We start from the raw sequence: 115,343 nt of genomic DNA, 5'->3' as shown, positions 1-115,343 counted from the left end.
TGGGCAAGGTGATTCACATCCCATCCCGCCCCGATGCGCGTCAGCATGTCGCTCAAGGAGAAGAATCTCTACCGAAGAACTACCTAGACAAAGGCGCTTTGTGCGTCCGCATCGCGTGCCGCGTGCTGCGCGTCGTCTACAACGGGCGGGTGCACTCCGTGTGGATACGCGCAGGTGCGAGCGCATCACCGTGTTCCGGCGACAGACATTGGCACGGAGTCATATCCATGACATCGTTAGAGGCGCACGATGATGGCATCCAGCGGCGCTTACCACAGGGAGTGGGCTCAGAGCGAAAGCGTTCCGGCGGAAGAGGTGTTTGAGTTGCTTGCCCAGGAAGGGCGTTTACAAGGAGGTTGCATGGTGCTCGATCGCGCCAATCCTGTTTCCTACGCACTGACCGTCGCCAGGTCGGTGCTCCAGCTCATCGACGATGTGGCCGATCAAGAGGGCCTGCCCAAGCCGATGGCCTCGGCGATGGCGCGTGTCACCCACTGCGCCATCGCCGGCCTGGTGCGATTCATGGCGGCGCGCAGCCATGTATTGGGGTGTGATCTGGGCAAGGCCGTCGACCACTCCAAAGCGGATCTGGAAGCCATGGCCCAATTACTGGACCTGGTCATCACCAGTGACTTGACCCGGCGCAATGCCGACCATGTCGCGGTCGTCATCCGCTGTACCGCCTACGGCATCACGGAGCGGCTGAGCCACGTGGAGCATGTCATCGAGCAGTGAAGACGGTTGCGGCCGTGAGGCGTGATGCATGCCGGGGCGGTGCGCAAACGGGTGGGCGTGAATGTCGCCTGCTCGCGCCGAATCATGGCCCGCAGATGGGAGCGGGCCATGATCGTGTCATCAATGACGAAGCGGCCGGAACGCCTTGCGCAGTTCTTCACTGAAGAGTTCCGGCTGTTCCCACGCCGCGAAATGGCCGCCCTTGTCCACCTCATTGAAATAGATGAGGTGGTGATAGGCGCGTTCTGTCCAGCTCCGTGGTGCCTGATAGATCTCACCCGGAAAAACGGTGACGGCCGCGGGAATCGAAATATCGACGGCATTGAAGTTGTTGGCGTTGTTTTCCCAATACAGGCGTGCCGCCGACGTCGAGGTGTTGGTGAGCCAGTACAGCGTGATGTCGTCCAGCATCTCGTCCTTCGTCAGCGAACGCTCGGGGTCGCCGCCGCTATACGTCCAGTCCGCGAACTTGTCGTACATCCAGGCCGCCGATCCCACGGGGGAGTCGGCAAGCGAGTAGCCCTCGGTCTGCGGGCGCGTCACCATCATCGCGGCATAACCGCCACCCTTGCTGTAGAGGTTGTTCATCGCGTTGTAGGCGGCTTTCTCCTTGTCCGAAAGTCCGCCCGGTGCCGGCTGGCCTGCACGCAGTGCGTCCGCGATCTCCGGCGGCACGGTGGCAGGCATGTTGACGTGAATGCCAAGCAGGCCCGCCGGCTTTTGCGCCGCCATCTTGTCGACGATGACCGAGCCCCAGTCACCGCCTTGCGCAACGTAGTGCTTGTAGCCGAGGCGGCGCATGAGTTCGGCCCAGGCGCGGGCCATGTGATCGGGCGTCCAGCCGGTGCCGGTGGGCTTGCCGGAGAAGCCGTATCCCGGCATGGAGGGCAGCACGAGGTCGAAGGCATCCTCCGCCCGGCCGCCGTAGGCGACAGGATCGGTGAGAGGGCCGACGGTCTTGATCATTTCGAACACGGACCCGGGCCAACCATGGGTCATGATCAGGGGCAGGGCGTTCGGGTTGCGCGAACGGACCCACACGAACTGGATGTCCACACCGTCGATGGTGGTCACGAATTCAGGCAAGGCGTTGAGCTTGGCCTCGGCCTTGCGCCAGTCGTAACCGGTCTGCCAGTAGTGCACCAGATCCTGCATCCTGGCGAGCTGGGCGCCCTGGGTCCGGTCGGTGACCGTCTCCTTGTCCGGCCAGCGGGTTTCCTCGATGCGCTTGCGCAGGTCAACCAGCTGCGCCTCGGGAATGGCGATGTGGAAAGGGCGAATGGATGTGTCATCGCCAGCCTTGGGCGTCGCCGGGGGCACGGTGGCTTCGGCCGCCGATGCGGTGCCGGCCACGACCGCGGCGACCAGCAAGGCCAGGCCGGCAAGATGCGCGATGACCGAAGCCTTCAGGGTGGATGCGAACGTATCGAACGAGGGGATGACATCGTTCTTGTCGATGGGCGTCAGCGGGTGGCACGCCGCCGTCAGTGGTTTGGAATTCACAACAAGCCTCCTGCGAAATACGGAATGGGACCAAAGGGTGTCGACAGGGCATCAATCGGATGGACGTGCCGCTGTCTCGATGACCTTGGCAACGACGGCGGGCTGGGAGGCGTAAACCGCGTGACTCGCTTTCACCTCGGTGACCTTGGCGCCGGAACGCTGGTACATCCAGCGCTGAAGTTCGGGATTTATCGCGTGATCCTGCGTGGTCAGAACCGCGTAGCTCGGTTTGCTGTGCCACGCCGCTACCGTTGTCGGCGTGGCAAACACCGTGGCGGAGACGGGTTGTTGCGCATCGGCAAGGAATTCAGTGGCCGATGCGGGAACATCCGCCGCCACCGTGGCATGGAACTTCGCCGGATCGATGTACAGGAAGCCATCGGGCGTGGAGCGCACGGCATCGTTCGGCGGAGCGAACTTCGATACCAGTGCTCCGATGGTTTCCTGGGCATCCGGCTGGAAGGCCGCCACGTAAACCAGCGCACGCACCTTGGGATCACTGCCAGCGTCCGTGATGATGGCGCCGGCATAACTATGGCCCACCAGTACGATCGGCCCTGTCTGTTGATCGATGACGCGCTTCGTGGCCGCGATATCGTCGGCCAGCCCTGTAAGCGGCTCCTGGACCACGCTGACGTGGTAGCCGTCCTTCCTCAGGATGTCGTAGACGGCCTGCCATCCCGAGCCATCCACGAAGGCGCCGTGCACCAGGACAATGTCCTTCGCGGCCGGCGCGGATCCGGCGTAGGCCGAGGTGGCCGCCATGGTCGACAAGAGGGCGCCAAGCAGCGCCTTGTGTAGCTTGAGCATAGGAGTCTCCTGAGTGGTGTCGGTGATTGCGTGACGTTGCTACCGGACGATGCAGTGGGAATAGCGGAGGCGCTTTGCCTCGATCGGAGTTACGCGTAAGCGTGGGTGGAAGCGTGGAGCTCGTGCGGTGTACGCATGTTGGACTTTCTGGTGATGCCGCAAATGACGTAGATGAGGCGATTTAGGACAACCGGCAGCGCGCACGGATCGTGTGGCGCCCGGTAAGCCAGGGCCTCGATACGCAAGCCGTCTTGCGCTGTTTCCGGATGCAGCTTCCGTAACGGCTCGTGGCCGGTGTGTTCATGAAACCGTGGCGGCGTATCCCGGGTGTGTCGCCGGGTGGTTCGAAATGCGGCGTCATGTGTCGCGGCGGGCGACGGATACGTTTCGATACAAAGCGGTTGGCGCACTGACCGTGGCCGGTCGCCAGGGCAACCAATCAATGTCGATGGTCAGCGGGCGCCGTGCGGGCGTGTCACGTGTGGACGCGTGGCATAAAAGGTGGTGTCTCCGACATTTAAGTTCGTGCCGGACCGCCTTACAAAGTCGTCATGTCGCCGGCATCCCGCCGGCAAGCCAAGAGAAACGGACATGACCACACTCGAAAAAGGCACCGCCCTCATCACCGGCGCCTCCAGCGGTATCGGTGCCATCTATGCGGACCGTCTGGCCCACGATGGATATGACCTCATCCTGGTCGCGCGCCGCCGCCAGCATCTGGATACGCTCGCCCGGCGACTGACGGACGAAACGGGACGCTCGGTACAGGTGGTTCAGGCCGACTTGAATGATCCCGCCGACCTCGCCAGCGTGGAGCAATTGCTGCGCACGGATCGCACGCTCTCGATGCTGGTGAACAACGCGGGCCTCGGTGCCACCGCGCCGCTGCTCGAGGCGGACGTGAATCGCATGGCCGAGATGATTTCGCTCAACGTCAGCGCGCTGACGCGACTCACTTATGCTGCGGTGCCTGGTTTCGTCGAGCGTGGGAGTGGCACGGTGATCAACATCGCGTCGGTGGTGGCCATCGCCCCCGAACTGCTCAATGGTGTCTATGGCGGCACCAAGGCGTATGTACTGGCCTTTACGCGCTCGCTGCATCACGAGCTGGCCGCCAAAGGTGTGCGTGTGCAAGCGGTGCTTCCCGGAGCCACGGCGACGGAGTTCTGGGACGTGGCCGGCACGCCGGTAGAGCATCTGCCTTCGGCCATCGTCATGCGCGCAGACGCCATGGTGGATGCCGCCCTGGCTGGCCTCGATCAGGGCGAGCTCTTCACCATTCCGGCCTTGCCCGATGCCCGCGATCTGGTGGCGTATGAAGCAGCGCGCGAGAAGCTGCTACCCCAGCTCTCAAGGTCGGCGCCGGCGGAGCGTTATCTCGTGGCACGGGTGTCCTGATACCGGTCGTGACGAAACCTGCGCAGGGGCTCGCACTCAGGCGAGCCCCTTTTTTTGCATGGGTGTCGTGGCAAGGCAGGTGCCGGCACGGTTCCGGCTCCCGACTCCCGTCAGGCAACGCGAGACATGTCGTTGTCCATGGCGTTGGCATGCTGCCCCAGCGCATGCCTTCGCATCGCTTGCGGTGACTGACCGAAGCTGCGCAGAAATGCCCGCCGCATGCGCTCCCGGTCGGCGAACCCCACCTCGCGGGCAATGATCTCGATGCGATGTTGCGTCTGCTCCATCATCAGTCGTGCGGCTTCCACGCGCAGCTGTTCCACCGCCTTGGCGGGCGACTGACCGGTTTCGGCGGTGAATGCACGACTGAACTGGCGGGGGCTCAGATGGGCAGCAGCCGCCAGTTCCTCGACGGTGAGGGCAGAGCGCAGATGACTCCTGGCATAGGTCAGCGCGTTCTGGATGCGGTCCGACTTGGGTTCCAGTTCGAGCAGCGCGGAGAACTGCGATTGGCCGCCCGTCCGGCGATGGTAGACAACCAGGTGTTGCGCCACGGTGCGCGCCACCTCGCTGCCGAGGTCCCGTTCGACCATGGCCAGGGCCAGGTCGACGCCCGCGCTCATGCCGGCGGACGTCCAGATGTCGCCATCGATGATGAAAATGCGGTCTTCCTCGACCGTTACCGCCCCGTACTGCTGCTTCAGTTGCCTGGCGAGCATCCAGTGCGTGGTGGCCCGACGCCCATCCAAAAGGCCTGCCTGCGCCAACAGGAATGCACCCGTGCAGATGGCGGCTACGCGGCGCGACGTGCTGGGCGCGGCACGAATGATGTCGATGACGGACGCATCGACCTCGGGAACACCCACGGCGCCAGCAATCAGCAGCGTGTCGAAGCGCTGCGTGCCCATGGCTTCCGTGTGGATGGCGGTGCCCAGCGAGCTCATGACCGGCCCGCCCGACCCCGACACGATGCAGACCTCGTAATTGGTGAGTTTCAGCGCGAGGTTGGCGAACTCAAAAGCGGACGCCGCGGCCAACGACATCATCTGGAAGCCGGGGTACACCAGGAAACCGATACGCTGCATGGGGCCAGCCCTCGCGTGGCATAAAAGGTTGCAATAAGCTAATTTAGGTCGCAAGGCATTCAAATAACAACTGTCACGACCTGCAACCCGTTCCGCCACGCGCGACAACCCGCAGCCACGGGTGATCCAGGCCGGGTGCGGCGGGGCCGGAGGGGACGGCGACGCGTTGCCGGGGGCTGGCTTTGGCGTAAGCCGATACAGACCTGGCCACATCTCACAGCCGCGGTTTTTTGCTCGTCATTCGCAGGCCGGAATCCAGTTGCAGCCGGGATCGGTTCTCGCCGGTCGGTCATGAACGCCATTGCGACAACTCATCCTGTTCGTACTGGATCAGGAGTGCCGTAGTGACCTGGCCCCGTCACTGGGCGTAAGTCGATGCCAAAAAAAGAAATTCGACCTCAGTGGACATTGCGGTCGGGGTCTCCGCGCGATTGCCAAGAACCATTTGCAGTCCCATGACAGAGCTACCGTCCCTGGTTTTGAGATCGGTTGGGGCTGCCGTAGGGCCGCGCACTAGGTCGTGCAATAAGTTGGCCGGCTATCGTTCGGCGATGGGTTGGCAAGAGTTCCTTGATCGGGAAGCCTGGTCGCAAATGCCGAAGGCGTGTGATTTCCGAGCGAGCTGTGCGGGCACATCGTCATAGTGGCGTCGCCCCGCGGCGATCGCTGCCTTGGCGTGTTCGAGCTGGACAAACCTGTTTTCGCTCAGGCACTGCGCCGATTCAGCCGCGATTTGGTGATGCCGGTGAGCCGTATCGCAGCGGTAAAGCCCCCGCCTCAACCACCGTGGTCAGAGGGTAGAGATCAACAAGCTTTCGGCTGCCCGGTTTCGTCCGACGGAAGTGCGTGGAATGTCCACGGGAGCCACGCTTTGTTGCGTCTGCCAAGACGGGATTTTGGTCAAATCGTAGGAGGTTTCGCTTAAGCTTGCGCAGGGCTTATCTTGAAGCAATTTCCCCGTTGCGCTTGGCTGCCCAGAGCATCGGGATCATCGGGCAGCCGTGATGGGCATTCATAGGAGCATGTGTTGGCCAAGCATCAGCCGTTCGTCCTGATCATCGACGATCATCCCGAAGAGTTGCGTGCGGTCACCGAGCTGTTGCGTGTGGAAAACATACGGGTGAATCTCGCCACGGATGCGCAGCAGGGTTATCAGCGTGCGCAGGCGCTTTCGCCAGACCTGATCCTGCTTGACGTGCGCATGCCCGGCGCCGATGGGTTTGCAGTGTGCCGTATGCTGAAAGCTGGCCCGCGCACGCAGGACATTCCTATCCTTTTCCTGAGTGCGGCAAGTGCCGACGAAGAACGGCTGGAAGGCCTGCTCCATGGCGGCGTCGACTATATCCTGAAGCCGTGTCTCCCCAGGGAGGTGCTGGCACGGGTTCGTATCCACCTGCAACTGAGTTTGCGCGCCGGAAAGCCGGGCGCCGAGTCCGAGCCGGAGGCGCTGCTTTCCCCAGATGAGGTGATGCTTCGCGCGGCCATACGCTTTATCAGCGACCATCTAAACCAAGTGCCGTCCCTGGCGGATATCGCCGACAAGGTAGGCACGCACAGCAAGCGACTGTCATCGATCTTCCGCGAACACATGGGCGTGACGGTCTTTCACTGGATTCGCGAGGAGCGGCTGCGTCGCGGCCGCGAATTGCTCACCGAATCGTATATGAGCATGCAGGATATCGCCGACCAGGTTGGTTTCAGGAGCGCATGCAATTTCACGACGGCCTTTCGCGAACGCATGGGCATGACGCCCACGGCCTTTCGCGCAAGCACGCGGGTACGTGAAACCCATGGTGGCGAATGACGTGTGGCCGTTGATGGGGGATGCGTGGTGTCGGTGAGTATGGTTCGCCGCAGGCTGGCGTTGTGGTTGACCTGGGTTGTGCTGATCACCGCACTGTTCGCCCCCCACACAGCGGCCCGTGCAGCCGACGTGGAACTCGATGCTTGTCCCGCCAAGATGCTGGACCTGTCGCCTTATGCACTGATGGCGGAGGATGCGTCGCGAACTCTCGATGCACAGGGCGCGCTCGCCTTGTTTCCCGGGCTGTCGCCAGCTCAGGCGCCGCATGAGCTACAACGCGGGTACAGCAGCTCCGCATGGTGGCTGAAGGTAAGTCTGCACAATGCAACCGGTGAGGCGTGCTCCGCCTGGTTGCAGGCCGGGCCGCCGCGATTGCGTGACGTGCGCCTGTACGTGGAGATGGCCGGCCGCTGGCAGGAGTGGCAGGCAGGTACGGACTATCCGCTGAGTGTCTGGGCGCTGCCGGAACGCAAACCGATGTTTCCGCTGGTGTTGCCACCAGGTGCCAGGGCCACCTTGCTCATGCGTGTTTACACGCCTGGTCTCCTGGTGAGCCTGTCGCCGCGACTATGGACGCCAGGCGAGTTTCTGCGCGACGGCCTGCGCGAAGCGGTGCTGGATGGCGCCATGCTGGGAGCGGTTCTGTTGCTGGCGGTGTTCGGCGTGGTGTTGGGGGCGATCTATGGGCGCCGTGTGCTGATGTACATGGCGCTGGGTATGTTCTGCCATACCCTCTGGGTTGGCGTCATCGACAACTACGCCCTTGTCTACCTATGGCCGAACCGCCCGGACATCAATGCGTGGGTCATGTATCAGCTGGCAGCCCTCCTGTTGTTTCTGACGAATGGATATTGCTACGCGGCAATCGAGGTCGATCGACTGGGCCGCTGGTGGGCCTGGCTGCTCAAAGGCGTCGGCGCAGGTTATCTGTTGCTCGGTTTCTTCAGCTATTGGCTGAGTCGGATGATGTTCATTGCGCTCATCATGCCTTTGTGTCTATTCGGTGATGTCATGCTTACCGTGGCGGCGATCTACGCTATTCGCCGCCGCGTGGTGAAACCCTGGTTTCCGTTGCTGCTGGTGGGCTTTGCCTGGACAGACCTGGTGGTGCATTTTTCCAGCTACCTGTTCCACACGCCGCTCAGCAGCCAGGTGCTCTCCACGACGGTATTGCCGGATCTATTGTTGCTCGCCGTGGTGCTCGTCGTGGAAATCAGACGCGGCCGACGCGAAGAGATGGACGTACGCGTGCAGCTGGATCACCAGCAGGCCACCGAGCGCGACCGGCTGGAGCGCGTGGTGGCCAGTCGTACCGCGCAGCTGGACCGGTCGCTGCAGGCGCGCCGCGGGCTGCTGGCGCGCATCGGGCATGATCTGCGCGGCCCGCTGGCTTCGGTGTTGGACAGTACGCGCCGCTGGCAGGCGGGCGATGCACGCCGAGACTACGCCAGCCTGATCGAGCGCAACGTACGCGAGCAGATGGAGTTGATCGACGAACTGCTGGAGTTTTCGCGCGAGGAACTGGATGCTATGGAGCTGACCCTGGCGGCGGGTTACCTGGCGGCTTTCCTGCGCGATGTGGCGGAGCAGGCCGAACTGGCGACTGAGCGCCACGGCAACCGCCTGGCCTGTGAGTTCGCGGCGGAGCTGCCGGCGGCGGTGCGCGCCGACTTCCGCCGTCTTCGCCAGGTGTTGGCCAATCTGCTGGGCAACGCTGCGAAATTTACCGATCGTGGCACCGTGCGTTTTGCAGTGGATGCGCAACCTGCTTCCACGGCAGGGCGTGTCCGACTGCGCTTCGTCATCGAAGATGATGGCATCGGCATACCGCTGGATGAGAAGGAACGTCTGCTGCGACCCTATCAGCGCGGGGGCAACGCATCCCAGCACGAAGGTAAGGGTCTGGGTCTGGCCATCGTAAGTCAGCTACTGGAGCGCATGGATAGCCAGCTGGATATCCAGTCGCAACTTGGCAGAGGGAGTCGCTTTGCATTCACGCTCGACCTGGAGCGTGCCGGCGAGGAGGATATCGAGGCTCTCTTTGGTGAGGATGCGAGTGTCGATGTAGATGGTCAGGACCGCGTACTCCTGGTAGTTGACGATCAGCAGCAGCAACGCGAACTGATCTGCGACCTACTCGATGGCTACGGCTTCCACACCGTTGCCGTGGCAGACGGTACACAAGCATTGGCGCTGCTGCGCGAGCACGCCGTTGACATGGTGCTGACCGACCAGTGCATGGACAGCATGGACGGCTGGGCGTTGCTGCAATCCGTGCGTGATGAGTTTCCCGAGCTGCCGGTCATGCTCTATTCGTCACTGCCGCCGCAACGTCCGCTTGCGGTCGAGCCTTCGCTGACGTTCGACGCAAGCCTGCTCAAGCCCGCATCAGCCGGCCAGCTGGTGACCATGGTCGATACGTTCAGCACGCGCCGCAGCCAAGTGGCGCTTTAAGCGCGCTTGTCGCATGAGGGCATCATGCGACAAGCGGCTTCCCTTGGGGGCGCACTGATCAACTAGCTTGGTTCGTCGTTCCTGCACACCCCATGGGGTGCAAGGGCGGAAGGCGTTGTTGGGTTGCAGGGCAACAGGACGAAGGCCGTGAGTGTGCGGGGTCGGCTCGGCTTCGAGGTGGCGCGCAGCGTTACAGAGCTGGCGAGGCCAGGTTCGGCGTCAAGTACTCCTGGTAATGAGGCCATTGTCGGACTTGGGAGTGCCCTGATCCGTGGGCGTTTGCTCGTCATCCCAGCCTACGCCGGGATGACGGGTGAAATCAGAGCATACCTGGGCTGCTTCTGTTTTTGGTTTGAACGCCGATGATCGGCTCTTCGGTGCGACTTGAGCCGGTCGACGCGACAAACCGTCGACGTGCAAGCGGAAGGAGTGCTGCATGGCACCCAGACTTCGGCGGCACATCATCGACACCGGAAAGACCTTGGAGTGAGAGCGTTCGCAACAAGGTGAATCCCGTTGCCTGGTCGCCCGCTGGCTAGGGCGCAGGCTTTCCTCGGTGCGCCGGGTGATGACCAGACCGGCGGCATTGGCGCGGCGTCGCGCCGCAGCACCATGTGCGCCCTGACGCCGGCTTAGCGAAAAGATCCATGGGTGCAGCTGATCATGAAGCGCTGCGCCGGTGTTATGAGAACCAGGTCACAGTGAATCGCGCGCGATACCCGCGACCAAAGGAAGTTGGCCTCGAATCAAAAGTCGATCACCTGACGAGACTCTTACGATCCGAAAGAAAATGTGTTGGCTGCGGCACGCAGAGAATCTGGGCGTCGCGGGCAAGGGACAGCACTTCCCTAAAGGAAGCTCTGAGCGAGTTTCTCGAAACACATCGGCGCGGGCGTACTTCAAACAGGGACGATCGATATGAGTCAGATTAACTTCTCCGAGATCGAGCACAACGGCAAACGCAAATCCACATGGCGCGAGACGTTTTTGGCCGAGATGGATCGCGTAGTGCTGTGGGATGAGTTGCTTGCGTTGATCGAGCCTGTGTACCCGAAGGCTGGCCGAGGCCGTCACCCGTACCCGATCAAGATGATGCTGCGCATCTACGCCATGCAGCAGTGGTTTGGTTATAGCGATTCGGCGATGGAGGAAGCGATGCACAAGGTCACGCCCGTGCGCAAATTTGCACAGCTGTCGTTGGCGCAAGGCGGGACCCCGGGCGAGACGACGATCCTGAGCTTCAGGCGATTGCTGGAAACGCATGGTCTGGCACCACGCATCCTGGGGACGGTCAACCGTCATCTGCAATCGCGCGGGATGCTGCTGGAGGATGGCGCGGTCATCCCCGTACCCTGCGCGCCGTACAGCCAAAGGAAGAAGCGCAGCCAGGAGATGCATCAGACGAAGAAAGGCAATCCGTCCCTCTACGCTACGAAGGCGCACGTTGGGGCAATGGTGAAACCGGGCCTGGCGCAACGCTTGCCGGGGCTGAAGCCCGACAGGCTGGGGCTCGGCGCGCTGGGCGCCTCGGGAGCGCTGGTGCTGCTTGGCGTGTTCGGAGTACCCGGAACTGCCTTTGCGCAGTACGCCGTCGCCTGCGGCACCCAGACGGAAACCAATGGGTTCAGCGCCAACATTGCGATCGGCAGCAACAGCGCCAGCTGCAACCAGCCGGCGACCGTCAACGCATCGTCAGGGATAGCGATCGGAGCCCTGTCGGTCGCGAACGGCGGGACGACGGCCTTCTCCGCGCCTACGGCTGTGGGAAATGGCGCTCAAGCCCTCGGGCAATATGCAACGGCATACGGCGACAATGTCATCGCAACCGGCGTCACGGCAGTCGCCCTCGGCGCTGGCTCGCGCGCCACAGGCGATGGGACGACCGCGACAGGGTTCGCAGCCAACGCCGGCGCCATCAATGCGACGGCGATCGGCTACAATTCGAACGCCTCGAACACGGGCTCTTTCGCGGGCGGGTTCCATGCCCAGGCGGTGGGCGACAATAGCACCGCGATTGGAAATTCGGCGACTGCCTCAGGATCGACTGGTTCGAGCGCCTTTGGCGTCAATGCCACCGCCAGCGGGGCCAATAGTCTGGCGCTGGGCGTTTACTCCACGGCGTCCAACACCACCGCAACCGCAGTCGGCCCTGGGGCGGGGGCCACGGCTGTGCAAGCGACGTCGATCGGCGCAAATGCCAATGCCGGTGGCACCAACGCCTTCGCCGGTGGATACGCAGCCCAGGCGCAGGGCGTCGGCTCGCTTGCCCTTGGGTCGGCAGCATTGGCCATCGGAGCCAGCTCGGTTGCCTTTGGGCAGGGGGCTGGTGTTGGCTCATCCGCTGCCAATACCGGTTCCGTTGCGGTGGGTGTTGGCGCCGGCAATACCGTCACTGGCGTGCAAAATACTGGCATTGGTGGGGGCGTGTCCGGCACGATGCTGGGCTCCGGCTCGGGCGTCTCCGGCGCGCGGAACGTCGCCTTCGGCACCGGCGACGGCACGGTTGTGTACAACGCCACCTACAAGGCCGCCTCGGGCAGCCTGGTGACCGGCAATGACAATATCGCCGTCGGCACCAACGCCGGTATCGGCGTTGCCGCCAATGCGACGACCTCGATCGGCCTCAATGCAAAGGCAACTGGCGGAAACGCGATCGCGATGGGCGTGGGCGCCCAGGCGAACGGCGCGAACAGCATCAGCGTCGGCACAGGCAATGTGGTGAGCGGTGCCAATTCCGGTGCGTTTGGTGACCCCAGCACCATCGCCGGCACCGGGTCCTATTCGCTCGGCAACAACAACGCCATCAACGCCAATAATGCCTTCGTGGTTGGTAACGGTGTGACCGTCGCAACCGGTTTGGATGGCGCGGTGGTCCTCGGCAACGGCTCGACGGTCTCGGCGGCCGTGGCCACGCCCAACGCCTCGATCGGCGGTACCACCTATGCTTTCGCAGGCGGCGCGCCAGCGGCGGGCGACGTGGTCAGCGTGGGTTCGGCTACCGCGCCGCGGCAAATCCAGAATGTCGCGGCGGGGCAGTTGAATGCCAACTCGACCGACGCAGTGAACGGCTCGCAGCTGTACGCGACCAACCAGCAGGTCACGACGAACACGACCAACATCGCCAACAACATCGCGGCGATCACTAACCTTGGTAACGGCACGGTGGGTCTGGTGCAGCAGGCGGGCGGCATCAGTGCGACCAATGCCAACCTGATCACGGTGGGGGCGGGCACGGGCGGCACGGTGGTGAGCTTCGCCAACGCCAGCGGTGGCACGCGCACGCTGAGCAACGTGACGGCGGGCGTGAACCCGACCGACGCGGTGAACGTGAGCCAGCTGACCACGACCAACTCCAACGTGACGAACCTGGGCAACCAGGTCGCCAGCAACACCACCAACATCGCCAGCAACACCACGGCGATCAGCAACCTCGCGAACAACGTCGCCAACGGCACGGTCGGTCCCGTGCAACAGACCGGTGCCGCCAATCGGCTCGCCCTGGTGGCTCCGGGGGGCAGTGGTGCGACACCTGGCGCGGCGCAGACGCTAACCAATGTCGCGGCGGGTGCGCTAGGCGCGACTTCAACGGACGCGATCAACGGCTCGCAGCTCTATGCGACCAATCAGCAGGTGACGACCAATACCGGCAACATCGCCAACCTCACCACCAATATCACTACCCTCGGCCAAGGCTGGAAGGTGAGCGCCCAGGGCGCCAACGCGACCAGCGTTGGGTTGGGCAGCGCCACGGGGAACAGCTTCGATCTCAACAACGGCGACGGCAACCTCGTCGTGTCGAAGAGCGCGACGAGCAATGACGTCCGTTTTGACCTGGCCAAGAACCTCAGCGTCAACAGCGTGACGGCGGGCAGTGCTGCCTTCAACACCACCGGCCTGACCATCACTGGCGGGCCGAGCGTGACCACCAGCGGCGTTGATGCCGGCGGCCTGAAGATCACCCATCTCGCGGCGGGTGCGCTAAGTGCGACTTCGACCGACGCGGTCAATGGCTCGCAGCTCTATGCCACCAACCAGCAGGTGGCAACGAACACGACCAACATCGCCAACAACACCACGGCGATCAGCAGCCTGGCGAACAACGTCGCCAACGGCACGGTCGGCCCCGTGCAGCAGACCAGCGTCGCCAATCAACTCGCCTTGGTGGCCCCGGGCGGCAGCGGTGCGACACCTGGCGCAGCGCAGACGCTTACCAACGTCGAGGCAGGTGCGCTAAGCGCGACTTCGACGGACGCGGTCAACGGCTCGCAGCTCTACGCGACCAATCAGCAGGTGGCGACGAACACGACCAACATCGCCAACAACACGGCGGCGATCACCAACCTCGGTAACGGCATGGTAGGCCTGGTGCAGCAGGCGGGCGGCATCAGCGCGACCAATACCAACCTGATCACGTTGGGGGCTGGCACGGGCGGCACGATGGTGAGCTTCGCCAACGCCAGCGGCGGGACGCGCACGCTGAGCAACGTGACGGCGGGCGTTAACCCGACCGACGCAGTGAACGTGAGCCAGCTGACCACGACCAACACCAACGTGACGAACCTGGGCAACCAGGTCGCCACCGACACTACCAATATCACCGCGCTGCAGCAGGATGCCTTGCAGTGGAGCGCTTCGTTGAATGCCTATGATGCCAGTCATGGGAGAGGTTCGCCCCAGACGATCACCAACGTCGCACCAGCGGCGCTGAGCAGTACCAGCGCCGACGCGGTGAACGGCTCGCAGCTCTACGCAACCAACCAGCAGGTGGCGACGAACACGACCAATATCGCCAACAACGCCACGGCGATCACCAACCTCGGCAGCAGTGTCACCAACCTCACGAACAACGTCGCCAACGGTGCGGTCGGCCCCGTGCAGCAGACCGGTGCCGCCAATCAGCTCGCCCTGGTGGCCCCGGGTGGCAGCGGAGGAGCGCCCGGCGCGGCGCAGACGCTTGCCAATGTCGCGGCGGGTGTGCTTGGCGCGACGTCGGCCGACGCGGTGAATGGTTCGCAGCTTTACGCGACCAACCAGCAGGTGACGCAGAACACCGCGGACATCACCAATCTGGACGGCCGCGTGACGACTGTTGCGGGGGACGTTAGCACCCTTGCCAACAGCGTCACGAATATCCAGAACGGCGCGGGGATTAAGTATTTCCACGCCAACTCGACACTGGCGGACAGCCAGAGTTTGGGGGCCGACAGCGTGGCAGTCGGGCCGGCGGCCGTGGCAAACAACACCAACAGCGTGGCGCTCGGCAATGGCGCCGTCGCCAGCGTGGACGGATCGCTGGCACTGGGTTCCGGCTCCGTGGCCGATCGCGCGATCGTGCCGGTCAGCGGCTCGATCCCGACGGGCTTGGGCTACGTGACCTACAACACGACCGATGCCACCCTGCTCGGCTCGGTGTCGGTGGGCAATGGAGCGACGGGTGCGCTGCGCCAGATCACCAACGTCGCCGACGGCACGGAATCGCATGATGCGGTGACGCTGCGTCAGCTGCAGGGGGCGGTCGGCTCGGTCTCGGTCACTTCGACCAAATATTTCCACGCCAACTCCACCGTACTTGACTCCCTCGCCATCGGCACCGACGCCGTGGCGGTCGGCCCGACGACGGTCGTGAACGGGGACAACGGCATTGGCCTGGGCAACGGCGCGATCGTGCAGCAGACCGCGCCTGGTGGCACCGCCATCGGCCAGAACGCGCAGGTCAGCCAGGCCGATGCGATCGCACTCGGTACGAACTCGACCGCGGACGGCATCCAGTCGCTCGCGATCGGCGCTGGCGCCCATGCTGGCGTCCTGGGCAGTGTTGCTCTGGGTGCGGGCGCGAGCGTCGCCAGCGGCGTGACGGGCTCGAATGTCGCGCTCGGCCAGGGTTCCGCGGTAACGGCTGCGGCGGTACCGACGGCTAGCGGCACGATCAACGGCACCGCGTACAGCTATGCAGGCGGCGCGCCTGCCGGTGTGGTTAGTGTGGGTGCGGCGGGCGCGCAGCGTCAGCTCACCAAAGTGGCGGCGGGCCAGGTGAGCGCCGCCAGCACCGATGCGGTGAATGGCAGCCAGCTCTATGCCACGAACCAGGCGATTGGCGCGGTCGGCTCGAATCTGACCAACCTGGGTAGTTCTGTCGCTTCGGGGCTGGGAGGCAATACCACGTATGATCCCGTCACCGGACAGCTGACCACTAGCCTGAGCTATGGCGGAAATAGCTACAACTCGGCGCAAGACGTGTTCAACCAGATCGGTGGCGTCATCGGTGGCGGCGGCATCAAATACTTCCACACCAACTCGAACCTGGCCGATAGCTATGCGGCAGGCAACAACAGCATCGCGGTCGGTTCGGTAGCCAATGCCTATGGAGACGGCTCCATCGCACAGGGCTTGAATGCGGTGGCCGGTGTCAACGGCAACAGCAGCGTGGCCAACGATATCGCGTTGGGCAATGGTGCACAGGCCACGGGCGGTAATGCCATTGCACAGGGTACGGGCGCCGTCGCCCATACCGCAGGTGCGGTGGCCATTGGCCAGTCGGCGACGGCAACCGGCGGCCGGTCGGTGTCCATCGGCGTGGGCAATACGGCGTCCGGCGATGGCGCGGTGGCCATTGGCGATCCGAACACCGCCACCGGCACGGGTGCGGTGGCAATGGGTCAGAACAATACGGCGAGTGGTCAGGGTGCTGTCGCGCTGGGCAACCAGGGTACGGCCAACGGTCAAGGCGCTGTCGCGCTCGGCAACACCGCAACGGCGAATGCAGCGGGCGCCGTGGCATTGGGCGACACCGCCAATGCGGCAGCACAGAACGGCGTGGCGCTGGGTTCCGGCGCCGTGGCCGCCAACGTCGGGGATGTGGCACTCGGTTCGGGCTCGGTCACCAGCAAGGCCGTTGCCACGGCCAGCATGACGGTCAATGGCACCACCTATGCCGTGGCGGGCACTAGCCCCACCAACACGGTGAGCGTGGGTGCGGCGGGTGCGGAGCGCACCATCACCCACGTCGCCGCTGGCCAGGTGAGCGCGACCAGTACGGATGCGGTCAACGGCTCGCAGTTGAATGCGACGAACCAGGCAATCAACAACCTGGGGACGCAGGTGAACAACATCGGCAACCAGATAAGCGCGCTGAGCAACACGCTGAGCAGCAGCGGCGTGCAGTATGACGATTCCAGCAAGGGCAGTGTGACGCTGGGTGGTACGAAATCGACGGACGGCGGCGTCACGGGCGGAACCACCATCACCAACGTCCACCAAGGCAATGTGTCTTCCACCAGCACGGATGCCGTCAACGGCTCGCAGTTGAACGCGACCAATCAGCAAGTCGCCCAGAACACTGCCAGCATTAACAAGCTCAACGACGGTACGGCCGGTTATTTTCAGGTCAACAACACCGCCAATGCGTCTCAGCCGAAGGCCTCGGGTTCCGACGCAACGGCGGGTGGCGCCGGTGCGGTGGCGTCGGGCAGCGCCAGCACCGCGGTCGGCACCGGTGCGCAGGCGACCGCGAGCAACAGCGTGGCGATTGGTGGCGGCTCGGTGGCCGATCGCGCCAACTCGATATCGGTGGGCGCGGCGGGCGCGGAGCGTCAGGTCACCAATGTGGCAGCGGGTACGGCTGGCACGGATGCGGTCAATGTCGCTCAGCTCACCACGGTCACATCGCAGGCAGTAAGCGCGGCCAACAGCTACACCGACACGGCAACATCCAATGCGGTGAACACAGCCAACGCCTACACGAATCAGGCGCTCGCCGGGTTCGGCAACCAGGTCAACGACCAATTCAATGCCGTCAACCGTCGCATTTCGGACTTGTCACGGACACAGCAGTCGCAATGCGCCATGGCCCAGGCAGGTATCGGTGCGATGGCGGCTGGGGCCGGTAGCAGCGCGCCTCGTATTGTCGCGGGCACGGGTCTTTGCTCGGGTGGTGCTGCTGGCCTGGCGGTCGGCGTGACAGCGCCCATTGGAGATCGCTGGCACGTGGCCTTCAGTGCGTCAGCCTCGCGCGGTAACGGCGCTGTGAATGCAGGTGTTGGTTATGACATCCAGTAAGCATCGAGTGGTTGCTTGACGACTGCTCCTTTCGATGGCCGCAGGCGCATGGTCGATAGCAATGACCGCTCGTAAAGTGTTGAGCCCATCGCGCTGGACATCGGGGTTGTGTGGCTGGCGCTCCCCGGCTTTTGACACGGCCTGTAGCCACGAACTATGCATTTGAACCAAGGCACGATGCCGGCGAGTTTGATGAAACCGAGGACGTTTTCCGGGAGCTTGCCGTATCGAGTAGCGATGTAGCGCCATGGCTTGAGTCCGGCGAAGAAGCGCTTGATGCCCTGACGCTGTTTATAGGCGGTGCAGTCATGGTCATGTTGGTATCGACAGGGCGGGACGACCGGCTCTCCATCAAGAATTGGATAATCCACGGATGATCAATAAGCGTTTTCCCTGCGCACTCCTCCTGCTCGTTTCGGTCGCTGCACCCGCGCAGGTGGCGTCCGTTCGACCACCGGCTGTGCGGGCCGCGCAAGCGGACCTCGACCCTGGGCATTTCGTCGATGCGGCCTTCAAGGCGCTTGCGGCGGTAGAAAGTGGGCAGGCTGGCCTGGTTTGGGATATGGCTTCTCCCGTCATGAAATCGGCCACGACCAGGGTTGCATTCATCGACAGCGAAGCGATGCATGCATCGGCCAATGGGCAGCTAGCCACGCGGCAATGGTTTTCGATCAACCGAAATCGCATCGACGGCAATTCCGGTGACAAACACATCCCCCCGGGAAGTTATTTGACGGTCCTATTTGTCGGAAGCAACAAGGCTGGCCAGACCCTTCAGCAGAATGTCACCTTTGCTCTCGATTCCGACGGGATCTGGCGGCTGGCTGGGATTGTTTTGTAGCCGTTGGCAGGCTTTATCAAGGCTTTGGAGCGGTTGGAAGCGTGCTGAATAGGGAATTTGCACTCCGTGCCCGAACAAGGTCTGGGCAACGGAGATCGCCTATCCTTGCCTACCTGGATGACCGTTAACCTTCAGGAAGCCCGAAGGTGGCAGGCATCGAATCTGCCACCCGGGGAGGCTTACAGCGTGCTCACCATGGTCTGTGGAGTGACCATGTTTGCCTGGTCGGAAAACGCGCATCCCGTTGCTATGGCCATTGTCGGTGTTGCGATAGAAGCCGGAGCGCTCTGGGCCTTTGTCAAAGGCGCGGACTTATTGTTTGGCAGGCGGACGCAGGGCGGGTTGATAGGGACAAACGCGCTTCGTTTCATCGCATTCGGGTACGGGATCATGATGGCCGGCGGGCTGATCTTCGCGACTGGAGGCCAGCCGCTTGCGGTCAGAGCAGTAGCGGCTCTCGGTGGTGTCGTCATGATCTGCGGACTGCTGGTCGTAGCTCGACGACGGCAACTTATCAAAGCACTCGAAGAGAGTGCCCGTTTAAAGGCCTGGGAGGAGTTGCCGCTGTGTGGCCCTGACAAGTCGCAAAGTGTCCGCTTTCGACCTGAAGCGGACATGGCCACCGAAGCGATGATCAGCATGGCGCTTTGAAGCCCCAAGCCGTTTGCGCATTCACGGTGCCGCGGTCTCCGGAATGACCTCTCGCACCGGAATGCTGGCTGCAACCAACGTCTGGCGGAAGACGTCCACCAGTGGCCTTAAATTGATCTTGTGCCACGCCGCCCACAAGGGTATTCGATAGCTGAACCACGACAACTCGCGCAACACCACGCCCGCGGGTGCCTGGTGGCGCAGGCTTTGCTGGATCGTCGTTACACCAAGTCCTGCCGCAACCAGGCCCAGGGCCGCCAGTGGTTCCGTGGCTTCCATCGTGATGGTTGGCGTGAATCCGGCGCTCGCGCAGGCGGCGATGAATGTGTCGTGTCGTAACACGGTTTCCTTGTGCATGACACCGATCCACTTCTGTGCGGCGAGATCCGCCGGGGTGATGTCTTGCGCATCCGCCAGCGGGTGTCCCGCGGGTAGCACGAGCAGCATGGGGTCGTTGAGCACCTGGACGGCCTCGAGGTCGGGGTCGTCGCGTGGCGGCGGCTCGCAGACGAGTGCGATGTCGAGGCTGCGCTGTCGAAGCCCTTCCAGTTGAACTTCCGACTGCTGGTTGTAGAGCGCAATGTGCACGGCAGGACGGTCGTCTCGTAATTCCCGCAGAGCGTTGGGCAGCACGCCCGAATGCATCGCGTACTCCAGATAGCCGATGCAAAGGCCGCCTTCGTCGCCGCGGCCCAGTCGTCGTGCGAGCGACTCCAGCCGGTTGGCATGCGTCAGCAGTGCGCGTGCCTCGGCCAGGAAGGTACGGCCGTCGCGGGTTAAGCGGATCCGTTGCTGGGAGCGTTCAAATAGCGTCAGCCCAAGCTTTTCCTCGAGCTGGGCGATCTGGCGGCTCAGTGGCGATTGGGAGATATGGAGCCGTTCGGCGGCCCGTCCGACGTGCTCGTCCTCGGCAACGGCCACGAAATAGTGAAGTTGGCGTAGATCCAACATTTGAGACTCCATGGGACTTAACTGTAGAAAATATAGTCTTGGACGGACTTGACTTGCAAGCCTAGACTGTGCCGCATCCCAACATTGCTTCACATCTGGAGCCCCCCATGAGCATCAAAGACAAACTGGCCGGCAACGTGATCGGCTTTGGTACTGCCCCGCTGGGCAATATGTTTCGCGACATCCCGGAAGCGGAGGCCCAGGCCACCGTGGACGCCGCCTGGTCCCAGGGAGTGCGCTACTACGACACGGCGCCGTTCTATGGCGCGGGCCTCGCCGAAATCCGGCTGGGAGAAGCGCTGGCCAGGCACAAGCGCGATGACTACGTGCTCAGCACCAAGGTCGGCCGCCTGATTCTCGACGAGGTCGAAGACACCAGTGCCCGAGCACTGGGCGAAAAGAGCGGCCTGTTTGCCGCCGGGCGTCCCAACAAGCTCGTGAATGACTATTCCGCGGATGCCACGCTGCGGTCGATCGACGACAGCCTCAAGCGGATGAAGACCGACCGCCTCGATATCGTCTGGGTGCACGACATTGCCCAGGATTTCTATGGTGACGAATGGCTTTCGTATTTCGAAGTGGCTCGCAAGGGCGCCTTTCGCGTACTGACCCGTCTGCGCGATGAGGGTGTGATCAAGGCCTGGGGCCTTGGCGTGAATCGCGTCGAGCCGATCGAACTGACGCTGGATCTCGAAGAGGCGAAGCCGGATGGTTTCCTGCTTGCGGGCCGCTACTCGCTGCTCGACCACGAGCATGCACTGCAACGCCTGATGCCGAAGGCTGCCGAGCGCCAGACCGAGATCGTCGTCGGTGGTCCGTACAGCTCCGGCATCCTGGCAGGTGGCGCTCACTTCGAATACCAGAAGGCACCGCCGGAAATCATTGCCAAGGTCGAGCGCATCAAGGCGATCGCGCAGCGACATGGCGTCAGCATCAAGGCGGCCGCTCTGCAGTTTTCGCTGGCGAACCCGGCGGTTGCGGCGGTGATCCCCGGCGCAAGCAAGCCTGAGCGCATCGCCGAAGATGCCGCCGCGCTGAGGGAAGTCATTCCCTCCGAGTTCTGGCGCGAATTGCGCGAGCAGCGCCTGGTTGCCCCCAATGCGCCGCTTCCCATCGACCGTATCTGATCACTGAGGAACCCACCATGGCACAAGCATCTGCAACGATCACGCTGCCGGTTGCACCCGACCGCGTGTGGCAACTGATTGGCGGTTTCGATTCGCTGCCCGATTGGCTGCCGTACATCCCCAAGAGCGAGTTGAGCGAGGGCGGCCGCGTGCGCAGCCTCGTCAATCCCGATGGCGAGGCCATCGTGGAGCGACTCGAGGCCTTTGATAACAGCTCGCGCAGCTACACCTACTCCATCCTGCGGGCACCGTTTCCGGTCACCCACTATCGTTCGACGCTGCGCGTGACCGGTGCGGATGGCGATGAAAGCTCACGCGTCGACTGGTCGGGTCAGTTCACGCCGGTGGGCGTGAGTGATGACGCGGCATCGCGATTGTTCGAGGGCATTTATCGCGATGGCCTGAAGGCACTGGAGGCCTCGCTGATCGGATCGGCGGCCTGACTCCATGGTGCTTGCGGTGGTGCTCAAAGCGCTGCCGCAAGCACCGCCGGTGATCACATCGACTCGGTAGCACACCGAGTGGGCATATCTCCAGGTCCATATTCTGGTCAGAGGCGGGTGCGCCGCGCGCTTCGGCCCCGTGCGTGTTTTGAGCCAAGGGGCCAGCGTCTGCTTTCGACCAAAAGCGGACATTGAAGATTCTGAGCGGATTGGGGTTAACAGGGGGGTGAAATGGCCTACGAATTGAGCATTGAACGTGACCCGCAGCTTACGATTGACGAGTGGCGAGCTGCGGTGGAAATGCACCCGTTGCTCCGCCTGGGACCAGTCGATATCTGGCGGCGATCGTCGTCGGCCGCCTTGGCCAAGGCCTTTGAAGTAGCTCGTCTTGCGGTTGGGCCCACCGTCCGGTGTCATCGTTAAGGGCCAATGACAAGGTTAGAGACATCAGTGCCAAGGTTAAGGGTCTTCGACAGGAGCTATCAGCAGCATTAGGGCTTGACTCTAGACCTTGATCAAGGGTCTAGACTTTGCCCATGAACACCCCTCATACCTCCATGACCATCGGGGCCGTCGCCAGGCGCGTCGGCGTGGCTATCGACACGATCCGCTATTACGAGCGCGAAGGGCTGCTGCCCGAACCGTTGCGACGGGCCTCCGGCTATCGCAGTTACGACGAAGGCGCGGTGCGGCAGTTGCGTTTCATCCGCCGGGCGAAAGACCTGGGCTTTACGCTGGAGGAGATCCGCGACCTGCTGTCGCTCTCCGCCGACCGGCAACGCGGGGTGAAGGCGGTGAAGAAGCGCGCGGAGGAACGCCTGGCCGCCATCGACGAACGCATTGCGGAATTGACCCGCGTGCGCGACGGGCTGGAACAGCTGATCGAGGCCTGCCCGGGGCACGGCTCGCCAGACCAGTGCCCCATCCTGAAAGCGCTGACCGATGCAGAGGACGAGGCATGAGCATGGAAGAACACGGCTGCTGTCATGCGAAGCCGCAGCCCGCACCGGCGACCCAGGCGTCCTGTTGTGGTGGAGATGCCTCAGCCGTTATCGCTTCGACGCACGCACATCATGATCATGCCCGGCACCACGACCATCAGCACGACCATCAGCATGGGCATGGGGCGCATCACGACCACGCCGCCCACACGACGAAGGATCCGGTATGCGGCATGACGGTGGATCCGTCCACCGCGAAGCATCAGGCGGAACACGATGGCGAGACGTTCTATTTCTGCGCGCAGCGTTGCAAGGATAAGTTCCTCGCCGATCCGGCGCGCTACCTGACGCCGGCCGACACGCCGGCCCCGGCGGCGCTGGCGGGCGCGATGTATACCTGTCCGATGCACCCGGAAGTGCAGCAGATCGGGCCGGGGCATTGCCCGAAGTGCGGCATGGCGCTGGAACCGATGATGCCCAGCCTCGACGAGGATGACGGCCACGAGCTTGCCGCCATGTCGCGCCGTTTCTGGTCGCTGGTGGCGTTGACCTTGCCGGTGTTTCTGCTGGCGATGGGGCCGCATCTGTTTGGCTGGCACCTGCCTTCTCCGTGGGGTGGCATGGCGGCGTGGGCCGAGGCCTTGCTGTCCACCGTGGTCGTGCTGTGGGGTGGTGCGCCGTTCTTTGCGCGCGGCTGGCAGTCGCTGAAACCCTGGTCACCGAACATGTACACGCTGATCGCGCTGGGCACGGGCGTGGCGTGGCTCTACAGCGCCGTGGCATTCCTGATGCCGTCGCTGTTCCCTGCGGGATTTCGCGACATGCATGGCCGGGTTGGCGTGTATTTCGAATCGGCGGCGGTGATCGTGACGCTGGTGACGCTGGGTGATTTCCTCGAGCTGCGCGCGCGCCGTCGCACCGGCGCCGCACTCAAGGCCCTGCTGGGGCTGGCGCCGAAGACGGCGCGCCTCGTGGGTGCTGACGGCAGTGAACACGATGTGCCGCTGGACGAGGTGCATGCCGGGGATACGCTGCGCGTGCGTCCCGGCGAGAAAGTGCCGGTGGATGGCGTGGTGATCGATGGCAGCAGCCACGTGGACGAATCCATGCTCACCGGCGAGCCGCTGCCCGTCGGCAAAACGCGGGGCGAGCGTGTCACGGGCGGCACGGTGAACCAGGATGGCGCGCTGTTGATGCGTGCCGACAAGGTCGGTGCGGAAACCATGCTGTCGCAGATCGTCACGCTGGTGGCGCAGGCGCAGCGCAGCAAGGCGCCGCTGCAACGCGTAGCCGACCGGGTGGCGGCGTGGTTCGTGCCGGCGGTGGTTGCCGTCGCGGCGTTGGCCTTCGCACTGTGGGCGTGGCTGGGGCCCGATCCGAAGCTCGCTTATGCGCTGATTTCGGCGGTGTCGGTGCTGATCATTGCCTGTCCATGCGCGCTTGGCCTTGCCACGCCGATCTCCATCATGGTGGCCAGCGGCCGTGCGGCGCAGAACGGCGTGTTGTTCCGCGATGCAGCTGCCATCGAATCGCTGCGCGGCATCGACACGCTGGTGGTCGACAAGACCGGCACGTTGACCGGGGGCAAGCCCACGCTGAAGGAGGTGGTGAGCCTTGGCGGCCAGCCGCGCGAACGCCTGCTGGCGATGGCGGCGGCACTGGAGCGTCCCAGCGAACATCCGCTGGCCCGGGCGATCCTCGCCGGCGCGGCGGCGGAGCAGGTGGCAGTGCCGCCGGTGGCACATTTCCGCACCCTGACCGGTGCGGGTGTGGAAGGCGAAGTGGATGGCCATGCCGTGGCGCTGGGCAACCTGCGTTTGCTATCGAACATCGGCGTGCAGCCGGCACCCGCGGCGCTGGCGAAGGCCGACGCGTTGCGCGGCGAAGGTGCCACGGTGATGTTCCTGGCTGTCGATGGCGAACTGGCCGGCCTGATGGCCGTGGCGGATCGCGTGAAAGCGAGCACGCCGCAGGCGATCCGCGACCTGCATGCGGCCGGCCTGCGCATCGTGATGCTGACGGGCGACAACCTTGCCACCGCCAAGGCAGTGGCCGGTTCGCTGGGCATCGATGAGGTGCACGCGGAGGTATCGCCCACCGACAAGGCCGCAGTGGTCCAGCAACTGCGAGCGCAGGGACATCGCGTAGCCATGGCCGGTGACGGCATCAACGACGCGCCCGCGCTCGCCGTGGCCGACGTCGGCATCGCCATGGGCAGCGGCACCGACATCGCCATGGAAAGTGCGCAGGTGACCCTGGTGAAGGGCGAGCTCACCGCCATCGTGCGGGCCAGGGCGCTGTCGCAAGCCACGGTGCGCAATATCCGCCAGAACCTGTTCTTCGCCTTCGTCTACAACGCGGTGGGCGTGCCGCTGGCAGCCGGCCTGTTGTACCCGCTGCTTGGCCTGATGCTGTCGCCGATGGTGGCGGCGCTGGCGATGAGCCTGTCCTCGGTATCCGTGGTGACCAACGCCCTGCGCCTGCGCCGCGCGGCCTTGTGATGCTTGTCACCTGCGATGGCTGACGTCGCGCCCTGCCTCGGAAACGGGGCGGGGCGGATGATTCCTCCCGCACCGATAGGGTGCGGGGAGGACTTCACAGTGAACATCATCAACGACACCCGCAGTACGCTCGAAAAACACATGCCGCTGCTGCTGGGCCTGCTGGTTGCGCTGCTTGCGGGCCGGGCGCTGAAGAAAACGTTCTGGACCCTGTTCGGCATGTACTGGGCACTGCGAGCCACCGGCGTGCATTTCTGAGCGAAGCCGGCCCTGCGCGCCGGCCCCGGGAAAGTGAACGGCGATCACGGCGGCGGCACATGCTTTAAGCTGTGCGCCCCGTTTCCCCGCAGGACGCCGCCATGTCATCCAGCACCGCCCTGGTCGCCCGTTACTACGACGCGTTCAATCGCGGCGACTGGGAGGCCATGCTCGACTGCCTGACGGACGACGTGGCACATGACATCAACCAGGGGCACCGCGAAACCGGGCGGGAGGCGTTCCGCAGCTTCCTGGCACGCATGAATCGCAGCTACCGCGAGGAACTGCGCGACATCGTACTGCTGCAGGGCGCCGATGACATGCGCGCCGCCGCTGAGTACGTGGTGCACGGCCAGTACCTGGCCGATGACGAAGGCCTGCCGCCTGCGCGGGGCCAGCGCTATGCCCTGCCGGGCGGCGCGTTCTTCGACATCCGCGACGGGCGCATCGCGCGCATCAGCAACTACTACAACCTGCAGGACTGGATCGCGCAGGTTGCCGAGGGCTGAGCCGTGACGGTGCGCATCCTCACCAGCGTGGGCGAGGCGGTGCGTCCGCACCTGCCGGAACTCGCGCGGCTGCGCATCGAGGTTTTCCGCGACTATCCCTATTTGTACGACGGTGACATGGCCTACGAGCAGCGCTATCTGGACGCGTACGCGCGCTCGCGGCGCAGCGTGTTCGTGCTGGCGCTGGACGGCGACCGGGTGGTGGGATGCTCGACGGGCATCCCGCTGGTCGATGAGGTGGCTTCCATCCAGCAGCCCTTCATCGAACACGGCATGATGCTCGGCGAGGTGTTCTACTTCGGCGAATCGGTGCTGCTGCCGGCCTACCGGGGGCAGGGCCTTGGCCATCGCTTCTTCGACGCGCGCGAGCGCCATGCGCGCGCCTTGCCCGGCTATCGCTGGACGGCGTTCTGCGCGGTGGAGCGCGCAGCCAACGACTCGCGCCAGCCTGCCGGTTACCGATCCAATGACGCCTTCTGGACCGGGCGCGGCTACCAGCGGCAGGACAACATGTTCTGCACGCTGGACTGGACCGAGACTGGCGCCTTTGAATCCTCGTCCCATCGCCTGCGTTTCTGGCTGCGTCCGCTGGACGCCTGAGTACTCACTGCACACATGACCCGTACCCTCGACGAATGGCTGTCCTACCAGGAACGCGTGAACGTGCGCAGCATCGAGCTGGGCCTGGACCGCGTGCGGGAGGTGTGGCAGCGCATGGGCGCGCCGGCACCGGCACGCCGCGTGATCACCGTGGGCGGCACTAACGGCAAGGGCTCGACGGTGGCCATGCTGGAAGCCATGCTCACGGCGGGTGGCCAGCGCGTGGGCTGCTACACCTCGCCGCATCTGCTGCATTACCGCGAGCGGATCCGCCTCGAAGGGCGCGATGCCGGCGATGACGCGCTGGTGGCGAGCTTCGAGCGTATCGAAGCGGCGCGCGGCGAGATTCCGCTGACTTACTTCGAGTTCGGCACGCTCGCCGCGCTGGACCTGTTCGCCCGTGCCGCGCTGGACGTGGCTGTGCTGGAGGTGGGGCTGGGTGGCCGGCTGGACGCCGTCAACATCGTGGATGCCGACGTGGCCGTGATCACCACGGTCGATCTCGACCATATGGATTGGCTGGGGCCGGATCGCGACAGCATTGGGGTGGAGAAGGCTGGCATTGCGCGGGCAGGGCGTCCGGCCATCGTCGGTGAAGCCGATCCGCCGGCCGGTTTGCTGCAGGCACTGGCGCGTATCGGCGCCGTGGTCGAGCGGGCCGGCGTGGATTTCACCGTGCAGCGCGAGCCCCGCGGCTGGCAGTGGCGGCACCGCGACGGCCTGGCGCTGTCGCTGCCTGATCCGGGATTGACGGCGCCGGTGCAGTACGCCAACGCCGCGACGTCGGTGGCGGCCCTGCATGCCTTGCAAGGCATCGACGCCTCGCTGGCCACGATGGATCTCGCCACGGTGGCGGCAAGCGGCATCCGGTCGGCGCGTGTGGCGGCACGCCTGCAGGTGTTGGGCGGCGATCCTGAGCTGGTGGTGGACGTCGGCCACAACCCGCAGGCGGCGCGCGCGCTGGCCGAGTGGCTGGACGCGCGGCCTGGCGTACGGGTGCACGCGGTGTACGGCGCGCTGTCGGACAAGGATGTTGCCGGCGTGATCCGCGCCCTGGGTGGCCGCATTGCGCACTGGCACCTGGCCGGGCTTGAGCGGGACACGCCACGTGGCCTGGCAGCCGATGCGCTGGCTGACCAGCTGCTGGCGGTGCTGCCGGATGCTCGCTTCGATGCCCACGCCGATGTTTCCACGGCGCTGAACGCCGCGCGCTCCGCCGCGAAAACCGGCGAATGCGTGCTGGCGTTTGGCTCATTCTTCGTCGCCTCGGCGGTGCTTGCTGAATCGGGCACGCCCGATTCGGCCTGAGTGACGGCAAGGGCAGGTATAATCGCCGCGTTCTCGCACCCCCTGCCGTTTGGAGCCCGTCTTGAAAACACGTCTGCTGGGAGCTGCCGTTCTCATCGCGCTGGCTGTGCTTATCGTGCCGATGTTCATCTCCAGCAATCCCCCGGCCGCGAGTGGCGACGAATCGGTAAGCCTGGCCATTCCGCCGGCACCCGATCGCGACCTGCAGACCAAGACCATGAGCCTGACGCCCGGTGCGGCATCGGCTTCCACGGCAGCGCCGGCACCCCGGCCGGCCGTACCGACGCCGGCCGCCTCGGCCGCCCCGGTGGGCTCGACCGACCAGCTGGCAACGGTGAACATCGGCTCCAGCCGCCCGCGTGACGTGGAGACCGACCCCACCGCCGGGCAGAAGCCGGAGCCGACCACGGTGACGCGTCCGGGTTCGAGCGCCGCGCAGCCGGTGATTCCGGTGCAGGGCAAGGGCGGTCAGGCCGTCACGGGCTCCGCCACCACCACTGCCGCCAAGGCGGCTGCCATTCCGGCGCAGCAGGAGCCCGCCCTGCCGCCGGCCACGGCGGCCCACGGTGCCTATTCGCTCAATCTCAGCGCGTATGCGTCGAGCGCCAGCGCGCAGAGCCTGATCCAGCGCGTGCGCGGACTGGGCTACGCCGCCTCCGGCCGCACCATCAACCAGGGCGGCAAGTCGCTGACGCTGGTGACCGCAGGCCCGTTCGAATCCCGCGCGGCGGCGGAGGCCGCCCGCCTGAAGATCACCCAGACCATCCCGGGTGCCCCGGCGCACCTGGAAAGCAGCGCCTCGACGCCCACGCAGGACGATCCGCCGGCCGCCAGGCCTGCAGCCACGGCCGCTGCAGGCAGCTCTGCGGCGCCGGCATCGTCGCGTGCCGGCGGCTGGGCGGTGCAGGTGGCCGCCATGGGCACGCAGGCCGACGCCAATGCGCTGCGCGACAAATTGCGCGCCAATGGCTTCGACGGCTACGTGGATTCGGTCAATGCCAACGGCAAGCAGCTGTGGCGCGTGCGCGCGGGTCCGCAGACGCAGCGCGCCGATGCGGTGCGCATCCGCGACCAGATCAAGGGCAAGCTGGGCGTGGACGGCAACGTCGTCACCGCCCCGTGAATGCCGCTCAGTACCCACGGTGAGGTGACCCGGTGAATTGGGCCGATTACATCATTCTTGCCGTTCTGGGCGTGTCGGTCTTGATCGGCCTGTGGCGTGGCCTCATTTCCGAGGTGCTGGCGCTGGGCATCTGGGCGGCCGCGTTCTGGGTGGCCTGGACGTTTGGCCCCAGCGTGGCGACAGGGCTCGAGCACCATATCGAGCTGCCGTCGGCACGGATCTTCGTCGGATACGGCGCCTGCTTTGTGGCGGTGCTGATCCTGGGAGCGCTGGTGCGCTTCCTGGTGAGCCGGCTGGTGGAGGGTACCGGGTTGTCCGGCACCGACCGCCTGCTGGGCATGGTGTTTGGTTTTGCCCGTGGCGTGCTGTTGGTGACGCTCGGGGTGTTCCTGCTCGGGTTTACCGCGTTCATTCGCGATCCGTGGTGGCACGATTCGGTGTTATTGCCGCAGTTCAAGGGAGTGGCTGCGTGGCTGGGCGAGCGGGTGCCGGACAATGTCCGCCATTACCTCAATCCTCCGGCCTTGCTTGACCATTTGCCCGCCTTGCCGGCGAGCATCCCGGGCGCTTCGCCAGCGACCGGACACGAGATCCATCCCGCGGCCGCAACCACGGCCGCACCGGCAACCAGTTCTTAAATTACAGGCTTTACTACCATGTGCGGAATCATCGGCATCGTCGGCACCAGTGAGGTCGCCGCGTCACTCTATGACGGATTGACCGTGTTGCAGCACCGCGGCCAGGACGCCGCCGGCATCGCCACGGTGGACGGCGCGCGCCTGCGCCTGCACAAGGGCAACGGCCTGGTGCGCGACGTGTTCAACCAGACCGCGATGAGCGGGCTGCACGGTCGCATCGGCATCGGCCACTGCCGCTATCCCACGGCCGGCTCCGACGGCTCGTCCGAGGCGCAGCCGTTCTACGTGAACTCGCCCTACGGCATCGCCTTCGCGCATAACGGCAACCTGGTGAACACCGAGACGCTGCGCCGCGAAATGTTCGAGGACGATCGCCGCCACATCAATACGGATTCCGACTCGGAAGTACTGCTGAACGTGCTGGCGCACGAGCTGCAGATCCAGGACCGCATGGCGCTCACGCCCGACCACATCTTCAAGGCCGTGGCCGGCGTGCACCAGCGTGCGCGCGGCGGCTATGCCTGCCTGGCACTGGTGCTGGGTTATGGCCTGCTGGCCTTCCGCGATCCGAACGGCATCCGCCCGCTGGTGCTGGGCGAGCGCGTGACGCCGGAAGGCCGCGAGTACGCCGTGGCCTCCGAGTCGGTGGCGCTAGATATCCTTGGCTTCAAGCGCCTGCGTGACGTGGAGCCGGGCGAGGCGGTGTTCATCACCAACGACGGCCAGCTGTTCGCCCGCCATTGCGCGGACAGTGCGGTGCACGCGCCGTGCATCTTCGAATACGTCTACCTGGCCCGCCCGGACTCGATGATCGAGAACGTGTCGGTGTACAAGGCGCGCCTGCGCATGGGCCAGAAGTTGGCCGAGAAGATCCTGCGCGAGCGCCCGGACCACGGCATCGACGCGGTGATTCCGATTCCCGATACCGCCCGCACGGCGGCCTCGGCGCTGGCCGAAGCGCTGGGCGTGCCGTTCCGCGAGGGCTTCGTCAAGAATCGCTACATCGGCCGCACCTTCATCATGCCGGGGCAGGGCGAGCGCGTGAAATCCGTGCGCCGCAAGCTCAATCCGGTGGAGCTGGAATTCCGCAAGAAGAACGTGCTGCTGGTGGACGACTCCATCGTGCGCGGCACCACCTCGCGCCAGATCATCCAGATGGCGCGCGACGCCGGTGCAAAGAACGTGTTCTTCGCTTCCGCCGCGCCGCCGGTGCGCTACCCGAACGTGTACGGCATCGACATGCCGGCCGCGTCGGAGCTGGTCGCCGCCGGCCACACCGAGAGGGAAGTGCAGGACGTGCTGGGCGCCGACTGGCTGATCTACCAGGACCTGCCGGATCTGATCTGGGCCGTGCAGGACGGCAACGAGAAGCTGAAGCACTTCGATACCTCGTGCTTCTCCGGCGAATACGTCACCGGCCTGGACCAGCAGTACCTGCAGCAGATCGAAATGCTGCGTTCCGACGACGCCAAGGCGGCCCGCCGTAGCGCGTAAGGGGTTCACACCTGTGGGAGCGCACCCTGTGCGCGACTGTCCTGCCTCGAGGTTTCGGCAGTCGCGCACAGGGTGCGCTCCCACAGGCCATCTTCCCAGCGATCATCGCCCATGACCGCCGACCTCCACGCCGCCGCCAAGCGTTGCCTCGACGCCACCGATCCCGCGGAAAAGCTGCGCCTCACGCATGCGGCGTGGGAGGCCTTCCTTGCGGGCGAACTGGGCCCTGACGCCGCATCACCGGCCCCCGAGCCCATCGGTGCGCCAGGACGCCCTGAGCGCCCCGTGCTGGTGCCGCAGCGGCAGGTGCCACACCGTGGCCTCGGGTCCGCCGAAGGCCGCGCGGCGCTTGTGCACGCGGTGGCGCATATCGAATTCAACGCCATCAATCTCGCCTGGGACGCCGTCTACCGGTTCCGTGGCAAGCCCCTCGGCTACTACCGCGACTGGGCAAGTTGCGCGCACGACGAAGCGCGTCATTTCGCGATGCTCTCCGGTCGCCTCGCCGAGCTGGGCCACGCCTATGGCGATTTCGACGCGCACAACGGCCTGTGGGAAATGGCGGAGAAAACCGCGCATCACGACACTGCGCGCATGGCCCTGGTGCCGCGCGTGCTTGAGGCGCGCGGGCTGGACGTGACGCCGGGCATGATCGAGCGGCTGGTGTCTGTGGGTGATGACCGCACCGTGGCCATCCTCGAGGTGATCCTGCGCGAGGAAGTGGCGCACGTGGCGGCGGGAACGCGCTGGTTCCGGCACTGCTGCGAGCGCGACGGGCTGGATCCCCGGGAGACCTTCCTGGATCTGTTGCGCGATTACATGGGGCGCAACCTGCGCGGTCCGTTCAATCGTCCGGCGCGGTTGCTGGCGGGTTTCGATGATGAAGAGCTTGATCGCCTGACCGAACTCGCCATGCTGTCGTAGCGACAGCGCGCCCCGCCTATTGCTCGTCATTCCGGCGCAGGCCGGAATCCAGTAGCGACAACGATCAGTTTTCGCGAAATTCCGGCAGCCCTTATGTCATGGCAGCGCGATGACCAACCACTGCGGCCACTGGATTCCGGCCTGCGCCGGAATGACGAACAGGAGCCCGCACTGGTTCTACGGTGTCGCTGTTTTCCACACCAGCGCCTGCGCCGGCGCCAGTGGCACCTTGCCGTGCACGATCGTCGCGCCGGCAGGCAGCGTGGGTTGGAACGGGGCGGGGTTGTAGTTCATCAGGAAGTCGTAGCCACCGCGCCATTCGTGGAAGACGCCCTTAGGCAGGTCTTCGATGGCGACGCCGGCACGCTGGTAAACGCTGCGCACGATCTCCCGCTCCAGCGCCCCGTCATCGGTGGACACGCCGATCATGGTGACGCTGCCCTTGCCGAGGCGACGCGTGGTGGCAGCGGCCTTGCCGGCGTAATAGTGATCCGCGTAGGTGGCCAGCACTTCGGTGCCGGGGCGCGGTGAAAGGATGTCCGCCCAGCGATGCCAGTCGTGCGGCTGGCCGCCTGCGGACACCTTCCCATTGGCGCTCGTCGGCAGCATGTCGAAGCCGTCCACGTCATCGCCGATGAGATCGAGGATGGGTGCCGACCAGGGGCCCTCGTGGAAATGGCCCAGTTCGTTTTTCTGTGCCGTGCGGCTGGTCAGGATCAGATGGCCGCCCTGTTCCACGTAGGCCTTCCATTTCTTCGCCAGTGACGCGCTGACCATTTGGTAGGCTGGCGCGATCAGGAACGGATAGCGGTTGAAGTCGTCGCTCTCAGCGATGAAATCCATCGGAGCGCCGGTGCTTTTCACCGCGAGCGTGTAGCCGTTGCGATACGACCAGGTGTTCCACAGGCTGGTCTGGGGCTGGATCTCGAGATCCCAGAAAACGTCGTGGCTCCAGAGATAGCCGGTGTATCGCTTCGCCATCGCCGAAGGCAGCGTTGCGTTGGGGTTGAGCTTTGCCTCCAGCGCCTGAATCTCGTGCATGGTGTCGACGTATTCGCGTCCCGTGCGTGACAGTGTCACGCCGTCGGTACCGACGATACCGTCGTGATACATCTCGCTGCCCCGCAGCGGATGGCGGTAGCGATACGTGCTGAGCAATGAGGAGCCCGCGCCGAAGGCATGCCATATCCACATGCCGATGGCGCCTGGATCGGGTTGCGGATTGATCTCCGCCCAGTTGACCTGGCCGGGTTGCAGTTCCATCACGCCGAACGTGCCGGTGATGGGGCGGAAATACGCGGCCGCTTCCATCAGGTTGGCCGGCTTGCCGATGGCATAGCTGTCGCCGCCCAGCACGTTGGTGCCCGCCACGGGATAAAGCGTGAACGTGGTGAAATCCAGGTCGTGGCTGCGACGCGGATCCGTCGCGGTGGTGACGTTGGTGTAGTTGGTCGTCACCCATTGTTCGGGCGCTGCATATTTCTTGATGAGCGCGGCCTGCGAATCCAGGAAGCGCGCCGTGGTGTCGGCCTGGAAGCGGGCAAGGTCCACCAATGCGTGGGGGCTCAGCTTGTCTTCCGCCGCCAGCGTGGCATTGGGCAGCAACACCTGCTCGAAGCTTGTGTAGCGGGTGCTCCAGAACGAACCGCCCCAGGCGGCGTTCATGCCATCGATGGTGCCGTACTTGTCCTTCAGCCACCGCTGGAACGACGCGCGCGCGCTGTCGCTGAAGTCGGCGAAGCTGCTGGGTTCATTGTCGATCTGCCAGCCCCATACGCGACGATCATGGCTGTAGTGCTGCGCCATGGCCGTGACCAGCCGGGTCACGAAGGCCTGGTACTTCGCATTGGACAGGGATACCTCGGCGCGGATGCCGTGCTCGTGGCGCTGGCCGTGCTCGTCCACCCGGTAGACCTCCGGATAGTGTTCGCCCATCCAGGCGGGCGGCGCCCCGGAAGGCGTGCCGAGGATGACGCGCAGGCCGGCCTTGTGGGCCATCTCGATGGCGTCATCAAGCCACTGGAAGTCGAAGCGGCCTTCCTCCGGCTCCAGGTAGGTCCAGCTGAACTCGGCCATGTGAGTGAAGCCGAAGCCGAGTTTGGCCATGCCGTTCATGTCGCGCTGCCACTGCTCGCGCGGCCACTGTTCCGGGTAATAGAACACGCCGAAGCTCATCGGCTCGCGCTGGTGCAGCAGGGCGGCGCCCTGGGGGCGGGCGCCTTGGCCCGCCTCGTTGGGGGCGGCGCACACGCCGCTGATCATCACTGCCGAGGTCAGTACGGCTGCAAGCAAGGGCCGGAACATGGAGACGAGCCTGTCATTGGGTTTATTTGTCAAATTATCCTACCATTGGGTCGGCTGCAATCGAGGAGTCATCCGGGGATGCACAGCGCTGTTCGATGCAAGAGACAAGATGTACCCAGCATTCCGCGCTTGCGGGACTGGCGCAACCGATCGTTTTTGGAGCCGTCCAGGGCAGGGGGTTCCGCATGGACATGTTGACGCCTGTCGAAGCATCGAGGCTGGCAGCACGTCATTGGGGTATCGAGGGCGAAGCCAGGGCCTTGCCCTCGTATGCGGACCAGAACTTCCGCATCCGTGCCGATGGCGACGGCTATGTGCTGAAGGTCGCGCATCCGTCCTGGTCGGCCGCGGAGATCGAGCTGGAAAACCTGGCCATGATGGAGCTGGCCCGACGCGAGCCTTCGCTCGGTTGTCCACGCGTGCAGTTCGCCAGCAACGGCGAACACCTGCTGGCCCTGCCCATCGAGGGACAGGCCTGCCTGGTGCGCATGCTGAGCTATGTGCCCGGCACGACCTATGCCGAAGCCATCAACAGCCTGCAGCCGCATCAATGTCGCGTGCTGCACCGCAGTTTGGGGCAGGCAGTGGGGCGGCTGACCCGGGGGCTGCAGGACTTCCGTCATCCGGCCGCCGAGCGTGCGCACGACTGGAACCTCATGAGCCTGCCGCGGCTGCTGGATGAGGTGCCTCATGTCGAAGACGCTGCCTTCCGCGACATCGTACGCGAACACGCCACGCGCTTCTGCGCCGCCCTGCCGGCATGGCGCGCCACGTTGCCGGTATCCGTGCTCCACAACGATGCCAACGACCTCAACGTCATCGTTGACGACGATGGTGCGGGCGGAAAGCGGGTCAGCGCAGTGATCGACTTTGGCGACATGTGCACCAGCTTCCGTCTTGCCGACCTTGCCATCGCATGCACGTACGCCATGCAGCACGAGTCGGATCCGGTGGCGTGCGCGCAGGCCATCGTTGGCGGTTACCTTGCCGAGCAGCCGCTTCAGCGCAGCGAGCTGGAGCAACTGCATGCCTTCATCCTTGCCCGGCTCTGCCACAGCATCCTGATGGCGACGCGGTCGCACCGCGAGCAGCCGGACAACCCCTTTGTCCTCGTTTCCCAGCAAGGTGTGCGGGGCCTGCTTCGCCAGCTTGCCGACGTGGCGCCCGACGCCATCGTGCGACCCTATCTGGAATCCAGCCATGACTGAACTTGCGACCCTCCATGTCCCGGCGCGCAGCAACGGGGAGATCCTCCGGCTGCGCCGGCAGTACCTGAACCCGACGCTGAGCGTGTCGTATCGCGAGCCGTTGAAGATCACTCGTGGCGAAGGCGCGTGGTTGTATGACCAGGAGGGCCAGGGTTACCTGGACATGGTCAATAACGTGTGCCACGTCGGCCATTGCCATCCGCGCGTGGTGGCGGCGGGGCAGGCGCAGATGGCGCAGCTCAACACCAATACGCGCTACCTGCACGACAACATCGTCGAGTACGCATTGCGGCTCATGAGCACGCTGCCGTCGCCGCTGTCGGTGGTGTTCCTCACCAACTCGGGTACGGAGGCGAACGATCTGGCGCTCCGGCTGGCACGGGCGCACACGCGCGCCAAAGGCGTGGTGGTGATCGATCACGCCTACCACGGCAACTCGCCGTCGATGATCGAGCTCAGCCCGTACAAGTTCAACGGCAACGGGGGCGAAGGCCAGCCGTCCCACGTGGGCGTGCTGCCCATGCCCGACGTCTATCGCGGGCGATTCGGCGATACGCCCGACGCGGGTCGCAAGTATGGCGAGCTGGCGGCACCGGTCATCGGCGAACTGCGCGGACGCGGCAAGGAGGTGGCGGTGTTCTTCGGCGAATCGCTGCTGGGCTGTGGTGGCCAGATCATGTTGCCGGAGGGCTATCTGCCTGAGGTCTACCAGGCGATACGCGCGGCTGGCGGCGTATGCCTGGCGGACGAAGTGCAGGTCGGCTTTGGCCGTGCGGGCGAACACTTCTGGGCGTTCGAGCGCCAGGGGGTGGTGCCGGACATCGTCACCATGGGCAAGCCGATGGGCAACGGTCACCCCATGGGCGCGGTGGTCACCACGCCGGAGATCGCCGCGAGCTTCGTCACCGGCATGGAGTATTTCAATACTTTCGGCGGCAACCCGGTGTCCTCGGCGATAGCGCTGGCAGTGCTCGATGTGATCGAGGAGGAGCGGCTGCAGGAGAACGCCCAGCGCGTTGGTCAGTTCGTGATGGATGGCCTGCGCGATTTGCAGAAGCGTTTCGAGATGATCGGGGACGTCCGTGGTTGCGGCCTCTTCATCGGCGCGGAATTTGTCGCCGATCGCGCGGCCCGTACGCCGGACCAGCCCCGGGCCAAAGCCGTGGTGGAGGCGATGAAGGCGCGCCATGTCCTGTTGTCCACGGATGGTCCCGATGACAACGTGCTGAAGATCAAGCCGCCCATCGTGTTCAGCCAGGCCAACGCGGAGGAGTTCCTCGGCAAGCTCGAGGGCGTGCTCGGCGGGTTGTGATCAACCCGCCGACGGCCATGGCGCTCAGGAAACCTTCTTGAGGCCCTTCTTGCGGCGCTTGTCGAGGTTGGCGCGCGAATCCACGATCATCGCCTGCATGGCCTTGCGCGCCGCTTCGGACTGGCTGCGGCGAATGGCTTCCAGCACCTTCTGGTGGTGCGGAAGCGAGTATTTGAAATTGCCGGCCGTCTGCGCGGACAGCACGAAGAACATGCCGAGCACGCTCTCGATGACGGAGAACAGCGAAATCATCATCTCGTTGCCGGTCGCCTGCAGCACGGCATTGTGGAAACTCAGGTCCGCTTCCGCCCAGTCGCTGGCATCCTGCGCGGCTTCCATCCGGCGGTAAGCGGCGTCGATCTTGGCCAGCTGCGCCGTGGTGCGCCGTTTTGCTGCCGCGGCCGCCGCGGCCGGTTCGATGATCTCGCGCATCTCGATGAGCTTTTCGATGAAATCATCGGTAGGCATGGAGGCGCAGCGCCAGGAAAGCACGTCGGCGTCGAGCTGGCTCCATGCTTCCGTGGGACGCACGCGCGTGCCCGTTTTCGGGCGCGCTTCGATCAGGCCCTTGGCGGCCAGGACTTTCAGCGCTTCGCGCAGGGCATTGCGGCTCACCTGCATGCTTTCCGCCAGGGCGTCCTCGCGCGGCAGCACATCGCCAGGCTTCAGGTCGCCGGCGACAATCCTTGTGCCCAGTTCACGGACGACCTGGCCGTGCAAACTGCGAGCATCCGAAAATTTCATGTTGGATCTCTCTCCACCGGAAGCTTGTCAATAAAAAAGTTGCAGCGTGTTCCGCGCCGTCCCGGGCTTTGGTGTCGACGCATGCTGCGATGCAGCGTCACCCGGAACTTAGCACAACGACCCTCCGGGAGACCCCGGGCACCGCCCCGCGGATGTTCCTGCAGGCGCCTCGTCCGCCACATGTTAGCGGCATCCGACCCCTTGCATCACCGCGTCCCGGCGCGGGCGCCGGGCGTTTCACCGTGTCCGTGGCCCGCCTTCCCATGGTGCAGCGCAACCCCCGTTGCCGGGCCATCCGTGACTTTTGACGTATAGTTATATAGTAGGACAAATAGAAAAAAGTGCGTTAGGATGAAGTCGCACTCCCGGACGAACGACCGAAGACACAGGACTGAGGCGGCGGCGCGGAGTGGCGGACAAGAGGCGTAGCGACACGACAGCTCGATGTCAGTGCGCACTGCCGCAAGGCCGGACCCGATTCGCAACGCAGGCAACATTCCTAATGTTCCGGGGAGGAACTTTCGAAATGAAAGGTTGGAAGAAGATCGACAAGCGCACGCTGGCTGCCGCGATCAGCGCCGTACTCGTGACCGGTGCGCTCCACGCTCAGGATGCACAGACCCAGACGCCTCCGCCGGCGACGGCTCCGAAGGCGCAGAACAACGCGTCTGTCGAACAGCGCCAGCAGGCGGCGTCGGCCAACAAGACCGTGCAGAGCCTTGACCAGGTCGTGGTCACCGGTAACTCGGCGGCGGGCGGTATCCGCAAGATCGACGCGAGTTACTCGATTACCACCGCGACCCTGCAGCAGATCAAGGAGCTCAATCCGGTCAGCGTTGCCGACCTTCTGAAGATCTCGCCGGGTGTCTATCCGGAATCCTCGGGCGGCCAGACCGGCGCCAACATCGAAGTCGCGGGCTTTCCTTCCGATAGCGGCGCGCCCTTCGTCACCATGCAGATGAACGGCTCGCCGCTGTTCCCCAAGTGGGACTACTTCACCGACGCCATGGTGCGCCTGGATGACACCGTCGATCGCCTGGAGGCGGTGCAGGGCGGTACCTCGGTGCTGTACGGCAACGGCCAGCCGGGCATGATCGCGAACTTCATCCTGCGTGAAGGCAGCAGCAAGCCCACCGGCGACATCGGCCTTACCGTCGGCTCCGAGGGCATGTACCGCATCGACGGCTTCTACGGCTTCCCGATCAGCAAGAACAGCGGCTGGTACGGCAGCATCGGCGGTTTCTGGCGCAAGTCCGACGGCGTGCGTGATCCGCAGTTCGCGGCCGACAAGGGCGGCCAGCTCACCGCGACGCTGAGCCACGATCTGGACCACGGTTCGATCATGTTCTTCGCCCGCGTGCTGAAGGACAAGAACCAGTGGGTGACCGACACGCCCATCCTCAACCCCTCGGCAGGCCAGTTCTCCGCGTATCCGAACTTCAGCCCGCTGACGGGTACGTTCGGCAGCAACGCCGACCGTCGCATGTTCCTGCAGCTTGACCCGTGCAACACCGCGGGCTGCTCGCCGACCGGTCAGAACATCGACATGGCCAACGGGCAGGGCGGCAACGTGCGCATGTTCGGCGCCAACCTGGATCTGGACTGGGATAACGGCTGGTCGCTGTCGGACAAGTTGTTCTTCACCGCCGGCAGCATGGACACCACCGCGTTCTACAGCACGGGCGCCAACCCGGACACGTTGGCGAACACCATTGCCGGCATGGTCTCGTCGTTCGGCTTGCCGTCGAACCTCACCGCGACTGCCACGTACACCAATGGCAAGCCGGCGAACATGAACGAAAATGTCACCATCCAGAACCCGGAATACATTCATAAGCAGATCAATTCGGTCAGCAATGAATTCCGCGTCAGCAAGGAACTGTTCGAAGGCAATACGCTCACCTTCGGCAACTACCTGGCGGTGTATTCCGAGCACCACGTCGAAGAAGACGGCCTGAACATGCTGATGCAGGCCCAGAGCAACCCGAACCCGATCGTGGTCAACATGACCGACGGCGTGAACAACTACGCGCTGACGGACAACCAGGGCCTGTTCTGGAACTCGCAGCCGCAGTCGTGGATGGCCTTCAACGAACGCTGGCACGCCACCACCTGGGCGTTCTACCTGGCGGACGTGTGGAACGTGGGCAAGTGGCGCTTCGACGGCGGCATCCGCATCCACCACGACGATGTGAGCGGCTGGTTCCAGAACACCGCGTCGGGCGACCTCGACAACAACCCGTACACCGTCTACAACAACAACGCCGAGTATCTGGTCAACAGCAAGATCAACCCCACCAGCTCGCGCAGCGCGCCGTCGTGGACCTTGGGTGCGAACTACACGTTCAACGACAACATGAGCGCCTATGCGCGCGTCAATGACGGCGTGTTCCTGCCGGGCTTCGACGATGTGGTGAACCTCGGCCATCCGCCGATTGAGAAGATCCACAACATGGAAGTGGGCTTCAAGTACCAGGCGCCGTGGATCTTTGCCGACGTGTCCGCCTATCGCCGCCTGTTCCATGGCATCCCGTACTCGATCAACCTGCCCACCGGACAGGTCAACCTGGTGTATGGCTCGGTGACCAAGGGACTCAACGCCGCGGTGACGGTCAAGCCGTTCCAGAACTTCTCCGTTGCCCTCAGCGGCAACTATATGGACGGCCATTACTCCGACTACGCCGGTTGCGTGCCGTACGTGGCGCAGGACGGCAGCCAGCGTTGCGACAGCATCAGTGGCAAGCAGCTCGACCGCCAGCCGAAGGTGCAGTACCGCCTGACCCCGGGCTACCTGATTCCCACCAGCTGGGGCAGCCTGAAGTTCTGGCTGACCTATGAGTACGTCGGCACGCGCTACGGCGACCAGCTCAACCAGCAGCCGCTCGGCCACTACTACGACTTCAGCGCTGGCGCGATGGCGAACATCGGCCAGAACTGGGTGGTGACCTTGCGCGGTACCAACCTCACCAATGAGATCGGCATCACCGAAGGCAATGCACGCCTGTTCGGCTTCGCCAGCGGCGGCGGCGTGATCCTGGCCCGCTCGATCGAGGGACGCGAGGTGAACCTGCAGGTCAAGTACCAGTTCTGATGACTGAACTGGTACCCGCCAGGGCACGTGGTTAGTCTGCAAGGCGCCGGCTGCGAAAGTGGCCGGCGCTTTGCACATGGGCGGCAGGATGGATTCGTGCGCAGACCCTGTGCCTGCAGCGGGTCATGTGCGCAGAGAGATCGACGCAACAGGAGTGTGACGTGAAGTATTCCCGTATCGGGCATCACCGTTTCGCGGCGCTGGCGTTCGCGCTGGCCCTGGCTGGCTGGGGGCATGATGTCGCCCTCGCTGCCGACGTGGCCGGTGACCAGGCCCCGTACCTCGACCTGCTCGACATGCATGGTTCGCCGAAGAACGCCGGCGACCGCAGCTTCAATATCTTTTTCGATGCCGGCGCCTGGCATGGCTACAGCCTGCCGGCCGCCGGTGAGGCCTCCGCCGGTTTCACCGGTCCGTTCGTGCACAGCTTGGCAGGTGGCCAGTGGACCGGCACGCGGATGGCGACGCTGGCCCTGCGCGACGCCGTGCAACACAAGGCGTTGGCCTTGTCGGCAACGGGTGGGCATGCCGGGCCGGGCTTCCTGGAGCGCAGCTACACGGCGCCGGGACTGACGGTTCGCCAGACGCTGTACTTCGCCGATTCGTGGCGTGCCGTCGTGCGGACGGAAATCACCGCGACGGAGGCTCGCGACGTCGAGCTTTCGTTCGAAGGGGCCACTTTGGCTGCGCACGGCTCGCGCCTGACCATGGATGGCGACAACGTGGTGCAGGCGTTTGCGGGATCACCATCGCGGCTGGTCACCTCGCTGCATGCCGAGGCGGGCGGTGCCACTCACGCCAGCATCCATGGCAGCCGTTACCAGCTCGATCTTTCGCAGCCGCTGCATCTGTCGGCGGGGCAGACGGCAAGCCTCTTCCTCGATCAGACGATGGTGTACGACGCCAATGCGCAGCCACCGTCCGTGGACGATGCAGCTGCCTGGTCGGCCAACCGCGTGCGGTGGGATGGTTACCTGAAGGATGTTCCGGCGTATCACCTGCAGGGCGTTTCCGACGACGTGGCCCGCCGCGTGGCGGCAAAGGCCATGGTCATCCTGCTGGGCAACTGGCGTGCCGCTCGCGGCGACCTGCACCACGACGGGGTGATTCCTTCGTACTCCAATCCCGACTTCAACGGCTTCTGGGCGTGGGATTCATGGAAGCATGCCGCGGCGCTGGCGCAGTTCGCGCCCGAGCTGGCACGTGACCAGATGCGCGCGATGTTCGACTACCAGGCCAGCGACGGCATGGTTCCCGATTGCCTCTACCTGGACAAGGCGGAGAACAACTGGCGCGACACCAAGCCGCCGCTGGCCACATGGGCGACGCTGGCGATCTATCGCGCCACCGGCGACCGCGCGTTTGTCGCCGAGATGTACGACAAACTGGTGCGCTACCACCGCTGGTGGTTCAAGGCGCGCGATCACGACCACGACGGCCTTGCCGAGTATGGCTCTACCGACGGCACGCGCATCGCCGCCGCGTGGGAGAGTGGCATGGACAACGCCGTGCGCTTCGATGGCGCCAGCATGATGCGCAACGGCGAGGGCGCGTGGTCGCTGAACCAGGAGTCGGTCGATCTCAACGCCTATCTGTATCGCGAAAAGCTCGAGCTGGCGGAACTCGCGGGCGTGCTGGGCAAGGCGTCGGACCAGTCCATGTGGTTGAAGGAGGCGGCGGACATGAAGCCGCTCATCCAGCAACGAATGTTCGACGCGGCGGCCGGTTACTTCTTCGACATCCGCCTGCCGGGTCACGAACCCGTGCGCGTGTACGGCTCGGAAGGGTGGGCGCCGCTGTGGGCGGGCGTGGCAACGCCGGAACAGGCGAAGGCGGTGAGTCGCGTCATGCTCGACCCCAACAAGTTCGCCACGGTGATGCCTTTCCCCACGCTGGCCAAGGACGATCCGCACTTCTCGCCGATCAAGGGCTACTGGCGTGGGCCGGTATGGATGGATCAGGCCTATTTCGGCGTGGAAGCGCTTCGCCAGTACGGTTTCAACCGTGAAGCCGATGACATGGCACGCCGACTGGTGCTCAACGCGCAGGGGCTGACCGGGCAGGGTACGACCTACGAGAACTACGACCCGTTGACCGGGCACGGTTATCAGTCGCCCAACTTCAGCTGGTCGGCGGCGAGCTACCTGATGTTGCTGCACGACGGCGGAGCGGCACCGGCTTCTGGCCAGGCTGCCGCGCAGCGCTGATCCGGCGTTATGGGAGAGTGCCCGCGCGCACTGGCGCGGCTGGGCCGTGGCGCGGGCAACCTCGCCACGGCCCGTTGTTCTTGGAGCGACTCGGCGGCGGCGAGCCTGGGGTGGCGGTATCGGACCCCTGAAAAGAAGAAGGCCCTGAAAGCGAGCTTTCAGGGCCTTGCTTACTTCGAATTTTGGTCGGGGTGACATGATTCGAACATGCGACTTCTACGTCCCGAACGTAGCGCTCTACCAGGCTGAGCTACACCCCGTGGGAGCCGCGTATGTTAACGACACCCCGGGGGGTTGGCAACACTTTGTGAAAAAAATTCTTCACAAAGTTTTACGGGCCTGTCGCAGCCCTGGTTGAGGAGGGGGCTGGGTTGGCGTTCTGCTAACCTATGCGGCTCTGTCGGACAGCCCGCCAACGGGTGGCCGGCCGACCTTTCCACACCGCTTAGCAGAGGACTTCATGGCGCTTACCCAGGCCCGCACCATGCCCGGCGTGCTCGAGCTACTGCCGCTCGATCAGATCGCGTTCCAGCGCATGCTCGACGTGATCCGCCGCAACTATGAGCGCTTTGGTTTCCTGCCGGTGGAAACGCCGGTGATGGAATTCTCGGACGTGCTGCTCACCAAGACGGGTGGCGAGACCGAGCGCCAAGTGTACTTCGTGCAGTCCACCGGCGCGCTGGCCAACGCCGAGAAGGGCGAGGGCGTGCCGGAACTGGCGCTGCGCTTCGACCTTACCGTGCCGCTGGCCCGCTACGTGGCCGAGCACGAGCACGACCTGTCGTTCCCGTTCCGGCGCTACCAGATGCAGCGCGTGTATCGCGGCGAGCGCGCCCAGCGCGGCCGTTTCCGCGAGTTCTACCAGTGCGACATCGACGTGATCGGCAAGGACAGCCTGTCGGTGCGTTACGACGCCGAGCTGCCGGCCGTCATCTACAGCGTGTTCCGTGAACTGGACATCGGTGCGTTCACCATCCAGATCAACAACCGCAAGCTGATCCGCGGGTTTTACGAAAGCCTGGGCATTCTCGATGGCGAGATGCAGACCCTGGTGCTGCGCGAAGTGGACAAGCTCGACAAGCGTGGCGCCGATTATCTGCGCGAAACGCTGACCGGTCCGCAGTTCGGGCTGAGCGCGGAAACCGCGCAGAAGATCCTCGACTTCTCGCAGGGGCGTTCGACCTCGCTGCAGGATGCGTTCGACAAGCTCGATGCACTGGGTTCGGGCAGCGCTGCGCTGGAAGAGGGGCGTGCGGAGCTGAAGGAAGTGCTGAGCATGATCCGCGACTTCGGCGTGCCCGAGTCGCACTACATGCTGAACTTTTCCATCGCGCGCGGCCTGGATTACTACACCGGCACCGTGTACGAGACCACGCTCAACGACTATCCGCAGATCGGCTCGATCTGCTCGGGCGGCCGTTACGAAAATCTCGCTGGCCAGTACACCAAGTCCAAGCTGCCGGGCGTGGGCATTTCCATTGGCCTGACGCGCCTGTACTGGCAGCTGCGCGACGCCGGCCTGATCGGCACGGCGCGCAGCACGGTCGACGTGCTGGTGACGCAGATGGATCCGGCCCAGTTGCCGGCCTATCTCGCCCTGGCTGGCGAGTTGCGCGGCGCAGGCATCGCCACCGAGGTGGTGCTGGACGGCGGCAAGCTGGGCAAGCAGTTCAAGTACGCCGACCGCGCGGGCATCCGCTTCGTGATCGTGCTGGGCGAGGACGAGCTCGCCAAGGGCGTCGTGACGGTCAAGGACCTGCGTCGCGAGGACCAGTTCGAAGTCGCGCGCGCCGACCTGATCAAGACGCTGCGCGTCGAGCTGGCGCAGGCCGAAGTCGGCACCTGAGCATTTTCGTGTGATTCCCCCGCCGCCGCGGCCATGCGCCGTGGCGGCTGCACCCACCCTTTGATGAAGCCCGTCCGGGCTGGAGCCAAGCATGACCGCAACGACGATACTCCTGGACGGCAACAGCCTTACCCGCGAGCAGCTGGTGGCCGTGGCCCGTCAGGGGCTGCGCGTGGAGCTGGACGAGACGCAGCTCAAGCGCGTGCAGCGCGCTGCCGATTTCCTCGCCGACAAGGTGAGTTGCGGCGAACCCACCTATGGCGTCACCACCGGTTTCGGCAGCAATGCCGACAAGCTGCTGGGCGCGCATCGATTGCGCGACGAACTGCCGGGTGCCGATCTTCGAAAGGATGGTCCCGACAAACCGGAAGGCACGCTGCTGGAAGAGCTGCAGCACAATCTGATCACCACGCACGCCGTGTGCGTGGGCAAGCCGTTCGCGCCGGACGTGGTGCGCGCCATGCTGGTGATCCGCATCAATACGCTGATGCGTGGCCATTCGGGTATCCGCGTGGAGACGCTCAAGGCGCTCACCGCGATGCTCAATGCCGGCGTCGTGCCGGTGGTACCGGAAAAGGGTTCGGTGGGCGCCAGTGGCGACCTTGCGCCGCTGTCGCATCTGGCCATCGTGCTGCTGGGTGGCGGTGAGGCGTTCTATCAGGGCGAGCGCCTGCCGGGCGCGGAAGCGCTCAAGCGCGCGGGCCTGGCGCCGATCCGCCTGTCCTTCAAGGAGGGCCTGGCGCTCAACAACGGCACCGCGCAGATGCTGGCCACCGCCACGCTGGCACTGGACGATCTGGAGCATCTGCTGGAGCTGGCCGATCTTGCCGCCGCGATGACGCTCGACGCGTTTGCCGGTCGCAGTGGCGCCCTGCGTCCGGAAGTGCATGCATTGCGCCCGCATCCCGGTCAGGTCGACGCCGCCGCCAACGTGCGCAACCTGCTCGCAGGCAGCACGCTGGTCGATATTCCCTACCACCTGGTGCCGCGCTTCAGGCAGTGGACGGCCGAGGCGTGGGCCGACCCGTCGGACCAGGCGCTCACCTTCGACATCGGCTGGGATTGGGTGCCCGCCAACCAGCGCCATGGCCGCGAGGCGTTCTATGCGCGCTTCCTGCCGTTCAAGGGCGGCAAGAAGCACCAGCCGCAGGATGCCTACTGCCTGCGCTGCATGCCGCAGGTGCACGGCGCGGTGCGCGACGCATGGGCACAGGCCTGCCGCGTGATCGACATCGAGCTCAACTCGGTCACCGACAACCCGCTGATCTTCCCGGATGCCGAAGGCGCCCAGTTCATCGAAGACCAGGTGATCTCCGCCGGCCACTTCCATGGCATGCCGCTCGCGCTGGCGATGAGCTACGTGAAGGCGGCGATTCCCGTGCTGGCCTCGATCTCCGAGCGTCGCCTCAACAAGCTGGTCGACCCGGCCACCAACGACGGCCTGCCGGCCTTCCTCACCGGCAACGAAGATGGCACCGATTCCGGTTTCATGATCGTGCAGTACACCGCCGCCGCGCTGGTGAATGACCTGGCCACGCGCGCGCACCCGGCCAGCGTGTATTCCGTGCCGACCAGTGCGAATGCGGAAGACCACGTATCGATGGGTGCCAACGAGGCGCGCCACGTGCTGGAGATGATGGAAGACCTCAGCCATGTCATTGCGCTGGAGCTTTACACCGCTGCGCAGGCGCTGGATTTCCGCCAGGCCATGCTCAACGCCGCTTGCCGCCTTGCCTCGCGCGGCGACTGGCAGGCGCTGGCCGGCAAGGTGTCCAATGCACCGCGCGAAGACCACGCGCATTACGCACAGTTCGTCGACGAGGTGAAGCAGCTCACTGCCGCGCTGGCGAACGTCGGCGATTTCCATGCGGGAGAGGCCGTGCGCAAGGCGCACGATGCACTGCGCAAGCGCATCGGCTTCATGTCGCGCGACCGTGCGATGGATGGTGATGTGCGGACGGTGTGCGAGCTGGTTCGTCAGCGGGTGTTTGGCTGATCCGTGATGATGAGAAAGGGGCGCTGAGGCGCCCCTTTTTCTTTGGGGGTAAGGGGCGCCCTGTGCGCGACTCAATCCCGCGAAGCGCTACGCTGCCACAACTGTCGCGCAACCCATGCCAGCCAGCACAGGATCAGGGCGATCAGGGTCTTTTGCATCAGCCCTTGCGGCAGCCCTTTCCACAGCGCCAGAACCCACATCTGCACGAACGCCAGCCAGGCGAGCACGACGCCAACATGGCGGTTGCGCTGCATGCGTCCGTCGCGCAGCCAGCGCGTCGATACCAGCAGCATGCCGACCACCAGGCAAAGGAAGGTGGCCTGTGCCGCCTCGCCATGAAGCAGGCGCGCAAGGTTTTCGCTGGTCGTGCCCTCGTAGAGCACGGTTGCAGCCACTACGGGCAAGGCCAGCGCCGCCACCATGAACAACGCACTGGCCAGCCCGCTGCGCAAGTCGCGGCGCGTGGCGTGCCGACTGGCCCACGCGAGGCAGGCCAATGCGCTCGCCATCAGATCATATGCGCCACGCAGCCACGCGCCGCCGGGGCCGTGCAGATAGGCGCTCAACGGCATGATCATTGGATCAAGATCCGTCCGCGTCCATTGCAGGGCACAGGCAGTCAATGCGAAGCCAAGGGTGGCGAAGGCCATCCAGCCGGCGGACAGTGCGAGTGGAGCATCGCGCCGGGTGGCGATCATCGGGGTTCCTCAGTCGGCGGCAGGGGCGGGTGAGGCGTGATGGTGATCGCTGAACGGGATTTCCGGCAAGAGCAGGATCAGCACGAAGGCGCACGTGACGATGCACGCGCCGATGGTGAACGTCGACGCGATGGCGTGCCGATAAAGCATCACCGCGGCATCCGTGACGTGATGCAGCACGGACGCATCCGTCATGCCGCCCTCGGGCATCACCGTGGTGGCAGGGGTTTCGGTGCCACCCCGGGTGCGCAACTGCCAGGCGAAGATGGCGCCGGAGCCGGCCACGCCGACCAGCGCCCCCAGTGAACGGAAGAACGTGAGCGTGGCCGTGCCCACGCCGCGATGCACGGGCGCGAGCGCGCTCTGCACGGCGATGGTCACGTTCGGCGTCACCAGGCCAAGCCCCAGGCCGAGTACGAAGATGGAGGGCTCGATGATGACCAGGCTCTGCGCGGTGGCCGCGCTCCACGCGAGCACGCCGAAGGCCAGCGTGGACATGGCCAGGCCGATGATCACGGTCGGCTTGTAGCGCCCTGCGCGCATCAGTACGCGTCCGTTGAACAGCGCGGAGAGCGCGATGCCTACCATCAGGGGGCCGGTCAGCAAGCCGGAGCGCGCGGGGCTGACGCCCATCACCAGCTGGAAGAACAGCGGGAAGAACAGGCTGGCGCCCATCAGGCCCATGAAGGTCAGTGCCATCACGATGCTAGCGATCACGAACAGGCGGTCGTGGAACAGCGCCAGCGGCAGCACCGGTTCGGGCTCATGCTTCACGTGCCGCACGAACAGCGCGCCGGTGACCAGCGCGAAGGCGCCAAGCACGGCGATGGGCATGGATAGCCACGGCCATTCGCCGCCACCGAGCGTCAGCACCAGCAGGAAGGCGACGGTGCTGACGGTCATCAGCACGGAGCCCAGGTAATCGATGCGCCGTGCATGCAGCGGCGTGTATTGCCGCAGCGTGCGACCGATGATGACCAGCGCCACGGCGCCGATGGGCAGGTTGACGTAGAAGATCCAGTGCCACGACAACATGTCGGTGATCAGGCCGCCGACCACGGGACCGACCACGCTGCACAGCGCGAAGATGCCGGCGACCACGCCTTGCCGCTTGCCGCGCTGGGTGGGCGGCACCATGTCGCCGATGATGATCTGCGCCAGCGGCAACAGGCCGCCCGCGCCGGCGCCCTGGATGGCGCGGAACACGATCAGCTCCATGAGATTGCGCGCCGCGCCGCTCAGCACCGAGCCCAGCAGGAAGGTGACGATGGCGAAGTAGATCACCGGCTTGCGGCCGTACTGGTCGCTCAGCTTGCCGTACAGCGGCATGGTGGCGGTGGAGGCGAGCACGTAGGCCGTCACCACCCAGGATAGATGGGTCATGCCGCCCAGGTCGCTCACGATGCGCGGCAGGGCGGTGGCAACAATGCTCTGGTCGATGGCGCCCAGCGCCAGCACGATCACCAGGCCGACGAAAACCTGGTTGATCTCCTTTTCGGTGGGCGGAAGAAAAGTGTCCGGGGTCGCGGAAGTCATGGTGCTCGGGGTGCTCATGCGTCGATGTCGGTCAGGTTGAGGTCGCTCAGGGCTGGAATGGCCGCCCACAGTGCGGCGCGTGAGGTATCCGGCAGCCGTTCCAGTGCCCTGGCGAGCTGGTCCGTGCGGCGCTTGCGCATGGCGTCGATAAGGGAACGTCCATGGGGCGTCGCGACGAGGCCGACGCGCCGGCGGTCGCCTTCCGTGGGTTCGGTGCGCTTGACCAGGCCAGCGGCCACCATGCTGTTGATGTGGCCCGTCATGGTGGGGCTGCGCAAGCCTTCCATCTGCGCCAGCTCACCCACGCCGATACCCGGGTTTTCCATGATGGCGATGAGCAGGGGAGCATGCAGCGGCGAAATCTCGAGGCCGCTCGATTGCCTGCGCAGTTGGCGAAAAATGCGACGCAGCGCGGGCCGTAGTTGCTCGGCCAGCTCGCGCGCATCGGTGGTGACGGATCGGCTCGTGCTCATGGCTCGCTTCCGTGGACTAATAGGTAGGCTACCTATCTAATTTAGCCCGAGTGGCTCGCGCTGACCAGTGCCGTGGAAGAGGGGTGTCTGCAGGCGCGGCTGTCCTGCCTCGGCGTCGATGGCCTGTATTCCGTCGCCGGAACCTGCGGTGTTGCCGCGTCGAGCGAATGGCGTTCGCATGGATGTCGTGGCAGGGCGTGGCCTGGTGCCTGGCAACGGCGATTCGGCGATGCCGGTGGCGTGCCCTGGTCGTAAAAACTTGTTGGCTGCTGGCCAGGCGGCCGGCCTGCCGTAGCGCGGGGCAAAAGAGGGTGGTTGCCGGTCGTGTCAGGGTCGCGTATGATGCGATCCATTGTATTAACGCATTAGTACATTATGAAACGCCGATCGATCGATCCCGAAACACCCGCCGAGTCCGCCGAGCTCAGTCTTTGCGAGGCCTTGCTCTCGCTGAAGAACGCCGAGGAGATGTCGGCCTTCCTGCATGACCTGTGCACGCCCGCCGAACTTGAGGTGATGGTGGACCGTTGGCGCGTGGTGCCTTACCTGCTGGATGGCGTGGCCTATCGCGAGATCCACGAGCGGACGTCAGTGAGCATCACGACCATCGGGCGCGTCGCCCGCTATATCAACCAGGGCAGTGGTGGCTATCTCGCCGCCGGTGCCCGTGCCGCCCGTCGTCGCGCGGCCAGCAAGAAGGTGAAGGCATGAAACCGCGGGATAGGTTGCGTATCGCGATGCAGAAGTCCGGCCGGCTCACCGAGCCGGCACTGGAACTGCTCAATCGTTGCGGGCTCACGTTCCGCCAGAGCCGCGACAAGCTGTTCTGCTTCGGCGAAGGCGAGCCCGTCGACCTGCTGCTGGTGCGGGACGACGATATCCCCGGCCTGATCGCGCAGGGCGTATGCGACCTCGGCATCGTGGGCCGCAACGTGCTCAACGAGTACAGCCTGACGGCTGGCATGGGTGGGCCGGAGCTTGCCGAATGGCGGTCGCTGGGTTTTGGCCGCTGCCGCCTTTCGGTGGCGGTGCCGCAGGAGCTCGACTATCGCGACGCCTCGCAGCTGCAAGGCTTGCGGATTGCCACGTCGTATCCCGGCCTGCTTGGCGAGTGGCTGCGCGAGCGCGGCATCGATGCCGGCGTGGTGACGCTGGCCGGCTCGGTGGAGATCGCGCCGCGCCTGGGCACGGCCGACGCCATCTGCGACCTGGTGCAGAGCGGCGGCACGCTGGTGGCCAACCAGTTGCGCGAAGTGGATGTGCTGCTGGAAAGCGAAGCGGTGCTGGCCGGCCCGCAAGTGCTGCCCACCGATGAGCGCGGCGACATGATCGACCTGCTGCTCAAGCGCCTGGATGGCGTCATCCAGGTGCGCGAATCGCGCTTGCTGCTGCTGCAGACCTCGCGTGGTGCGCTGGATGCGGTCATCCGCCTGTTGCCGGGCGGCCCGCAGCCGACGCTGCTTCCGGTGGCGGGGCAGCCCGACCAGCTCATGCTGCAGGCGCTGTGCGCGGGCGAGGTGAGCTGGCGGCAGCTGGAAGAGATCAAAAAGGCCGGTGCGCGCGAAATGTTCGTGCTGCCAGTGGAAAAGATGCTTGCGTGACGCAAGCGGGATGAACGAGCGAAAGTCATGAACCGCCTGGACTGGAATACCTTGGACACACAGGGGCAGCGCACGGCGCTGTCGCGCCCGGCGCAGTCGCGCGCCGAAAGCCTCCGTGCCGGCGTGGAGCAGATCGTCGCCCGCGTGCGTGCCGACGGCGACGCCGCCCTGCGCGAACTCACCACCAAGTTCGATCGCTGCGTACTGCAGGCCATCGAGGTGTCGGAGGCGGAGTGGAGCCAGGCCGAGGCCCGGCTTTCCCCGGAGCTGAAGGCCGCCATTGACGAGGCCGCCGCGCGCATCGACGCCTTCCACCGCGCCGCCGCACCGCAACCGGTGGCGCTGGATACCGCCGGCGGCGTGCGCGTCGAGCGCATGCTGCGCCCCATCCAGCGTGTCGGCCTGTACGTGCCTGCCGGCAGCGCGCCGCTGCCGTCCACGGCGTTGATGCTGGGCGTGCCCGCGCGCATCGCCGGTTGTGCCCAGGTCGTGCTGTGCTCGCCGGCCCGTCCGGATGGCCGGTGCGACGATGCCGTGCTGTATGCCGCGCGCGTGACCGGTGTGCACCGCGTCTTCAAGCTCGGCGGCGCACAGGCCGTCGCGGCCATGGCCTATGGCACCGAATCCGTGCCCAAGTGCGACAAGCTGTTCGGTCCCGGCAATGCCTGGGTGACCGAAGCCAAGCTGCAGGTGTCGGCCGACCCCGAAGGTGCCGCGATCGATATGCCGGCCGGCCCTTCCGAGGTGCTGGTCATCGCGGACGAGGACGCCAACCCGGCGTTCGTCGCGGCCGACCTGCTGTCGCAGGCGGAACATGGCCCGGATTCGCAGGTGATCCTGCTCAGCCCGTCCGCCGCGCTGCTGGATGCGGTGGAGGCGGAGGTGGCGGAGCAGTGCGCCGCGCTACCGCGCGCGGATATCGCGCAGAAGGCGCTGTCACAGAGCCGCCTCATCGCGGTGTCGTCGCTTGCGCAGGCGGTGGAGGTCAGCAACCGGTATGCGCCGGAGCACCTGATCCTGCAGGTGGGCGACCCACGTGCCTTGCTGGACGATATCGAAAGCGCCGGCTCGGTGTTCCTTGGCGCGTGGACGCCCGAGTCCGTCGGCGACTATTGCAGTGGCAGCAACCACGTGTTGCCGACCTACGGTTACGCGCGCAGCTACAGCGGGGTGTCGGTGGCCAGCTTCCAGAAGCAGATCACCGTGCAGGAAGTGTCGCCCGATGGCCTGCGCGCCATCGGCCCGTGCACCGCGACACTGGCTGGCGCGGAGCAGCTGGAAGCGCACAGGCGTGCCGTGACCCTGCGGCTGGCCGTGCTGGAGGATGCGGCATGAGCGTGCTCGACCTTGCGCGCGCCGACATCCGCGCCTTGCAGCCCTATTCATCGGCGCGCATGGAAGCCAGTGGCGGTCGCGTGATGCTCAACGCCAACGAATCCGCGTGGGCACCGCCGGGTGATCACGATCTGGCCTGCAATCGCTACCCCGATCCGCAGCCGGCCGCGCTGGTCGATGCGCTGGCACGCCTTTACGGTGTGCGCGCCTCGCAGGTGCTGGTGGGGCGTGGCAGCGACGAGGCCATCGACCTGCTGGTGCGCGCGTTCTGTCGCGCGGGCCAGGATGCCATCGCGATCCAGCCGCCGACCTTCGGCATGTATGCGGTGAGCGCGCGGATCCAGGATGCGGCTGTCGTGACCGTGCCGTTGGCGGCGGATTTCACGCTGGACGTGGATGCCTTGCTCGCTGCGGTCACGCCCGCTGTCAAGCTGGTGTTCGTCTGCACGCCCAACAACCCAACCGGGCAGCTGGTGCCGTTGGCGGACGTCGAACGCCTCGCGCAGGCGCTGCGGGATCGCGCGGTACTGGTCGTCGATGAGGCCTACATCGAGTTCTCCGATGCGCCCGGTGCGGCGCCGTTGATCGACCGTTTCGACAACCTTGCCGTATTGCGCACCTTGTCCAAGGCATGGGCACTCGCGGGAGTTCGCATCGGCACGCTGCTGGCCAATGATGAGGTGATCGCCCTGCTCAAGCGCATCATGGCGCCGTACCCCTTGCCGCGCCCCTGCGTAGCGCTGGCGCTCGAGGCGCTGTCGGAGGCGGGGCAGGTCGCCGCGCGCGCCCACATCGCCACCGTGCGTGACGAGCGCGAGCGCATGGCGCTTGCGCTTGCGCAGGTGCCGGGCGTGCGACAGGTGCTGCCCTCGCAGGCTAATTTCCTCGCGGTGCGTTTCGATGACGCGGGTGCCACCTACCAGCGCTTGCTGGATGCCGGCATCGTGGTGCGCGACGTGCGTCGTTATCCGCAACTGGGCGATGCGCTGCGCATCACCCTGGGCACGCCCGAAGAGAACGACCGCGTGCTCGAGGTTCTGAACAATCTGGTCGCGGATGGCCGGAAGCGCAGCGACGGAACGGCCATGGGTGCACAAGCATGAGTCGCAAGATCCTATTTATCGACCGCGACGGCTGCCTCATCGAGGAGCCGGACGATTTCCAGATCGACAGCTATGAAAAGTTCTCGCTGCTGCCGGGCGTGATCGCCGCGCTGCAGCGCTTTGTCACGGCCGGCTATGAACTGGTCATGGTCACCAACCAGGATGGCCTGGGCACCCAGAGCTTCCCCGAGGCGGATTTCATCGGGCCGCATGAGCTGCTCATGCGCATCCTGGCGTCGCAGGGCATAAAGGTGCGCGAAGTGCTGATCGATCGCAGCTTCCAGCACGAGAGCAAGGACACCCGCAAACCGGGGATCGGGATGATGCGGCACTACCTGGCCGATGACGGCTGGAGTCGCGCGGCGTCCGCCATGGTGGGCGATCGCGAGACGGACCTTCTGTTCGCCGGCAACATGGGCGTGCGCGGCTTCCGGGTCGGCCCGCAGGGCATGGCGTGGGAGGAGATCGCGCACCAGTTGCTGGACAATCCCCGCGTCGCCACGGTGGAGCGGAACACCCGCGAAACGCGCATTACGGTGAGCGTGAACCTCGACAAGACGGCGGAGCCCCAGATCCACACCGGACTGGGCTTCTTCGACCACATGCTGGAGCAGATCGGCAAGCACGGCGGCTTCGCGCTGGCGCTGCGCTGCGATGGCGACACGCATATCGACGAACACCACACCATCGAGGACTGCGCGCTGGCCCTCGGTCAGGCCTTGCGGCAGGCGCTGGGCGACAAGCGCGGCATTGGCCGCTATGGCTTCGTGCTGCCCATGGACGAGTCGCAGGCGAGTGCGGCGCTGGATCTGTCCGGACGCCCTTACTTCGTGTTCGAAGGACAGTTCCCGCGGGAGCGCGTGGGTGACATTCCGACCGAACTGGTGCCGCACTTCTTCCGTTCGCTGTGCGAGACGCTGGGCGCCAACCTGCACCTGAGCGTGCGCGGTGAGAATGCGCACCACATGGTGGAGGCCTGCTTCAAGGTGGTTGCGCGCGTGCTGCGGCAGGCGATCCGCCGCGAAGGCAGCGACCTGCCGAGCACCAAGGGAGCGCTCTGATGAGCGTGGTACTGGTGGATGCCGGCGGCACCAACATCGGTTCGGTGCGTTACGCCTTGCAACGGCTGGGCGTCGATGCGTCGCTCACTTCGGACGCTGCGGCCATTCGCTCGGCGGACAAGGTGATCCTGCCGGGCGTGGGCGCGGCAGGCCCGGGCATGGCGCGCCTGCAGGAGCTGGGCCTGGTGGAGCTGATGCGTTCGCTCACCCAGCCGGTGCTTGGCGTGTGCCTTGGCATGCAGTTGCTGTGCGAGCGTTCGGAAGAGGGCGACACGGCCTGCCTTGGCCTGATTCCGGCGACGGTGCAGCGCTTCATCGAACAACCGGGCCTGCGTGTGCCGCACATGGGCTGGAACCGCCTGCAGCCGCGTGGCGTACACAGCCTGCTGGACGGTGTGTCCGATGGCGACTGGGCCTATTTCGTGCACAGCTACGCGGTACCCGTGGGCGACTACGCGCTGGCGACCACCGACTACGGCGGCGAGTTTGCCTCGGTGATCGCGCGCGGCAACTTCCATGGCATGCAGTTCCACCCCGAGCGTTCGGCCAAGGTCGGCGCGCGCCTGCTGAAGAATTTCCTCGAACTATGAGCTTTACCGTCATTCCCGCCATCGATTTGCGTGCCGGTCGCGTCGTCCGCCTGAAACAGGGCGACTACGCACAGCAGACCACGTATGACTTCGATCCCCGCGCGCTCGCCGGGGACTACGCCGCGGCTGGCGCCGACTGGTTGCATCTCGTCGACCTCGATGGTGCGCGCGGCGGCAGCCTGGAGAACCTCGCGGTGATCGAGGCGATTGCCCGCGACGGCATGCGCATCCAGGCCGGCGGCGGCGTGCGTTCAGAGGCTGACGTGCAGCGGCTGTTCGATGCCGGCGTGTCGCGTGTGGTGCTCGGCAGCCTTGCCATACGCGAGCCGGTCAGGGTGGAAGCATGGCTGGCGGCGCGTGGCGCGGACCGGTTCACGCTGGCCCTGGATACCCTGTATCGGGACGGTGCCTGGCGTTTGCCGAGTGCCGGCTGGACGGAAACGGAATCACGCACGCTGGACGATCTTGCGCCGTGGTATGCCGAGCGCGGTGCGAAACACCTGTTGTGCACGGATATCGATCGCGACGGCATGCTGGCGGGTTTCAATCTCGATCTGTACCGGTATCTCGCCGGCACGGTGCCGTCGATGGCGGTACAGGCCTCGGGCGGCGTGCGGTCGCTGGAGGACATACGCGCGGCGCGCGATGCCGGCGCGCGCGGCGTGATCCTCGGCCGTGCCTTGCTGGAAGGTCGTTTCAGCCTCAAGGAGGCCCTCGCATGCTGAGCCGTCGCCTGATTCCCTGTCTGGACGTGCGCGACGGCAAGGTCGTGAAGGGCGTGCGTTTCCGCGATCACGTGGTGATGGGCGAGATCGTGGATCTTGCCCTGCGTTACCGTGACGAAGGCGCGGACGAACTGGTGTTCTACGACATCACTGCCAGCCCGGAAGGGCGCAGCGTGGACCGTGGCTGGGTGGAGCGCATTGCCCGTGCCATCGACATTCCGTTCTGCGTGGCGGGCGGTATCCGCAGCGTGGAGGAAGCGCGTGCGGTGCTGCATGCCGGCGCCGACAAGATCTCGGTGAACTCGCCGGCGCTGGAGCGCCCTGAGCTGATCGACGAACTGGCCGCGGCCTTCGGCGTGCAATGCGTGGTGGTGGGCGTGGACAGCCTGCGCGATGCCGATGGCGAATGGCGCGTGCGCCAGTACACCGGTGATCCCACACGCACCCAGGCGCTGCCGCGCCGCACGCTGGACTGGGTCGTCGAAGCGCAGCAGCGTGGCGCCGGCGAGATCGTGCTCAACTGCATGGGTAGCGACGGCGTGCGGCAAGGCTACGATCTGGAACAGCTGATGGTGGTGCGCAGCCTGTGTGTCGTACCGCTGATCGCATCCGGTGGCGCGGGCGCGCCGGAGCACTTCCGCGATGCCTTTCGCGAGGCCGATGTTGACGGTGCGCTTGCGGCGAGCGTGTTCCACTCCGGCGCCATCGCCATCCCCGACCTCAAGCAGTCGCTGGCGGCATGGGGCGTGGATGTCAGGCGATAACAAGGCGTCGACGTCGTCCGCGGCGTCGCACCGGACTGGTTTGGCAACGGCCTGCTCGAGCGATCAGGCCATGGCGCAGAGAGACTCATCATGAACACCATTCCCCTCGACGCTTCCCGTCTCGACTGGTCCAAAGGCGATGGACTGCTCCCTGCCGTCGTGCAGCACTGGCTGACCGGCGAGGTACTGATGCTGGGCTACATGAATGCCCAGGCTCTGGAGACGACGCAAGGCAGCGGCAACGTCACCTTCTTCAGCCGCAGCAAGCAGCGCCTGTGGACCAAGGGCGAAACATCGGGCCATGTGCTGGCTTTGAAATCGGTACGCATGGATTGCGATGCCGACACCTTGCTGGTGCTGGCCGAACCCCATGGGCCGACCTGCCATAACGGCACCAGCAGCTGTTTTGGCAACGAAGTAGTGCCCCCGCTGGGGTTCCTGGCAGAGCTGGACGCGCTCATCGCCCAGCGTTACGTGGAGCGTCCGGAAGGCAGCTACACCACCCAGCTGTTCGATGGCGGCATCCGCCGCATGGCGCAGAAGGTGGGCGAGGAGGGCGTCGAGACGGCGCTCGCCGCCGTGGCGCAGGACGACGAGGCCCTGCTCGGTGAGGCCGCCGACCTGGTCTACCACCTTGCCGTAGCCTTGCGCGCCCGCGGGCTGGGCTTGTCCGACGTATCCGCCGTGCTGGCGCAGCGGCACGCGGTGCGCTCCGCGTCATAACTTCCCGGGCATGAGGCGTGCCGCAAGTCCACGGAGGACTAGCGCGGCCTTAACGGGGGCTGTGGTCTCTTGGTTCCCGGGCACGCCGACATACCGGGGACGCATCATGCCGAAGAGTTTCAGTGCCATGCGTGTGTGCCGGGCGGGCCGTAAGGGCGCCGGTCGCTGAGCTGACGAGAGGTACGGCTGCCGGCGGACGTGAAGGCAGCCTTCACCAGGGATTTCTTTCCAGGGGACGCAGAACGTAGTGACCTGCCAGGAGCAGATCGCGATGCCTTTGTGTCCCCCAAACGAGGAACACGTGATGGCGGATGTCGCAGTGATCGGTGGTGGAGCCGCGGGTGCGGCGGCGTTCGGCGAACTGCTGGCGCGGTTCGACGGCGGTACGGTGCACTGGATCGTGGGGCAGCATGCCCCGGGGCGCGGCGTGGCCTACGGCACCAGCGACGACCAGCACCTGTTGAATGTGCGGGCGTCGGCCATGGGCGTCTTCCAGGAGCACGCCGAGGATTTCATCCAGCATGCCTCGCGCCAGCTGGGGCAGGTGAAGGGCACGGATTTCCTGCCGCGCCGCCTGTTCGGCGATTTCATCCAGGCTCAGGTGGGCGCGCGCATCGATGCCGCGCGTCGCGCTGGCCGCAGTTTCCGTATTCATCCCGGGAGTGCGCGCGAAATCGTTTCGCGTGGCGAGGGTGGCTATGCCGTGCGGGTCGGTGCCGACCGTTGGCTCGAAGTCGGCCAGGTGCTGCTGGCAGTGGGGGCGCTGGCGCAGCGTCCCTTGCGTACGGTGTCCACCACGGCCCTGGCCGGCGGGGCGTACGAACTGGATCCGTGGCGGCTGGATCGTCATCCGCAGGCACCGCGTCGCGTGGTGGTGATCGGCACCGGGTTGACCGCCGTCGATACCTTGTTGTCCGCCGCCATCCGATGGCCACATGCCGAACTGGTCGCCGTGTCGCGCCACGGCTTGTTGCCTTTCACGCACTCGGCCTTGCCGCTGGCCCCCTGTGCGCGGCAGGAAGCGCTGAACCAGGCGCTGCTGGCCAGCGACGGCCCGGCCGACATGTTCCGCCTGGTGCGCCGCGCCATGAGCGGGGCCGGAGACACCGAATGGCGCAGCATCATCGACGGCATGCGGCCGATCAATGCGCGGCTGTGGCAACGGCTGTCGCATGCGCGTCGCCGCCAGTTCCTTCGCCATGTGCGCTGGGTATGGGAGGCCGCGCGCCATCGCATGGCGCCGGCCACGGGCGAGGCGATTTACCAGCTGCAGGAGGAAGGGCGCCTGCAGGTACTTGCCGCGCGCGTGCTGGACGTGGACGGGACGGCGCCCCTGCAAGTCACGTTGCGCGAACGCTCGACGCAACTGGTCAGCGCGCTGGAGGCGGACCTGGTGATCCAGGCAACTGGCCTGGATACCGCCGTGGCCTATGGCGCGCATGATTTGCTGTCACAACTGCTGCGTGATGGCCTGGCCACGGCCGACCCCCTGCAGTTGGGCGTGCTGGCCCGCCCGGACGGGCAACTGACGGATGCCGAGGGGCGATTGCAACCCGGCCTGTATGCCATCGGCTCGTTGCTGCGCGGCAACCTGTGGGAGTGCACGGCGATGCCGGAGATCCGCGTGGCCGCGCACCGCCTGGCCGAGCGTCTGGCGCAGGAGCGTGGCGTTTCCTGCGAACGCGCGAACGAGCTTCCCTGACGTGCATGCCCGTGTTGATGACGCCCCATGCGCAAATCAGACGCTTCCTCGCTGATGCGGCGCAAGGTCGCGACATGAGGTTATGCCATATTGCGATTTCGCAGCCTTGCCGGCCAACGCTAGTCTGCGGGTCCATCGTTCCGCGGGAGGCGCCATGAGGAAGGCCATCGTCGTACTGCTCGCCGCAGCCAGCGTGCTGTTGTCGGCTGCCGTCTTCGCCGGAGACGTGGCGCTGCTCAACGTCTCCTATGACCCGACGCGCGAACTGTACCGGCAGATCAACACGGCCTTTGCCGCCCAGTGGAAGGCGCAGCATGGCGACGCCGTCAGCATCCGCATGTCCCATGGCGGTTCGGGCAAGCAGGCGCGCTCGGTGGTCGACGGCTTGCCGGCCGACGTGGTGACGCTGGCCCTGGCCTACGACATCGACGCGATCGCCGATCGCGGCCTGCTGGCGAAGGACTGGCAGAAGAAGCTGCCCGACAACGCCACGCCCTATACCTCGACCATCGTGTTCCTGGTGCGCAAGGGCAATCCCAAGCACATCAGGGATTGGGGCGATCTGGTACGTCCGGGCGTGCAGGTGGTGACGCCGAACCCGAAATCCTCGGGTGGTGCGCGGTGGAACTTCCTTGCCGCCTGGGGCTATGCGTTGAAGCAGCCGGGCGGTAGTGACACCACCGCCAAAACCTATGTGAAAGAGCTGTACCGGCATGTGCCGGTGCTCGACACGGGTGCGCGCGGCGCCACCAACACCTTCGTGCAACGTGGCGTGGGCGACGTGCTGATCGCGTGGGAGAACGAGGCCTTGCTCGCCAAGCGGCAGCTGGGCGGCGACACCTTCGAGATCGTGGTGCCTTCCGTCACCATCGTGGCCGAGCCGCCGGTGGCGGTGGTGGACAGCAATGTGGACAAGCACGGCACGCGTGCGGTGGCGCAGGCTTATGTGGCATTCCTGTATTCGCCGCAGGGCCAGGAGATCGCGGCGAAGAATTTCTATCGTCCACGCTCCGCCGACGTGGCAGCGCGCTATGCCAGCCAGTTCCCGGCGACGCATACGTTCACCCTGGGCGAGCTGTTCGGGGACTGGCGCCAGGTGCAGGCCAAGTTCTTCGCCGACGGCGCACTCTTCGACCAGCTGGGACCGGGAAGCTGACCGTATGCGCAAGCGCGTGCTCCCGGGATTCGGCATCAGCCTCGGCTATGCGGTGGCCTATCTCGGGTTGATCGTGCTGCTGCCGTTGGCGGCGCTGGCGTGGAAGGCCTCCGGCATCGGATTCGAAGGGCTGATCCGCCTACTGTCCGCACCGCGCACGCTGGCGGCGCTGCGCTTGAGTGTCGGCGGCGCGGTGTTGGCGGCGCTCATCAATGTCGTGATCGGCCTTTTGGTGGGTTGGGTGCTGGTGCGCTACCGCTTTCCGGGGCGCCGTCTTTTCGATGCGCTGGTGGATCTTCCTTTCGCCCTGCCGACGGCCGTGGCCGGCATTGCCCTGACCACGCTGTATGCCTCCAATGGCTGGATCGGGCGGTGGCTGGAGCCACTGGGCATCAAGGTGGCCTATACGCCACTGGGCGTCTTCGTTGCCATGATCTTCGTGGGTTTTCCCTTCGTGGTGCGCACCCTGCAGCCAGTGCTGGCCTCGCTGGAGCGCGACGTGGAGGAAGCCGCCGAGAGCCTGGGCGCGCAGCGCTGGCAGGCGTTCTTCCGGGTGATCCTGCCCATGCTGGCGCCGACCTTGCTGACCGGCTTTGCGTTGGCGCTGGCGCGCGCGGTGGGTGAGTACGGTTCGGTGATCTTCATCGCCGGCAATATCCCGATGCGCTCGGAGATCGCGCCCTTGCTGATCGTGCAGAAGCTTGAGCAGTTCGATGTCGCCGGCGCGGCGGCACTGGGCGTGGCCATGCTGTCGCTGTCGTTCGGGCTACTGGTGCTGGTGGCGCTGTTGCAGCGCTGGAGCCGGCGCTGGGCGGAGCGTTCGGCGTGAGCGCGCCGCTGCGCTCGCGTCCGGTGGCGTGGCCGCGCCGCGTCGTGCACGTATTGCTGATCGTGCTGGCGCTGGTATTCCTGGTGCTGTTCCTGCTGTTGCCGCTGGCAACGGTGTTTGTCGAGGCCTTCCGGCAAGGCCTTGGGCCGTACCTGGAGGCCATCCGGGAGCCCGAGGCATGGTCCGCCATTCGCCTTACGCTGCTGGTCGCTGCCATTGCCGTGCCGATGAACGTGGTATTCGGTGTGGCCGCGGCGTGGGCGATGACGCGCTTCGAGTTCCGCGGCAAGGCGTTGCTGGGCGCCATCATCGATCTGCCGTTCTCCGTGTCGCCGGTAGTGTCCGGCCTGGTCTATGTGCTGTTGTTCGGCGCACAGGGCTGGTTCGGGCCGTGGCTGGACAGCCATGGCATCAAGATCATCTTCGCGGTGCCCAGTCTTGTGCTGGCGACCATTTTCGTGACGTTGCCCTTTGTGGCTCGCGAGCTCATTCCGTTGATGCAGGCACAAGGCAGCGAAGAGGAGGAGGCCGCCCGCGTGCTTGGCGCGAGCGGCTGGCAGATGTTCTTCCGTGTCACCTTGCCCAACATCCGCTGGGCGCTGCTTTACGGCGTGCTGCTGTGCAATGCGCGCGCCATGGGCGAGTTCGGCGCAGTGTCCGTGGTGTCGGGCCATATCCGCGGACTTACCACCACCATGCCGCTGGAAGTGGAGATGCGCTACAACGAATACGAATACGTCGGCGCCTTTGCAGTCGCCTCGCTGCTGGCCTTGCTGGCGCTGGTGACGCTGGCGGTGAAAACCCTGCTGGAATGGCGCTACGGCGATGAAATCGCCGCGCACGCGCCCGGCGGACATTGAGAGGGTCGCAACGTGCTTGAATTGTCCCGACTCCACCGCCGCTTCGCTGGTTTCCAGGCACTGGACGATGTCAGCCTGAGCATTGCGCCGGGCGAGTTCCTGGCCTTGCTCGGCCCGTCCGGCTCGGGCAAGACGACGCTGCTGCGCATCCTTGCCGGACTCGATTATCCCGACAGCGGCAGTGTGTTGAACAACGGCGAAAACTTTCTCGCCACGCCGGCACGCGAGCGCCGCATCGGCATGGTCTTCCAGCATTACGCCTTGTTTCGCCACCTCACCGTGATCGAGAACATTGCCTTCGGGTTGCGCGTGCGGCCATGGCGTTCGCGTCCGCCCCGCAGCGAGATCCGGGCGCGCGTGGACCGGCTGCTGCATCGCGTGAAGCTGGACGGCATGGGGCACCGATATCCGGCGCAACTTTCCGGTGGCCAGCGGCAGCGCGTGGCGCTGGCCCGGGCGCTTGCCGTGGAGCCGGACATGCTGCTGCTGGACGAGCCGTTCGGCGCGCTCGATGCGCAGGTGCGCGTGAACCTGCGGCGCTGGCTGCGCGAGCTGCACGAGGAGCTGGATCTCACCACCATCTTCGTCACGCACGACCAGGAAGAGGCGCTTGAGCTGGCCGACCGCATCGCCGTGATGAACAACGGGCGCATCGAGCAGGTGGGGCCGCCCGAGGTCATCTACCACCAGCCCGCCACGCCTTTCGTATGCGAGTTCATCGGCAAGGTGAACCGTTTTGCGGTGCGGCGCCAAGATGGCGGCTTCGCTGCCGGAGGCTGGATGCCCGACGACGATCCCTGGCAAGGGCGCTTTACCGACGCCGTGGCCTATGTGCGGCCGGAGCAGCTGCGGTTGGCGGTGCCCACGTCAGAGCCGGCCTGGGACGCGCACCTGCGGCACATCTACCTGGCGGGCAGCGTGGCCCATCTGGATCTCCACGTCGCCTCGCTGGATCTGTCGCTGGAAGCGGACATGGCGAGTGAGGACCTGGCGCGGCTGGGCTTACGTGCCGGCGCGGAGCTTCGCATCGCGCCCCGTAGCGCCGTGCTGTTTCCGCTCGATGGGCAGAACGCGCCGCTCAGTGCGGAGCGCTGGATCTGGCAGGCGCGCAGTCCCGTGCCGGCGTGACGAAGGGGCGTTGTTCAACATACTCCGCAAGGCGCGCTACCCCTCACCGTCATTCCGGCGCAGGCCGGAGGCGCTTTTCAACAGCCGAATGGCTGGTCATCCAGTGGCGTCTGTGCTCGGTTGTCGCGTCGAGACTAGTCATGCTGACCGTTCCGCAAAAACCGGACGTTTTCGTTACTGGATGACCAGCCATTCGGCTGTTGAAAAGCGCCTCCGGCCTGCGCCGGAATGACGGTGAGGAAGACTGGGGCGGGTTTGGAGGATCGGCAGCTGGTCAGTGCGACTCGCCAGGCCGGCCGAGTGCCGTTGCCGGCACCGCCGGCTTGAACACAACGACAGGGCCGGGCGTCACGTGCTTGCGCCACAGGGCCAGCTGCTCGGCGATGCCGGTACCCACGCTCATCTGCGGTTCGGAGGGAGTCAGCTTGTCCTTGGCTTCCCACTGCGCGATCTCGGCCGATGCCTGGCGGTAGGCTTCCATGAAGTCCGTGGTGCGGTTGAGGCCATCGACCAGCCAGGCATGCCCGAAGTAGGTGATGTCCGAGTCGGCACCGCAGCCGAACGAGCTGCGGTCCGCGCGCGCCGCCGTGATGACCAGAGTGCCGGGGCCCTGTAGCGCCGGCACGAAGCCACCGGAGTAGCAGGCATTCACCACCACCACCTTCCACTTGAACGGGTGCTTGGCGAGGATGTCCGGGAGATCGCTGGCGCCGATCTGGTCCAGCGGCAGGGGATCCATGTCCACCAGCAGGTTGTGGTCTTCGTCGCCGTGCGTGGTGAGGTAGACCAGCAGGATGTCCTCGTCCGGCTTCATCAGGGTGGCGAGGCCATCGAGCGTTTCCTCGAGATTGCTCCAGGTGGCCAGCGGGTGCCGCTCGAGTGTGCCCGGGTTGTTCTCCAGCACGACCACGTGCGCATCCGGGCCGAAGCGCTGCGGGAACATCCTGGCCGCGTACTCGGCCTCGTTGCGGAACACGTCTTCGCCGCCGTCGGCGCCGAACGCCACGACGTAGAGGTTGGGATGGCCCGGCGTGCGCGGCCCGAGTTCGGCCAGCGCCTTGTGCACCATGTTGCGCTGCGCGTACATCACCTGTTCGGGCGATGGCGCCTGTGGGGGCCAGTTGTCGGCTGTCGCGCCGTCTTCGTCGGTGCTGGCCGTGCTGGCTGGTGCGGGGGCCGAGGAGTTTTGGGCCGCCTGTTCCTGCCCGCTATCCGCGACGGGCGCGTGATGGGACAGGCCCACCATCAGCAGTACGCCGGCTGCGAAGGCGAGCAGGGCGGTCAGGGCGGTACGCATGGCGGCAACCGTTGGCGATCAGGGAGTGATGTCGTCGAACGTGCGATGGGCCGGATGGCGCGGCGCCGCCGGCATGTCCAGCGGTTCACGCAGCAGCCAGCCCGTGCTGAACCCGGCCTCGCGCGCGGCATCCAGTTCTTCCACGATGTCGGAAAGGAACAGGATGTGTGCCGGCTGCTCGCCGATGGCTTCGGCGATGCGCTCATAGGAGTGGCGCTCACGCTTCGGGCCGGTCTCGGTGTCGAAATAACCGGAGAACATCGGCGTCAGGTCGCCCGCCTCGCTGTAGCGGAAGAACAGTTTCTGCGCCGGCACGGAACCGGAGGAATAGACGTACAGGTGCATGCCCTCGCCGCGCCAGGCGTGCAGCTTTGCCGACACTTCCGGGTAGACGTGCGCCTGGTACTCGCCGCTGGCATAACCCTCCTGCCAGATCATGCCCTGCAGCGCCTTCAGCGCCGTGGACTTGCGGTCCTCCTTGATCCAGCGCAGCAGCAGCTCGATCACTTCCTGGCGCGGCGCCTCGACGATGCCCGCCTCCTTGGCCGCCTCGTGCAGCCAGTGCCGCACCTCCGGCGTGTCGCCATGCGTTTCGATGAAGGCCGGCAGGCGCTCGTAGGCGTACGGGAACAGCACGTCCTTGACGAAGCTGATCGAGCTGGTAGTGCCTTCGATATCGGTAACGATGGCGCGGATGACAGTCATGCGGGCGTGCCGGGGCAGGGAGGGGGACAAGCTTACCGGCGCCGGCCCCCGGGGGCGAGGGTCGGCGTTCCGGTTCATGATCCGGTTCACCCGGCCGGCAAGCGGCCGGGCGGGGTGTTCAGGCCGCTTCGGCGGAGGCGTGCGGCGTCATGCGGGGGAACTTCGTGGCGATGTCTTCGCCGGTGAACTGCGCCACCCAGCCTTCCTTGTTGGTGAACAGGCGGATGGCCACGAAGTACGGCGATTCGCTCATGTCGAACCAGTGGCGGGTGCCGTCCGGCACGCCGATCAGGTCGCCCTGTTCGCACAGCACGTCGTAAACCTTGCCGTTCACATGCAGCGTGAACTGGCCGGCACCGGCCACGAAGAAGCGCACCTCGTCCTCGCTGTGCGTGTGTTCGCTCAGGAACTTCTGGCGCAGCACAGCGCGGTCCGGGTGGTCTGGCTTCAGGCTGATCACGTCGACGGCCTGGTAACCCTCCTCGGACATCAGGCGATCGATATCGCCCCGGTAGGCTGCGATCACGTCGTCCTGGCTCGCGCCCGGGGCAATGGGCTGGCTGGCATCCCATTGCTCGAAGCGCACGCCGATGCGGGACAGCTCATGGGCAATGTCCGCGTGTTCCGTATGGACCGAGAGCGGCGCCTGGGGCTGGGTGTCGCTGAAAATGCGCAGACGGCTCATGCCGACAACCTCCGGAGATCAAGTTCGCAGCCGAGCAGGAATTCCAGCGCCTCCAGGTGGCGACGCGTTTCGGCCATGTCGCGGCCCCAGGTATAGATGCCGTGGCCGTTGATGAGATAGGCGTGCAGCGGGCGGCCGCTGTCCAGCCACGCATCCACTTGGGCGACCAGTTCAGGCATGTGCTGCGTGTTGGGGAACACCGGGATCGCCAGCTCGGCGTCGTGCGTGGTCTGGCCGGCGATGGCCTTCTGCAGCTCCCAGCCTTCCAACTTCACCACACCGTCCTTGGCGAACAGGCGCGAGGCGACGCTCTGGGTGCGCGAGTGGGTGTGCAGCACCACGTTGATGTCGGGGTAGCGGCGATAGATTTGCGTGTGCAGTTCGGTTTCCGCGCTGGGGCGGGCGCTGGTGCCGACGGCCTTGCCGCTCATGTCGATCAGCATGATGTCGTCGCGGCCAAGCTTGCCCTTGTCGCGCCCGGAAATGGTGATCGCGGCGTGATCGCCATCGATGCGCATCGAGAAATTGCTGCTGGTGGCGGGCGTCCAGCCGGCGGCGGCGAGTTCGCGCGCAGCATCGGCGATGGCATCGGATCGCTCGGCAAATAGTGCGGGCGAAATGGTGTCGGGAAGAACCTGGCTCATGATGTATGGACGTCCAAATGAACGGAAACTATACCACGCCTGTTTTACCGCATGGTCCGAAAATGCGATCCATTCTCACGACTTATCGACGGGGCTAGTAGGATCGGACAAAGGTTCGTCACGGGCGTGACGGACATGAATGCTTCAGGACGGAGGTTGGACCCATGTCGCATGAGAAAGATATCGAATCGCGTCGCCGGTTTCTCAAGGCCGCAGCCGGGACGGCTGTCGCCGCCGCTGTGATCGGCACCCTGCCGCGCATCGCGCGCGCTGCCGACCTGCCGCACCTGGCTGACAGCGATCCGACGGCCAAGGCGCTCGGCTATGTCGAGGACGCCAGCAAGACGGCCGACGCGAAGCACAAGGCTGGCGACACCTGCACCAACTGCCAGTTCTACTCCGGCGGCCCAAGCGGCTATGGGCCGTGCCAGCTGTTCCCGGGCAAGGCCGTGAACGCGAAGGGCTGGTGCGTGTCGCACGCGCCGAAGAAAGCCTGATCACACCGCTCAGCGCGATATCGAAGGCCGGCTTGCATGCCGGCCTTTCTTTTTTGATAACGCGACCGTCACGCACACGATCACGCTTCGCATGGCGAATGTTTTTCGTGCTCGCGGAGTAAGACTCGAACCGAAGAACTCGGTGAGAGAGAAGATGCTGCCCAGACGCGTCAGGCCGAGGAGCTGACCCGCCTGACGCGCCGGGCGGCAATCCGGGGCCCACTGCCAAGTGATCAACCCACGGAGCACAGATGATACTCCTGGCGGGGCATTTTGGGGCCCGCGGGCCCCAAAATTTTCTCGAAAAAGTCTCGTTAAAACTAGAAAAAACAGTAACTTACAAGATCATTAAAGACTGGGCCTCACGAATAATCCCGGACAGGCGATTATTCCTTCCCCGGAGGTGAGGTAGTCCAGTGAGGGGTTTTCGGCGACGTTAACGTCAGATCGCCGCCGAACCCCGCTTATCCCTGTTCGGGGCGCTGGTGGAGCCGGCTGTGGCGGATGCCATAGCCGAAGTAGATGGCCAGGCCCATGACCGTCCAGATGATCATCAGCAGCCAGTTGAACCAGCTCATGAAGTAGAGCAAGGCCAGGCAGCTGATCACGCCGGCGGGGCAGATGAACCAGGCCCAGGGCACCCGGAAGCCGCGATGCAGGTGGGGCGAGGTGTAGCGCAGGATCAGTACGCCTGCGCACACCGCCACGAAGGCGATCAGCGTGCCCATCGAGGTCAGGTCGGCCAGCAGGTCGAGCGGGAACACCGCAGCGAGGATGGCGATGCCGACACCAGTGATGACCGTGTTGATGTGCGGCGTGCGGTGCTTGGGGTGGATGCGGTTGAACACCTTGGGCAGCAGGCCGTCACGGGACATGATCATGAAGATGCGCGGCTGCGCGATGATCATCACCAGGATCACGGAGGACAGGCCGATCAGCGCCCCGATCTCCACCACCAGGCGCAGCCAGCCCAGCTGCGGATAGTTCTTCACCGCCGTCACCACGGGTTCCGAAGTGCCGAGCTGGGTGTAGGAGATCAGGCCGGTGAGTACAGCGGCCATGGCCAGGTAGAGCACCGTGCAGATCACCAGCGAGACCAGCGTGCCGAACGGCAGGTCGCGCTGCGGGTTCTTGCATTCCTGTGCCGCCGTCGATGTCGCCTCGAAACCAATGTAGGCGAAGAACACCATGGCCGCGCCGCGCATGATGCCCGACCAGCCGTACTTGCCGGGCGCCTCGTTGGCAGGGATGAACGGGTGCCAGTTGGCCGGGTCGATGTAACGGTAACCGGCGACCACCACGATGATGATCAGGCCCACCTTGAGCGCCACCATGAGCACGTTGAGCCCGGACGACTCCTTGATGCCGACGTAGCACAGCGCGGTCAGCGCCATCACGATCGCCACCGCGGGGAGATTCATCAGGTGTCCGGTGGCCACGAGATGTCCATCGGTGAAGGCCAGGGGTGCCTCCGTCAACGCGATCGGCAGATGGATGCCCATGCTGTCGAGCAGGCTGGTGAAGTAGCCCGTCCAGCTGGCCGCCACCGCGGAGGCGGAGATGCCGTATTCAAGCACCATGTTCCAGCCGATGAACCAGGCAACGAGCTCGCCCAGGGTTGCGTAGGCGTACGAATACGAGCTGCCCGAAATCGGAATGAGCGTGGCGAACTCGGCGTAGCACAGCGCGGTGAAGGCACTGCAGATGGCCGCCAGCATGAAGGAGATCAGCACGGCCGGGCCTGCGTGTTCCGCGGCGGCCTGGCCGGTCACCACGAAGATGCCGGTGCCGATGACGGCGCCAATGCCCAGTGCAGTGATGCCCCAGGGGCCTAGCGTGCGGCGGAGAGTGGGGCCGTGGGACGCGTCGTCGGCGTCGGAGAAGTCGGTTTTACGGGCGAATAACTGTTTGAGCATGCGTCGGCCTGGTGCTGCGGGAGGCGCGGATTCAGAAAAACGAGAGGGCCGGCGCTGGGCCGGCCCTTCGTGTCGGATCAGGAGTTTTGCTCGCGGAGCTTGCTATGGGAATACCCAAAGAAGGCGTAGATGAGCATGCCGATGGTGGTCCAGCCCAGCATCAGCGGCCAGTTGGCGCGGAACGACTGCCAGAACAGGTACAGGCAGATCACGGCGCCGGCGAGGCTCACGAACCAGATGCCGGGCGTGCCGCCCGGCACGCGGAACGAACGCGGCAGGTCAGGGCGCGTATAGCGCAGGATCAGCACGCCGATGCTCACCGTGGTGAACGCCAGCAGGGTGCCCATCGAGACCAGCTCCCCGAGGATGCTCACCGGGAACAGGCCGGCGATCACCAGCGCCGAGACGCCGGCGATGATGGTGGCCACGTGCGGCGTGCGGTGCTTGGCGTGCACGCGGGACATGCCATTGGGCAGCAGTCCGTCCTTCGCCATGCTGAAGAAAATGCGCGAGGTGCCGAGCAGCATCACCAGGATCACCGACGAAAGGCCGGCGAGCGCGCCGAACGACACGATGGCCTTCAGCCAGGTCAGCTGCGGGTAGAGGCTCAGCGCCGTGGCGACCGGTTCAGGCGTGCCCAGCTTGTAGTACGGGGCGATGCCGGTGAGCGTCAGCGCCATCGCGATGTACAGGACAGTGCAGATGGCCAGCGAGCCGAGAATGCCGATCGGCATGTCGCGCTGCGGATTCTTGGCTTCGCCAGCGGCGGTGGAAACGGCATCGAAACCGACGTAGGAGAAGAACACCAGCACGGCGGCACGGAAGATGCCACTGGTGCCGAAGCGGCCGGGGCCTTCCTCCGGCGGGATGAACGGGTGCCAGTTGGCCGGGTTGATGAAGCGGAACGCAAAGATCAGGAACAGGGCGATGACCAGCACCTTGATCGTCACGATCAGCGAGTTGACGAAGGTCGACTGCGTGATGCCCACGTAGCACAGCCAGGTGAGTGCGCTGACGATGAGCACAGCGGGCAGATTGATGAGCGCGCCGGTGGAAACGATCTGGTGCGTGTCGGTGAACTTGAGCGGCGCGGTCGACAGATACTCGGGCAAAGACAGGGGCAGTCCGGTCCAGTGTCCGAGGATCGAAAGACACTCGTTGAAATACCCGGACCAGCCCGCCGCGACAGTGGCGACGGCAAAGAGGTATTCGAGGACGAGGTTCCAGCCGATGAACCAGGCGACGATTTCCCCGAGCGTTGCGTAGGAGTACGCATAGGCGCTGCCGGAGACCGGGATCATGGCCGCGAATTCCGCGTAACAAAGGCCGGCGAAGGCACAGGCGATGCCGGCCACGATGAAGCTGATGATCAGGGCGGGGCCAGCGTGTTCGGCGGCAGCCTGGCCGGTGATGACGAAGATACCGGCGCCGATCACGGCACCGATGCCGAGCGTCACAAGGTGACGTGCGGTCAGTACGCGCTTGAGGCTTGCTTCGCCTTGCAAGCTGTCGTGCGGCAGCTCGCCGGCATCGACATGGGGCGACGCCTGGATCGGATGCGTCGCGAACAGGTTTTTCAGCATGTTTCTCCCCTACCGCCGGATCTATCGTTTTTTAAAAGCGTGAAACCGTGACTTTCGCCATGGCTGAGGCGCCGCTTCCCCCGCGACGACAGGGCACCATAGCCCAGCGGGGTGCGGAGGCACAAGCTGCGTTGCGGGTGGCCCGAAGGCCGTCTCGCAGCTTGCGTGACTGGCCTCACGGCGCGGTTTTCCGCATCGGTTGTGCTGCGTGGCAGCACCGTCAGAACACCATGTTCACGGCAATCTGGGGCGTCACGTACGATGCGCTGCGGTGTCCGGCAAAACTCATCTGCGCGCCCGCGATGATGCCGAAGTTGCCGTTGATGTTGTATTCGATGGCCGGCGCAATGCTGTAGCTCCAGCTCACGGGCTTGCGCTGCTCGACGCTCTGGTAGGCGTCCGGCCAGCAGTCTGTTCCCTGCAGCATGCCGCTGCGTTGATGGCTCCAGGTGAGGTCGGTGGCCAGCGCCCAGTGCTGGCTGAGGCCGTACTCGACGGCGGCGGTGATGCCGAGCGTCGATCCTGGCTTCACCCACCCCTGGAAGACCTTGCTGGTGCCATGGGCGCTCATGCCGTCGAGATAGACGCGCGCAGGCGCCGGGCTCCACGCCCATTGCGCGCGCAGGCGCAGCGGATGCCCGTTGTCCAGCCAGAACAATTGCTGCGCGAAAACCGCGAGCCGGTCGACGGATGCGCCGGTGCCGGTCGCATTGAGCGGGTTGTCCCCGAGGCGATCGTATTTTCCGGTGGGAAACACATGCGCATAGCTGGCCGAGACCGCCGGGCCGGTGCCGTCCCCGCGGGGCGCGACGAACATGTACTGGAAGGTGAGCGTGGTATCCGCAAGACGGGCCCCGTCACTGTGGTAGCCGCCCGACACGTTGTATGCGATGCCACCGGTGAGCTGGACGTTGAAGCGACGGGTGACGCCGAGCGTGACGGGTACCAGTAGCAACCACTGGTGCGATCCCGGCCGGTCGTCATGCCGGTCGCCCTGCGCGTCGTAGTTCGCATGGCTTTCCGAGTAGATGAAATAGGGCTCGGCGAGCACCATGCCTGCCGGCAGGGCAGAGGCGTTGGGGGTGATCAACGGGCCGGTAAAGTTCGCTTCCTGGGTACCCGCCTGCGCGGCGCAAGCGATCAAGCCGAATGCCGTGATGAGCGCTCTGCGCATGGGAATCGTCCTTGCCGCAACGGGAAATCCACGAACTGTGGATGCCTGTTGATGCTAGGGACCGGCTCCGTTGCGCTGTCAGCGGCGCAGCCTGAGATAATGTGCGGGCTTGCTCTGCATTTCGTTGAGCGAAAACACCTGGGAACCATGTCATCCGTGACCGCATTGCGCCAGCAGTTCATTGATTACGCTCGGCAGTGGCCAGGCGAGCCCGATGTCACTCATTTTGTTGAGATGCTGGATGAGGGTGCGCATGGTTTTGTCCGTGAGAATCACGAAGGGCACTTCACCGGCTCGGCCTGGCTGGTCAGTGCGGATGGCGAGCGCGTTCTTCTCACCCATCACCGGAAACTGGGCCGCTGGCTGCAGTTGGGTGGGCATGCCGATGGCGACGCCGATCTGTCGCGCGTGGCGCTGCGGGAGGCGGAGGAAGAATCCGGCCTGAGCGGCCTGAGTGTCGAGCCCGGGCTGTTCGACCTGGATCGCCATCGCATCCCTGCGCGCGGGCAGGAGCCGGAGCATTGGCACTACGACGTGCGCTACGTCGTGCGCGCGGGAGCGAGCGAGGTGTTCGAGGTCAGCGAGGAGTCGCATGCCCTTGCGTGGCGCTCGATCCGCGAGATCGCCGCGGACCCTTCCAGCGACGAATCATTGCGCCGCATGGCGGGCAAATGGTTGCATCGCAGCTGAGCCACGGCGGCTGGTTCGCCGGTCTGCGCCTCAGCCGTACTTGGCCGGTGCCGGATTCAGGTGCCCGCATTCCATGCAGGTGCGGGCATCGATCGAGCGGTAGAAGCGCTCGAACACGGGCGGGAAATCCTGCTCGATGCTGCCGAGGGTGAAGTACTCCTCATACAGCTTGTGGTTGCAGTGCTCGCAGAACCACAGCAGGCCATCCTTTTCGCCGGCAAGGCGCCGGCGCTCGATCACCAGTCCGATGGAGTCGGGCATGCGCTGCGGCGAATGCGGCACGCAGGGCGGCAGGTAGAACATCTGGCCGGCGTGGATCGGGATGTCGCGCAACACGCCATCGTCCTGCACCTTCAGCACCATCTCGCCTTCGAGCTGGTAGAAGAACTCCGGGCCTTCGTCGTAGTGGAAGTCCGTGCGGGAGTTCGGGCCGCCGACGATCATCACGATGAAGTCGCCATCCACGATGCACTTGTTGCCCACCGGCGGCTTCAACAGGTGCCGGTGTTCGTCGATCCAGCGCTGCATGTCGATGGGCGGCGTCAGGGCCATGAGGGTTCCGTGTCGTGGCGGGGCCAGACGTTGAGTGTAAGCACCGCGGGTCAGTCGATCCAGCGGCCTTGCCGGACCACGGCTTCCAGGCGCGACAGCTCGTCGGGCTGGTGCAGGCCTTCGCGGTCCAGCCAGGCGCTGTCGTAGTAGCTGCCCTTGTAGCGGTCGCCACCGTCGCAGATCAGGGTGACCACGGGGCCTCGTTCGCCCTTGTCGTTCATATCGCACATCAGCTGCAGCGCGCCGACGAGGTTGGTGCCGGTGGAGCCGCCACAGCGGCGTCCAAGCAGTGCTTCCAGGAGGCGAAGGGCGGCAATGCTCGATGCGTCTGGAATGCGCAGCATGCGGTCGATGACGTCGGGAATGAACGAGGGCTCCACGCGCGGCCGGCCGATGCCTTCGATGCGTGAGCCGCGCGACAGCTGCAGGCCCGGATCACGGCCGTGGTAATAGTCGTAGAACACGGAATGCTCGGGATCGACCACCGCCAGCTGCGTGCGGTCGTGCTGTCCGGCGCGGTAACGGATGTAGCGGCCGATGGTGGCGGAAGTACCGCCCGTGCCGGCGGGCACCACAATCCAGCGCGGCGTTGGGTCAGGCTCGCGCTGCATCTGCCGGAAGATCGATTCGGCGATGTTGTTGTTGCCACGCCAGTCGGTGGCGCGTTCGGCGTAGGTGAACTGATCCATGTAGTGGCCGCCAAGTTCGCCGGCCAGGCGCTGGGCGGCGCCGTACACGTCGGTGTTGTCGATGAAGTGGCAGTGGCCGCCGAAGAATTCGATCTGCGCGACCTTGTCGCGGGACGTGCTGCGGGGCATTACGGCGAAGAACGGCAGGCCCAGCAATCGCGCGAAATAGGCTTCGGAGATGGCCGTGCTGCCGCTGGAGGCTTCTACGACCGGCCTGCCTTCCTCCAGCCAGCCGTTGCAGATCGCATAGAGGAACAGCGAGCGCGCCAGCCGGTGCTTGAGGCTGCCGGTGGGGTGGACGGATTCGTCCTTCAGATAGAGCGGGATGCCAGGAAAGGCCGGGAGGTCGAGGCGGATGAGGTGCGTGTCCGCCGAGCGATGCGCCTCGGCGTCCAGGGTCTGGATGGCGTGACTGGTCCAGTGGGTATGCATCGCCCCAGCTTAGCGCTGGGGCAAGTGAAGGCTTTGTCCTGGATCAGGACGGCAGTCGCGCTGCCGTCTTGCCGTCAAACTTCCAGCGTCGCCAGGTCGCCCTTTTCCTCCAGCCAGGCCTTGCGGTCGCTGGCGCGCTTCTTGGCCAGCAGCATGTCCATCAGCTTGGTGGTGCCGTCGTCGGTGTCCACGGTGAGTTGCACCAGTCGGCGCGTATCCGGATGGATGGTCGATTCGCGCAACTGCCCGGGGTTCATCTCGCCCAGGCCCTTGAAGCGGGTGGTGCTGACCTGACCTTTCATCTTTTCGCGCTGCACGCGCTCCAGCATCGCGTTCTTCTCGTTTTCGTCCAGGCAGTAGAACACCTGCTTGCCCACGTCCACGCGGAACAGCGGGGGCATGGCGACAAACACATGGCCTTCGCGCACCAGCGCCGGGAAGTGCCGGAGGAACAGCGCACTCAGCAAGGTCGCGATGTGCAGGCCGTCGGAGTCGGCGTCGGCCAGGATGATCACCTTGCCGTAGCGCAGGCCGGAGAGGTCGTCCTTGCCCGGGTCGCAGCCGATGGCGACGGCGAGGTTGTGCACTTCTTCGGACGCCAGCACCGAACCGGATTCGACTTCCCACGTATTGAGGATCTTGCCGCGCAGCGGAAGGATCGCCTGGAATTCCTTGTCGCGCGCCTGCTTGGCGCTGCCGCCGGCCGAATCGCCTTCCACCAGGAACAGCTCGGTGCGGCTGAGGTCGGTGGCAGTGCAGTCGGCGAGCTTGCCGGGCAGGGCGGGGCCCTGGGTGATCTTTTTGCGCACCACCTGCTTGGCGGCCTTCAGGCGCGCGCTGGCGCGCTCGATGGCGAGCTGTGCAATGCGCTCGCCCAGGTCCACGTGCTGGTTGAGCCACAGGCTGAAGGCGTCGTGGATGACACCTTCCACCATGCCCGCGGCGTTGCGCGAGGACAGGCGTTCCTTGGTCTGGCCGGCGAACTGCGGGTCCTGCAGCTTGGCCGACAGCACGAAAGCGAGGCGCTCCCACACGTCTTCCGGCGCCAGCTTCACGCCGCGCGGCAGCAGGTTGCGGATGTCGCAGAACTCGCGGATGGCATTGGTGAGACCCGAGCGCAGGCCGTTCACGTGGGTGCCGCCCTGCGCGGTGGGAATCAGGTTGACGTAGCTTTCCTGCACCAGCTCGCCTTCCGGCAGCCAGGCCAGCGCCACGTCGAGGCCGTCGGCTTCGCGCTGCACGTGGTGCACGAACAGCTCGGCCGGGATGGCTTCGGCGTTGGACAGCTCATCGCGCAGGTAATCGCGCAGGCCGTCCTCGTAGTACCACTCGTTGACGTCGCCGGTGGCTTCGTCGACCAGCTTCACATTGAGGCCGGCGCACAGCACGGCCTTGGCGCGCAGCAGGTGGCGCAGCTTGCCGAGGGAGATCTTCGGCGAATCGAAATACTTCGGGTCGGCCCAGAAGCGCACGGTGGTGCCGGTCTTTTTCTTGGGCACCGTCCCGATGATTTCGAGTTCGCTGGCGCGGTCGCCGTTCTCGAAGGCCATGCGGTATTCGTTGCCGTCGCGGCGGATGGTGACTTCCACGCGATTGGACAGCGCATTCACCACCGACACGCCCACGCCGTGCAGGCCGCCGGAGAAGTTGTAGTTCTTGCCCGAGAACTTGCCGCCCGCATGCAGGCGCGTAAGGATCAGCTCGACGCCCGGCACGCCTTCTTCCGGGTGGATGTCCACCGGCATGCCGCGGCCGTCGTCGGACACCTCGACCGAGCCGTCGGTGTGCACGATCACTTCGATCGACTTGGCGTGGCCGGCGAGGGCTTCGTCCACCGAGTTGTCGATCACTTCCTGCGCCAGATGGTTCGGGCGGGAGGTGTCCGTGTACATGCCGGGGCGGCGCTTGACCGGGTCAAGGCCAGAGAGGACTTCAATGTCGGCGGCGTTGTAGCGACTGCTCATGGGTACGGGTCGAAGCTCGAGAATCGGGGGAGGATGGCGGGGAGCGGGTAAGGGGTCAAGATGGTCGCGCGCACCTGCCGGGCGCGCCGGCTTTTTTTTGCTCGTCATCCCGGCGTAGGCCGGGATCCAGTGGCGTCAGTGCAGGGTTGTCGCGAAAAGCCCCCGGTGTGGCTCCTGGCAAAGACCATGCGGTGTCTCTACTGGATGACTCGCTGCGCTCGCCCCTTCGGGGCCGCCCTACGGGCGTTCTGCGCGCTTCGCGCTTGTCCGGCCTGCGCCAGGATGACGGGCAAAAGCATGTGGCGTGCGTTAACCCTGTGGTGCCGCTTCTTTATAGAGGCGCGCAGTGCCGCTCCAGCCAGGCCAGGTCCGCATCTTCCAGCAGGGGCGACAGGGCCGCCCGCACGGTGGCGTGGTAGTCGTCCAGCCAGGCCCGTTCCTCGGGGTTAAGCAGGCCGGGCTCCAGTGCACGGCGGTCGAACGGGCACAGCGTCAGGGTTTCGAAGGCGTAGAACTCCCCGAACTCGGTTTTGTCCGCTTCGATCACCACGGCCAGGTTTTCATGGCGGATGCCATGGCGGCCCGGCTTGTACAGGCCGGGCTCGATCGAGGTGATCATGCCCGGGTCCAGCGGCACCAGCGTGGCGCCGGAGGCTGGCGGGCGGATGCCATGCGGGCCTTCGTGCACATTGAGGAAGTAGCCCACGCCATGGCCGGTGCCATGGCCAAAGTCCATGCCGCTGGCCCACAGCGGCGCACGCGCCAGCGCGTCGAGCTGCGGGCCGCTGGCTCCCCTGGGGAAGCGCGCGCGGCTGAGCGCGATCATGCCCTTGAGCACCAAAGTGGCGTCCCGGCGCTGCTCGGCGGTGGTCTCGCCCAGCGCGAGCACGCGGGTGATGTCGGTGGTGCCACCCAGGTACTGGCCGCCGGAATCCACCAGCAACAGGCCCTGCGGCTTGAGCGTGCTGTGCGCTTCGGGCGTGGCGTGGTAATGCGGCAGCGCGCCGTTGGCCTGGTAGCCGGCGATGGTGGAGAAGCTCTCGCCGACGAAATTCGGCTGGATGGAGCGCTCCTCGAGCAGGAGTGCGTCCACGTCCAGCTCGGTCTGGGTCATGCCGGCGGTCACGCGTTCTTCCAGCCGGCGGAAGGCCCTGGCGAGAGCGGCGCCGTCGCGGCGCATCGCGTCGCGGATGTGTTCCAGTTCGGCTTCCGTCTTGCGCGCCTTGAGCAGCGTGGACGGATTGGGCGCCTCGATCAACGTGGTGGCAGCCGGGATGGCGGACGCTACGGCCCCCACGACGCGGTTGCCATCCAGCAGCAGGCGATCCTGCGCGCCGAGTTCGGAAAGCGCGTCGGTCACCGTGGCGTAATCGGCAATGCGCACGTGGTCCGCGCCGAGCGCGCTCACCAGGGCATCGGTCAGCTTGCCGCGATCCACGAACAAGGTGGCGTGTCCCTCGACCTGCACTAGCAGGTGGGCGAGAAACACCGGATTGCACTCCACGTCGCTGCCGCGCAGGTTGGTCAGCCAGGCGATGTCGTCCAGGCTGGAGACCAGGTGATGCGTGGCGCCCAGCTTGCGCATGGCGGTGCGCAGGCGACCGAGCTTGTCGGCGCGCGGCTGCGTGGCGTAGCGGGCGGGATGCTCGACGATCGGGGCCGCGGGCAGGGCGGGGCGGTCCGGCCAGATCTGGCCGGGCAGATCAAGGTCGGTGCGCAGGTGGGCGCCGATGCGCTCCAGTCGCCGCGCAAGCCCGTGCGCGGCGGCCAGCGGAAAGCTGTCGCCCGCCACAGCGAGCGTCTGGCCTTCGCCAAGGTGATCCAGCAGCCAGTCGATATGTTCCGGCGCGTGCGCCACGCGCTGCTTCATCAACTCGATGCCACTGCCGGCAAGTTCCTTGGCCGCCTGCGCAAAGTAGCGGCCGTCGGTCCACAAGCCGGCGTGGTCGGCGGTAACCACCAGCGTGCCCGCCGAACCGGTGAAGCCCGACAGCCACTCCCTGGCCTGCCAGTGTGCCGGCAGGTATTCGGAAAGGTGTGGGTCCGCGGTGGGAATGAGGCAGGCGGCGACGTCGTGCTGTCGCATGGCTTGCCGCAGGGCGGTCAGTCGGGCGGGCGTGGCGTGGTCCATTGGCGCATGGTAGCAGGGCTGCGCACGCCGGATTTTCTTTGGTTTTCCACCAAAGTCGACCGTGGAAAGCGGGTGCGCGTACTTGCTTTTTTAAGTCAAGTGGTCGCGGCGGTATGCGCAAAAATTTGCTACTGCGGCATTGTGTCTCAAAGAAGTACCAACACGAACCTAACATGGCTACCATGCCGCGTCCCCACGCTGCACCCCAGGTAGTCAGTGAACATGCAAGCCCTCTTTTCGCGCCTGCGCTATGCAGGCGTTGGCGTCGCTGTGTTGCTCAGCGGCTGCAATATGGAAGTCCTTACGCCCAAGGGCGATATCGGCGCCCATGAAAAGTCCCTCATCCTGATCGCGCTGGGCCTGATGGCCATTGTGGCGATCCCGGTGATCGCGATGACGCTGTGGTTCGCCTGGCGTTACCGCTCCTCGAACAAGAAGGCCACCTACGCACCGGACTGGTCGCACTCGACCAAGATCGAGGTGGTGGTGTGGACCATCCCGGCCATCATCATTGTCATCCTCGCGACCATCACCTGGATCAGCACGCATGAGCTGGATCCGTACAAGCCGCTGGAGTCCGAAGCCAAGCCGGTAACGGTGCAGGTCGTGTCGCTGGACTGGAAGTGGCTGTTCGTCTACCCGGAATACGGCGTGGCCTCGGTGAACGAGCTGGCCTTCCCGGCCGATCGCCCGGTGAATTTCCAGATCACCTCCGATTCGGTGATGAATGCGTTCTTCATCCCGCAGCTGGGCAGCCAGATCTACGCCATGGCGGGCATGGAAACCAAGCTGCACCTGATCGCGCGCGAGCCGGGCACGTATGAGGGCCTGTCGACCAACTTCAGTGGCGAAGGCTTCTCGGACATGCACTTCAAGGCCATCGCCACCTCGGAAGATGGCTTCAAGGATTGGATCGCCAAGGCCAAGGCCACCCAGGCCACGCTCAATGCCGACAGCTACAAGGCGCTGGCGCAGCCCAGCGAAAAGGCGCCGGTGGCCTATTACGGCAACGTGACGCCGGACCTGTTCGTCGGCGTGATCAACAAGCACATGGGCGACATGTCGCATGACGCCGCCAAGCACGGCGAGATGCCGATGGAAGGCATGCAGCACGACGCGCCGCAGGAAAGCATGCAGATGGACATGCACCACCACGAGGGCGGGGACGCAGCGTCCTCGGCCATCACCCCGGTCAAGGCAGAGAAGTAAGCCATGTTTGGAAAGCTCACCCTAGACGCGATCCCGTATCACGAGCCGATCGTGATGGTTACGCTCGCTGCCGTGCTCCTCGGCGGCGCGACGATGCTCGCGGTTCTTACCAAGTTCCGCCTGTGGGGTTACCTGTGGAAGGAGTGGTTCACCTCGGTGGACCACAAGAAGATCGGCATCATGTACGTCATCGTGGCGCTGGTCATGCTGATGCGCGGCTTCGCCGACGCCGTCATGATGCGCGCACAGCAGGCCATGGCTGCGGGTGAATCCGCCGGCTACCTGCCGCCGCACCACTTTGACCAGGTGTTCACCGCCCACGGCGTGATCATGATCTTCTTCGTGGCCATGCCGTTCATCACGGGCCTGATGAACCTGGTGGTGCCGCTGCAGATCGGCGCGCGCGACGTGGCCTATCCGTTCCTGAACTCGCTCAGCTTCTGGCTGTTCATGTCGGGCGTGGTGCTGGTGATGGTGTCGCTGTTCGTCGGTGACTTCGCCGCCACCGGCTGGCTGGCGTACCCGCCGCTGTCGGGCCTGTCATACAGCCCAACAGTGGGCGTCGACTACTACATCTGGTCGCTGCAGTTGTCCGGCCTCGGCACCACGCTGAGCGGCATCAACTTCATCGTGACCATCATGAAGATGCGCACGCCGGGCATGAAGCTGATGCAGATGCCGGTGTTCACGTGGACCGCGCTGGTCACCAACATCCTGATCGTGGCCGCGTTCCCGGTCCTGACGGTGACGCTGGCCCTGCTCACGGCCGACCGCTACCTGGACATGCACTTCTTCACGAACGAGCTTGGCGGCAACGCCATGATGTACGTGAACCTGATCTGGATCTGGGGCCACCCGGAGGTCTACATCCTGATCCTGCCGTGCTTCGGTGCGTTCTCGGAAATCGTCGCCACGTTCTCCAAGAAGCCGCTGTTCGGCTACAAGTCGATGGTGTACGCCACCTCCTGCATCGGCGTGCTGTCGTTCGTGGTGTGGCTGCACCACTTCTTCACCATGGGCTCGGGTGCCAGCGTGAATGCCTTCTTCGGCATCACGACGATGATCATCTCGGTGCCCACCGGCGCGAAGCTGTTCAACTGGCTGTTCACCATGTATCGCGGCCGCGTGGAGTTCAACGTGCCGATGCTGTGGACGGTGGGCTTCATGGTCACCTTCGTGATCGGCGGCGTCACCGGCGTGCTGCTGGCCGTGCCGGGCGCGGACTTCCTGCTGCACAACAGCGTCTTCCTGATCGCGCACTTCCATAACGTGATCATCGGTGGCGTGGTGTTCGGCGTGTTCGCGGCGATCAACTACTGGTTCCCGAAGGCGTTCGGCTTCCGCCTCAACGAATTCTGGGGCAAGGCATCGTTCTGGTGCTGGCTGGTCGGTTTCTACCTGGCCTTCATGCCGCTGTACGTGCTGGGCCTGAAGGGCATGACCCGCCGCATGAACCACTACGCCAACCCGGAGTGGCAGCCGTACCTGATCGTCGCTGCCCTCGGCGCGGCCGTCATCGCGCTGGGCATCTTCTGCACCGTGGTGCAGTTCTATGTCTCGGTCCGCGACCGCAAGAAGCTCACCGATCCCAGCGGCGACCCGTGGGGTGGCCGCACCCTGGAATGGGCCACCAGCTCGCCGGCGCCGTTCTACAACTTCGCATCGCTGCCCCAGGTCCATGCGCTGGACCAGTTCTGGGAAGACAAACAAAACGGAGTCGCTTACGTGCAACCTGCCAAGTACGAAGACATCCATATGCCCCGCAACACCGGTGTCGGTGTGGTCATGGGCGCGTTCGGTACCGTCCTGGGTTTCGCCCTGGTGTGGCACATCTGGTGGCTGGCGGCCGTGGGCCTGCTGGGCATGATCGGCGCCTTCATCGTGCGTGCCTACGACCGTGACATCGATTACTGGGTGCCGGCGGCCGAGGTTGAGCGCATCGAGCGTTCGCGTCACGCCCAGCTCAAGCAGTTCCAGACCACGCAGGTGGCTCCGGCAGCGGCGCCCCAGCGTCAGAAGGTGGCGTAACCCATGAGCAGTCCTGCAGTAAGCGTCGCCCACGGCGCGCACGACGGCGTCTCCCACGGCGGGGACGCCCATCACCACGACGACGGATCCAAGACCCTGCTGGGGTTCTGGATCTATCTGATGAGCGACTGCCTGATCTTCTCGGGCCTGTTCGCCACGTTTGCCGTGCTGGCCAACAGCACGGCGGGCGGCCCCACCGGCAAGGAACTGTTCGAGCTGCCGTACGTGCTCGGCGAGACCATGCTGCTGCTGATCTCGTCCGTCACCTTCGGCATGGCCATGCTCAACATGCATGCCGGCAAGAAGGGCGGTGTGGTGGCGTGGCTGGCAGTCACGTTCCTGTTCGGTGCCGGCTTCATCGGCATGGAAGTGTACGAGTTCGCCAAGCTCATCCATGAAGGCGCCGGTCCCAGCACCAGCGCGTTCCTGTCCAGCTACTTCACGCTGGTGGGCACGCACGGCCTGCACGTGAGCTGCGGCCTGATCTGGCTGGTGGTGATGATGGATCAGATCCGCCGCTTCGGCCTGACCGATGCCACCCGGCGTCGCCTGTCGTGCCTGAGCCTGTTCTGGCACTTCCTGGACATCGTCTGGATCTGCGTCTTCACCTTTGTCTACCTGCGGGGGGCCATCTGATGTCCGGCAACCACCATTCCCATGACGCCCACCACGGCGCCGAGCATGCCGACCACGGCAGCACCAAGTCCTACCTGATCGGCTTCGTGCTGTCGGTGGTGCTGACCCTGGCCTCGTTCGGCGTGGTGATGAGCGGCAAGGTCCCGCATGACCTGATGATGCCCGGCATCGTCGTGTTCGGCGTGGCCCAGCTGATCGTCCAGCTGGTCTACTTCCTGCACATGGGTACCTCGCCGTCGCAGCGTGGCAACCTGTCGATCATGCTGTTCACCATCCTGATCCTGGCCATCGTGGTGGTCGGCTCGCTGTGGGTGCTGCACAACATGAATGTGAACATGATGCATCCGACGTCCCATATGGTGCCGGTGGAATAAGCCGGTATTGGGTTCGGTCGCGACAGGGGCGCCTTCGGGCGCCCTTGTTGTTTTTGGGCCGGGGTGGCGTCACGGCGGCTTTTCGACCCAGTCCCCACACCCGTCATTCCGGCGCAGGCCGGAATCACGGTGGCCGGAATCCAGTGGCGGCGACATAGGGTTGTCGCGCCAGAGCCCGGGCGCTGTCGCGAAGACCGGGCCGTACCGCCACTGGATTCCGGCCTGCGCCGGAATGACGGTGAGGGGTAGGTGGGCTGTGGGGTGCGTGGGAGTTGGTGACGGGCCTTGTCCGGCCCCCAACTTGAACAACCCAGTCATTTACCCGGCCGCAAGCCCTCGCGGTGAGACCATTCTTCCTCTAAAATACAAATTTCCAGCACGGCTGCATCCCATGACCCCCCTGATTTTCGTCACCGGCGGTGTGGTGTCCTCTCTCGGTAAGGGCATCGCCGCGGCGTCGCTGGCTTCCATTCTGGAAGCGCGTGGCCTTTCGGTCACCATGATGAAGCTCGACCCGTACATCAACGTGGATCCGGGCACCATGAGTCCCTTCCAGCACGGCGAGGTCTACGTGACCGACGACGGCGCGGAGACTGACCTGGACCTGGGCCACTACGAGCGCTTCGTCCATACCCGTCTCACGGGCAAGAACTCCATTACCACGGGCAAGATCTACGAATCGGTGATCCGCAAGGAGCGCCGCGGCGACTATCTGGGCGCCACCGTGCAGGTCATCCCGCACATCACCGACGAGATCAAGCACTGCATCCACGAGGCCACCCGCGGCTTCGACGTGGCGCTGGTCGAGATCGGCGGCACGGTGGGCGACATCGAGTCGCTGCCGTTCCTGGAGGCCATCCGCCAGCTGCGCAGCGAGCACGGCCCGGAGAAGTGCCTGTTCATGCATCTCACCCTGGTGCCGTATATCAAGGCCGCCGGCGAGATCAAGACCAAGCCCACCCAGCACTCCGTGAAGGAGCTGCGCTCCATCGGTATCCAGCCGGACGTGTTGCTGTGCCGTTGCGAGCAGCCGCTGCCGGACGGCGAGCGCCGCAAGATCGCTCTGTTCACCAACGTTCCCGAGAACGCGGTGATCAGCGCGACCGACGTGGACGTCATCTACAAACAGCCGCTGTGGCTGCACAAGCAGGGCCTGGACGACATCGTGGTCAAGCGCCTGGGCCTGCAGGCCGGCCCGGCCGACCTGTCCTCGTGGCAGCGCACGGTCGATGCCGTGGAGCACCCGAAGGACGAAGTCACCGTCGCCATCGTCGGCAAGTACGTCGAGCACAAGGACGCCTACAAGTCCCTGGGCGAGGCGCTGCGCCATGGCGGCATCAAGCAGCTCACCCGTGTCAATCTCAACTGGGTTGATTCGGAGCAGGTCGAGGCCGAAGGCGCCGCCAAGGCGCTGGGCAATGCCGACGCCATCCTGGTGCCGGGCGGCTTCGGCAAGCGCGGCTTCGAGGGCAAGGTGCTGGCGGCCCGTTACGCCCGCGAGAAGGGCGTGCCGTACTTCGGCATCTGCTACGGCATGCATGCCGCGGTGGTGGACTTCGCGCGCAGCGTGGCCGGTCTCACCAACGCCGACTCCAGCGAGAACGACCGCAACAGCCCGGACCCGGTCATCGCCCTGATCACCGAGTGGACCACGGCCACCGGCGAAGTCGAGACGCGCACCGAGCGTTCGGACCTGGGCGGCACCATGCGCCTGGGCGCGCAGGAATGCCGCCTTAAGGCCGGCACGCTGGCCCGCGAGCTGTACGGACAGGACGTGGTGCGCGAGCGCCATCGCCACCGCTACGAGTTCAACAACCGTTACCGTCAGACCTTCGAAGACCTCGGTCTGGTGATCTCCGGCAAGTCGATGGATGACCTGCTGGTCGAAATCGTCGAACTGCCGCCGCAGAAGCACCCGTGGTTCCTGGGCTGCCAGGCGCATCCGGAATTCACCTCTACCCCGCGCGATGGCCACCCGCTGTTCATCGGCTTCGTGCAGGCCGCCCGCGAGTTCAAGGCGGTGCGCGAGGGTGAGCGTCTGGCCAAGGAGTCTGTCGCATGAAGTTGTGTGGATTCGAAGTCGGCCTGGACAAGCCGCTCTTCCTGATCGCCGGTCCCTGTGTGGTCGAATCCGAACAGCTCCAGATGGACACCGCCGGCAAGCTCAAGGAAATCACTTCCAAGCTCGGCATCCACTTCATCTTCAAGTCCAGCTTCGACAAGGCGAACCGTTCGTCCGGCACCAGCTTCCGCGGTCCCGGCATGGAAGCGGGCCTGAAGATCCTGGGGGAAGTGAAGCGCCAGCTTGGTGTGCCGGTGCTCACCGACGTGCACGAGTACACGCCGATGAACGAAGTGGCCGCGGTGGTCGACGTCCTGCAGACGCCGGCCTTCCTGTGTCGCCAGACCGACTTCATCCAGAACGTGGCGCGTGCCGGTATTCCGGTGAACATCAAGAAGGGCCAGTTCCTTTCGCCATGGGACATGAAAAACGTCGTCGACAAGGCCAAGGCCGTCGGTAATGACGACATCCTGGTCTGCGAGCGCGGCGCCAGCTTCGGCTACAACAACCTCGTCTCTGACATGCGCTCGATCAGCGTGATGCGCGACACCGGTTGTCCGGTGGTGTTCGACGCCACCCACTCGGTGCAGTTGCCGGGCGGGCAGGGCACCAGCTCGGGCGGCCAGCGCGAGTTCGTGCCGGTGCTGGCGCGCGCCGCCGTGGCAGTGGGCGTGGCCGGCCTGTTTGCGGAAACGCATCCAGATCCGTCCAAGGCGCTCAGCGACGGTCCCAATGCCTGGCCGCTGGACAAGATGGAAGCGCTGCTGGAAACCCTGCTCGAACTCGACCAGGTCACCAAGCGACACACGTTCCTCGAACACACGCTCTGATTCGCACCCGGCTCCTAGTCAGTATGGGGAGGCGAATAAAGCGCATCCCCCGCAAATCAGGCAGGATATTTCCCCGCTTTATTCACCTCATCAAGCTACGGATCCCATGAGCACCGACATCACCCGCATCCACGCACGTGAAATCCTCGATTCCCGCGGCAACCCCACGCTTGAAGCGGAAGTGACCCTGGCGGGCGGCGGCTTTGGCCGCGCTGCCGTGCCGAGCGGTGCGTCGACGGGTTCGCGCGAGGCGGTTGAGCTGCGCGACGGCGACAAGGCGCGTTACCTGGGCAAGGGCGTGAAGAACGCCGTGCTCAACGTCAACAACTCCATCGCCAGCGAGCTGAAGGGCTTCGACGCCGCCAACCAGGGTGGCCTGGATGCCAAGCTGATCAATCTCGATGGCACCCCGAACAAGGGCAAGCTGGGCGCCAACGCCATCCTCGGCGTGTCCATGGCTGCCGCGCATGCCGTGGCCGCGCAGAACCGTCAGCCGCTGTGGCAGTACCTCGCCACCATCAACGGCACCACCGGCAAGCCGGGCGCACTGCCGGTGCCGATGATGAACATCATCAACGGTGGTGCGCATGCCGATAACAACGTCGACGTGCAGGAGTTCATGATCCTGCCGGTGGGCGTGTCCAGTTTCTCCGAAGCGCTGCGCGCCGGTGCCGAGGTGTTCCACGCGCTCAAGAGCGTGCTCAAGGGCAAGGGCCTGAACACCGCCGTGGGTGACGAAGGCGGCTTCGCGCCGAACCTGCGTTCCAACATCGAAGCGCTGGACACCATCCTCGAAGCCGTCAACAAGGCTGGCTACAAGGTGGGCAGCGAGATCCTGCTCGGCCTGGACGTGGCCAGCTCGGAATTCTTCAAGGGCGGCAACTACGACCTCGAAGGCGAGGGCAAGGTGTACACGCCGGAGCAGTGGGTCGACGTGCTGGCCAGCTGGGCCAAGCAGTACCCCATCGTCACCATCGAGGACGGCATGGCCGAAGGCGACTGGGCCGGCTGGAAGCACCTGACCGACAAGCTGGGCCAGACCGTGCAGCTGGTGGGTGACGACCTGTTCGTCACCAATCCGACGATCTTCAAGGAAGGCATCGACAAGAAGATCGCCAACGCCATCCTGATCAAGGTCAACCAGGTCGGCACGCTGTCCGAGACGCTGGAAGCCATCGCCATGGCCGACGCGGCCAAGTACGCGGCCATCGTGTCGCACCGCTCAGGCGAGACGGAAGACACCACCATCGCCGACATCGCCGTGGCGACCACCGCCACCCAGATCAAGACGGGCTCGCTGTGCCGCACCGATCGCGTGGCCAAGTACAACCAGCTGCTGCGCATCGAAGAGGCACTGGGTTCGGCCGCGGTCTACGCTGGTCGCAACGCCTTCCCGAACCTGGCCAAGCTGCCGGGCTGAGGAGGACGCTTAGCCCATGGTGCGCTGGGTCGCCCTGATCCTGATTCTTGTGCTGATCGCGCTACAGGTAAAACTGTGGAACGGGCACGGCGGCGTGCATGAGGTGGAAACCTTGCGCGCGGCTGTCAAGAAGCAGGGCGAGGACAACGACAAGCTGACCCAGCGCAATCAGGCTCTCGGCGCGGATGTGAGCGACCTCAAGCACGGCGAACAAGCCGTGGAGGCTCGCGCCCGCGCCGAACTTGGCCTGATCAAGCCGGGCGAAACGTTCTACCAGGTGGTGGAAAAGCCGGGTGCCGCACAGGCGCCCGCGTCCGCCGCATCCAGCAACGGCAACCCATGAGCGCGGCGCTCTGGTGCGTGGTGCCGGCGGCGGGGCGCGGCACGCGCGTAGGCGGAAGCATCCCCAAGCAATACCTGCCCCTGGCAGGGCGGGCGCTGATCCTGCACACGCTGGAGCGGCTGGCGCTGCATCCGCGCATCGCCGGCTTGATGGTGGTGCTGGGCGAGGGCGACGGGCATTGGCCTGGCGTCGCAGAGCTGTATGGCAAGCCAGTGCTGACCACGATCGGCGGCGCGGAGCGTTGTGATTCGGTGCTGGCGGGTGTACGTGCCCTGCCGGCCAATGTCTCTGACGACACCTTTGTGCTGGTTCACGACGCTGCGCGCCCCTGCGTGCGCGAGGCTGACATTACCCGGCTGATGGACGTGGGCATGCCTGCGGGTGGCGGCCTCTTGGGCGCACCGCTGCGCGACACGCTCAAGCGTGCCAACAGCGACGGCCGCAGCGAGGTCACCGAACCACGCGACCATCGCTGGCGTGCCTTCACGCCGCAGATGTTCCGGCGCGGCGAGCTGTCGGCGGCGCTGCAGTCCGCCCACGGCGCTGGCGTCACCGTGAGCGACGAGGCGATGGCAATGGAGCGCGCCGGTTTTGCGCCATGCCTGGTCGAAGGCGCGGAAGACAATATCAAGGTCACCACGGCAACGGATTTCGCACTGGCCGAATTCCTGTTGTCGCGTATGAAGTGAAGCCCGCACGGGCTGCTAGGAGTTCTTCATGATGCGGATCGGACAGGGCTTCGACGTCCATATCTTCGGCGAAGGCGATCACGTGATGCTGGGTGGCGTGCGCGTGCCCCATACGCATGGCGTGGTGGCCCATTCCGATGGCGATGTGGTCATCCATGCACTGTGCGATGCCATCTTCGGCGCGCTGGCGCTGGGCGACATCGGCCGGCACTTCCCGCCGAGCCAGGAGCAGTGGCGCAACGCCGACAGCCGGCTCTTCCTGCGCCACGCGGCCAAACTCATGCGCGAACACGGTTACGCGCTGGGCAACGCCGACGTCACCGTCATCTGCGAAGCCCCCAAGGTTGGCCCCCATTCGCTGGCCATGCGCGAAGCCGTGGCCGAGGAGCTGGGTTGCGAGCTCGACCGCATCAGCATCAAGGCGACCACCACCGAGAAGCTCGGCTTCACCGGTCGCGGCGAGGGTATCGCGGCGCAAGCCTGCGTGCTGCTGGTCCTGGCATGAGCGAGGCCGGGGGCAGGGCTCCCGGGTCCGCATGATCGGCTCGACGTCATCATCAAGCCTTTCAGGGGTTCGAGCGTCCTGATCACCGCCAGGTTTGACGCGGGCGGGTTCTACGCCTTTTCGGTCTCCCCACGCTGTTCCTGATGTAATGCGCCGCTGGCGCGATGTTTCCCTGCAAGCCGGCCATGCCGGTGGAGTCCCATGTCCGATCTCGAACTGCCTTACGCCTATGGCAATCCGCCGCTGACCGCCGTGCTGCGCAGCACTCCCGAAGATTTCCAGGTCGAGGAAATTCTCGGTTACGACGCCGATGGCGAAGGCGAACATGCGTTGCTGTGGGTAGAGAAGCGCGGCGCCAACACCGATTGGGTGGCCAAGGAGCTGGCCAAGTTTGCAGGCATTCCGCCGCTCAACGTGGGCTACGCCGGGCTGAAGGATCGCCACGCGGTAACGCGCCAGACCTTTTCCGTGCAACTGGCCGGCAAACCTGATCCGGACTGGTCGGCATTTCCCGCGGAAGGGGCGAAGGTGCTGGCCGTCACGCGGCACAAGCGCAAACTCAAGCGCGGCGCGCTGCGTGGTAACCGCTTCGTGCTGGTGTTGCGGCAGGTCGAAGGCGACCGCGCCGTGGCTGAAGAGGTGCTCAAGCAGATCGCGCAGCGTGGCGTGCCCAATTATTTCGGCGAGCAGCGCTTTGGTCGCGAGGGTGGCAACGTGGCGCAGGCCCGCGCGATGTTCGCGGGTCGTCGCGTGGATCGCGACAAGCGTCATTTCCTGTTGTCGGCGGCGCGTTCGCACATCTTCAATGCGGTGCTGGCAGCGCGCATCGAGCGTGACGCGTGGGATTCGCCGATGGAGGGAGAGATCTGGTCGCTGGCAGGATCGCGCTCGTGGTTCGGGCCGGAGCCCTTCGATGCCACGCTGTCGCAGCGGCTGGCGACGGGGGACATCCATCCGTCGGGTCCGTTGTGGGGGCGGGACGAGACGCCGGCCAAGGGGGAAGTGGCCGCGCTGGAGCATGCCATCGCGGCGGAGAATGCGGACCTGGCCGATGGGTTGGTGGCGGCGAAGATGGATCAGGAGCGTCGGGCGTTGCGGATGATCCCGAAGGATCTGAAGTGGCGTTGGCTGGATGACGCTTCGCTGGAATTGAGTTTCGAATTGCCGGCGGGGGCTTATGCGACGACGGTGGTTCGCGAGTTGGCGCGAACGGGCTGAGCGCTGGTTCCCACTCATCTCTGCGGCGTGTGGGAGCGGCCATGGGTGGCCATGGTTTTGAGGCGTGGGGATCGGATTGAAGGTGAGGGCTGCAATCTTGCCTCACCGCTTCGTCCTTTGGCCGTCATCCCGGCGTAGGCCGGGATCCAGAACATCGGTGTTTGGTTGTCGCGATAAGGCGACCGGGCTCGCCTGCCGCGGGCTTCCGACCTCCTGCCGGCGACGCGAAGCTAGTCCCGTGGGAAGGCCGGGTCACTTTCTCTTGCTTGCCCAAGTCCCACAGGGATTAGCTTCGCGTCAGAAAGTAACCAAAGAGAAGGGTCCCCGGATGACGCGCCTTCCGGGCCTACGGCCCTCCAGGTTCGCGGACGGGTTCCGGGCTTTTCGACGGGGCATCCTGCACCGACGAAAAGTGCCTGGCGTCCCTGCCAGGCACCCCTGCGGGGCCTGATCCCCACCCGCCCGCCGCGTCATACGGGGCCCGGAGAGATCAATAGCGGCAAGCCGACGGCTCGTGCCGCTGCGCGGCACATCGTGGCGTAGCGAATGACGGTACGTTCGCCATGGCAGGAGCTTCCTTGTGGGAGCGCACCCTGTGCGCGACCGCAGCGTCTCGTCGTCACCGCTCCGTTAGGCTGTCGCGCACAGGGTGCGCTCCCACAGGACTGCCTCGGTGCTCACCCCAGTCCTCTCTCGGGAGAGAGAGGACGAGCGATAGGTGACGTTCAATGTGAACTGCCTAGGGGCGAGGAAGGAGGTGCCGCGTAGCGGCACCACGCTCCGCGTTAAGTCCTCTTCGTCACGGCGCGTTGCGAAGCGCCTGGAAGTACCCGCGGTGTCCCACGGGACTAGCTTCGCGTCGTAGCGGCGGAGGTTGCCAAGCAGCAACGTTCCTCAGCCGTTCGGGCTTATCCCCACGGAATGCTGCCAGCCCTGGCTCTCAAGGCCATTTTCTTTGGGTTACTTTCGACGCAAAGCTAGTCCCCGTGGGATCTTTTGGGCCAGCAAAAGAAAAGTGACTCGGCCTTCCCACGGGACTAGCTTCGCGTCGTCGGTAGAAGGTCGAAACGCCCGCTGCGTAAGCGGCCAGGTCGCGGGAAGGCCTGAGGTGGTAACCAACCGCAAAGTCACTGGATGACCAGCCTTCGGCTGTTGTGAACCGCCTCCGGCCTGTGCCGGGATGACGGTGTTTATGATGCGGTGGGGCTAGGTTGCCCCCTCACCCCTTCAACAGCACCACCACCGCCCCGGTTCCCCCTTGCATCGGCCGTGCCGATGCAAACGCCACCACGTCGTCGCGCCGGCGCAGGATTCTATCCGTCAACACCTTCAACACCGGCCCCGCCGCCCGCGAACGTAGGCCCTTCCCATGCACGATGCGCACGCAACGGATGCCGTTGTGTTTGGCTTCCGCCAGGAAATCCGCGATCACCACCTGCGCCGTGGCAGCGTTCATCTGGTGCAGGTCGATCTCGTCCTGGATGCTGAACTGCCCTCGCTTCAGCTGACGCAGCAGCTTGGGTGGATAGCCGTCCCTCAGGAAGCTCAACTCTTCGCCCACCTCGAGCAGGGTCGGGTCGAAGGCCATGTCCAGCAGCTCGCCCGGTACGGAGGCCTCGTCGGCTTCCAGCATGCGAGCGAGCGGTTCGGGCTTGGGGGCGACGGGCGCGGGCTCGGCGGGGGCAAGTGGCGTGACCTCGCCGATGGCGTCACGGAACAGGCGGGCGTCATCGTCGGAGATCGGGCTGGGCGGGCGCGGCTTCATGCCTTGAATCCTAATGCACCGGCGTCCTGGCGGTGTCGCGGGACGCGTGAGTCGGCGGTGGCGGTCAAGGCTGTGTCAGGCGTCTGAAACATGAGCAGACGCGATGTGAAACCGCCGTCCCGCTCCGGTAGACTTTAGACTTGACCCGGCGAGCGCTGCCTTTGCCGCGCTGCCGCGACTGGCTTTGAACGGATCATCATGCGAGTTCTGGTTTCAAACGACGATGGCGTGGATGCACCGGGCATCCGCGTGCTCGCCGAACGCCTCGGCGCGATCGGCCAGGTGACGGTGGTGGCGCCTGACCGCGATCGCTCCGGCGCAAGCAACTCCCTCACGCTCGATGCGCCTATCCGCGCGCTGCGCATGGATAACGGTTACTACCGTGTCGCCGGTACGCCCACCGACTGCGTGCACCTGGCGCTGGCGGGCATGCTCGATCACGAGCCCGACATGGTGGTCTCCGGCATCAACAATTCGGCGAATCTTGGCGACGACGTCATCTATTCCGGCACCGTGTCGGCGGCGATGGAAGGGCGTTTCCTTGGCCTGCCGGCCATTGCCGTGTCGCTGGTCAGCAAGGACCACAAGGGCGAGCACTACGATTCCGCGGCCAATGCCGTGCTGTTGCTGATGCAGCGCCTGAGCGTCGATCCGTTGCCGGCGGACACCATCCTCAACGTCAACGTGCCTGACCTGCCGTGGGAGCAGATCCGCGGTTTTGAAGTGACGCGCCTCGGCAAGCGCCATCGTTCGGAGCCGTGCATCAAGCAGACCGATCCCCGCGGCAAGGAAATCTGGTGGATCGGCCCGGCGGGCGATGTCGACGATGCCGGCCCCGGCACGGACTTCAATGCGGTGCGTCGCGGTTACGTCTCGGTGACCCCCATCCATGTCGATCTGACGCGCTTCCAGGCGTTGGAGAAGGTCAGCAGCTGGGTCGGCGCACTCAACAAGGGCGTCACCAGCGGCAATCCGGCCGACGAGGCAGCGTGAGGGCATGAACGTGCATCCGTTGCCGCCATCCGCATTGAAAGGCGAGGGCATGACCTCGCAACGCGCGCGCGATCGTTTGGCCGTCAAGCTGAAGGAAGAGGGCATCCGCGACCAGCGCGTGATCGACGTGATCCGCAATACGCCTCGCCACCATTTCATCGACCAGGCGCTGCATTCGCGGGCTTACGAAAACACCGCGCTGCCCATCGGCCATGGCCAGACCATTTCCCAGCCCTGGGTGGTGGCGCGCATGACCGAAGCCCTGCTGGAGTTCGGCGTGCCGCAGAAAGTGCTGGAGATCGGCACGGGGTCGGGCTACCAGGCCGTGGTGCTGGCGCAGCTGGTGCCGCAGGTCTACACGGTGGAGCGCATCGAAGAGTTGCTGCGCCAGGCGCGTCGCCGCTTCCGCCAGCTCGGCCTCAACAACATCCGTTCGCGCCATGACGACGGCAAGCTGGGCTGGGCCGACGAGGCGCCGTTCGACGCCATCATCCTCACGGCGGCCGGCGATGCGATTCCGCATGCCGTGCTCGACCAGCTCAGCCCCACCGGCGTGCTCGTGGCACCGGTCGGTTCGCCCAGCAACCAGACGCTGATCCGCATGCGCGGCGACGGGCAGGGCGATTTCACCCAGGAGGAACTGGCGGCCGTCAGTTTCGTGCCTCTGCTCGGCGGCATCGGCTGATGCGCCACGGTTTACAAGGAAGCCACTAAGAATGCGTCTGTTCGGACCGCTGTACGCGCGTGCACTCACGTGGGCGCGCCACCCCAGGGCTGTGTATTACCTCTGCGGCCTGAGCTTCGTCGAAGCCTTCATCTTCCCCATCATGCCGGAAGTGATGCTGGCGCCGATGATGCTCGGCAAGCGCCACAAGGCATTCTTCTACGCCAACATCAGCCTGCTGTTTTCGCTGGTGGGCTCGCTGGTGGGCTACTCGCTGGGTCACTGGGCTTTCCACGCGCTGTCGCCGCTGCTGGACAGCCTCCACCTGCTCGCCCCCATCGACAAGGGCGTGGATAACCTGCGCCTGCAGATGAACCAGCATTGGCTCGGCCTGATGGTGGTGCTGGCGCTGGCCGCCTTGCAGCCGGTGGTGCCGATGAAGTTCGTGACCTGGGCGGCGGGTATCGTCGGCGTGCCGATCATCCCGTTCCTGGTGTGCATGGCGGTAGGCCGTGGCAAGCGCGTGTGGTTGCTGGCCCTGCTCATCCGCATCTTCGGCGAGCGCGCGGAGCGCATCCTGCACAAGCACATCGAGCGTATTGGCTGGGCGGCGTTGATCATCCTGGTCGCGCTGGCAGCATGGTGGTTCCTGTCGCACTGAACGCCGGCCGGCGGCCTGATGGGCGCGTCGGCGCGGCAGGCATGAAAATACCGGGGCGCCTCGTTATGCTGACCGACATGAATGGATATCTCCGGTCACTGAGTCTGACCACCGTCCTCCTGCTGGCTGCCTGCGGCACCCAGCGATCCGTTGTCGTCGAGCCCGCGGCCAACAGTGCCGGGGGTGTCGTGGCACCTGCCGCGCGTTCCGCACCGGGTGGCGCATACAAGGTGGTGAAGGGCGATACGCTTTATTCGATCGCCTTCCGCAATCGCGTGGACGTGCGCGATCTGGCGAGCTGGAACCATATCGACTCGCCTTACACGATCTGGCCGGGCCAGGAGCTAAAGCTGGCTCCGGCGAGTGGTGGCAAGCCGTCCGCCACGGTGGCGCAGCACACCGTGCCGGTGATCGCCACCGCCGCCAAGCCGCCAGCCCCGGCACACGCCGCCCCGGATGCCCAGCCCGCGCCGACGGCAGCGGGCAGCAATCCGGCTGCGGAAGTGGCGGCCGAGGTCGCTGCGGCGTCGGCGCCGGCTCATGCGTCCACGCAGGCGCCCGCGTCCGTGACGACGCCAGTGGTGCCTGTGGCCGGCGCTCCGGCGGCCACCGCCAGCAACACGCCGCCCCCGGCGCCGCCCACGCCTGCCGCAGCGGGTGGTACCCGCAGCAATGGCGGCGTGACCTGGCGCTGGCCGGCCGAGGGCACGCTGATCAAGCGCTTCCAGTCGGGCGATGCCATCCCGGGCATCGAAATCGGCGGCAAGTCGGGCGATGCGGTGCGCGCCGCCGCCGACGGCGTGGTGGTGTACAGCGGCAACGGCCTGGTGGGTTACGGCGAGCTGATCATCGTCAAGCACAACGACAGCTACCTGTCGGCCTATGGCCACAACAGCAAGCGACTGGTGAAGGAAGGCCAGCGCGTGACGGCCGGCCAGCAAATTGCGGAAATGGGCTCCACGGGTGCATCGCGCGACGAGCTGCAGTTCCAGATCCGCAAGGATGGCAACCCGGTCGACCCCATGGGTTACCTGCCGTCGCGCTGACGGCGCAGGGCTTCACTTAGGTGTGGGAGTGCATATGTGGGAGCGCACCCTGTGCGCGACTGCGAGTAGGCCCATGAGCGGCGCTTTGCGCCGCCGTCGCGCACTGGGTGCGCTCCCACAGTTGAGTGGTTGAGCCGCTCTAGCGGGCTGGCAGGATGAAGGCGGCGACCACGCGCCGGTTTTCACCGGCCAGCAGGTCGTAGGTGCGCGCCGCGGCGGCGTTGTCCATCACTTCCACGCCCACGCCCTTGCGCAGCAGGCCGGCCATGAAGGCCGGGGCGGGGAATACCTGCCGTTCACCCGTTCCCAGGAGCACCACTTCGGGCTGCAGCTCGAGGATGGCGTCGACGTGACTCGCGTCGAGCTGGTTTGAAGCCGTGACTGGCCAGTTCTCGATAGCGCGCTCGGGCGAAAGCAGGAAACTGGCGGTCAGTTCGCGATCGACCACGGTGATGCCGTGCGCGCCTACGCGGCGCACGAACAGGTAGCTGCCGGGGCGGTCGAGCGACAGATCCATCGGTTGATCCTTAGCGCGGCAGGGCGAGCTTGGGCTCGTCCTCGTTGCGGCGGAACAGCACCACGATGTGGCCGATCTGCTGCACGCTTTCGGCCTTGGTGCCTTCGGTCAGGAAGTCGATCTGCTCCTGGCGCTCGTCCTTGTCGCCACCCGAGAGCTTCACCTTCACCAGCTCGTGGTGGGACAGGGCCAGGTCCAGCTCCTTGAGCACGGCCTCGGTCGCACCCTTGGCGCCTAGCAGGATGACCGGGTTGAGATCGTGCGCAAGGCTGCGCAGGTAACGGCGCTGCGAGGGGGAAAGTGCCATGCGTTCAGTCTCGGATTCGCTGCGATAGGACCGCAAAGGGTATCATGCGGCCATCTCCTCCGTATCTGTGGCAGTTGCCGACCCATGTCTCGCAGCAAAAGCAGTTCCCGCTGGCTGCGGGAACACTTCGATGATGTCTATGTGAAGAAGGCCCAGGCCGAGGGCCTGCGCTCGCGCGCCGTCTTCAAGCTGGAAGAGCTGATCGACAAGGATCGGCTGCTCAAGCCCGGCATGCGCGTGGTCGATCTGGGCGCCGCCCCGGGCGGTTGGTCGCAGCTGGTGCGCCAGCGCCTGGGCGATACCGGCCACGTGGTGGCCATGGATATCCTGCCCATGCAGGGCATCGGCGGGGTGGACTTCCTGCAGGGCGACTTCCGCGAAGAGTCGGTGCTGCGGGAGCTGGAAAGCCGCCTTCATGGCCAGCAGGTCGATCTTGTGCTGTCTGATATGGCCCCCAATATGAGTGGTGTGGCCCTGGCCGACCAGATCCGGGCGATGGACCTGGCCGAGCTGGCGCTGGATTTCAGCCGCCAGTGGCTGAAGCCGGGCGGGTCGTTCCTGATCAAGTTGTTCCAGGGGACCGGCTTTGACGAATACATACGCAGCTTGCGCGCAGACTTCACCCGCGTAACGATGCGTAAACCTAAGGCCTCCCGCGCGCGTTCGCGGGAGGTGTATGCATTGGCCGTGGGGCGAAAGATCCACGGCGGGCAATCGGGCGAGAACCGTGCATGAATGAAATGGCGAAAAACCTGCTGCTCTGGCTGATCATCGCGGTCGTACTGCTGACCGTGTTCCAGAGCTTCAATCCGCATGGCGCGTCCTCCTCGGATCTGCCTTACAGCAGCTTCGTGCAGAGCGTGGACAACGGCAACGTGGCCACGGCCAACATCAGTGCCGACCAACCGGCCGCCATCAGCGGCAAGCTGAAGGACGGCAGCTCCTTCCGCACCGTCGCCCCCGTCCTCGGCTGGTCCACCAACACGGTGATCAAGCAGATGCAGGACAAGGGCGTGGAGGTCCGCCAGGAGCCGTCCAACAACGGCTTCTCGCTGCTGGGCCTGCTGCTCAACTGGCTGCCCATCATCCTCATCGTTGGCGTGTTCATCTGGTTCATGCGCCAGATGCAGGCCGGTGCGGGCGGTCGCGGCGCCATGAGCTTCGGCCGTTCGCGCGCCAAGCTGCAGGGTGAGGACCAGATCAAGGTCAACTTCAGCGACGTCGCCGGCTGCGACGAAGCCAAGGAGGAGGTCGGTGAGCTGGTCGAGTTCCTGCGCGACCCGGGCAAGTTCCAGAAGCTGGGCGGCAAGATTCCCCGTGGCGTGCTGATGGTGGGCCCGCCGGGTACCGGCAAGACCCTGCTGGCCAAGGCCATCGCGGGCGAGGCCAAGGTGCCGTTCTTCTCCATCTCCGGCTCGGACTTCGTGGAAATGTTCGTGGGCGTCGGCGCCAGCCGCGTGCGCGACATGTTCGAGCAGGCCAAGAAGCACGCGCCGTGCATCATCTTCATCGACGAAATCGACGCTGTCGGTCGCCATCGTGGCGCTGGCCTGGGCGGCGGTCATGACGAGCGCGAGCAGACGCTGAACCAGCTGCTGGTGGAAATGGACGGTTTCGAAGGCACCGAAGGTGTCATCGTCATCGCCGCCACCAACCGTCCGGACGTGCTCGACCCGGCGCTGCTGCGCCCGGGCCGTTTCGACCGCCAGGTGGTGGTTGGCCTGCCGGACGTGAAGGGCCGCGAGCAGATTCTCAAGGTGCACATGCGCCGCGTGCCAACCGCGCCGGACGTCGATCCGATGACCATCGCGCGCGGTACGCCGGGCTTCTCCGGTGCGGACCTCGCCAACCTCGTCAACGAGGCGGCGCTGTTCGCCGCCCGCGAGAACGCCCGCGACGTGCGCATGATTCACCTGGACAAGGCGCGCGACAAAATCCTGATGGGCACCGAGCGTCGCTCGATGGCCATGAGCGAGGACGAGAAGAAGTTGACCGCGTACCACGAGGCTGGTCATGCCATCGTCGGTCGCCTCGTGCCGGAGCACGATCCGGTCTACAAGGTCACCATCATTCCGCGCGGTCGCGCGCTGGGCGTGACCATGTACCTGCCGGAAGGCGACAAGTACAGCATGAACCGCGTGGCCATCGAGTCGCAGTTGTGCTCGCTGTATGGCGGCCGCGTCGCCGAAGCGCTGATCTTCGGCGAGGATAAGGTGACCACCGGTGCGTCCAACGACATCGAGCGCGCCACCAAGATGGCCCGCAACATGGCCACCAAGTGGGGCCTGTCCGACAAGCTCGGTCCGGTGACCTACGGCGAGGAAGAAGACGAGGTGTTCCTGGGTCGCGCCGTGACGCAGCACAAGAACGTCTCCGACGAGACCGCGCGCAAGATCGACGAGGAAGTGCGCTCCATCCTGGATCGCGCCTATTCACGCACCAAGCAGCTGCTGACCGACAACATCGACAAGCTGCACGTGATGGCCGACGCACTGCTGCAGTACGAGACCATCGACGCGCACCAGATCGACGACGTCATGGCAGGCCGCGTGCCGGGCCCGCCGGCGGACTGGACGAAGAACTCCGGCACCGGCTCCACACCGCCGCCTCCGCCGCCGCGTGGCGACAGCGGTGCCAAGGTGGGTGATCCGGCAACGCAGAGTCGCATCGCCGATCGCTGATCGTCAAAACGGCAAACAGGAAAAAGGCGGCCATGTGCCGCCTTTTTCTTTGCAGGGCAGGGCGTCGCTCTCCGTTTCTGTAGGAGCGCACTCGTGCGCGACCGCCGCACCGTTTCATCGAGAAAAAGAGGCCGTGCAGGACGCCGCATGAATCGCGCCCAGCCCGATGCTTCACATATGTGAAAAAAAATCACCCAAAGGTATAGCCGAATGCGAAACAGATGGCTAAACTAAGCGGCTCGAGTGAAGTGCATTCCTCGCCGAACGTGAAAGTTTCCACACGGCGATGAAAAAAACTGAAAAAAAGTATTGACGCACCGCCCTCGAATCTGAATAATTCCGCTTCTCGCTTCGGCGCTTTCCACTCCGGTGGTTAAGCGAAGAGGCAAAAGTTAAAAAACGCGCCCGTAGCTCAGTTGGATAGAGTACCAGGCTACGAACTTGGTGGTCGGGAGTTCGAATCTCTCCGGGCGCGCCATTTAACAGCAAGGTGTGATGTTCGCATCACGGCTTGCACCGCAAGGCAGTGAATCGCCAAACGGACCGGACGCAAGAAGAAATCCGGTGTGCTTTGATACGGATTGACTAGGCTAGGCGTCACCCGTAGCATTTCAAAGCTTCAGCCCGCGAAAGCGGTTGAGGATTCGAAATCGGGGTATAGCTCAGCCTGGTAGAGCGCCAGCTTTGGGAGCTGGATGTCGGGGGTTCGAATCCCTCTGCCCCGACCATGCAGATGCTATGCACAATGTGCACAAGCGCCTGTAGCTCAACCGGATAGAGCATCGGCCTTCTAAGCCGACGGTTGCAGGTTCGATTCCTGTCGGGCGCGCCAGTTCAACAATGCGGTGGATGTAGCTCAGCTGGTTAGAGCATCGGATTGTGATTCCGAGGGTCGTGGGTTCGAGTCCCATCTTCCACCCCAGTTGAGCTAGCAAGAAAACAAAAGTTTCAGGGCCGTTAGCTCAGTTGGTAGAGCAGTTGACTCTTAATCAATTGGTCGTAAGTTCGAATCTTACACGGCCCACCAATTCGAAAGGCACTTAGAGAAATCTAAGTGCCTTTTGTTTTGCGCGCGATTTGATGGCCGCGGACGACTTGTGCAGTAACCCCGCCAAGTTCATCGTTGCGTTTACCTGTGTGGGTAAATGGAGTGGCTGCGATGAACGGTTGTCGGCGTTCGGTAACCATGTGGCTTGCTGTGCTGGCGAGCGCACTGGCGGGTGGTCCAGTGCTTGCCTTCGATCAGGCTCGGTCCGTGACCGGCGTGCAGATGCAAGGTCCAGCGGCGAACGTATTCGCATCGTCCATTCCCGCGCCTGCCGAACGCGCAAAACTTCTTGCCGAACATTTCATCGAAGTGCGCGATGTCGCGGCCTTTCCGGCGAGCTGCAAGAGTGGGTTCGCGGTGCTTGCGCGCACATCCGGTTTCGAACTTGCCAACCCTGGCCAGCCTTATCAGGCGACTGACGTCATGGGACGAGGTCCTCGATTGCCATGGCGACGATTGCTCATCGGCGGCGTGTCCGCTGATCGCTGCGTTGTCTTCTACGAGATTGGCGGCTTTGCGCCTTATCGTTCCGTCGTAGTTCTGGACATCTCGGGCAAGGGCCTGGCGACGCCGACCTGGGGTGGCGCGGACGGAAAGAATCCCGAGAACCTGCCGGCATTGATATCGCAGATCACCAAGGGAGCCTTCACTCAGCCCAGAGGGTATTGAAGCGCAGGTCGGCATCGTTCTTTTCTATAGGTGTCCTATGGCGTTCGACTGTCCTGGAACCGGGCAAAAGGGGAGTGGCTCATGATCCGCAAGCAGGTCGCGCTCGTAGCCGATCTTTCCGGCACCGTGGTGTTTGCCATCGAGGGTGCCATGGCGGCCGTCCATGCCGGGCTGGATCTGCTCGGCGTGCTGGTGTTGTCCTTCATGGTCGCGCTGGGTGGCGGCATCGTTCGCGATCTGTTGATTGGCGCGACGCCGCCGAGTGCGATACGCGACTGGCGTTATCCGGTGTTGGCGTTTGTCACGGGACTGGTGGCGTTTGTGTTTCATGCGCAGATCGAGTCGGTGCCCCCGTTCTTGCTGACGACTCTTGATGCGGCAGGGCTCGCATTGTTTGCGGTGGCGGGCGCGGAGAAAGCGCTGGAGTTCCAGATCCATCCGTTCATCGCGATGCTGATGGGCGCCATCACAGGCTGTGGTGGCGGCGTTGTGCGCGACATGCTGCTCTCGCGGGTGCCGATGGTGCTGGTGGCAAACATCTACGCGAGCGCGGCTTTGCTTGGCGCGGCGGTGCTTGTCGTCGGGCGGCGATGGGGGTGTCCGCCGGTGGTTGCGGCGACGCTCGGCGGGCTGGTGTGTTTCGCGTTGCGCGTGGCGGCGGTTAGGTTTGGCTGGCAGCTGCCGAAGATTGTCTGATGAACCTGGATGCGTGTTGGTCGCGGCGACATGCACTACCAACCGCGAAGCGCGAACGATGACGGTGCCGGCCGCAGGTGAGTGGCGGCACCTCTAGCCTGGCGAACGCGGCGCGTTCGCCAGGCGCCCATCCTTGCGCAGACCCGGCCGGCATTCGTGCCCGGATCGGCGATGTAAACGTTACCGCTCCGGCACGAGCTGGGCGATCCCCTGACTGATGCCTTGCACGCCGCCATTGACGGGGTGGACTTGCTCATGAGGATCGACGCATCAAGCGGTTCGATCACGGGCGCATGGGGCGCGGGTACGCCTGAAGCTCGAGGCGGTGCATCGATAGCGAAGCGTTCGCCAGGGCCCCTTGGCTTGCGCTGAAATCGTGCGCTTCGCGCACGAGTCGTCGATGGCGTTTTCGCGGGTCATCGGCCAAACGGCCTAAAACCGGAAAGCGGGCACTGCGCCGTCCATCGCAAGGACTTCCGGGCTCCGCGGCGTGGCTGGGTTTGGCGGTGCCGTCGCGTGATGTCGCGTGCGGCGTGCAAGTGCGTTTTCGGCAAGTTCCATGTGCGGCAAGGCATAGAACCTATGGTTTGTCAAGTTTTCCTGGGCCGTAGATATACTCGACCGTGACGAAGTTCACACTTTGTGCGCAGGGGGACTCCACCATGAAAGTTCTTTCCGTGTTGTTTGCCATGGGCGTTACGGCATTGCTGTCGGGCTGTGCCACGGGTGGTTCCACCGATGCGCCTACGGTCGATCCGGCCGCGCAGGCGGTCACCACCTACCGGATCGGTGTCGATGACCAGCTGCAGGTAACGGTCTGGCAGAACCCGGACCTCAGTGTGAGCGTGCCCGTGCGGCCGGACGGCAAGATCACCGTGCCGCTGATCGGCGACGTGATGGCCGGCGGCAAGACGCCGGAAGAAGTCGCCGCGGCGATCAAGGAAAAGCTGGCGTCGTACGTGCGCGATCCGCAGGTGGCGGTGATCCTCACCGAGCTGCGCAGCCACGAATACCTGTCGCGCGTGCGGGTGACGGGCGCTGTGCGCCAGCCGGTATCGATCCCCTATCGCCAGGGCATGACCGTGCTAGATGCCGTGCTGGCGGCGGGCGGTACCACGGAATTTGCGGCACCCGACCGCACCGAGTTGTTCCGCGAGGGGCGGAACGGCGTGACCACGCCCTATGCCGTGCGCCTGGACAAGGTGCTGCAGAAGGGTGACCTCGACACCAACTACCCGGTGCAGCCGGGGGATGTCGTCACCGTGCCGATGCGGTCGTTCTAAGACCGCGCGTAAGGGAGAGGGAGGACGTTGCCATGAGCGGGGAACTCAGGCCAATGGCAAGCCTGGTGCCGGCGCTGGTCATCGAGGCACGCCGCCGACGCCTGGCGCTGGGCGTTGCGTTTGCGGTGATCGCACTGGCTGCCTTGACGGCGGGCATGCTGTGGCCGCGCAAGTACGTCGCGTCCACCACGATTCTTGCGCAGGAAAGCAGCATTATCACGCCGCTGATGGAAGGCGCCGCCGCGCCGACGGCGAACAAGAACCGCGCCAACATGGCGCGTGACGTGATCTTCAGCCGCAAGGTGATGACGCGGATCCTCGAGGCCGGTGGCTGGATGGCCAACAACCCGACGCCGGTGGAGCAGGACCGCATCGCCGAGGGCATCAAGTCGCGCACGCAGGTGCAGATCACGCACGACAACCTGATCACCATCACCTATAGCGACAACAGCGCCCGGCGCACGTATGAGGTCGCCCGCGCCTTCGCGCAGTTGTTCATCAGCGAAAGCCTGGCATCCAAGCAACGGGAGAGCCGAGAGGCTTACGAGTTCATCAACAGCCAGGTCGAGGCGTACCGCAAGAAGCTCACCGACGCCGAAGACAAGCTGAAGGCCTATCGCGACGCCAACCCCGATGCGCGCCCTGGCAGCGAGGCCGATACGGCGGCACGCATCAGCCAGCTGCGCACGCAGATCGAGTCGGCACGCATGGACATGATGGAGCGCCGTTCACAGGAAGGTTCGCTCGCCTCGCAACTCAGCGGCGAGTCCGAAGTGAACACGGTGCAAACGGCCGATGGCGTGATACAGGCGCAATTGGGCGAACTGCAGGCGCAGCTCAACAAGCTGCTGCTGACCTATACCGATTCGTATCCCGACGTGGTGCGCGTCCGCCACCAGATCGATGACCTCAAGAAGCAGCTCGTCAGCGCGGAAGAGCGCCGGCAGGCAGCGCAGGCGGCCGGTACACCCGTCGCGCTGGACAGCAACGTGACGTTCAACCCGGCGTACCAGCAGATCAAGACGCAGCTGGCCTCCGCCCGCGCGGCGAGCGCGGCGGCGTCGGCACGCATGGGGGCGAGCGAATCGATGTTGCAGGCCGAACTGCAGCGCAGCGCCCGCATCGCCAGTTCGGAAAACGTCACGGCTGAACTGACCCGCGACTACAACGTCAATCGCGACGTCTACCAGGATCTGCTCAAGCGCCGCGAGAACGCCCGAGTGTCGATGAACCTCGATGCCGAACAGCGCGGCCTGACCTTCCTGGTGCAGAACCCGGCCGTCATGCCACTGACACCCTCGGGCCTGCGCTTCATGCACTTTGGCCTCGCCGGCGGGGCGCTGGCCATCGTTCTTCCGCTGGGCCTGCTGTTCGCGCTGGTCTGGTTCGACCCGCGCGTGCGCTCGGTATGGCAGCTCGAACAGGCCATTGGCGCCCCGATGCTGGCCGCCATCCCGTTCTATCCCACGCCGGGTGATCGCCGTCGCGACCGCATGCGGAACATGACTGTTGCGCTCATCGTGCTGGGTGTCATCGCCGTCTACCTCGTTGCCGTGTGGATCCGGCTGAAGGGATGACCATGAAGAATCTTGAGGGCGACAACATGTCCGATCGGATCAGCGAGGTGCTGCAGACGGCTGCGCACAATCTTGAGCTGCGCAAATCGTCCAGCCAGTCCATCGCGCGCATGCACGAGCAGGGTGGCGCTCTGGCGCCTATCCAGTTGGAACAGCGCCGGATGATCCATCGCGAGGAATCGGTGCGGCAGCAGTCCGATGCCTTCCGCGAGATCCGCACGCGCCTGCTCGCCATGGGTGGCCACGAGAATTTCGTGACGCTGGTGGTGGCCGTGAGTCCGCATTCGGGCAGCAGCTTCGTGGCGCGCAACCTTGCCGCCGCGTTCGCTTTCGACGAGGCCAAGACCAGCCTGCTGATCGATTGCAATGTGCGCTATCCGAACCAGCACAAGGTGATGGGCGTGGAACCGACCCATGGTGGCCTGATCGACCTGATGGACCATCCGGCCATCGGCATCGAATCGATCATCTACCACACCGGCGTGCCGCATCTGCGGCTGATTCCCGCGGGCAAGTCGCGCGAGAGCGGCAGCGAATACTTCACGTCCCACCGCATGCGCGCGGTGATCGACTCGCTGCGCTCGCGGTACGCGGATCGCTATCTGTTCCTGGACGGGCCCGCGATCAAGGGCGCGCCCGACGCACGCATTCTCGCGGACCTCGCCGACTTCGTGGTCGTTGTGGCCGGCTACGGCAAGGACACGCCTGGCGCGATCAGCCAGGCACTGAGTCATTTCGAGCCGAACAAGCTCGCAGGAGTGGTGTTCAACCAGGCGCCCTAGACGGATAGGGAAGGAGATGCCGGCGTAGGGAGCGGCGGCATCCCGAGGGGAAAAGGTCAGAGGAAAGGATATGCCGGCATACAACAGGCTCGCCCGCGCCACCATGCTCGCGCTGGTCGTGGTTCCCGGCTGTTCATGGGCCGGCGACTTCGCCTATTCGGCGTTTGTCAGCGTGGAACACAGCGACAACATCGCGTTGTCCACCGACAGCCCGGCCAGCAGCAATGTCATCGTCCCGGGCATCAACTTCGCGTACCGACAACTGGGTTCCACCATCCAGGCGAACGTGGTCGGCACAGCGGAATACCTCGATTACAGCAACAGCCAGTTCGACAGCCAGACGCTGGGCACGCTCAGCGCGCAGGCCAACTGGTCGGCGATTCCGCAGCGACTGGATTTCGCCATCGAGGACGACGCCGGCGTGCAGCCGGTGGATACGCTGGCCAGCAATGCGCCCAATAACCTGCAGCAGACCAACGTGCTGTCGCTGGGACCCATCTTTCACTTCAACTTCAACGCTGCCACGCGTGGCCAGGCCGAGCTGAAGTACATCAACAGCTACGCCTCCAAGGTGGACGACTTTGATTCGTCCCGCGGGCTGGGCGCGTTCCGCGTCATCCGCGACCTCAACCCGACCACACAGGTATCGCTGAACCTGGAATCGGAGCATGTGAACCTGAAGAACAGCACGGCCGGGCCGAACTACACTCGCGACGAGCTGTACGGCCATTACGTGCACACGCTGAAGAATTTCGACGTGGATGCCCTGGTGGGTTGGGCCTACGTCGATTTCAAGAACGCGCCGAGCGCCTCCAAGCCGATGGCGAAGGTAACGCTGGGCTGGCGCCCCAGCATTGACAACAGCTTCAGCGTGACTGGCACCTACGAGTACTCGGATGCGGCGCAGGACATGCTGCTGCAGCCCGGCCAGACCATCGTGGACAGCATGACCAACGTGTCCAGCAACCCGCTGGACCTGATCAATGATCCGGCCCGTGGCATCAATACCGGCACCGTGGTGGTGGATTCGCAGGTGTACCTGGATCGCAGCGTGCAGGGCACCTACAGCTATCGCAGCGACCGTTGGTCGGTCACCGTGTCACCGCTGTATCGCAAGCTGTCCTACCTCAACAACCCGACCTTCGACCAGAACGAGAAGAGTGCTGCCTTCAGCGTCGAGTACAAGCTGCGGCCCAATCTGATCCTGACGGGGTTCGGCAATTACGAACACAACGAGTACACCTCGCTGAGCCGCACGGACAAGACCACGCGCTTTGGCGTTGCGATCAGTCATGAGTTTACGCCGCACTGGAGCTGGCGGGCCGGCTACACCCGGCAGATCCGCGCCAGCAACGCGGCGTTGCAGAGCTACCACGAGAACGAGTTCATCGTCGGCGTGGTGTATCGCCGATGAAATCGCGCATCGACGCCGAGTTGCCGTTCTACTTCGGGCCAGGCCGGGAGCTGTTCGGCTTTTATCATCCCGCTGCTGCCGTTGCCGGCGCGGCGGTGCTGCTGTGCCCGCCGCTGGGCGTGGAGCAGATCCGTTGCCATCGCCTGTACCGGCAGCTGGCCCACGGGCTGGCGGAAAGCGGCTTGCCGGTGCTGCGCTTCGATTATTTCGGCACGGGCGATTCGGCGGGCGAGAGCCGCGAGCTGGCGTGGCCGCGCTGCCTGGCCGATGTCGCGACGGCCGCGGCCGAATTGCGCACGCGCCACGGTGGCAGCCGGGTACTGGCGTTCGGCGCACGACTGGGCGCCAACGCGGCGCTGGCTGCGTCGGCGTCGGCGCGGCTGGACGGCGTGGTGGCCTGGGACGCCATTACCGATGGTGATGCGCTCGTGCGGCAGTACGACCGCATGCAGGACGCACTCAAGGTCGATCTGAACCGTTTCGAGCATGCACGTCCGGAACTGGATGTCAGTACGCAGTGGCCCGGGTTCGAACGGAACGAGCGGCTGCACGAACAGCTGGAAGGGCTGCGCCTGATCGACCCGGGCATGGCTTCGGCGTGGCTGTCGTCCGCGTTGACCGACGAAGCATCGCGGCCGGATGAGGGCCATGCCGGCCGGCGGATCTGCGTGGACGTGTCGCCGCGCTGGGACGACATCGATTGCCTGGAACTGGCGATCCTCTCGCATCCGCTGCTCGACGCGGCGAAGCGCCTGCTGAAGGAGATGGCGTGATGCACGAGCAGGCGTTCCGCTTCGGCAAGGCACGGCACCTGGTCGGCGTGGTAGGCCTTCCTGCCGTCATCGATCATGGTGTTGGCGTCATTTTCCTCAATGCCGGCATGGTGTATCGCGTCGGGCCGTTCCGGCTGCACGTGGAACTCAGCCGCCGGCTCAATGCGATGGGTTACCCGACCTTGCGCTTCGACCTGTCCACCATTGGCGATAGCGGCGCCAGTGGGCAGCGCCTGTCCCGCCCCGACCAGGTGGTGGCCGATGTGCGCGAGGCCATGGAGCTGCTCAAGCAGCAATCCGGCTGCACCCGCTTCGTGCTGTTCGGGCTCTGCTCGGGGGCGCAGAACGCGCACTCGGCCGCGCACGTCGATCCGCGCGTCGTGGGTGCCTTGTTCCTCGACGGCTATGGACACCGAACGCTCGGCCAGCGCCTGCGCCACTACCTGCCGCGCCTGCTGGATACGTCGGCATGGCGTCGCCTGCTGGCGCGCCGACGCGCGTCGGCCGCGCCGCGACCAGCCGAACCACTCTTCGTGGTCGAACCGTTGCCGCCCAAGGTCGTGCGGGAGCAGCTTGCCGAGATGCTGCAGCGCGGACTCAAGCTGGATTTCGTCTACAGCGGCGGCGTGTCGCGGTACTTCAACCATATCCGGCAGTTCCGCGAATGCTTCGGCCGGCTGGCCGACCATCCGGGCATCAGCGCCAGTTTCTTCAAGGACGCGGATCACACCTACGTTCTCACTGGCGATCGCCAGCGCCTGCTTGACCACGTGACGCAGTGGATGGGCCGTCACTTTCCCGTTACTCGACCAGGGACGTGAAGATGTACAACATTCTTGTCACCGGCGGAGCCGGTTACATCGGGAGTCATGTCGTCCAGCAGCTGGCCATGCGTGGAGAGCACGTCGTGGTCATCGACAATCTCAGCACCGGCTACCCCGAGGCCGTGAGGGGCGCCGAGCTGGTGGTGGGCAACGTAGGCGATGCCGCGCTGGTGGAGTCGGTGCTCAAGGCAAACCGCATCGACGCGGTGATGCATTTCGCGGCGCACACGGTGGTGCCGGAATCGGTGAGCGATCCGCTCAAGTATTACGGCAACAACACCTGCAACACGCGCAACCTGCTCGCGGCCTGTGCCGAGTCGGGCGTCGACAAGTTCATCTTCTCGTCGACGGCGGCCGTCTATGGCCTGACAGAGCAGGGCGTCGCGGACGAGGAGACGCCCACGCATCCGGCCAACCCGTACGGCATGTCCAAGCTGATGTCGGAAATGATGTTGTGCGACTACTGCGCCACCGGCCGCATGCGCCACGTCATCCTGCGCTACTTCAACGTGGCCGGTTGCGACCCCAAAGGGCGCATCGGTCATTCCGCGCCCTTCGCGACGCTGCTGATCAAGGCGGCCTGCGAGCACGCGGTGGGCAAGCGGACATCCATGGCCATCTACGGTACGGATTACGACACGCCCGATGGCACCGGCATCCGCGACTACATCCATGTGGAAGACCTGGCGTCGGCGCACCTGCGCGCGCTGGACCATTTGCGCGCGGGCGGTGAGTCGCTCAAGCTCAACTGCGGCTACGGCCATGGCTACAGCGTGCGGGAGGTGCTCGATTCGGTGGCGCGGGTAGGCGGGCATCCGCTGAATATCGTCGAGCTGCCCCGGCGCGAAGGCGATCTGGCCATGCTCATCGCATGTAGCGACCGGCTCAAGCAGGTGCTGGACTGGCATCCCCAGTACGACGATCTGGACTTCATCGTGCATACGGCGTTGGCGTGGGAGCTCAAGATGGCTGCCGCCCGCGCGCCGTTGTCGTCGGTGGCGTGATGTCGACGGCAGTGCCACCAGGGGCATCCCGAGCCCGCGACGGACGCGGCCCGGGCAGGCTTCGGGTCTTGATGGGCCTGCTGTTGTTGTCGGTGCCGCTCGCCGCCTGGTCGGCCGCCCATGCACCCAACGCAGCGCCCGCTGCGGCGTCCAGGAGCCAGGAGGTACAGGCCCCCGCGGACAGCGCGCCCGCGCAGCGCATCGTGGTGCACCAGAACGTCGGTGATGCCACGGACGTGCGGGTCTCAGTAGGCATACCGTTTCCCCCGTCCATGCTGCGCGATGCGCACCTAGTGCGCATTCTCGATGCGCAGGGCAACGAAATCCCCGCGCACGTGGATGCGACGCTGCTGTGGTTTGCCCGAGATCGCAGCATCCGCGCGGTACGCGCGCAGTTCCACGCGTCCCTGGTCAAGGGCGAGGGCACCTACTACTTCGCCGTGGGCAAGCCCCGTGCCCGGGATATGCCCGGCTGGCCTTACGCACAGGAGCTGGGGGCCGATGGCCACGGTGTACGGGTCGCGGCCGCGCTGGCGACGCTTGAGCCGGCATGGCTGTGTGCCTCGCTGATCGCAGGCCCGCAGACGCCCGCCACCAAGGGCGAAGCCTACGCCGGTTACGTGGCCACCCAGTTCGAATGGGCGCGCAAGCTGCCGGTGGACGATCACACCGCCTGGCTGTTCGACCGGCCGACGACCTTGTTCAAGGCATACATACGCACGGGTCGCTTCGACTACCTGCAGGCGGCGGACCAGAGCTATCACTTCTACATGAAGTACATCAAGCGCGATGGCATGCCGTTCAGCCCCTTCTGCGGCGGTGGGTGGACCTACGGCAAGGAACCGTGCGACTCCAAGTATGTCTACGTGGAGCCCATCCTGCTGGCGCTCGCGCTGACCGGCGACGACAGCGAGCACGATGCGGCGCTGGTCGACAAGATGGTGACGCTGTGGAAACACAACGGCTGGAGCGGCGAGGCAGGCCCGTATACCGAGGCGGGGCAGCGGTTCACCGAGCGCCTCGCGGGGCTGGGCTTGCTGGCGACCATCAACGCCTATGACCTGACCGGCGAAAAGCGCTACCTCGACAACGCGCGCGAGCGGGTGGACTGGTTGTACGACCACCAGCGCAACAACCCCGACAAGCTGGGCAACGACGGCTCCTGGCGCAACAGCTGGAACCTGCACGAAGACGAAGCATGGAATCCGGAACAGGACGTTCGTGGCACCTCGCCGTGGATGAGCGAGAACATCATCGACGGCCTGTGGCACACCTGGCTGGTGACCGGCGACCGCCGGATTCCCGAGATGATCACGGCGTTCGGCCGTTACCTGGAGCGCTACGGCTGGGTCGATGTGAACACCATCGTGCAGGGGCACGACTGGCGCAATCCGTGCTCCGGGCCCAAGGGCCAGATCGCCTGGTACTGGGCTTCTTCGCAGGCCAACCACAAGAAGCTGTCCGACATCGAGGACTCCGACGGCTGGTACAGCGACGCGCACAACGTCGAGCTGGCCATGCCGGTAGCGGCAGCCTACTACTTCGAGCAGGACCCGACGCAGAGCGCTGCGCTGAAGCGTCGCCTCGAGGCGCTGGCGTCGTCCTACAACACCGAATGCGGGCAGATCGGCGAGACGCTGCGGCGGTTCAACTGGAACAACCGCGGCAGCGGCGTGACGATGTGGTTCCTGCAGCAGCCGCCGGGCAGCGGCATGACATCGCCATTGGCGGCACACGCCACGCCATAGCGGATTCCGACGATTGGGGCAGACGTGGACAGGGGAAGGTGTTGATGAATCGTCGGATGGCAGCATTGCGAAGCATGGCGCTGGTGTCGGCCTCCACCTATGTGGAGTACGCGCTGGGCCTGTTCATCAGCGTATGGATAGCGCGCGCGCTGGGTCCGGCGGATTTCGGCCGCTACGCATTCACCGTGTGGCTGTGCGGCTGGCTGATGACATGCAGCAACCACGCGCTGACCACGTCGTCGACCAAATTCATCGCGGAGGCCTATGGCGCCGGTTCGCCGGACGTGGCTTCGCACATTTCCTTCCGGTTGGCGCGCAACCAGGCGTGGAGTTGCGCCGTCGTGATTGCCTTGTTCTTCCTGGGCGTGGCGATCATCCGGCCGCAGGAGTGGGGAAGTGTCATGCTGCCCATCACCGTGCTGGTCGCCATCGGTGTGGTGGCCAAGTCGAACTACAGCCTGTGGGTGGCCATTTCCAAGGGGCAGGAAAAGTTCGAGCCGGTATCGATCGCCACCGTGATCTCCGGCGTGATCATGCTGGCGCTGGTGGTGATTGCCTCGGTGTTGCATGCAGGGCTGATGGCCTTCGTGGGCATCTTCACCATTTCATGTCTCACGTTGAACCTGATCAATCGCATGGCCTATCGCCGCTATTGCCAGCCCTTCGGCCCAGGCGAAGTGCCGCCCGAGATGTCTCGGCGGCTGACCCGCCACCTGCGGCTCACGGCCGTGCTCATCCTGCTGCTGGCGTTGAAGAGCAATACGGTGGAGGTGTTCCTGCTCAACACCTACGCCAATTCCACCGCCGTGGGCTTCTTCGCCATCGCCGGCACGTTGACGCGCGGCGCGGTGGAGCTGTTCTCCGTGGGTTTGACCTCCACCTTGCTGCCCTACATGGCGCGGGCGTTCGGGCAGAGCGGGCAGGCGCAGGCCACGCGGGTGTTGTCGGAGGCCACGCGGTTCTACTGGGCCACCGGCCTGATGATCGCCGGGCTCGGCTTTGTCACCACGCCCAGCCTGGTGACGCTGATGTATGGCAACAAATACGTGGCTGCGATTCCCGCTATCGAGGTCACCCTGGTGCTGGCGGGCCTGTTGCTGATGACCAACAGCATCGCGGCATTCCAGGTGGTGACGGACCGCCAGGGCGACCGGTTGCGCATTTCAGGTTCGGCGCTGGTCATCAACCTGATCCTTGGTTTCAGCCTCATTCCCCACTTTGGCCTGCTCGGTGCGGTGCTTTGCTACGCCGGCACGCGACTGGCCGAACTGGTGATCTGCACGATCTACATCCGGCGCGTGGCGAGCGCGGGTTTGCCGGTAGCGTTGATGGCAAGGTTGTTCGTGGTGGGGCTGGTGGCGACGGGCGCCGGTTGGCTGGTGGCAGAGGTGACGCCGGGGCATCTGGCGTTTGTGACGGGTGGAGTGGTGTTTACGGCGGTGTTTTTGCCGGCGAGTTTCTTCGTGCGCTATTGGAGTGAGGAGGACTGCCGGCTCATGGGCATGATTACGGACAAGCTGGGGCCTTTGGGAAGGGTGGCGAAGCGGGTGTTGGGGGTGTTGCAGGGGCCGGTGCAAAGGATGGCGCCCTGAGGGGGCAGCGCGTTTTGAGAGATCTGCTTTCTCTCCCTTTTTGGGGAGAGGGTTGAGGAGAGGGTTGGAGAGATGATTGGAGTGAGGATTGGAGTGAGGATTGGAGTGAAAAGCCAACCTAGCCTCGCGGCCTCATAAGAGCCGTCATCCCTGCGAAGGCAGGGATCCAGTGACTTTGCTCTCGGCCCTGGCCCTTCGGTTGCCATGCTCCCAACGGGGTGCCGCCTACGCGGCGGGCGTTTCGACCTCCTGCCGGAGGCCGAGTCACTTTTCTTTTGCTGGCCCAAAAGATCCCACGGGGACTAGCTTCGCGTCGAAAGTAACCCAAAGAAAATGGCCTAAGAGGCTCCGGTAGCGTCGTGTGGGATATGAGCCTTGAAGGTTTCGGTAACCGGCACCGCACGATCTCCTTATTGAACGGTGCGGCTACACCGCAAGGCGCCGATACGGCGAGGTGCTCTGCATGGCGTTGGATACAAGCCTGATGGTTCCGGAGCCCGGATTGCGACAGGCGCCGCGCCTACACACTGAAGCTACACCGCAACGCATCGATGCCAAGAGGACTTAAAGCAGTCAGCGATGAGGTAGGTTGGGTGGCATGGTGTCTTTCCGCTTCCTCTATTCACACCATCCGCTTCCTCATCGCCTGCCACGCGTAATGGCACATGTGCTGTGACGACGACAGCCAGCTCAGGCGTGCGATGTCGCGGTAGATGCGCCATTGCCAGCAGGCGGCGCGCCATTTGTCCGCCGAGACCGAACCTTCGCGCACGCAGTAATAGGCAAGTGGCTGGTTGCCGGGGACGCAGGTGGCGTGGCCGGCGCGGCGGACCATTTCCAGCCAGAACACGTAGTCTTCGTGGCCGACGTGGGGGAAGGTGGCATCGCCGAGGCTGCGGTCGTAGAGGCCGGTGAGGTTGCCGATGTGGTTGCTGCGCAGCATCTGGGCATAGTCGACACAAGCCGGCGGGCGAACGCGGGAAAGCAGGTGGCCGTCTTCGGTGACGCGGTCGTAGGCGGTGTAGCAGACTCGTGCGTGGGTTTCCTCCATGTGTTCCAGCTGCCATTCCAGCTTGCGCGGATGCCAGCCGTCGTCACTGTCGAGGAAGGCGATATGGCTGCCGCGGGCGGCGGCGATGGCAGTGTTGCGGGCGGTGGCGACGCCGCCGTTCTGGTCGGCGTGAATGACGCGGATGCGTTCGTCGGCGGCGGCCAGGGCATCGAGCAGGTGGGGGGTGTCGTCGGTGGAGCAGTCATCGACGATGATCAGCTCCCACGATGGCCAGGTCTGCGAAAGCACCGATCCCACGGCGCCCCGCAGGTACTTCGCCGCGTTGAACGCCGGCATCACCACGCTGACCAGGGCGCCGTTCATGGCTGGGCTCCGGACACGTGCGTGCGTCCGATGAAATCGATGGAAGTCACGCACAGGCGCTCGGGTGGAATGTGGGCGAACTGCGGGTGCACGTGCATCGCGGCCAGTTGGGCCAGACGCGTTTCACGGGGACATTCGGTGTTCAGCACGATGTCGAAGCCGGCGGCGACGGCGCGGTCCACGAACTCGTAGGCGCGCAGGCGGTTCTGGTAGAGGAACGCGTTGTCCCAATGGCGCCATTGGCGATCGGAATACTTGAGGTAGTTGAGCTGGTTGATCGAGTGGTCGACGTAGGCGTAGTGATCACCGCAATTGACCGAGTGGAACATGATGCCGCCGGGAACGAGGATGCGCATCGCCTCGCGAAAGATGGCGTCCACGGCGTCGGGAAGCACGTGTTCGAGTACGCTGTTGGAGAAGACGCAGTCAAGTTCATGGGCGGGAAGCGTGGTATGCGAGGCGTCCGACGGCGCCTGGTAGACCACCACGCCTTGCGTGGCCGTGCCGACGTCATCACCTTGTCGCAGGCGCCCGGCCAGCTCTCGCTGACGTTGAAGCACATCGTGCTCCGGCGCGCCGGTGGCTTCGGCGATCAGCGCCGTGTGGTGGGCAAGCTGCTCCGCGCAGCTGAGCACCAGATCCCACTTGATATGGCGCGTAAGGTCCACCGTGATGACCTGCTTGGCGCCACCGAGGTAGCAGGCGAACGGGAAGGTGGGGTACCAGCCGCTGCCGATCTCGAACAGGCGCGCGCCAGCAATGGGCAGGCCGGCATCGCGCAGATGGCCGGCCATGAGGCGCCAGTCATCCATCTTGATCTCGAACTCACGCGTGAAGCCGCGCAAGCCTCCGAAGCGCCGCTGCAGAAGGTAGTGCGCCTGCTCCCCTCCGGGAACACTGCCCAGCAACTTCTGCAACACGCCTTTGGCTCGCCAGTGCATCGTCATCACTCCACGCCTGGATTGCCGGCGACCTCGGGCTCACGCAGGTCGGCGGCCGCCAGCTGGGCTGTCCATTTGGTAACGCCGGGCGGTGGTGGCAGCTCAAAGTCGCGGTAGCGTGCCGGGTTGCCTTCCATGCCTGCTTCCGCCGCCTTGATGATGTTGTACATCTCGCGTGCGGTGACGTAGTGCAGCATGTGCCGCCGGCCGTCGTTGTAGGTCTTTTCGAGATGGTCGTGCATGGCATGCATGGGGTCGCCGAGCAGGGTGTCCATGTCGCGTTCCTGCGTGCCGTGGGTGTGGATCTTGATGAAGATCCAGTCCGGCCGGCCTTGGACGTGGATGCCGGCGCGCACCCACGCGTCGACGCGCTCCGGTGTGGGCGGGCTGCTGTGGCGCACGTCCGAGTTCTCGATGCGCGGCATGACGCCATGGCGCCTGCGCTTCCAGTCCAGCCCCAGGGGGCCCTGCACGATCATCAGGTCGCCCGTGGGCGTGCCATCGACCCGCACCGGCGTGCCGGTGTTGTGCGATTTCGGATGGCAAGGATCGTCGGTGGCGTAGTAGATCGCATTGATGGTGCGCGTCTGCGTTTCGCTGGGGGCGGAGGGCAGGGTGAAGTCCGCGTAGCAGCCGAGTTCGCGCAGCAGGATCAGCTCGTTGTTCAGCCCGCACCAGCGACCGTCGGCGCGCGAATTGTCCAGCGACCAGTTACCGTGGATGAAGCCGAAGCGAAGCTGGCCGGTGTGGCGATCGCGCGACAGCGCCCCGTGCCGCGCATGCAGCAGTTCGTTGAAGCGCGAGATGGTGGCGCAGAAGTTCTCCGGCGTGTCGTTGTCGTGGTGCAGGTGGATCTCGATCTCGCCGTAGCCATCGGCGCAGAGGCCGGCGATCTTGTCCAGGTGCTCCGGCAGGTATTCCTCCTCCGGATAGAAGAAGGTGTGCTGCGGCGGTCGACCGTCGGCATCGCGGTGGCGCGAGGCCATGGCAGGGTAATCCTTGTGCCAGCGGTCCACGCGGCGCCGCTGGGTCTCCAGGTCCACGCGACCCCATGCGGGTTCGTAGTGGTCCACGAAGCAGAACATGACATGGGTCGGTCCGTCGACCACCGGGCGCGGGGGCTGCCGGAGATAGCTGCCCAGCCACACCTGCATGTTGCGCGAGCGGATGGCCATCCATGCGACGGCGCACAGTAGTGCCAGCAGGGCGGCGGCTACCAGCAAGGCGATGACAATGACTTGGTTCATCACATGTCCCCTGTGGGCGGCCGCGACGCCTTGGCGTCACAGGCCGCGTGGTGCGCCGCGGGTGGCTCAGGCCGGCAACGCACGAAACGTGAAGCCATGCTGCTTCCACTCGGGAAGCAGCAGCTCAAGCATTCGTCGTGAACAGTCGCTGTCGTCGTGCATCAGCATCACGTCGCCGGCGCGGGGCGGCTGGTTGCGCAGGCGCGCGACCAGTTCATGCGGTTCGCGTTCCTGGTAATCCAGCGTGTCGTACGACCAGTACGTGAGCTGGCGCCGGGTGAACGCGAAGCGCAGCGTCAGCAACAGCGAAAACACACC

General features: G+C 65.0%; 97 protein-coding genes and 6 tRNA genes (1 of these 103 running past the window's edge). 74 read left to right on the top strand and 29 right to left on the bottom strand.

The annotated features are described in order from the left end of the window. Nucleotides 1-249 precede the first annotated feature (249 nt). On the top strand, nt 250-735 hold the full coding sequence (locus HY57_RS14920) for a hypothetical protein (RefSeq protein WP_144240837.1): 486 nt from the start codon (nt 250-252) through the stop codon (nt 733-735). A gap of 120 nt (nt 736-855) precedes the next feature. On the opposite strand, the gene HY57_RS14915 is transcribed toward HY57_RS14920, so the two are convergent. Both HY57_RS14915 and HY57_RS14910 read right to left on the bottom strand, forming a co-directional pair. Next, complete coding sequence (locus HY57_RS14915; RefSeq protein WP_019466695.1) at nt 856-2,238, bottom strand: epoxide hydrolase family protein; 1,383 nt, start codon at nt 2,236-2,238, stop codon at nt 856-858. A 51-nt stretch (nt 2,239-2,289) separates the two neighbouring features. Next, a complete protein-coding gene (locus HY57_RS14910; protein WP_019466694.1) occupies nt 2,290-3,048 on the bottom strand; it encodes an alpha/beta fold hydrolase in 759 nt (252 codons plus the stop codon). A 591-nt stretch (nt 3,049-3,639) separates the two neighbouring features. Here HY57_RS14910 and HY57_RS14905 point away from each other — a divergent pair. Continuing rightward, a complete protein-coding gene (locus HY57_RS14905; RefSeq protein WP_019466693.1) occupies nt 3,640-4,446 on the top strand; it encodes an SDR family NAD(P)-dependent oxidoreductase in 807 nt (268 codons plus the stop codon). Between the two features lie 110 nt (nt 4,447-4,556). Here the strand turns inward: HY57_RS14905 and HY57_RS14900 are convergent, their stop codons facing one another. Beyond that, nucleotides 4,557-5,531, bottom strand: a complete 975-nt coding sequence (locus HY57_RS14900) for a GlxA family transcriptional regulator (RefSeq protein WP_019466692.1) — start codon at nt 5,529-5,531, stop codon at nt 4,557-4,559. Nucleotides 5,532-6,558: 1,027 nt separating this feature from the next. Between HY57_RS14900 and HY57_RS14895 the strand changes: the two genes are divergently transcribed. The 3 genes from HY57_RS14895 (at nt 6,559) to HY57_RS21670 (ending at nt 17,844) form a co-directional block, all read left to right on the top strand. Continuing rightward, nucleotides 6,559-7,335: a response regulator transcription factor gene (locus tag HY57_RS14895; protein ID WP_019466691.1), complete on the top strand. Its 777-nt coding sequence runs from the start codon at nt 6,559-6,561 to the stop codon at nt 7,333-7,335. Nucleotides 7,336-7,413: 78 nt separating this feature from the next. Next, entirely contained in the window at nt 7,414-9,789 is a 2,376-nt protein-coding gene (locus HY57_RS14890; protein ID WP_158407934.1) for a hybrid sensor histidine kinase/response regulator, read from the top strand. 918 nt (nt 9,790-10,707) lie between these two features. Further along, nucleotides 10,708-17,844: a transposase gene (locus HY57_RS21670; protein WP_019466689.1), complete on the top strand. Its 7,137-nt coding sequence runs from the start codon at nt 10,708-10,710 to the stop codon at nt 17,842-17,844. Here HY57_RS21670 and HY57_RS22305 read toward each other — a convergent pair. Beyond that, entirely contained in the window at nt 17,829-18,215 is a 387-nt protein-coding gene (locus tag HY57_RS22305; protein ID WP_144240835.1) for a transposase, read from the bottom strand. The two genes, HY57_RS21670 and HY57_RS22305, sit on opposite strands and share 16 nt — an antisense overlap. A 2-nt stretch (nt 18,216-18,217) precedes the next feature. Here HY57_RS22305 and HY57_RS14880 point away from each other — a divergent pair, with 2 nt between their 5' ends. Continuing rightward, a complete protein-coding gene (locus HY57_RS14880) occupies nt 18,218-18,685 on the top strand; it encodes a DUF4019 domain-containing protein (RefSeq protein WP_019466688.1) in 468 nt (155 codons plus the stop codon). A gap of 213 nt (nt 18,686-18,898) precedes the next feature. Then, nucleotides 18,899-19,336, top strand: a complete 438-nt coding sequence (locus tag HY57_RS14875; RefSeq protein WP_144240834.1) for a hypothetical protein — start codon at nt 18,899-18,901, stop codon at nt 19,334-19,336. Nucleotides 19,337-19,357: 21 nt separating this feature from the next. Here the strand turns inward: HY57_RS14875 and HY57_RS14870 are convergent, their stop codons facing one another. After that, entirely contained in the window at nt 19,358-20,287 is a 930-nt protein-coding gene (locus HY57_RS14870) for a LysR family transcriptional regulator (RefSeq protein ID WP_019466686.1), read from the bottom strand. 107 nt (nt 20,288-20,394) lie between these two features. Between HY57_RS14870 and HY57_RS14865 the strand changes: the two genes are divergently transcribed. The 12 genes from HY57_RS14865 to HY57_RS14815 all read left to right on the top strand — a co-directional run bounded on the left by HY57_RS14865 (nt 20,395) and on the right by HY57_RS14815 (nt 32,153). Next, complete coding sequence (locus tag HY57_RS14865; protein WP_019466685.1) at nt 20,395-21,414, top strand: aldo/keto reductase; 1,020 nt, start codon at nt 20,395-20,397, stop codon at nt 21,412-21,414. A 17-nt stretch (nt 21,415-21,431) separates the two neighbouring features. Continuing rightward, a complete protein-coding gene (locus HY57_RS14860; protein ID WP_019466684.1) occupies nt 21,432-21,857 on the top strand; it encodes an SRPBCC family protein in 426 nt (141 codons plus the stop codon). A 536-nt stretch (nt 21,858-22,393) separates the two neighbouring features. Beyond that, nucleotides 22,394-22,819: a MerR family DNA-binding protein gene (locus tag HY57_RS14855; protein ID WP_026034166.1), complete on the top strand. Its 426-nt coding sequence runs from the start codon at nt 22,394-22,396 to the stop codon at nt 22,817-22,819. Between the two features lie 2 nt (nt 22,820-22,821). Further along, complete coding sequence (locus HY57_RS14850; protein ID WP_192813467.1) at nt 22,822-25,299, top strand: heavy metal translocating P-type ATPase; 2,478 nt, start codon at nt 22,822-22,824, stop codon at nt 25,297-25,299. Between the two features lie 99 nt (nt 25,300-25,398). Then, nucleotides 25,399-25,557 (top strand): hypothetical protein, encoded by a 159-nt coding sequence (locus HY57_RS21965; protein ID WP_019466680.1) that lies wholly within the window; start codon nt 25,399-25,401, stop codon nt 25,555-25,557. 101 nt (nt 25,558-25,658) lie between these two features. Further along, nucleotides 25,659-26,066: a ketosteroid isomerase-related protein gene (locus tag HY57_RS14845; protein WP_019466679.1), complete on the top strand. Its 408-nt coding sequence runs from the start codon at nt 25,659-25,661 to the stop codon at nt 26,064-26,066. A 3-nt stretch (nt 26,067-26,069) separates the two neighbouring features. Continuing rightward, on the top strand, nt 26,070-26,666 hold the full coding sequence (locus HY57_RS14840) for a GNAT family N-acetyltransferase (RefSeq protein ID WP_019466678.1): 597 nt from the start codon (nt 26,070-26,072) through the stop codon (nt 26,664-26,666). A 15-nt stretch (nt 26,667-26,681) separates the two neighbouring features. After that, a complete protein-coding gene (gene folC, locus HY57_RS14835) occupies nt 26,682-27,974 on the top strand; it encodes a bifunctional tetrahydrofolate synthase/dihydrofolate synthase (protein WP_019466677.1) in 1,293 nt (430 codons plus the stop codon). Between the two features lie 61 nt (nt 27,975-28,035). After that, nucleotides 28,036-29,097: an SPOR domain-containing protein gene (locus HY57_RS14830; protein ID WP_019466676.1), complete on the top strand. Its 1,062-nt coding sequence runs from the start codon at nt 28,036-28,038 to the stop codon at nt 29,095-29,097. Nucleotides 29,098-29,129: 32 nt separating this feature from the next. Continuing rightward, nucleotides 29,130-29,735, top strand: coding sequence for a CvpA family protein (locus tag HY57_RS14825; protein WP_019466675.1), 606 nt, complete (start codon nt 29,130-29,132; stop codon nt 29,733-29,735). Nucleotides 29,736-29,753: 18 nt separating this feature from the next. Continuing rightward, entirely contained in the window at nt 29,754-31,229 is a 1,476-nt protein-coding gene (purF, locus tag HY57_RS14820) for an amidophosphoribosyltransferase (protein WP_019466674.1), read from the top strand. 111 nt (nt 31,230-31,340) lie between these two features. Beyond that, complete coding sequence (locus HY57_RS14815; RefSeq protein WP_019466672.1) at nt 31,341-32,153, top strand: ferritin-like domain-containing protein; 813 nt, start codon at nt 31,341-31,343, stop codon at nt 32,151-32,153. 177 nt (nt 32,154-32,330) lie between these two features. Here HY57_RS14815 and HY57_RS14810 read toward each other — a convergent pair whose 3' ends face one another. Next, nucleotides 32,331-34,457 (bottom strand): beta-galactosidase, encoded by a 2,127-nt coding sequence (locus HY57_RS14810; RefSeq protein WP_019466671.1) that lies wholly within the window; start codon nt 34,455-34,457, stop codon nt 32,331-32,333. 185 nt (nt 34,458-34,642) lie between these two features. On the opposite strand from HY57_RS14810, the gene HY57_RS14805 reads away from it, so the two are divergent. Next, nucleotides 34,643-35,665 (top strand): phosphotransferase, encoded by a 1,023-nt coding sequence (locus HY57_RS14805; protein ID WP_019466670.1) that lies wholly within the window; start codon nt 34,643-34,645, stop codon nt 35,663-35,665. Further along, entirely contained in the window at nt 35,658-36,977 is a 1,320-nt protein-coding gene (locus tag HY57_RS14800; RefSeq protein ID WP_019466669.1) for an aminotransferase class III-fold pyridoxal phosphate-dependent enzyme, read from the top strand. Before HY57_RS14805 ends, HY57_RS14800 begins: the two co-directional genes overlap by 8 nt. A gap of 24 nt (nt 36,978-37,001) precedes the next feature. Here the strand turns inward: HY57_RS14800 and HY57_RS14795 are convergent, their stop codons facing one another. Continuing rightward, nucleotides 37,002-37,721, bottom strand: coding sequence for a FadR/GntR family transcriptional regulator (locus tag HY57_RS14795; RefSeq protein ID WP_019466668.1), 720 nt, complete (start codon nt 37,719-37,721; stop codon nt 37,002-37,004). 526 nt (nt 37,722-38,247) lie between these two features. Between HY57_RS14795 and HY57_RS14790 the strand changes: the two genes are divergently transcribed. Together HY57_RS14790 and HY57_RS14785 are read left to right on the top strand one after the other, a co-directional pair. After that, complete coding sequence (locus HY57_RS14790; RefSeq protein WP_019466667.1) at nt 38,248-40,812, top strand: TonB-dependent receptor; 2,565 nt, start codon at nt 38,248-38,250, stop codon at nt 40,810-40,812. A gap of 161 nt (nt 40,813-40,973) precedes the next feature. Further along, the gene (locus HY57_RS14785; protein WP_019466666.1) at nt 40,974-43,019 is read left to right on the top strand and encodes an MGH1-like glycoside hydrolase domain-containing protein; all 2,046 of its coding nucleotides are present in this window, start codon (nt 40,974-40,976) and stop codon (nt 43,017-43,019) included. A gap of 183 nt (nt 43,020-43,202) precedes the next feature. Here HY57_RS14785 and HY57_RS14780 read toward each other — a convergent pair. After that, nucleotides 43,203-43,279 (bottom strand) — tRNA-Pro (locus HY57_RS14780). 200 nt (nt 43,280-43,479) lie between these two features. Here HY57_RS14780 and hisS point away from each other — a divergent pair. Both hisS and HY57_RS14770 read left to right on the top strand, forming a co-directional pair. Further along, nucleotides 43,480-44,865, top strand: coding sequence for a histidine--tRNA ligase (hisS, locus tag HY57_RS14775; protein WP_019466665.1), 1,386 nt, complete (start codon nt 43,480-43,482; stop codon nt 44,863-44,865). Between the two features lie 91 nt (nt 44,866-44,956). After that, entirely contained in the window at nt 44,957-46,861 is a 1,905-nt protein-coding gene (locus HY57_RS14770) for an HAL/PAL/TAL family ammonia-lyase (protein ID WP_019466664.1), read from the top strand. Between the two features lie 71 nt (nt 46,862-46,932). Here HY57_RS14770 and HY57_RS14765 read toward each other — a convergent pair whose 3' ends face one another. The 3 genes from HY57_RS14765 to HY57_RS14755 are packed head-to-tail and all read right to left on the bottom strand — an operon-like array spanning nt 46,933 to nt 49,568. After that, the gene (locus HY57_RS14765; protein WP_019466663.1) at nt 46,933-47,559 is read right to left on the bottom strand and encodes a DUF998 domain-containing protein; all 627 of its coding nucleotides are present in this window, start codon (nt 47,557-47,559) and stop codon (nt 46,933-46,935) included. Nucleotides 47,560-47,568: 9 nt separating this feature from the next. Next, the gene (locus tag HY57_RS14760) at nt 47,569-49,095 is read right to left on the bottom strand and encodes an MDR family MFS transporter (RefSeq protein ID WP_038581146.1); all 1,527 of its coding nucleotides are present in this window, start codon (nt 49,093-49,095) and stop codon (nt 47,569-47,571) included. Between the two features lie 14 nt (nt 49,096-49,109). After that, the gene (locus HY57_RS14755; RefSeq protein WP_019466661.1) at nt 49,110-49,568 is read right to left on the bottom strand and encodes a MarR family winged helix-turn-helix transcriptional regulator; all 459 of its coding nucleotides are present in this window, start codon (nt 49,566-49,568) and stop codon (nt 49,110-49,112) included. A gap of 375 nt (nt 49,569-49,943) precedes the next feature. Here HY57_RS14755 and HY57_RS14750 point away from each other — a divergent pair, with 375 nt between their 5' ends. From HY57_RS14750 to HY57_RS14685, 14 genes are all read left to right on the top strand, one after another. Next, on the top strand, nt 49,944-50,279 hold the full coding sequence (locus tag HY57_RS14750; RefSeq protein ID WP_019466660.1) for a YerC/YecD family TrpR-related protein: 336 nt from the start codon (nt 49,944-49,946) through the stop codon (nt 50,277-50,279). Further along, nucleotides 50,276-51,169 carry an ATP phosphoribosyltransferase gene (gene hisG / locus HY57_RS14745; protein ID WP_026034164.1) on the top strand — a complete coding sequence of 298 codons (894 nt, stop codon included), beginning with the start codon at nt 50,276-50,278 and terminating at the stop codon, nt 51,167-51,169. Before HY57_RS14750 ends, hisG begins: the two co-directional genes overlap by 4 nt. 27 nt (nt 51,170-51,196) lie before the next feature. Then, on the top strand, nt 51,197-52,504 hold the full coding sequence (gene hisD, locus HY57_RS14740; RefSeq protein WP_019466658.1) for a histidinol dehydrogenase: 1,308 nt from the start codon (nt 51,197-51,199) through the stop codon (nt 52,502-52,504). After that, the gene (hisC, locus tag HY57_RS14735; protein WP_019466657.1) at nt 52,501-53,607 is read left to right on the top strand and encodes a histidinol-phosphate transaminase; all 1,107 of its coding nucleotides are present in this window, start codon (nt 52,501-52,503) and stop codon (nt 53,605-53,607) included. The genes hisD and hisC overlap by 4 nt, the downstream gene beginning before the upstream one ends. Further along, on the top strand, nt 53,604-54,668 hold the full coding sequence (gene hisB / locus HY57_RS14730) for a bifunctional histidinol-phosphatase/imidazoleglycerol-phosphate dehydratase HisB (RefSeq protein ID WP_019466656.1): 1,065 nt from the start codon (nt 53,604-53,606) through the stop codon (nt 54,666-54,668). The genes hisC and hisB overlap by 4 nt, the downstream gene beginning before the upstream one ends. Then, entirely contained in the window at nt 54,668-55,258 is a 591-nt protein-coding gene (gene hisH, locus HY57_RS14725; protein WP_019466655.1) for an imidazole glycerol phosphate synthase subunit HisH, read from the top strand. Before hisB ends, hisH begins: the two co-directional genes overlap by 1 nt. Further along, on the top strand, nt 55,255-55,983 hold the full coding sequence (gene hisA / locus HY57_RS14720) for a 1-(5-phosphoribosyl)-5-[(5-phosphoribosylamino)methylideneamino]imidazole-4-carboxamide isomerase (RefSeq protein ID WP_019466654.1): 729 nt from the start codon (nt 55,255-55,257) through the stop codon (nt 55,981-55,983). The genes hisH and hisA overlap by 4 nt, the downstream gene beginning before the upstream one ends. Beyond that, a complete protein-coding gene (hisF, locus tag HY57_RS14715; RefSeq protein WP_019466653.1) occupies nt 55,977-56,747 on the top strand; it encodes an imidazole glycerol phosphate synthase subunit HisF in 771 nt (256 codons plus the stop codon). Before hisA ends, hisF begins: the two co-directional genes overlap by 7 nt. Nucleotides 56,748-56,837: 90 nt before the next feature. After that, on the top strand, nt 56,838-57,470 hold the full coding sequence (gene hisIE / locus HY57_RS14710; protein WP_019466652.1) for a bifunctional phosphoribosyl-AMP cyclohydrolase/phosphoribosyl-ATP diphosphatase HisIE: 633 nt from the start codon (nt 56,838-56,840) through the stop codon (nt 57,468-57,470). A gap of 304 nt (nt 57,471-57,774) precedes the next feature. Further along, nucleotides 57,775-59,172, top strand: a complete 1,398-nt coding sequence (locus HY57_RS14705) for an FAD/NAD(P)-binding protein (RefSeq protein WP_019466651.1) — start codon at nt 57,775-57,777, stop codon at nt 59,170-59,172. 154 nt (nt 59,173-59,326) lie between these two features. Then, on the top strand, nt 59,327-60,328 hold the full coding sequence (locus HY57_RS14700; protein WP_019466650.1) for a sulfate ABC transporter substrate-binding protein: 1,002 nt from the start codon (nt 59,327-59,329) through the stop codon (nt 60,326-60,328). 4 nt (nt 60,329-60,332) lie between these two features. After that, nucleotides 60,333-61,157 carry a sulfate ABC transporter permease subunit CysT gene (gene cysT / locus HY57_RS14695; protein WP_019466649.1) on the top strand — a complete coding sequence of 275 codons (825 nt, stop codon included), beginning with the start codon at nt 60,333-60,335 and terminating at the stop codon, nt 61,155-61,157. After that, nucleotides 61,154-62,017 (top strand): sulfate ABC transporter permease subunit CysW, encoded by an 864-nt coding sequence (gene cysW, locus HY57_RS14690; protein ID WP_019466648.1) that lies wholly within the window; start codon nt 61,154-61,156, stop codon nt 62,015-62,017. Before cysT ends, cysW begins: the two co-directional genes overlap by 4 nt. 12 nt (nt 62,018-62,029) lie before the next feature. Further along, complete coding sequence (locus tag HY57_RS14685) at nt 62,030-63,145, top strand: sulfate/molybdate ABC transporter ATP-binding protein (protein ID WP_019466647.1); 1,116 nt, start codon at nt 62,030-62,032, stop codon at nt 63,143-63,145. 274 nt (nt 63,146-63,419) lie between these two features. Here the strand turns inward: HY57_RS14685 and HY57_RS14680 are convergent, their stop codons facing one another. The 4 genes from HY57_RS14680 to HY57_RS14665 all read right to left on the bottom strand — a co-directional run bounded on the left by HY57_RS14680 (nt 63,420) and on the right by HY57_RS14665 (nt 66,476). Then, nucleotides 63,420-64,442 carry a C13 family peptidase gene (locus HY57_RS14680; RefSeq protein WP_019464445.1) on the bottom strand — a complete coding sequence of 341 codons (1,023 nt, stop codon included), beginning with the start codon at nt 64,440-64,442 and terminating at the stop codon, nt 63,420-63,422. An 18-nt stretch (nt 64,443-64,460) separates the two neighbouring features. Further along, the gene (mtnC, locus tag HY57_RS14675; RefSeq protein WP_019464444.1) at nt 64,461-65,147 is read right to left on the bottom strand and encodes an acireductone synthase; all 687 of its coding nucleotides are present in this window, start codon (nt 65,145-65,147) and stop codon (nt 64,461-64,463) included. Nucleotides 65,148-65,265: 118 nt separating this feature from the next. Then, complete coding sequence (locus HY57_RS14670; RefSeq protein ID WP_019464443.1) at nt 65,266-65,832, bottom strand: 1,2-dihydroxy-3-keto-5-methylthiopentene dioxygenase; 567 nt, start codon at nt 65,830-65,832, stop codon at nt 65,266-65,268. Then, complete coding sequence (locus HY57_RS14665) at nt 65,829-66,476, bottom strand: methylthioribulose 1-phosphate dehydratase (protein WP_019464442.1); 648 nt, start codon at nt 66,474-66,476, stop codon at nt 65,829-65,831. Before HY57_RS14665 ends, HY57_RS14670 begins: the two co-directional genes overlap by 4 nt. 164 nt (nt 66,477-66,640) lie before the next feature. Between HY57_RS14665 and HY57_RS14660 the strand changes: the two genes are divergently transcribed. After that, nucleotides 66,641-66,973 carry a high-potential iron-sulfur protein gene (locus HY57_RS14660; protein ID WP_019464441.1) on the top strand — a complete coding sequence of 111 codons (333 nt, stop codon included), beginning with the start codon at nt 66,641-66,643 and terminating at the stop codon, nt 66,971-66,973. 464 nt (nt 66,974-67,437) lie between these two features. On the opposite strand, the gene HY57_RS14655 is transcribed toward HY57_RS14660, so the two are convergent. The 3 genes from HY57_RS14655 to HY57_RS14645 form a co-directional block, all read right to left on the bottom strand. After that, a complete protein-coding gene (locus tag HY57_RS14655) occupies nt 67,438-68,889 on the bottom strand; it encodes an amino acid permease (RefSeq protein WP_019464440.1) in 1,452 nt (483 codons plus the stop codon). 77 nt (nt 68,890-68,966) lie between these two features. Continuing rightward, a complete protein-coding gene (locus tag HY57_RS14650; protein WP_019464439.1) occupies nt 68,967-70,472 on the bottom strand; it encodes an APC family permease in 1,506 nt (501 codons plus the stop codon). Between the two features lie 220 nt (nt 70,473-70,692). Next, nucleotides 70,693-71,646, bottom strand: coding sequence for a hypothetical protein (locus HY57_RS14645; protein WP_019464438.1), 954 nt, complete (start codon nt 71,644-71,646; stop codon nt 70,693-70,695). A 234-nt stretch (nt 71,647-71,880) separates the two neighbouring features. Here HY57_RS14645 and HY57_RS14640 point away from each other — a divergent pair, with 234 nt between their 5' ends. After that, a complete protein-coding gene (locus HY57_RS14640; RefSeq protein ID WP_019464437.1) occupies nt 71,881-72,336 on the top strand; it encodes an NUDIX domain-containing protein in 456 nt (151 codons plus the stop codon). Nucleotides 72,337-72,366: 30 nt separating this feature from the next. On the opposite strand, the gene HY57_RS14635 is transcribed toward HY57_RS14640, so the two are convergent. The 4 genes from HY57_RS14635 to HY57_RS14620 all read right to left on the bottom strand — a co-directional run bounded on the left by HY57_RS14635 (nt 72,367) and on the right by HY57_RS14620 (nt 78,104). Next, nucleotides 72,367-72,888, bottom strand: a complete 522-nt coding sequence (locus HY57_RS14635; protein ID WP_019464436.1) for a 3-hydroxyanthranilate 3,4-dioxygenase — start codon at nt 72,886-72,888, stop codon at nt 72,367-72,369. A 50-nt stretch (nt 72,889-72,938) separates the two neighbouring features. After that, nucleotides 72,939-74,009 (bottom strand): PLP-dependent cysteine synthase family protein, encoded by a 1,071-nt coding sequence (locus tag HY57_RS14630; protein ID WP_019464435.1) that lies wholly within the window; start codon nt 74,007-74,009, stop codon nt 72,939-72,941. Nucleotides 74,010-74,083: 74 nt separating this feature from the next. Then, nucleotides 74,084-75,973 (bottom strand): DNA topoisomerase IV subunit B, encoded by a 1,890-nt coding sequence (gene parE, locus HY57_RS14625; protein WP_019464434.1) that lies wholly within the window; start codon nt 75,971-75,973, stop codon nt 74,084-74,086. Between the two features lie 331 nt (nt 75,974-76,304). Beyond that, nucleotides 76,305-78,104: an aminopeptidase P family protein gene (locus HY57_RS14620; RefSeq protein WP_019464433.1), complete on the bottom strand. Its 1,800-nt coding sequence runs from the start codon at nt 78,102-78,104 to the stop codon at nt 76,305-76,307. Nucleotides 78,105-78,326: 222 nt separating this feature from the next. Between HY57_RS14620 and cyoA the strand changes: the two genes are divergently transcribed. The 11 genes from cyoA (at nt 78,327) to truD (ending at nt 89,418) form a co-directional block, all read left to right on the top strand. Continuing rightward, nucleotides 78,327-79,313, top strand: a complete 987-nt coding sequence (gene cyoA / locus HY57_RS14615; RefSeq protein ID WP_019464432.1) for a ubiquinol oxidase subunit II — start codon at nt 78,327-78,329, stop codon at nt 79,311-79,313. Between the two features lie 3 nt (nt 79,314-79,316). Continuing rightward, complete coding sequence (gene cyoB, locus HY57_RS14610; RefSeq protein WP_019464431.1) at nt 79,317-81,341, top strand: cytochrome o ubiquinol oxidase subunit I; 2,025 nt, start codon at nt 79,317-79,319, stop codon at nt 81,339-81,341. A 3-nt stretch (nt 81,342-81,344) separates the two neighbouring features. Beyond that, nucleotides 81,345-81,977: a cytochrome o ubiquinol oxidase subunit III gene (gene cyoC / locus HY57_RS14605; protein WP_019464430.1), complete on the top strand. Its 633-nt coding sequence runs from the start codon at nt 81,345-81,347 to the stop codon at nt 81,975-81,977. Beyond that, nucleotides 81,977-82,351, top strand: a complete 375-nt coding sequence (gene cyoD, locus HY57_RS14600; RefSeq protein ID WP_019464429.1) for a cytochrome o ubiquinol oxidase subunit IV — start codon at nt 81,977-81,979, stop codon at nt 82,349-82,351. The genes cyoC and cyoD overlap by 1 nt, the downstream gene beginning before the upstream one ends. A 391-nt stretch (nt 82,352-82,742) precedes the next feature. Next, nucleotides 82,743-84,413, top strand: coding sequence for a CTP synthase (locus HY57_RS14595; protein ID WP_019464428.1), 1,671 nt, complete (start codon nt 82,743-82,745; stop codon nt 84,411-84,413). Next, nucleotides 84,410-85,243, top strand: a complete 834-nt coding sequence (gene kdsA, locus HY57_RS14590; RefSeq protein ID WP_019464427.1) for a 3-deoxy-8-phosphooctulonate synthase — start codon at nt 84,410-84,412, stop codon at nt 85,241-85,243. Before HY57_RS14595 ends, kdsA begins: the two co-directional genes overlap by 4 nt. Before the next feature lie 106 nt (nt 85,244-85,349). Beyond that, on the top strand, nt 85,350-86,663 hold the full coding sequence (gene eno / locus HY57_RS14585; RefSeq protein ID WP_019464426.1) for a phosphopyruvate hydratase: 1,314 nt from the start codon (nt 85,350-85,352) through the stop codon (nt 86,661-86,663). 16 nt (nt 86,664-86,679) lie between these two features. Next, nucleotides 86,680-87,006, top strand: coding sequence for a cell division protein FtsB (gene ftsB / locus HY57_RS14580; RefSeq protein ID WP_019464425.1), 327 nt, complete (start codon nt 86,680-86,682; stop codon nt 87,004-87,006). Then, the gene (ispD, locus tag HY57_RS14575) at nt 87,003-87,695 is read left to right on the top strand and encodes a 2-C-methyl-D-erythritol 4-phosphate cytidylyltransferase (protein WP_019464424.1); all 693 of its coding nucleotides are present in this window, start codon (nt 87,003-87,005) and stop codon (nt 87,693-87,695) included. Before ftsB ends, ispD begins: the two co-directional genes overlap by 4 nt. Before the next feature lie 31 nt (nt 87,696-87,726). Continuing rightward, nucleotides 87,727-88,200 carry a 2-C-methyl-D-erythritol 2,4-cyclodiphosphate synthase gene (gene ispF / locus HY57_RS14570; RefSeq protein ID WP_026033781.1) on the top strand — a complete coding sequence of 158 codons (474 nt, stop codon included), beginning with the start codon at nt 87,727-87,729 and terminating at the stop codon, nt 88,198-88,200. 201 nt (nt 88,201-88,401) lie between these two features. Next, nucleotides 88,402-89,418, top strand: a complete 1,017-nt coding sequence (gene truD, locus HY57_RS14565) for a tRNA pseudouridine(13) synthase TruD (protein ID WP_019464422.1) — start codon at nt 88,402-88,404, stop codon at nt 89,416-89,418. A gap of 1,219 nt (nt 89,419-90,637) precedes the next feature. On the opposite strand, the gene HY57_RS14555 is transcribed toward truD, so the two are convergent. Beyond that, complete coding sequence (locus HY57_RS14555; RefSeq protein WP_019464292.1) at nt 90,638-91,183, bottom strand: Smr/MutS family protein; 546 nt, start codon at nt 91,181-91,183, stop codon at nt 90,638-90,640. Nucleotides 91,184-91,381: 198 nt separating this feature from the next. On the opposite strand from HY57_RS14555, the gene surE reads away from it, so the two are divergent. The 4 genes from surE to HY57_RS14535 all read left to right on the top strand — a co-directional run bounded on the left by surE (nt 91,382) and on the right by HY57_RS14535 (nt 94,547). After that, on the top strand, nt 91,382-92,176 hold the full coding sequence (gene surE, locus HY57_RS14550) for a 5'/3'-nucleotidase SurE (protein WP_019464291.1): 795 nt from the start codon (nt 91,382-91,384) through the stop codon (nt 92,174-92,176). Nucleotides 92,177-92,180: 4 nt separating this feature from the next. Continuing rightward, nucleotides 92,181-92,861: a protein-L-isoaspartate(D-aspartate) O-methyltransferase gene (locus tag HY57_RS14545; protein ID WP_019464290.1), complete on the top strand. Its 681-nt coding sequence runs from the start codon at nt 92,181-92,183 to the stop codon at nt 92,859-92,861. Between the two features lie 31 nt (nt 92,862-92,892). Further along, on the top strand, nt 92,893-93,501 hold the full coding sequence (locus tag HY57_RS14540; RefSeq protein ID WP_019464289.1) for a YqaA family protein: 609 nt from the start codon (nt 92,893-92,895) through the stop codon (nt 93,499-93,501). Between the two features lie 65 nt (nt 93,502-93,566). Continuing rightward, complete coding sequence (locus HY57_RS14535) at nt 93,567-94,547, top strand: peptidoglycan DD-metalloendopeptidase family protein (RefSeq protein WP_019464288.1); 981 nt, start codon at nt 93,567-93,569, stop codon at nt 94,545-94,547. Between the two features lie 139 nt (nt 94,548-94,686). On the opposite strand, the gene HY57_RS14530 is transcribed toward HY57_RS14535, so the two are convergent. Continuing rightward, nucleotides 94,687-95,064: an Mth938-like domain-containing protein gene (locus HY57_RS14530; protein ID WP_019464287.1), complete on the bottom strand. Its 378-nt coding sequence runs from the start codon at nt 95,062-95,064 to the stop codon at nt 94,687-94,689. Between the two features lie 10 nt (nt 95,065-95,074). Next, nucleotides 95,075-95,371, bottom strand: coding sequence for a ribosome assembly RNA-binding protein YhbY (yhbY, locus tag HY57_RS14525; RefSeq protein ID WP_026033762.1), 297 nt, complete (start codon nt 95,369-95,371; stop codon nt 95,075-95,077). 84 nt (nt 95,372-95,455) lie between these two features. On the opposite strand from yhbY, the gene rlmE reads away from it, so the two are divergent. The 18 genes from rlmE to HY57_RS14435 all read left to right on the top strand — a co-directional run bounded on the left by rlmE (nt 95,456) and on the right by HY57_RS14435 (nt 111,462). Next, on the top strand, nt 95,456-96,106 hold the full coding sequence (gene rlmE, locus HY57_RS14520) for a 23S rRNA (uridine(2552)-2'-O)-methyltransferase RlmE (protein ID WP_019464285.1): 651 nt from the start codon (nt 95,456-95,458) through the stop codon (nt 96,104-96,106). Further along, nucleotides 96,103-98,052, top strand: coding sequence for an ATP-dependent zinc metalloprotease FtsH (gene ftsH / locus HY57_RS14515; RefSeq protein WP_192813439.1), 1,950 nt, complete (start codon nt 96,103-96,105; stop codon nt 98,050-98,052). Before rlmE ends, ftsH begins: the two co-directional genes overlap by 4 nt. Before the next feature lie 401 nt (nt 98,053-98,453). Further along, nucleotides 98,454-98,530, top strand: a tRNA-Arg gene (locus tag HY57_RS14510). A 173-nt stretch (nt 98,531-98,703) separates the two neighbouring features. Continuing rightward, nucleotides 98,704-98,780, top strand: a tRNA-Pro gene (locus tag HY57_RS14505). Between the two features lie 27 nt (nt 98,781-98,807). Beyond that, nucleotides 98,808-98,884: transfer RNA gene (locus tag HY57_RS14500), tRNA-Arg, on the top strand. Nucleotides 98,885-98,897: 13 nt separating this feature from the next. Continuing rightward, nucleotides 98,898-98,974: transfer RNA gene (locus HY57_RS14495), tRNA-His, on the top strand. A gap of 29 nt (nt 98,975-99,003) precedes the next feature. Continuing rightward, a tRNA-Lys gene (locus HY57_RS14490) sits at nt 99,004-99,079 on the top strand. A gap of 159 nt (nt 99,080-99,238) precedes the next feature. Next, a complete protein-coding gene (locus tag HY57_RS14485; RefSeq protein ID WP_019464283.1) occupies nt 99,239-99,769 on the top strand; it encodes a hypothetical protein in 531 nt (176 codons plus the stop codon). Between the two features lie 81 nt (nt 99,770-99,850). Beyond that, a complete protein-coding gene (locus tag HY57_RS14480) occupies nt 99,851-100,465 on the top strand; it encodes a trimeric intracellular cation channel family protein (RefSeq protein WP_019464282.1) in 615 nt (204 codons plus the stop codon). Between the two features lie 662 nt (nt 100,466-101,127). After that, nucleotides 101,128-101,748: an XrtA/PEP-CTERM system exopolysaccharide export protein gene (locus HY57_RS14475; RefSeq protein WP_026033760.1), complete on the top strand. Its 621-nt coding sequence runs from the start codon at nt 101,128-101,130 to the stop codon at nt 101,746-101,748. A gap of 32 nt (nt 101,749-101,780) precedes the next feature. Beyond that, nucleotides 101,781-103,325 (top strand): XrtA system polysaccharide chain length determinant, encoded by a 1,545-nt coding sequence (locus tag HY57_RS14470; RefSeq protein WP_026033759.1) that lies wholly within the window; start codon nt 101,781-101,783, stop codon nt 103,323-103,325. A 2-nt stretch (nt 103,326-103,327) separates the two neighbouring features. Next, complete coding sequence (locus HY57_RS14465) at nt 103,328-104,107, top strand: polysaccharide biosynthesis protein (RefSeq protein ID WP_192813437.1); 780 nt, start codon at nt 103,328-103,330, stop codon at nt 104,105-104,107. A 70-nt stretch (nt 104,108-104,177) separates the two neighbouring features. Continuing rightward, a complete protein-coding gene (locus tag HY57_RS14460; protein ID WP_019464278.1) occupies nt 104,178-105,521 on the top strand; it encodes an outer membrane beta-barrel protein in 1,344 nt (447 codons plus the stop codon). Next, on the top strand, nt 105,518-106,294 hold the full coding sequence (locus HY57_RS20955; RefSeq protein ID WP_019464277.1) for a serine aminopeptidase domain-containing protein: 777 nt from the start codon (nt 105,518-105,520) through the stop codon (nt 106,292-106,294). Before HY57_RS14460 ends, HY57_RS20955 begins: the two co-directional genes overlap by 4 nt. After that, entirely contained in the window at nt 106,294-107,115 is an 822-nt protein-coding gene (locus tag HY57_RS14450) for a hypothetical protein (protein ID WP_019464276.1), read from the top strand. Before HY57_RS20955 ends, HY57_RS14450 begins: the two co-directional genes overlap by 1 nt. Before the next feature lie 2 nt (nt 107,116-107,117). Then, nucleotides 107,118-108,122: a UDP-glucose 4-epimerase GalE gene (gene galE, locus HY57_RS14445; RefSeq protein WP_038579886.1), complete on the top strand. Its 1,005-nt coding sequence runs from the start codon at nt 107,118-107,120 to the stop codon at nt 108,120-108,122. 71 nt (nt 108,123-108,193) lie between these two features. After that, the gene (locus HY57_RS14440) at nt 108,194-109,870 is read left to right on the top strand and encodes a hypothetical protein (RefSeq protein ID WP_019464274.1); all 1,677 of its coding nucleotides are present in this window, start codon (nt 108,194-108,196) and stop codon (nt 109,868-109,870) included. A gap of 44 nt (nt 109,871-109,914) precedes the next feature. Further along, on the top strand, nt 109,915-111,462 hold the full coding sequence (locus tag HY57_RS14435; RefSeq protein WP_081500586.1) for an oligosaccharide flippase family protein: 1,548 nt from the start codon (nt 109,915-109,917) through the stop codon (nt 111,460-111,462). A 622-nt stretch (nt 111,463-112,084) separates the two neighbouring features. On the opposite strand, the gene HY57_RS14430 is transcribed toward HY57_RS14435, so the two are convergent. The 4 genes from HY57_RS14430 to HY57_RS14415 form a co-directional block, all read right to left on the bottom strand. Continuing rightward, entirely contained in the window at nt 112,085-112,837 is a 753-nt protein-coding gene (locus tag HY57_RS14430; RefSeq protein ID WP_019463649.1) for a glycosyltransferase family 2 protein, read from the bottom strand. Next, a complete protein-coding gene (locus HY57_RS14425; RefSeq protein ID WP_157786169.1) occupies nt 112,834-113,778 on the bottom strand; it encodes a methyltransferase domain-containing protein in 945 nt (314 codons plus the stop codon). Before HY57_RS14425 ends, HY57_RS14430 begins: the two co-directional genes overlap by 4 nt. A gap of 5 nt (nt 113,779-113,783) precedes the next feature. Then, nucleotides 113,784-115,025, bottom strand: coding sequence for a hypothetical protein (locus HY57_RS14420; protein ID WP_019463647.1), 1,242 nt, complete (start codon nt 115,023-115,025; stop codon nt 113,784-113,786). A gap of 66 nt (nt 115,026-115,091) precedes the next feature. Further along, nucleotides 115,092-115,343 carry the final stretch of a polysaccharide deacetylase family protein gene (locus tag HY57_RS14415; RefSeq protein WP_237717939.1) on the bottom strand. The gene runs 360 nt beyond the window's last position, so 252 of the gene's 612 nt are visible here — the last part of the coding sequence; its start codon lies beyond the right edge, outside the window; its stop codon occupies nt 115,092-115,094.

This window comes from Dyella japonica A8, assembly GCF_000725385.1.
GTDB classification, from domain to species: domain Bacteria; phylum Pseudomonadota; class Gammaproteobacteria; order Xanthomonadales; family Rhodanobacteraceae; genus Dyella; species Dyella japonica_C.
This window is presented reverse-complemented; position numbering and strand designations above follow the sequence as displayed.

What these genes read in the sequence shown, in the direction of transcription:
- HY57_RS14770 (WP_019466664.1), top strand. Translation starts at nt 44,957, where the DNA reads ATGACCGCAACGACGATACTCCTGGACGGCAACAGCCTTACCCGCGAG.
- HY57_RS14755 (WP_019466661.1), bottom strand. Translation starts at nt 49,568, where the DNA reads ATGAGCACGAGCCGATCCGTCACCACCGATGCGCGCGAGCTGGCCGAG.
- HY57_RS14620 (WP_019464433.1), bottom strand. Translation starts at nt 78,104, where the DNA reads ATGGACCACGCCACGCCCGCCCGACTGACCGCCCTGCGGCAAGCCATG.
- HY57_RS14860 (WP_019466684.1), top strand. Translation starts at nt 21,432, where the DNA reads ATGGCACAAGCATCTGCAACGATCACGCTGCCGGTTGCACCCGACCGC.
- HY57_RS14800 (WP_019466669.1), top strand. Translation starts at nt 35,658, where the DNA reads ATGACTGAACTTGCGACCCTCCATGTCCCGGCGCGCAGCAACGGGGAG.
- cyoC (WP_019464430.1), top strand. Translation starts at nt 81,345, where the DNA reads ATGAGCAGTCCTGCAGTAAGCGTCGCCCACGGCGCGCACGACGGCGTC.
- HY57_RS21670 (WP_019466689.1), top strand. Translation starts at nt 10,708, where the DNA reads ATGAGTCAGATTAACTTCTCCGAGATCGAGCACAACGGCAAACGCAAA.
- HY57_RS14765 (WP_019466663.1), bottom strand. Translation starts at nt 47,559, where the DNA reads ATGATCGCCACCCGGCGCGATGCTCCACTCGCACTGTCCGCCGGCTGG.
- HY57_RS14760 (WP_038581146.1), bottom strand. Translation starts at nt 49,095, where the DNA reads ATGACTTCCGCGACCCCGGACACTTTTCTTCCGCCCACCGAAAAGGAG.
- HY57_RS14635 (WP_019464436.1), bottom strand. Translation starts at nt 72,888, where the DNA reads ATGGCCCTGACGCCGCCCATCGACATGCAGCGCTGGATCGACGAACAC.
- hisD (WP_019466658.1), top strand. Translation starts at nt 51,197, where the DNA reads ATGAACCGCCTGGACTGGAATACCTTGGACACACAGGGGCAGCGCACG.
- hisA (WP_019466654.1), top strand. Translation starts at nt 55,255, where the DNA reads ATGAGCTTTACCGTCATTCCCGCCATCGATTTGCGTGCCGGTCGCGTC.
- HY57_RS14905 (WP_019466693.1), top strand. Translation starts at nt 3,640, where the DNA reads ATGACCACACTCGAAAAAGGCACCGCCCTCATCACCGGCGCCTCCAGC.
- HY57_RS14855 (WP_026034166.1), top strand. Translation starts at nt 22,394, where the DNA reads ATGAACACCCCTCATACCTCCATGACCATCGGGGCCGTCGCCAGGCGC.
- HY57_RS14425 (WP_157786169.1), bottom strand. Translation starts at nt 113,778, where the DNA reads ATGCACTGGCGAGCCAAAGGCGTGTTGCAGAAGTTGCTGGGCAGTGTT.
- HY57_RS14640 (WP_019464437.1), top strand. Translation starts at nt 71,881, where the DNA reads ATGCTGGATGAGGGTGCGCATGGTTTTGTCCGTGAGAATCACGAAGGG.
- truD (WP_019464422.1), top strand. Translation starts at nt 88,402, where the DNA reads ATGTCCGATCTCGAACTGCCTTACGCCTATGGCAATCCGCCGCTGACC.
- folC (WP_019466677.1), top strand. Translation starts at nt 26,682, where the DNA reads ATGACCCGTACCCTCGACGAATGGCTGTCCTACCAGGAACGCGTGAAC.
- HY57_RS14440 (WP_019464274.1), top strand. Translation starts at nt 108,194, where the DNA reads ATGGGCCTGCTGTTGTTGTCGGTGCCGCTCGCCGCCTGGTCGGCCGCC.
- HY57_RS14485 (WP_019464283.1), top strand. Translation starts at nt 99,239, where the DNA reads ATGTGGCTTGCTGTGCTGGCGAGCGCACTGGCGGGTGGTCCAGTGCTT.
- HY57_RS14845 (WP_019466679.1), top strand. Translation starts at nt 25,659, where the DNA reads ATGTCATCCAGCACCGCCCTGGTCGCCCGTTACTACGACGCGTTCAAT.
- galE (WP_038579886.1), top strand. Translation starts at nt 107,118, where the DNA reads ATGTACAACATTCTTGTCACCGGCGGAGCCGGTTACATCGGGAGTCAT.
- HY57_RS14810 (WP_019466671.1), bottom strand. Translation starts at nt 34,457, where the DNA reads ATGTTCCGGCCCTTGCTTGCAGCCGTACTGACCTCGGCAGTGATGATC.
- yhbY (WP_026033762.1), bottom strand. Translation starts at nt 95,371, where the DNA reads ATGGCACTTTCCCCCTCGCAGCGCCGTTACCTGCGCAGCCTTGCGCAC.
- HY57_RS14880 (WP_019466688.1), top strand. Translation starts at nt 18,218, where the DNA reads ATGATCAATAAGCGTTTTCCCTGCGCACTCCTCCTGCTCGTTTCGGTC.
- HY57_RS14465 (WP_192813437.1), top strand. Translation starts at nt 103,328, where the DNA reads ATGAAGAATCTTGAGGGCGACAACATGTCCGATCGGATCAGCGAGGTG.
- hisG (WP_026034164.1), top strand. Translation starts at nt 50,276, where the DNA reads ATGAAACCGCGGGATAGGTTGCGTATCGCGATGCAGAAGTCCGGCCGG.
- rlmE (WP_019464285.1), top strand. Translation starts at nt 95,456, where the DNA reads ATGTCTCGCAGCAAAAGCAGTTCCCGCTGGCTGCGGGAACACTTCGAT.
- HY57_RS14670 (WP_019464443.1), bottom strand. Translation starts at nt 65,832, where the DNA reads ATGAGCCGTCTGCGCATTTTCAGCGACACCCAGCCCCAGGCGCCGCTC.
- HY57_RS14530 (WP_019464287.1), bottom strand. Translation starts at nt 95,064, where the DNA reads ATGGATCTGTCGCTCGACCGCCCCGGCAGCTACCTGTTCGTGCGCCGC.
- HY57_RS14645 (WP_019464438.1), bottom strand. Translation starts at nt 71,646, where the DNA reads ATGCGCAGAGCGCTCATCACGGCATTCGGCTTGATCGCTTGCGCCGCG.
- HY57_RS14910 (WP_019466694.1), bottom strand. Translation starts at nt 3,048, where the DNA reads ATGCTCAAGCTACACAAGGCGCTGCTTGGCGCCCTCTTGTCGACCATG.
- HY57_RS14865 (WP_019466685.1), top strand. Translation starts at nt 20,395, where the DNA reads ATGAGCATCAAAGACAAACTGGCCGGCAACGTGATCGGCTTTGGTACT.
- HY57_RS14700 (WP_019466650.1), top strand. Translation starts at nt 59,327, where the DNA reads ATGAGGAAGGCCATCGTCGTACTGCTCGCCGCAGCCAGCGTGCTGTTG.
- HY57_RS14475 (WP_026033760.1), top strand. Translation starts at nt 101,128, where the DNA reads ATGAAAGTTCTTTCCGTGTTGTTTGCCATGGGCGTTACGGCATTGCTG.
- HY57_RS20955 (WP_019464277.1), top strand. Translation starts at nt 105,518, where the DNA reads ATGAAATCGCGCATCGACGCCGAGTTGCCGTTCTACTTCGGGCCAGGC.
- mtnC (WP_019464444.1), bottom strand. Translation starts at nt 65,147, where the DNA reads ATGACTGTCATCCGCGCCATCGTTACCGATATCGAAGGCACTACCAGC.
- cyoB (WP_019464431.1), top strand. Translation starts at nt 79,317, where the DNA reads ATGTTTGGAAAGCTCACCCTAGACGCGATCCCGTATCACGAGCCGATC.
- HY57_RS14480 (WP_019464282.1), top strand. Translation starts at nt 99,851, where the DNA reads ATGATCCGCAAGCAGGTCGCGCTCGTAGCCGATCTTTCCGGCACCGTG.
- hisH (WP_019466655.1), top strand. Translation starts at nt 54,668, where the DNA reads ATGAGCGTGGTACTGGTGGATGCCGGCGGCACCAACATCGGTTCGGTG.
- ispF (WP_026033781.1), top strand. Translation starts at nt 87,727, where the DNA reads ATGCGGATCGGACAGGGCTTCGACGTCCATATCTTCGGCGAAGGCGAT.
- hisC (WP_019466657.1), top strand. Translation starts at nt 52,501, where the DNA reads ATGAGCGTGCTCGACCTTGCGCGCGCCGACATCCGCGCCTTGCAGCCC.
- kdsA (WP_019464427.1), top strand. Translation starts at nt 84,410, where the DNA reads ATGAAGTTGTGTGGATTCGAAGTCGGCCTGGACAAGCCGCTCTTCCTG.
- HY57_RS14790 (WP_019466667.1), top strand. Translation starts at nt 38,248, where the DNA reads ATGAAAGGTTGGAAGAAGATCGACAAGCGCACGCTGGCTGCCGCGATC.
- HY57_RS14665 (WP_019464442.1), bottom strand. Translation starts at nt 66,476, where the DNA reads ATGAGCCAGGTTCTTCCCGACACCATTTCGCCCGCACTATTTGCCGAG.
- ftsH (WP_192813439.1), top strand. Translation starts at nt 96,103, where the DNA reads ATGAATGAAATGGCGAAAAACCTGCTGCTCTGGCTGATCATCGCGGTC.
- HY57_RS14420 (WP_019463647.1), bottom strand. Translation starts at nt 115,025, where the DNA reads ATGAACCAAGTCATTGTCATCGCCTTGCTGGTAGCCGCCGCCCTGCTG.
- HY57_RS14870 (WP_019466686.1), bottom strand. Translation starts at nt 20,287, where the DNA reads ATGTTGGATCTACGCCAACTTCACTATTTCGTGGCCGTTGCCGAGGAC.
- HY57_RS14680 (WP_019464445.1), bottom strand. Translation starts at nt 64,442, where the DNA reads ATGCGTACCGCCCTGACCGCCCTGCTCGCCTTCGCAGCCGGCGTACTG.
- HY57_RS14535 (WP_019464288.1), top strand. Translation starts at nt 93,567, where the DNA reads ATGCTGACCGACATGAATGGATATCTCCGGTCACTGAGTCTGACCACC.
- parE (WP_019464434.1), bottom strand. Translation starts at nt 75,973, where the DNA reads ATGAGCAGTCGCTACAACGCCGCCGACATTGAAGTCCTCTCTGGCCTT.
- HY57_RS14470 (WP_026033759.1), top strand. Translation starts at nt 101,781, where the DNA reads ATGAGCGGGGAACTCAGGCCAATGGCAAGCCTGGTGCCGGCGCTGGTC.
- HY57_RS14650 (WP_019464439.1), bottom strand. Translation starts at nt 70,472, where the DNA reads ATGCTGAAAAACCTGTTCGCGACGCATCCGATCCAGGCGTCGCCCCAT.
- hisB (WP_019466656.1), top strand. Translation starts at nt 53,604, where the DNA reads ATGAGTCGCAAGATCCTATTTATCGACCGCGACGGCTGCCTCATCGAG.
- HY57_RS14875 (WP_144240834.1), top strand. Translation starts at nt 18,899, where the DNA reads ATGTTTGCCTGGTCGGAAAACGCGCATCCCGTTGCTATGGCCATTGTC.
- HY57_RS14545 (WP_019464290.1), top strand. Translation starts at nt 92,181, where the DNA reads ATGAACGTGCATCCGTTGCCGCCATCCGCATTGAAAGGCGAGGGCATG.
- hisIE (WP_019466652.1), top strand. Translation starts at nt 56,838, where the DNA reads ATGAACACCATTCCCCTCGACGCTTCCCGTCTCGACTGGTCCAAAGGC.
- HY57_RS14595 (WP_019464428.1), top strand. Translation starts at nt 82,743, where the DNA reads ATGACCCCCCTGATTTTCGTCACCGGCGGTGTGGTGTCCTCTCTCGGT.
- ispD (WP_019464424.1), top strand. Translation starts at nt 87,003, where the DNA reads ATGAGCGCGGCGCTCTGGTGCGTGGTGCCGGCGGCGGGGCGCGGCACG.
- HY57_RS14460 (WP_019464278.1), top strand. Translation starts at nt 104,178, where the DNA reads ATGCCGGCATACAACAGGCTCGCCCGCGCCACCATGCTCGCGCTGGTC.
- HY57_RS14805 (WP_019466670.1), top strand. Translation starts at nt 34,643, where the DNA reads ATGGACATGTTGACGCCTGTCGAAGCATCGAGGCTGGCAGCACGTCAT.
- HY57_RS14630 (WP_019464435.1), bottom strand. Translation starts at nt 74,009, where the DNA reads ATGCATACCCACTGGACCAGTCACGCCATCCAGACCCTGGACGCCGAG.
- surE (WP_019464291.1), top strand. Translation starts at nt 91,382, where the DNA reads ATGCGAGTTCTGGTTTCAAACGACGATGGCGTGGATGCACCGGGCATC.
- cysT (WP_019466649.1), top strand. Translation starts at nt 60,333, where the DNA reads ATGCGCAAGCGCGTGCTCCCGGGATTCGGCATCAGCCTCGGCTATGCG.
- HY57_RS14450 (WP_019464276.1), top strand. Translation starts at nt 106,294, where the DNA reads ATGCACGAGCAGGCGTTCCGCTTCGGCAAGGCACGGCACCTGGTCGGC.
- HY57_RS14540 (WP_019464289.1), top strand. Translation starts at nt 92,893, where the DNA reads ATGCGTCTGTTCGGACCGCTGTACGCGCGTGCACTCACGTGGGCGCGC.
- eno (WP_019464426.1), top strand. Translation starts at nt 85,350, where the DNA reads ATGAGCACCGACATCACCCGCATCCACGCACGTGAAATCCTCGATTCC.
- HY57_RS14920 (WP_144240837.1), top strand. Translation starts at nt 250, where the DNA reads ATGATGGCATCCAGCGGCGCTTACCACAGGGAGTGGGCTCAGAGCGAA.
- hisS (WP_019466665.1), top strand. Translation starts at nt 43,480, where the DNA reads ATGGCGCTTACCCAGGCCCGCACCATGCCCGGCGTGCTCGAGCTACTG.
- HY57_RS14850 (WP_192813467.1), top strand. Translation starts at nt 22,822, where the DNA reads ATGGAAGAACACGGCTGCTGTCATGCGAAGCCGCAGCCCGCACCGGCG.
- purF (WP_019466674.1), top strand. Translation starts at nt 29,754, where the DNA reads ATGTGCGGAATCATCGGCATCGTCGGCACCAGTGAGGTCGCCGCGTCA.
- HY57_RS14435 (WP_081500586.1), top strand. Translation starts at nt 109,915, where the DNA reads ATGAATCGTCGGATGGCAGCATTGCGAAGCATGGCGCTGGTGTCGGCC.
- HY57_RS14655 (WP_019464440.1), bottom strand. Translation starts at nt 68,889, where the DNA reads ATGCTCAAACAGTTATTCGCCCGTAAAACCGACTTCTCCGACGCCGAC.
- HY57_RS14660 (WP_019464441.1), top strand. Translation starts at nt 66,641, where the DNA reads ATGTCGCATGAGAAAGATATCGAATCGCGTCGCCGGTTTCTCAAGGCC.
- HY57_RS14555 (WP_019464292.1), bottom strand. Translation starts at nt 91,183, where the DNA reads ATGAAGCCGCGCCCGCCCAGCCCGATCTCCGACGATGACGCCCGCCTG.
- HY57_RS14900 (WP_019466692.1), bottom strand. Translation starts at nt 5,531, where the DNA reads ATGCAGCGTATCGGTTTCCTGGTGTACCCCGGCTTCCAGATGATGTCG.
- HY57_RS14750 (WP_019466660.1), top strand. Translation starts at nt 49,944, where the DNA reads ATGAAACGCCGATCGATCGATCCCGAAACACCCGCCGAGTCCGCCGAG.
- HY57_RS14795 (WP_019466668.1), bottom strand. Translation starts at nt 37,721, where the DNA reads ATGAAATTTTCGGATGCTCGCAGTTTGCACGGCCAGGTCGTCCGTGAA.
- ftsB (WP_019464425.1), top strand. Translation starts at nt 86,680, where the DNA reads ATGGTGCGCTGGGTCGCCCTGATCCTGATTCTTGTGCTGATCGCGCTA.
- hisF (WP_019466653.1), top strand. Translation starts at nt 55,977, where the DNA reads ATGCTGAGCCGTCGCCTGATTCCCTGTCTGGACGTGCGCGACGGCAAG.
- HY57_RS14815 (WP_019466672.1), top strand. Translation starts at nt 31,341, where the DNA reads ATGACCGCCGACCTCCACGCCGCCGCCAAGCGTTGCCTCGACGCCACC.
- cyoA (WP_019464432.1), top strand. Translation starts at nt 78,327, where the DNA reads ATGCAAGCCCTCTTTTCGCGCCTGCGCTATGCAGGCGTTGGCGTCGCT.
- HY57_RS14705 (WP_019466651.1), top strand. Translation starts at nt 57,775, where the DNA reads ATGGCGGATGTCGCAGTGATCGGTGGTGGAGCCGCGGGTGCGGCGGCG.
- HY57_RS14430 (WP_019463649.1), bottom strand. Translation starts at nt 112,837, where the DNA reads ATGAACGGCGCCCTGGTCAGCGTGGTGATGCCGGCGTTCAACGCGGCG.
- cyoD (WP_019464429.1), top strand. Translation starts at nt 81,977, where the DNA reads ATGTCCGGCAACCACCATTCCCATGACGCCCACCACGGCGCCGAGCAT.